The 110,091-nt window shown below is 36.9% G+C and carries 112 protein-coding genes and 1 pseudogene; 34 read left to right on the top strand and 79 right to left on the bottom strand.

What is annotated here, in order from left to right; translation table 11 throughout:
• Positions 1-67: 67 nt before the first annotated feature.
• The 18 genes and pseudogenes from ndk to prsW all read right to left on the bottom strand — a co-directional run bounded on the left by ndk (position 68) and on the right by prsW (position 16,164).
• Positions 68-484: a nucleoside-diphosphate kinase gene (gene ndk / locus B3D98_RS07535; RefSeq protein ID WP_004232627.1), complete on the bottom strand. Its 417-nt coding sequence runs from the start codon at positions 482-484 to the stop codon at positions 68-70.
• A gap of 86 nt (positions 485-570) precedes the next feature.
• The gene (gene hepT / locus B3D98_RS07540) at positions 571-1,545 is read right to left on the bottom strand and encodes a heptaprenyl diphosphate synthase component II (protein WP_054550708.1); all 975 of its coding nucleotides are present in this window, start codon (positions 1,543-1,545) and stop codon (positions 571-573) included.
• A gap of 19 nt (positions 1,546-1,564) precedes the next feature.
• Positions 1,565-2,269, bottom strand: a complete 705-nt coding sequence (locus B3D98_RS07545; protein ID WP_054550707.1) for a demethylmenaquinone methyltransferase — start codon at positions 2,267-2,269, stop codon at positions 1,565-1,567.
• A 15-nt stretch (positions 2,270-2,284) separates the two neighbouring features.
• On the bottom strand, positions 2,285-3,052 hold the full coding sequence (locus B3D98_RS07550) for a heptaprenyl diphosphate synthase component 1 (protein ID WP_048389813.1): 768 nt from the start codon (positions 3,050-3,052) through the stop codon (positions 2,285-2,287).
• 263 nt (positions 3,053-3,315) lie between these two features.
• Positions 3,316-3,534: a trp RNA-binding attenuation protein MtrB gene (mtrB, locus tag B3D98_RS07555; RefSeq protein ID WP_004232621.1), complete on the bottom strand. Its 219-nt coding sequence runs from the start codon at positions 3,532-3,534 to the stop codon at positions 3,316-3,318.
• A 62-nt stretch (positions 3,535-3,596) separates the two neighbouring features.
• The gene (gene folE, locus B3D98_RS07560) at positions 3,597-4,166 is read right to left on the bottom strand and encodes a GTP cyclohydrolase I FolE (RefSeq protein ID WP_009370809.1); all 570 of its coding nucleotides are present in this window, start codon (positions 4,164-4,166) and stop codon (positions 3,597-3,599) included.
• A 219-nt stretch (positions 4,167-4,385) separates the two neighbouring features.
• Positions 4,386-4,658, bottom strand: a complete 273-nt coding sequence (locus B3D98_RS07565) for an HU family DNA-binding protein (protein ID WP_004232618.1) — start codon at positions 4,656-4,658, stop codon at positions 4,386-4,388.
• Between the two features lie 198 nt (positions 4,659-4,856).
• A pseudogene (gene spoIVA, locus B3D98_RS07570) lies at positions 4,857-6,318 on the bottom strand (stage IV sporulation protein A).
• 92 nt (positions 6,319-6,410) lie between these two features.
• On the bottom strand, positions 6,411-7,193 hold the full coding sequence (locus B3D98_RS07575) for a hypothetical protein (RefSeq protein ID WP_054550706.1): 783 nt from the start codon (positions 7,191-7,193) through the stop codon (positions 6,411-6,413).
• Between the two features lie 22 nt (positions 7,194-7,215).
• Positions 7,216-7,428 carry a DUF2768 domain-containing protein gene (locus B3D98_RS07580; protein ID WP_004232605.1) on the bottom strand — a complete coding sequence of 71 codons (213 nt, stop codon included), beginning with the start codon at positions 7,426-7,428 and terminating at the stop codon, positions 7,216-7,218.
• Between the two features lie 223 nt (positions 7,429-7,651).
• Positions 7,652-8,668, bottom strand: coding sequence for an NAD(P)H-dependent glycerol-3-phosphate dehydrogenase (locus tag B3D98_RS07585; RefSeq protein WP_016993349.1), 1,017 nt, complete (start codon positions 8,666-8,668; stop codon positions 7,652-7,654).
• Between the two features lie 110 nt (positions 8,669-8,778).
• Positions 8,779-10,089, bottom strand: a complete 1,311-nt coding sequence (gene der, locus B3D98_RS07590) for a ribosome biogenesis GTPase Der (protein ID WP_004232601.1) — start codon at positions 10,087-10,089, stop codon at positions 8,779-8,781.
• 404 nt (positions 10,090-10,493) lie between these two features.
• Positions 10,494-11,630, bottom strand: a complete 1,137-nt coding sequence (rpsA, locus tag B3D98_RS07595) for a 30S ribosomal protein S1 (protein WP_048389803.1) — start codon at positions 11,628-11,630, stop codon at positions 10,494-10,496.
• A 102-nt stretch (positions 11,631-11,732) separates the two neighbouring features.
• Positions 11,733-12,407 (bottom strand): (d)CMP kinase, encoded by a 675-nt coding sequence (gene cmk / locus B3D98_RS07600; RefSeq protein WP_048389802.1) that lies wholly within the window; start codon positions 12,405-12,407, stop codon positions 11,733-11,735.
• Between the two features lie 95 nt (positions 12,408-12,502).
• Positions 12,503-13,162 carry a flagellar brake protein gene (locus B3D98_RS07605; RefSeq protein WP_054550705.1) on the bottom strand — a complete coding sequence of 220 codons (660 nt, stop codon included), beginning with the start codon at positions 13,160-13,162 and terminating at the stop codon, positions 12,503-12,505.
• Positions 13,163-13,276: 114 nt separating this feature from the next.
• On the bottom strand, positions 13,277-14,560 hold the full coding sequence (locus B3D98_RS07610) for a PepSY1/2 domain-containing protein (protein ID WP_048389800.1): 1,284 nt from the start codon (positions 14,558-14,560) through the stop codon (positions 13,277-13,279).
• A gap of 15 nt (positions 14,561-14,575) precedes the next feature.
• Entirely contained in the window at positions 14,576-15,391 is an 816-nt protein-coding gene (gene sleB, locus B3D98_RS07615) for a spore cortex-lytic enzyme (RefSeq protein WP_054550704.1), read from the bottom strand.
• Between the two features lie 98 nt (positions 15,392-15,489).
• Positions 15,490-16,164 (bottom strand): glutamic-type intramembrane protease PrsW, encoded by a 675-nt coding sequence (gene prsW, locus B3D98_RS07620; protein WP_004232588.1) that lies wholly within the window; start codon positions 16,162-16,164, stop codon positions 15,490-15,492.
• An 83-nt stretch (positions 16,165-16,247) separates the two neighbouring features.
• Here prsW and B3D98_RS07625 point away from each other — a divergent pair, with 83 nt between their 5' ends.
• Complete coding sequence (locus tag B3D98_RS07625) at positions 16,248-17,216, top strand: asparaginase (RefSeq protein WP_048389794.1); 969 nt, start codon at positions 16,248-16,250, stop codon at positions 17,214-17,216.
• Here the strand turns inward: B3D98_RS07625 and B3D98_RS07630 are convergent.
• The 7 genes from B3D98_RS07630 to B3D98_RS07660 all read right to left on the bottom strand — a co-directional run bounded on the left by B3D98_RS07630 (position 17,196) and on the right by B3D98_RS07660 (position 24,665).
• Complete coding sequence (locus tag B3D98_RS07630; protein WP_288582155.1) at positions 17,196-18,761, bottom strand: aminotransferase class V-fold PLP-dependent enzyme; 1,566 nt, start codon at positions 18,759-18,761, stop codon at positions 17,196-17,198. The two genes, B3D98_RS07625 and B3D98_RS07630, sit on opposite strands and share 21 nt — an antisense overlap.
• 5 nt (positions 18,762-18,766) lie before the next feature.
• The gene (locus B3D98_RS07635; protein WP_054550703.1) at positions 18,767-19,327 is read right to left on the bottom strand and encodes a glycerol-3-phosphate acyltransferase; all 561 of its coding nucleotides are present in this window, start codon (positions 19,325-19,327) and stop codon (positions 18,767-18,769) included.
• A gap of 58 nt (positions 19,328-19,385) precedes the next feature.
• A complete protein-coding gene (locus tag B3D98_RS07640) occupies positions 19,386-20,351 on the bottom strand; it encodes a YpdA family putative bacillithiol disulfide reductase (RefSeq protein ID WP_054550702.1) in 966 nt (321 codons plus the stop codon).
• Between the two features lie 112 nt (positions 20,352-20,463).
• Positions 20,464-21,222: a metallophosphoesterase gene (locus B3D98_RS07645; RefSeq protein ID WP_288582157.1), complete on the bottom strand. Its 759-nt coding sequence runs from the start codon at positions 21,220-21,222 to the stop codon at positions 20,464-20,466.
• A 144-nt stretch (positions 21,223-21,366) separates the two neighbouring features.
• Positions 21,367-22,104, bottom strand: coding sequence for a LysM peptidoglycan-binding domain-containing protein (locus B3D98_RS07650; protein WP_288582159.1), 738 nt, complete (start codon positions 22,102-22,104; stop codon positions 21,367-21,369).
• An 86-nt stretch (positions 22,105-22,190) separates the two neighbouring features.
• Positions 22,191-23,633 (bottom strand): RecQ family ATP-dependent DNA helicase, encoded by a 1,443-nt coding sequence (locus B3D98_RS07655; RefSeq protein WP_115673446.1) that lies wholly within the window; start codon positions 23,631-23,633, stop codon positions 22,191-22,193.
• Positions 23,634-24,665, bottom strand: coding sequence for a helix-turn-helix domain-containing protein (locus B3D98_RS07660; protein WP_288582163.1), 1,032 nt, complete (start codon positions 24,663-24,665; stop codon positions 23,634-23,636).
• Between the two features lie 106 nt (positions 24,666-24,771).
• On the opposite strand from B3D98_RS07660, the gene B3D98_RS07665 reads away from it, so the two are divergent.
• The 3 genes from B3D98_RS07665 to B3D98_RS07675 all read left to right on the top strand — a co-directional run bounded on the left by B3D98_RS07665 (position 24,772) and on the right by B3D98_RS07675 (position 26,698).
• Positions 24,772-25,020, top strand: a complete 249-nt coding sequence (locus B3D98_RS07665; protein WP_004232564.1) for a ferredoxin — start codon at positions 24,772-24,774, stop codon at positions 25,018-25,020.
• Positions 25,021-25,157: 137 nt separating this feature from the next.
• Entirely contained in the window at positions 25,158-25,751 is a 594-nt protein-coding gene (locus tag B3D98_RS07670) for a hypothetical protein (protein WP_048389781.1), read from the top strand.
• Between the two features lie 164 nt (positions 25,752-25,915).
• Entirely contained in the window at positions 25,916-26,698 is a 783-nt protein-coding gene (locus B3D98_RS07675; protein ID WP_004232559.1) for an enoyl-ACP reductase FabI, read from the top strand.
• A gap of 52 nt (positions 26,699-26,750) precedes the next feature.
• On the opposite strand, the gene B3D98_RS07680 is transcribed toward B3D98_RS07675, so the two are convergent.
• Both B3D98_RS07680 and B3D98_RS07685 read right to left on the bottom strand, forming a co-directional pair.
• Positions 26,751-27,479 carry a sulfite exporter TauE/SafE family protein gene (locus B3D98_RS07680; protein ID WP_066037604.1) on the bottom strand — a complete coding sequence of 243 codons (729 nt, stop codon included), beginning with the start codon at positions 27,477-27,479 and terminating at the stop codon, positions 26,751-26,753.
• A 14-nt stretch (positions 27,480-27,493) separates the two neighbouring features.
• Complete coding sequence (locus B3D98_RS07685; RefSeq protein ID WP_115673448.1) at positions 27,494-28,693, bottom strand: MFS transporter; 1,200 nt, start codon at positions 28,691-28,693, stop codon at positions 27,494-27,496.
• Between the two features lie 298 nt (positions 28,694-28,991).
• On the opposite strand from B3D98_RS07685, the gene B3D98_RS07690 reads away from it, so the two are divergent.
• Both B3D98_RS07690 and B3D98_RS07695 read left to right on the top strand, forming a co-directional pair.
• Positions 28,992-29,816, top strand: a complete 825-nt coding sequence (locus B3D98_RS07690) for a methyl-accepting chemotaxis protein (protein WP_048389774.1) — start codon at positions 28,992-28,994, stop codon at positions 29,814-29,816.
• 17 nt (positions 29,817-29,833) lie between these two features.
• Positions 29,834-30,379, top strand: coding sequence for a GNAT family N-acetyltransferase (locus B3D98_RS07695; protein ID WP_103117709.1), 546 nt, complete (start codon positions 29,834-29,836; stop codon positions 30,377-30,379).
• Positions 30,380-30,415: 36 nt separating this feature from the next.
• Here the strand turns inward: B3D98_RS07695 and B3D98_RS07700 are convergent, their stop codons facing one another.
• Both B3D98_RS07700 and B3D98_RS07705 read right to left on the bottom strand, forming a co-directional pair.
• Positions 30,416-31,960 carry a flotillin family protein gene (locus B3D98_RS07700; protein WP_004232547.1) on the bottom strand — a complete coding sequence of 515 codons (1,545 nt, stop codon included), beginning with the start codon at positions 31,958-31,960 and terminating at the stop codon, positions 30,416-30,418.
• 15 nt (positions 31,961-31,975) lie between these two features.
• Positions 31,976-32,506 (bottom strand): hypothetical protein, encoded by a 531-nt coding sequence (locus B3D98_RS07705; protein WP_004232545.1) that lies wholly within the window; start codon positions 32,504-32,506, stop codon positions 31,976-31,978.
• A 154-nt stretch (positions 32,507-32,660) separates the two neighbouring features.
• Between B3D98_RS07705 and B3D98_RS07710 the strand changes: the two genes are divergently transcribed.
• Entirely contained in the window at positions 32,661-33,038 is a 378-nt protein-coding gene (locus B3D98_RS07710; protein ID WP_112117651.1) for a hypothetical protein, read from the top strand.
• A gap of 126 nt (positions 33,039-33,164) precedes the next feature.
• Here B3D98_RS07710 and B3D98_RS07715 read toward each other — a convergent pair whose 3' ends face one another.
• The 5 genes from B3D98_RS07715 to B3D98_RS07735 form a co-directional block, all read right to left on the bottom strand.
• A complete protein-coding gene (locus tag B3D98_RS07715) occupies positions 33,165-33,899 on the bottom strand; it encodes a hypothetical protein (protein ID WP_048389726.1) in 735 nt (244 codons plus the stop codon).
• Between the two features lie 570 nt (positions 33,900-34,469).
• Positions 34,470-35,261, bottom strand: coding sequence for a GNAT family N-acetyltransferase (locus B3D98_RS07720; RefSeq protein WP_288582169.1), 792 nt, complete (start codon positions 35,259-35,261; stop codon positions 34,470-34,472).
• Positions 35,254-37,053, bottom strand: coding sequence for a ribosomal protection-like ABC-F family protein (gene abc-f, locus B3D98_RS07725; RefSeq protein ID WP_257961443.1), 1,800 nt, complete (start codon positions 37,051-37,053; stop codon positions 35,254-35,256). Before abc-f ends, B3D98_RS07720 begins: the two co-directional genes overlap by 8 nt.
• Positions 37,054-37,157: 104 nt before the next feature.
• On the bottom strand, positions 37,158-37,298 hold the full coding sequence (locus B3D98_RS07730) for an RAxF-45 family protein (RefSeq protein WP_004232534.1): 141 nt from the start codon (positions 37,296-37,298) through the stop codon (positions 37,158-37,160).
• Between the two features lie 155 nt (positions 37,299-37,453).
• On the bottom strand, positions 37,454-38,482 hold the full coding sequence (locus B3D98_RS07735) for an AbrB family transcriptional regulator (protein WP_288582172.1): 1,029 nt from the start codon (positions 38,480-38,482) through the stop codon (positions 37,454-37,456).
• Between the two features lie 205 nt (positions 38,483-38,687).
• Between B3D98_RS07735 and B3D98_RS07740 the strand changes: the two genes are divergently transcribed.
• The 6 genes from B3D98_RS07740 (at position 38,688) to B3D98_RS07765 (ending at position 42,592) form a co-directional block, all read left to right on the top strand.
• The gene (locus tag B3D98_RS07740) at positions 38,688-39,137 is read left to right on the top strand and encodes a LytTR family DNA-binding domain-containing protein (RefSeq protein WP_115673452.1); all 450 of its coding nucleotides are present in this window, start codon (positions 38,688-38,690) and stop codon (positions 39,135-39,137) included.
• Between the two features lies 1 nt (position 39,138).
• Entirely contained in the window at positions 39,139-39,540 is a 402-nt protein-coding gene (locus B3D98_RS07745) for a DUF3021 domain-containing protein (RefSeq protein WP_103117705.1), read from the top strand.
• Positions 39,541-39,546: 6 nt separating this feature from the next.
• A complete protein-coding gene (locus B3D98_RS07750; protein WP_288582175.1) occupies positions 39,547-40,467 on the top strand; it encodes an ABC transporter ATP-binding protein in 921 nt (306 codons plus the stop codon).
• A complete protein-coding gene (locus B3D98_RS07755; protein WP_288582177.1) occupies positions 40,467-41,342 on the top strand; it encodes an ABC transporter permease in 876 nt (291 codons plus the stop codon). Before B3D98_RS07750 ends, B3D98_RS07755 begins: the two co-directional genes overlap by 1 nt.
• 135 nt (positions 41,343-41,477) lie before the next feature.
• A complete protein-coding gene (locus B3D98_RS07760) occupies positions 41,478-42,233 on the top strand; it encodes a DUF2087 domain-containing protein (RefSeq protein ID WP_048389708.1) in 756 nt (251 codons plus the stop codon).
• A gap of 17 nt (positions 42,234-42,250) precedes the next feature.
• Positions 42,251-42,592, top strand: coding sequence for a GIY-YIG nuclease family protein (locus B3D98_RS07765; RefSeq protein ID WP_288582180.1), 342 nt, complete (start codon positions 42,251-42,253; stop codon positions 42,590-42,592).
• Between the two features lie 39 nt (positions 42,593-42,631).
• Here B3D98_RS07765 and B3D98_RS07770 read toward each other — a convergent pair whose 3' ends face one another.
• From B3D98_RS07770 to B3D98_RS07805, 8 genes are all read right to left on the bottom strand, one after another.
• On the bottom strand, positions 42,632-43,012 hold the full coding sequence (locus tag B3D98_RS07770; protein WP_288582181.1) for an MmcQ/YjbR family DNA-binding protein: 381 nt from the start codon (positions 43,010-43,012) through the stop codon (positions 42,632-42,634).
• Between the two features lie 81 nt (positions 43,013-43,093).
• On the bottom strand, positions 43,094-43,912 hold the full coding sequence (locus B3D98_RS07775; protein ID WP_004232517.1) for a YitT family protein: 819 nt from the start codon (positions 43,910-43,912) through the stop codon (positions 43,094-43,096).
• Between the two features lie 87 nt (positions 43,913-43,999).
• Positions 44,000-45,298 carry a M48 family metallopeptidase gene (locus tag B3D98_RS07780; RefSeq protein WP_288582241.1) on the bottom strand — a complete coding sequence of 433 codons (1,299 nt, stop codon included), beginning with the start codon at positions 45,296-45,298 and terminating at the stop codon, positions 44,000-44,002.
• Positions 45,299-45,455: 157 nt separating this feature from the next.
• Positions 45,456-46,262, bottom strand: coding sequence for a hypothetical protein (locus tag B3D98_RS07785; protein WP_288582182.1), 807 nt, complete (start codon positions 46,260-46,262; stop codon positions 45,456-45,458).
• Positions 46,255-47,325, bottom strand: a complete 1,071-nt coding sequence (locus B3D98_RS07790) for an MBL fold metallo-hydrolase (protein WP_288582184.1) — start codon at positions 47,323-47,325, stop codon at positions 46,255-46,257. The genes B3D98_RS07785 and B3D98_RS07790 overlap by 8 nt, the downstream gene beginning before the upstream one ends.
• The gene (locus B3D98_RS07795; protein WP_288582186.1) at positions 47,318-48,979 is read right to left on the bottom strand and encodes an ABC transporter permease; all 1,662 of its coding nucleotides are present in this window, start codon (positions 48,977-48,979) and stop codon (positions 47,318-47,320) included. Before B3D98_RS07795 ends, B3D98_RS07790 begins: the two co-directional genes overlap by 8 nt.
• A gap of 56 nt (positions 48,980-49,035) precedes the next feature.
• Positions 49,036-50,061 (bottom strand): ABC transporter substrate-binding protein, encoded by a 1,026-nt coding sequence (locus tag B3D98_RS07800; protein ID WP_288582188.1) that lies wholly within the window; start codon positions 50,059-50,061, stop codon positions 49,036-49,038.
• Positions 50,058-51,023 (bottom strand): ABC transporter ATP-binding protein, encoded by a 966-nt coding sequence (locus B3D98_RS07805; protein WP_054550684.1) that lies wholly within the window; start codon positions 51,021-51,023, stop codon positions 50,058-50,060. Before B3D98_RS07805 ends, B3D98_RS07800 begins: the two co-directional genes overlap by 4 nt.
• Positions 51,024-51,161: 138 nt before the next feature.
• On the opposite strand from B3D98_RS07805, the gene B3D98_RS07810 reads away from it, so the two are divergent.
• The 6 genes from B3D98_RS07810 to B3D98_RS07835 all read left to right on the top strand — a co-directional run bounded on the left by B3D98_RS07810 (position 51,162) and on the right by B3D98_RS07835 (position 57,052).
• On the top strand, positions 51,162-52,073 hold the full coding sequence (locus B3D98_RS07810; RefSeq protein WP_054550683.1) for a LysR family transcriptional regulator: 912 nt from the start codon (positions 51,162-51,164) through the stop codon (positions 52,071-52,073).
• A 61-nt stretch (positions 52,074-52,134) separates the two neighbouring features.
• Complete coding sequence (locus B3D98_RS07815; RefSeq protein ID WP_288582191.1) at positions 52,135-52,593, top strand: PTS sugar transporter subunit IIA; 459 nt, start codon at positions 52,135-52,137, stop codon at positions 52,591-52,593.
• The gene (locus B3D98_RS07820) at positions 52,590-52,853 is read left to right on the top strand and encodes a PTS sugar transporter subunit IIB (protein WP_004232490.1); all 264 of its coding nucleotides are present in this window, start codon (positions 52,590-52,592) and stop codon (positions 52,851-52,853) included. Before B3D98_RS07815 ends, B3D98_RS07820 begins: the two co-directional genes overlap by 4 nt.
• Positions 52,854-52,886: 33 nt before the next feature.
• On the top strand, positions 52,887-54,155 hold the full coding sequence (locus tag B3D98_RS07825) for a PTS ascorbate transporter subunit IIC (protein ID WP_288582192.1): 1,269 nt from the start codon (positions 52,887-52,889) through the stop codon (positions 54,153-54,155).
• 252 nt (positions 54,156-54,407) lie between these two features.
• On the top strand, positions 54,408-55,394 hold the full coding sequence (locus tag B3D98_RS07830) for a BMP family lipoprotein (protein WP_288582193.1): 987 nt from the start codon (positions 54,408-54,410) through the stop codon (positions 55,392-55,394).
• Positions 55,391-57,052, top strand: a complete 1,662-nt coding sequence (locus B3D98_RS07835; protein WP_288582194.1) for a methyl-accepting chemotaxis protein — start codon at positions 55,391-55,393, stop codon at positions 57,050-57,052. The genes B3D98_RS07830 and B3D98_RS07835 overlap by 4 nt, the downstream gene beginning before the upstream one ends.
• A 59-nt stretch (positions 57,053-57,111) precedes the next feature.
• Here the strand turns inward: B3D98_RS07835 and B3D98_RS07840 are convergent, their stop codons facing one another.
• Entirely contained in the window at positions 57,112-57,870 is a 759-nt protein-coding gene (locus B3D98_RS07840) for an SDR family NAD(P)-dependent oxidoreductase (protein WP_103117696.1), read from the bottom strand.
• Positions 57,871-58,034: 164 nt separating this feature from the next.
• Here B3D98_RS07840 and B3D98_RS07845 point away from each other — a divergent pair, with 164 nt between their 5' ends.
• The 3 genes from B3D98_RS07845 (at position 58,035) to B3D98_RS07855 (ending at position 61,287) form a co-directional block, all read left to right on the top strand.
• Positions 58,035-59,216 carry an AraC family transcriptional regulator gene (locus B3D98_RS07845; protein WP_054550677.1) on the top strand — a complete coding sequence of 394 codons (1,182 nt, stop codon included), beginning with the start codon at positions 58,035-58,037 and terminating at the stop codon, positions 59,214-59,216.
• 134 nt (positions 59,217-59,350) lie between these two features.
• Positions 59,351-60,349 carry a permease gene (locus B3D98_RS07850; protein WP_279494378.1) on the top strand — a complete coding sequence of 333 codons (999 nt, stop codon included), beginning with the start codon at positions 59,351-59,353 and terminating at the stop codon, positions 60,347-60,349.
• Between the two features lie 11 nt (positions 60,350-60,360).
• Positions 60,361-61,287: a TIGR03943 family putative permease subunit gene (locus tag B3D98_RS07855; RefSeq protein ID WP_054550675.1), complete on the top strand. Its 927-nt coding sequence runs from the start codon at positions 60,361-60,363 to the stop codon at positions 61,285-61,287.
• 34 nt (positions 61,288-61,321) lie between these two features.
• Here the strand turns inward: B3D98_RS07855 and B3D98_RS07860 are convergent, their stop codons facing one another.
• A complete protein-coding gene (locus tag B3D98_RS07860) occupies positions 61,322-62,584 on the bottom strand; it encodes an NtaA/DmoA family FMN-dependent monooxygenase (protein WP_288582244.1) in 1,263 nt (420 codons plus the stop codon).
• A gap of 220 nt (positions 62,585-62,804) precedes the next feature.
• Between B3D98_RS07860 and B3D98_RS07865 the strand changes: the two genes are divergently transcribed.
• On the top strand, positions 62,805-63,275 hold the full coding sequence (locus tag B3D98_RS07865) for a hypothetical protein (RefSeq protein WP_054550673.1): 471 nt from the start codon (positions 62,805-62,807) through the stop codon (positions 63,273-63,275).
• A gap of 31 nt (positions 63,276-63,306) precedes the next feature.
• Here B3D98_RS07865 and B3D98_RS07870 read toward each other — a convergent pair whose 3' ends face one another.
• The 10 genes from B3D98_RS07870 to B3D98_RS07915 form a co-directional block, all read right to left on the bottom strand.
• On the bottom strand, positions 63,307-64,437 hold the full coding sequence (locus B3D98_RS07870; RefSeq protein ID WP_288582199.1) for a CamS family sex pheromone protein: 1,131 nt from the start codon (positions 64,435-64,437) through the stop codon (positions 63,307-63,309).
• A 260-nt stretch (positions 64,438-64,697) separates the two neighbouring features.
• A complete protein-coding gene (locus tag B3D98_RS07875; protein ID WP_048389675.1) occupies positions 64,698-65,093 on the bottom strand; it encodes a VOC family protein in 396 nt (131 codons plus the stop codon).
• 219 nt (positions 65,094-65,312) lie between these two features.
• On the bottom strand, positions 65,313-66,230 hold the full coding sequence (locus B3D98_RS07880) for a D-alanyl-D-alanine carboxypeptidase family protein (RefSeq protein WP_054550670.1): 918 nt from the start codon (positions 66,228-66,230) through the stop codon (positions 65,313-65,315).
• Positions 66,231-66,318: 88 nt separating this feature from the next.
• Positions 66,319-67,413, bottom strand: coding sequence for a sensor histidine kinase (locus B3D98_RS07885; RefSeq protein WP_244205601.1), 1,095 nt, complete (start codon positions 67,411-67,413; stop codon positions 66,319-66,321).
• A gap of 22 nt (positions 67,414-67,435) precedes the next feature.
• Entirely contained in the window at positions 67,436-68,128 is a 693-nt protein-coding gene (gene vanR, locus B3D98_RS07890) for a VanR-ABDEGLN family response regulator transcription factor (RefSeq protein WP_199768326.1), read from the bottom strand.
• A 220-nt stretch (positions 68,129-68,348) separates the two neighbouring features.
• Positions 68,349-68,936: a pyridoxamine 5'-phosphate oxidase family protein gene (locus B3D98_RS07895; protein ID WP_066038246.1), complete on the bottom strand. Its 588-nt coding sequence runs from the start codon at positions 68,934-68,936 to the stop codon at positions 68,349-68,351.
• A 159-nt stretch (positions 68,937-69,095) separates the two neighbouring features.
• On the bottom strand, positions 69,096-69,896 hold the full coding sequence (locus tag B3D98_RS07900; RefSeq protein WP_288582202.1) for a DUF817 domain-containing protein: 801 nt from the start codon (positions 69,894-69,896) through the stop codon (positions 69,096-69,098).
• Between the two features lie 203 nt (positions 69,897-70,099).
• Positions 70,100-71,527: an amino acid permease gene (locus B3D98_RS07905; RefSeq protein WP_004232450.1), complete on the bottom strand. Its 1,428-nt coding sequence runs from the start codon at positions 71,525-71,527 to the stop codon at positions 70,100-70,102.
• A gap of 268 nt (positions 71,528-71,795) precedes the next feature.
• Positions 71,796-72,701, bottom strand: a complete 906-nt coding sequence (rocF, locus tag B3D98_RS07910; protein WP_288582205.1) for an arginase — start codon at positions 72,699-72,701, stop codon at positions 71,796-71,798.
• 375 nt (positions 72,702-73,076) lie between these two features.
• On the bottom strand, positions 73,077-73,664 hold the full coding sequence (locus B3D98_RS07915) for a TetR/AcrR family transcriptional regulator (RefSeq protein ID WP_054550665.1): 588 nt from the start codon (positions 73,662-73,664) through the stop codon (positions 73,077-73,079).
• 126 nt (positions 73,665-73,790) lie between these two features.
• Between B3D98_RS07915 and B3D98_RS07920 the strand changes: the two genes are divergently transcribed.
• Positions 73,791-74,783: an NADPH:quinone oxidoreductase family protein gene (locus tag B3D98_RS07920; RefSeq protein ID WP_054550664.1), complete on the top strand. Its 993-nt coding sequence runs from the start codon at positions 73,791-73,793 to the stop codon at positions 74,781-74,783.
• 288 nt (positions 74,784-75,071) lie between these two features.
• The gene (locus B3D98_RS07925; RefSeq protein ID WP_288582208.1) at positions 75,072-76,199 is read left to right on the top strand and encodes an acyltransferase; all 1,128 of its coding nucleotides are present in this window, start codon (positions 75,072-75,074) and stop codon (positions 76,197-76,199) included.
• A gap of 755 nt (positions 76,200-76,954) precedes the next feature.
• Here the strand turns inward: B3D98_RS07925 and B3D98_RS07930 are convergent.
• Both B3D98_RS07930 and B3D98_RS07935 read right to left on the bottom strand, forming a co-directional pair.
• Positions 76,955-79,426, bottom strand: coding sequence for an S-layer homology domain-containing protein (locus B3D98_RS07930; RefSeq protein ID WP_288582210.1), 2,472 nt, complete (start codon positions 79,424-79,426; stop codon positions 76,955-76,957).
• A gap of 675 nt (positions 79,427-80,101) precedes the next feature.
• Complete coding sequence (locus tag B3D98_RS07935; protein ID WP_048391146.1) at positions 80,102-80,638, bottom strand: TetR/AcrR family transcriptional regulator; 537 nt, start codon at positions 80,636-80,638, stop codon at positions 80,102-80,104.
• A 133-nt stretch (positions 80,639-80,771) separates the two neighbouring features.
• On the opposite strand from B3D98_RS07935, the gene B3D98_RS07940 reads away from it, so the two are divergent.
• A complete protein-coding gene (locus B3D98_RS07940; protein WP_288582212.1) occupies positions 80,772-81,512 on the top strand; it encodes an SDR family oxidoreductase in 741 nt (246 codons plus the stop codon).
• A 93-nt stretch (positions 81,513-81,605) separates the two neighbouring features.
• Here B3D98_RS07940 and B3D98_RS07945 read toward each other — a convergent pair whose 3' ends face one another.
• From B3D98_RS07945 to B3D98_RS07960, 4 genes are all read right to left on the bottom strand, one after another.
• Complete coding sequence (locus B3D98_RS07945; protein ID WP_054550660.1) at positions 81,606-81,917, bottom strand: cupin domain-containing protein; 312 nt, start codon at positions 81,915-81,917, stop codon at positions 81,606-81,608.
• A 41-nt stretch (positions 81,918-81,958) separates the two neighbouring features.
• On the bottom strand, positions 81,959-82,945 hold the full coding sequence (locus B3D98_RS07950) for an ABC transporter substrate-binding protein (protein ID WP_288582213.1): 987 nt from the start codon (positions 82,943-82,945) through the stop codon (positions 81,959-81,961).
• Positions 82,946-83,027: 82 nt separating this feature from the next.
• On the bottom strand, positions 83,028-83,855 hold the full coding sequence (locus B3D98_RS07955) for a helix-turn-helix transcriptional regulator (RefSeq protein WP_054550658.1): 828 nt from the start codon (positions 83,853-83,855) through the stop codon (positions 83,028-83,030).
• A gap of 283 nt (positions 83,856-84,138) precedes the next feature.
• On the bottom strand, positions 84,139-84,354 hold the full coding sequence (locus B3D98_RS07960) for an opine metallophore biosynthesis dehydrogenase (protein WP_288582248.1): 216 nt from the start codon (positions 84,352-84,354) through the stop codon (positions 84,139-84,141).
• 105 nt (positions 84,355-84,459) lie between these two features.
• Here B3D98_RS07960 and B3D98_RS07965 point away from each other — a divergent pair, with 105 nt between their 5' ends.
• A complete protein-coding gene (locus B3D98_RS07965) occupies positions 84,460-85,080 on the top strand; it encodes a flavin reductase family protein (protein WP_048391158.1) in 621 nt (206 codons plus the stop codon).
• A 190-nt stretch (positions 85,081-85,270) separates the two neighbouring features.
• Here the strand turns inward: B3D98_RS07965 and B3D98_RS07970 are convergent, their stop codons facing one another.
• The 5 genes from B3D98_RS07970 to B3D98_RS07990 form a co-directional block, all read right to left on the bottom strand.
• Positions 85,271-86,212 (bottom strand): alpha/beta fold hydrolase, encoded by a 942-nt coding sequence (locus tag B3D98_RS07970; RefSeq protein WP_244205603.1) that lies wholly within the window; start codon positions 86,210-86,212, stop codon positions 85,271-85,273.
• A 274-nt stretch (positions 86,213-86,486) separates the two neighbouring features.
• Entirely contained in the window at positions 86,487-87,419 is a 933-nt protein-coding gene (locus B3D98_RS07975) for an EamA family transporter (RefSeq protein ID WP_054550654.1), read from the bottom strand.
• A 386-nt stretch (positions 87,420-87,805) separates the two neighbouring features.
• Positions 87,806-88,015, bottom strand: coding sequence for a hypothetical protein (locus tag B3D98_RS07980; protein ID WP_048391161.1), 210 nt, complete (start codon positions 88,013-88,015; stop codon positions 87,806-87,808).
• A 226-nt stretch (positions 88,016-88,241) separates the two neighbouring features.
• On the bottom strand, positions 88,242-88,895 hold the full coding sequence (locus B3D98_RS07985; protein ID WP_288582217.1) for an MBL fold metallo-hydrolase: 654 nt from the start codon (positions 88,893-88,895) through the stop codon (positions 88,242-88,244).
• Positions 88,896-88,924: 29 nt separating this feature from the next.
• Positions 88,925-89,848, bottom strand: coding sequence for a DMT family transporter (locus B3D98_RS07990; RefSeq protein WP_288582219.1), 924 nt, complete (start codon positions 89,846-89,848; stop codon positions 88,925-88,927).
• Between the two features lie 113 nt (positions 89,849-89,961).
• On the opposite strand from B3D98_RS07990, the gene B3D98_RS07995 reads away from it, so the two are divergent.
• Positions 89,962-91,380 carry a PLP-dependent aminotransferase family protein gene (locus B3D98_RS07995; RefSeq protein ID WP_066036646.1) on the top strand — a complete coding sequence of 473 codons (1,419 nt, stop codon included), beginning with the start codon at positions 89,962-89,964 and terminating at the stop codon, positions 91,378-91,380.
• Between the two features lie 437 nt (positions 91,381-91,817).
• The gene (gene yiaA, locus B3D98_RS08000; RefSeq protein ID WP_288582223.1) at positions 91,818-92,288 is read left to right on the top strand and encodes an inner membrane protein YiaA; all 471 of its coding nucleotides are present in this window, start codon (positions 91,818-91,820) and stop codon (positions 92,286-92,288) included.
• A gap of 124 nt (positions 92,289-92,412) precedes the next feature.
• Here yiaA and B3D98_RS08005 read toward each other — a convergent pair whose 3' ends face one another.
• The 4 genes from B3D98_RS08005 to B3D98_RS08020 all read right to left on the bottom strand — a co-directional run bounded on the left by B3D98_RS08005 (position 92,413) and on the right by B3D98_RS08020 (position 96,354).
• The gene (locus B3D98_RS08005; protein WP_048391169.1) at positions 92,413-93,462 is read right to left on the bottom strand and encodes a 2,3-butanediol dehydrogenase; all 1,050 of its coding nucleotides are present in this window, start codon (positions 93,460-93,462) and stop codon (positions 92,413-92,415) included.
• 19 nt (positions 93,463-93,481) lie between these two features.
• On the bottom strand, positions 93,482-94,120 hold the full coding sequence (locus B3D98_RS08010) for a GntR family transcriptional regulator (protein WP_048391171.1): 639 nt from the start codon (positions 94,118-94,120) through the stop codon (positions 93,482-93,484).
• A gap of 559 nt (positions 94,121-94,679) precedes the next feature.
• Complete coding sequence (locus B3D98_RS08015) at positions 94,680-95,657, bottom strand: serine hydrolase domain-containing protein (protein WP_288582225.1); 978 nt, start codon at positions 95,655-95,657, stop codon at positions 94,680-94,682.
• 91 nt (positions 95,658-95,748) lie between these two features.
• Complete coding sequence (locus B3D98_RS08020) at positions 95,749-96,354, bottom strand: TetR/AcrR family transcriptional regulator (protein ID WP_048391175.1); 606 nt, start codon at positions 96,352-96,354, stop codon at positions 95,749-95,751.
• Positions 96,355-96,645: 291 nt separating this feature from the next.
• On the opposite strand from B3D98_RS08020, the gene B3D98_RS08025 reads away from it, so the two are divergent.
• Positions 96,646-98,043: a hypothetical protein gene (locus B3D98_RS08025; protein WP_066036644.1), complete on the top strand. Its 1,398-nt coding sequence runs from the start codon at positions 96,646-96,648 to the stop codon at positions 98,041-98,043.
• A gap of 35 nt (positions 98,044-98,078) precedes the next feature.
• On the opposite strand, the gene B3D98_RS08030 is transcribed toward B3D98_RS08025, so the two are convergent.
• From B3D98_RS08030 to B3D98_RS08045, 4 genes are read right to left on the bottom strand one after another with little or no spacing between them, the layout of a single operon-like run.
• Entirely contained in the window at positions 98,079-98,477 is a 399-nt protein-coding gene (locus tag B3D98_RS08030; protein WP_103117679.1) for a GntR family transcriptional regulator, read from the bottom strand.
• Positions 98,478-98,498: 21 nt separating this feature from the next.
• Positions 98,499-99,278 carry an ABC transporter permease gene (locus B3D98_RS08035; protein ID WP_048391181.1) on the bottom strand — a complete coding sequence of 260 codons (780 nt, stop codon included), beginning with the start codon at positions 99,276-99,278 and terminating at the stop codon, positions 98,499-98,501.
• A 6-nt stretch (positions 99,279-99,284) separates the two neighbouring features.
• A complete protein-coding gene (locus B3D98_RS08040; protein WP_257961710.1) occupies positions 99,285-100,187 on the bottom strand; it encodes an ABC transporter ATP-binding protein in 903 nt (300 codons plus the stop codon).
• Positions 100,171-100,422, bottom strand: a complete 252-nt coding sequence (locus B3D98_RS08045; RefSeq protein WP_288582233.1) for a PLD nuclease N-terminal domain-containing protein — start codon at positions 100,420-100,422, stop codon at positions 100,171-100,173. Before B3D98_RS08045 ends, B3D98_RS08040 begins: the two co-directional genes overlap by 17 nt.
• A 183-nt stretch (positions 100,423-100,605) precedes the next feature.
• Here B3D98_RS08045 and B3D98_RS08050 point away from each other — a divergent pair, with 183 nt between their 5' ends.
• Both B3D98_RS08050 and B3D98_RS08055 read left to right on the top strand, forming a co-directional pair.
• Complete coding sequence (locus B3D98_RS08050; protein WP_048391183.1) at positions 100,606-101,145, top strand: transcriptional regulator; 540 nt, start codon at positions 100,606-100,608, stop codon at positions 101,143-101,145.
• A gap of 32 nt (positions 101,146-101,177) precedes the next feature.
• Complete coding sequence (locus tag B3D98_RS08055) at positions 101,178-102,038, top strand: YitT family protein (protein WP_048391185.1); 861 nt, start codon at positions 101,178-101,180, stop codon at positions 102,036-102,038.
• A 41-nt stretch (positions 102,039-102,079) separates the two neighbouring features.
• Here B3D98_RS08055 and B3D98_RS08060 read toward each other — a convergent pair whose 3' ends face one another.
• Entirely contained in the window at positions 102,080-103,243 is a 1,164-nt protein-coding gene (locus B3D98_RS08060) for a YbfB/YjiJ family MFS transporter (RefSeq protein ID WP_054550644.1), read from the bottom strand.
• Between the two features lie 100 nt (positions 103,244-103,343).
• On the opposite strand from B3D98_RS08060, the gene B3D98_RS08065 reads away from it, so the two are divergent.
• Positions 103,344-104,222, top strand: coding sequence for a LysR family transcriptional regulator (locus tag B3D98_RS08065; RefSeq protein WP_054550643.1), 879 nt, complete (start codon positions 103,344-103,346; stop codon positions 104,220-104,222).
• A gap of 85 nt (positions 104,223-104,307) precedes the next feature.
• On the opposite strand, the gene B3D98_RS08070 is transcribed toward B3D98_RS08065, so the two are convergent.
• On the bottom strand, positions 104,308-105,909 hold the full coding sequence (locus B3D98_RS08070; RefSeq protein WP_288582253.1) for a Na/Pi cotransporter family protein: 1,602 nt from the start codon (positions 105,907-105,909) through the stop codon (positions 104,308-104,310).
• Positions 105,910-106,188: 279 nt separating this feature from the next.
• Between B3D98_RS08070 and B3D98_RS08075 the strand changes: the two genes are divergently transcribed.
• Entirely contained in the window at positions 106,189-106,494 is a 306-nt protein-coding gene (locus B3D98_RS08075) for a hypothetical protein (protein WP_048391191.1), read from the top strand.
• A gap of 4 nt (positions 106,495-106,498) precedes the next feature.
• Here the strand turns inward: B3D98_RS08075 and B3D98_RS08080 are convergent, their stop codons facing one another.
• Genes B3D98_RS08080 through B3D98_RS08095 form a run of 4 tightly spaced genes read right to left on the bottom strand, consistent with a single transcriptional unit; the run spans position 106,499 to position 109,908 of the window.
• On the bottom strand, positions 106,499-108,010 hold the full coding sequence (locus B3D98_RS08080) for a sensor histidine kinase (protein ID WP_281216773.1): 1,512 nt from the start codon (positions 108,008-108,010) through the stop codon (positions 106,499-106,501).
• Positions 107,994-108,695, bottom strand: coding sequence for a response regulator transcription factor (locus B3D98_RS08085; RefSeq protein ID WP_269898843.1), 702 nt, complete (start codon positions 108,693-108,695; stop codon positions 107,994-107,996). Before B3D98_RS08085 ends, B3D98_RS08080 begins: the two co-directional genes overlap by 17 nt.
• A gap of 53 nt (positions 108,696-108,748) precedes the next feature.
• The gene (locus tag B3D98_RS08090; protein ID WP_288582239.1) at positions 108,749-109,336 is read right to left on the bottom strand and encodes a DedA family protein; all 588 of its coding nucleotides are present in this window, start codon (positions 109,334-109,336) and stop codon (positions 108,749-108,751) included.
• Positions 109,336-109,908 (bottom strand): class I SAM-dependent methyltransferase, encoded by a 573-nt coding sequence (locus B3D98_RS08095; RefSeq protein ID WP_054550638.1) that lies wholly within the window; start codon positions 109,906-109,908, stop codon positions 109,336-109,338. The genes B3D98_RS08090 and B3D98_RS08095 overlap by 1 nt, the downstream gene beginning before the upstream one ends.
• Positions 109,909-110,091 lie beyond the last annotated feature (183 nt).

Below are 110,091 nucleotides of genomic sequence, written 5' to 3' on the forward strand. Positions count from 1 at the left end.
AGGGGTTTTCAAAAGATACAATAAAAAAGCAATCTCAAAAAATTGAGATTGCTTGATCTATTCGAAATTAAACTAAATCTTCACCGAAGAATAAGCCGATTTCGCGCTCTGCAGATGCAAGAGAGTCAGAACCGTGGATGATGTTGTGAGAAACAGTTGTTGCATAGTCACCACGGATTGTACCTGGGTTAGATTCTTCAGGTTTTGTTGCACCCATCATTGTACGAGCAAGCTTGATTACGTTCTCGCCTTCCCATACCATAGCGAATACAGGACCAGAAGTGATGAAATCAACTAATTCACCAAAGAATGGACGCTCAGCATGCTCAGCATAGTGCTTTTCTGCTAATTCTTTAGGAATTACCATTAATTTAGCACCTTTCATTACAAAACCGCGACGTTCGAAACGATCAACGATGTCTCCAATTACTTGACGTTCAACGCCGTCAGGCTTAACCATTAAAAAAGTTTGTTCAATTGCCATGTTTAAAACACTCCTTAAATTCGTCTAACAGGTTTTACACCTACCGATAAATATTAACAAAAAATGAGCTTTTGTACAACAAAAAGCTAGAATTTGCGCTTACCCATGAACAATGCTACATCACGTAATTTTTTCTTAACGGGATGTTTTGGTAAAGCATCAATTTCTTGTAAGGCTTTTTTCAAATATTTATCACTCATACGATTAGCTTGCTCAATCGCATGAGATTTACGCACATATTGCAACATATTTTGACGTTCCGATTCTGTTAACGTGCCTGCAAACACTTTAACTAAGTATGGTTGCATCTCCGGATCATCTTTCAACAATAAAATCGGTAAAGTAATATTGCCCTGTAGTAAGTCACTACCTGCTGGCTTCCCTAGTTCTTTATCGGTTGCCATAATATCTAAAACATCATCGATAATTTGGAAGCTCATGCCTACAAAGTAGCCGAAGCGCTTTAAATGCCGAACTGTTTTAGCATCAACCCCCGCTGCCACAGCTCCTAGCTCACAGCTTGAAGAAATAAGTAATGCTGTTTTACGTTTGATTCTTCTAAAATAATCTTTTAAACCTTGATCTAATCTAAATTTATCTTCAATTTGAATGACTTCACCGTTACAAATCTCCACCATCGTACGGGCTAAAATTTGATGAACAAGTGGGTCTTCTAACTTTGTTATATATTCCAGCGCACGTGCGAAAATAAAATCGCCTGTGTACATTGCTACCCTGTTATTCCACTGTGATTTGACAGTTGGGCGTCCTCTTCGCATATTGGAGTCGTCAATGACATCATCATGTACAAGCGATGCCATATGAATGAGTTCTAAAGGCACTGCTACATCCTTCATCTTCTCAATGTCATAATCACCAAATTTTGCGCCTAGTAACACAAAAATTGGTCTTATCCGTTTGCCACCAGCTTGTAATAAATGGAGAGAAGCATCGTTGATCAAATATGAAGATGAGTCCACCGCTTTTTCTAACTCTTGTTCAATGATTTCGATATCTGATTTCAAATCGGAATAGAGTAGTTTTAACTTCATCTTTTCCACGTGTGAAAACCTTCCCCCATTAACGTATCTTTTTAAAGCCCATATGCATTGCCGCAGCCCCGCCACTGTATGCTTTGTACGTTACTTTTTCTAATCCTGCCTGCTCAAACAATGCCGCTAACCTTTTCATACCTGGGAAATCATTCGCAGATTCCTGAAGCCAAGAATACTCCTTATAGCTTTTCGCAAATATTTTACCAAATATCGGCATTATATATTTAAAATAAAAACGGAACAGCTGACGATAACCAGGGATTTCAGATTGAGATGTTTCTAAACAAACCACCATTCCACCCGGTTTAACAACACGATGCATTTCCTTCAAAACTTGTAAATAATCAGGTACATTGCGAAGACCAAAGCCGATTGTCACATAATCAAACGTATCATCTGGAAAAGGCAACTCCATTGCATTTCCATGAATGAGTTCAATTTGTGGGTATGGCTCTACCTTTTTTTCGCCAACTTTCAGCATGTTTTGACTAAAGTCAAGCCCTTTTACTTCTCCACTTTCACCAACAGCCTCTGCCAATGCGATTGTCCAGTCTGCGGTGCCACAGCATACATCAAGTGCTTTTGATCCAGGTTTTACAGCCATGTGCTTCATCGTATCGTTACGCCAGCCAACATGCATCTGGAAACTAATTACACCATTCATTTTATCGTAGTTTTCCGAAATACTTTCAAATACTTCGTGAACGTGTTCTTCTTTCGTTTTAGCCATTTTGAAAAACCTCTCTTATCCGTTAGTAGAAGCAATGGATGCCTCTACATGTGCATGTAAAGCTTGTTTGATATCACTTTGTAAAAAGGATGCCTGATTAATGATCTGTGATAGCTCTGTTTTTAAATGCACAATTTTCCCTTGGATGACGCTATTAAAGGTTGCGCCATTACGTCTGACACTTTCTTCTAGTGCCTTACCCATTAAAGACATTTGCCCACGTTGATAAGCTGTCCATTCTTTTTCTAAACGCAAGATTAATAAGCTTTTTTCTATAAGTGGTATATATTCACTGAAAGAATAAAGATCAAAAAATTGAGCAATTAACCCAGATTCTATCGTACTCATCGATGTATACCACTGTTCCATTGTTCGTTGTTTATTTTCATAAACCTTAATTTGGTTTTCACATCGTGCCACAATACCTTGTGACAAGTTTCGAATTAATGCAACATTCCCTGACATTGCTAATATTTCATAATAACGACCACTATAAAAATCCCCAGCTAATACGGTAAGCTGCTGTTCTTTTGATGTTGCGTCTAATTCTTTTATATGATCGTGAGCCGCTAATGCTGCGTACACTATGCCAACAGTAATTGCAGCCTCTTGTTGCTCTTGTTGCCACTCTTCACCATTCAAAAACGGGATTAACAAATAAAACAGTTGATTTTCATCTAGCACAGGTACACCTGTGTATTTTTGCAAAGTTCTATGACGAACATCCATGAAAATCTCTGTTTTTAACTGTGCAATTGAATTTTGAATGTATGTTGCATTCATAGACCTTACTCCATTTCACTTTCAGATACGTTAGCCCTATACAAGGCCAAACGCTTGCTTACTGAGTCATTATAGCATACGCAACGATGCGGAATAAAAAAAATTTGCTTTCTTCATAGCACAGGCAGTAAAGCTCTCCCATAATTGAATGTTGGAATGCTAACTGCCCATAGACCTTATACTAAGTTTTTCACATCTAGTGTTTTTATATGTGTTGTAGAACGTTGAACAGCATTAAAACCTATCGTCAGAAACAAAATTTCTTATTTTTTCGCTTCGCTATTGATCACGCCATGTGCTGTATGAATTTGCGCTTTACCGCGTATTTTCATGGCAGACGTGTGTTCTGTAAATTGAGCAATCATTACTTCGCCGGCATCTAATTTCTCTGAATGATGGAATTTCGTATCAGTTCCACGTGTTAATCCAATGACATGTACACCATCTTCTTCAGCTTGAATAACAATATAATCTTGTGACATCTTTGTACACTCCTTAAATCCGACAAATTCTTAGTTCATCATAACATAATTAGACACGCAATTTAAGACATTTGAATAAATGATAGTACTTCTCTACGTTTCACTTCATCTTCCTCATAAATACCGCGTGCAACAGATGTCACCGTTTTAGAACCAGGTTTTTTTAATCCACGCATTGTCATACACATATGCTCAGCCTCGATCACAACATAGACACCTTTTGGCGAAAGCATCTCCATTATTGTGTCTGCTACTGAAGAGGTAATACGCTCTTGCAGTTGTGGTCTGCGGGCAATCGTCTCCACTGCACGTCCTAACTTACTCAGCCCAGCAACAACGCCGTCATTTGGTATGTATGCAACATGTGCTTTGCCATAGAAAGGTACTAGATGATGCTCACACATCGAATAAAAAGGTATATCTTTGACAAGCACTAGTTCTTCATGATCCTCATGAAATACCGTTTTAAAATAATCTTTAGCATCCTCATGCAAGCCGCTGAACATTTCGGCATACATTTTTGCTACACGCTTCGGCGTATCCAATAAACCTTCACGATTTACATCTTCACCTACCGCTTCTAAAATCATTTTTACCGCTTCTTCTATTTTTAATAAATCAATATTCGACATCAAAAAACCCTCCTGCATATCAAAACATTACACATTTCCCTATGCATCGTAGCACATCCAAAAGGTAAGCGCAAAATGACTTACCTGATTCATCAGAAATTCGCTTCTAGATAAGAAAATCACTGTATATTATTATGTAAAATTCAAATTTGAAGTTAAAAAGAGCAGCCTTCATGTTCGTTAACATGAAGACTGCTCTATGTAACTACTAGACGTGTATTATTTTACCGCGTCTTTAAGCGCTTTACCTGGTTTGAAAGCAGGCACCTTGCTAGCAGCGATTTCGATTTCTTTACCAGTTTGTGGGTTACGACCTTTACGAGCCGCACGTTCACGTACTTCAAAGTTACCAAAACCAATTAATTGTACTTTGTCACCCTTTGCAAGAGCATCTTGAATTGTATCAAATACAGCTTCAACTGCTTTAGAAGCGTCTTTTTTAGAAAGACCTGCAGCTTCAGCAACAGAGTTTACTAATTCTGTTTTATTCACACCATTCACCTCCTCTCAAAGGGTCATGAACCAATTCTGTAAAAAGAGTAACACATAGAAAACCGCTACGCAACTGTATTCATTCATGATTATAACCAAAAAATCAGTTTTTCACCCAAAAAACAAAAATAAAAGGACTTTTCGCATAAAAACGAAAAGCCCTGCGTATATTTTTTGCATTTTTTCTGAATTTTATCACTATAAAATAAATGTTACTAAACCACGATCTCCTTCGTTAACCATACGTTCAATCGTCTGACGCATACGTTTTTTGGCAGTAGATGGAACTGCGTCCATTTTATAGCGAATACCCTCTTTTAATACTTCATGCAATGGTGTGCCAAATAATTGTGTATTCCATAAGGCATCACGATCATGTAAATAAGCATGATTTAAATCTTTTAGAAGTTGCTGACTATGGAACTCTGAGCCAATTAACGGTGCAAATTCTGACTCCATATCAACTCGGATAATATGATAGGATGGCGCTTTTGCCTTCATTCGTACGCCGAAGAAATTATTCTGTTTAATGAGCTCTGGGGCTGTTGGCTCAAATTCCTGCATCATTGGCAATGTCACGCCATAGCCTGTCGTATCAGCATCGTGAATAGCACTTTTAAATCGCTTTTGGGCCTCTTTTGCCTCTGCCGCCTCTTTGATAAAGAGTAACCAATCTTTTTTCGTTTCAATTGGTTCTTCTAGCCATTCATTACAAACTGATTTATACAATTCACCCTGTAGGGATACCCGAATTACAGCTGTTCCTACACCTGCATCTACATGAACAACTTCACTTTGGTCAATAAAGTCAATGGCTTTAAAGGCATCTGACGCCTGTTGCACATCTCGAATTTTCATAACAGAAGAAAGGACTTCCTCCATCGAATCAATCAATGCAACATTTAATGGATGTGTAGCATCTAATACATCCAGCCAGTCTGGTTTTTCCACCTCAATGGTACGAATTGGGAATTCAAATAACGCCTCTTGTAAAATATATTGAATATCCGTTTCTCTCATTTGATCAATGGACATCGCAATAACAGGGACATTGTAACGTTCAAACAATTCATTGCGAAGCTGAACCGTTTCTTCTCTCGCAGGCATTTGGCAATTGAGTAAGATGACAAATGGTTTGCCGATGTCTTTTAATTGCTCTACAATTTCCTCTTCTGCCTTCTCTGCTGCTCGTCGACTGATTCCGTTCACTGTACCATCAGTCGTTACGACAATACCAATATTCGCATGATCGCGAATCACCTTATCTGTGCCAATTTTAGCGGCTTCCTGAAATGGAATTGGCTCCGTATGCCAAGGCGTATGAACAAATTTTGGTCCATTTTCATCCTCATAGCCTTTTGTCCCATCGATAATATAACCAACACAATCTGCTAATCGAATTTGGAATGGCATTTCATCTTCACCGACCACAATACGGGTTGCTTGGGCAGGCACAAACTTCGGCTCAGCAGTCATAATGACTGGCCCCGGAGAACTTTGTGGCAACTCATCNNGTTTCATCCACAATGTTTGGTAACACGACTGATTCCATTACCTTTTTTACAAATGTTGATTTACCTACACGTACTGGACCGACAACACCAATATAAACATCGCCATTTGTGCGCTCTGCAATTTCTCTAAATACTGCTTCACTCAAGGTTTCTGCCTCCTTTATCTACGCTTTTTCACTATATGCGAGCCTGTAGACAAATATGAAAAAGCCCCTCACAAATGTAAGGAGCTTGTTTGCTATTTCTCTTTTTTCTCGGCGGCTTCTGCCTCTTGTTTTTGTAATTCTTTCGCTTTTTTGACATCCGCATTATACGTTTTCATATCATAGATAGGCTCTCCATTCTCGTCCACTGTATATGGAATAGAATAGGCAGGCACCACTGGAAATTTGTCGACAAGCAGTTGGCGAATATCATCACCTGGCTTTACATTCGGCTTATCCTCTTTTAAAAGCTGGCCTAAATCCACAGCATAGTCTACATGTAATTCACCATCACCAGTCATGAAAAGCGGTAACTCGACGCCAGAATAGGGACTTTTTACAGTTACCTCTGTTTTATAACCCAAATCTTTATAGTTGATCTGATAAACATTATCTGAAATTGACCCTTTTATTGGTAAATACTGTGTAGATAGTTTACGAATACCTATTTCACGTATACGCTCTGCCGCGTTTAAATCTACTAATTTGACCGATGCCTCATTTTCAGGGTCCCAAATGATATATTGATATATACCACCTTTTTCATAGGCATTTCCAGGAATTGTCGTCAAATACTTCGGCATAAGTTTTTCAAAATCGATTAAATATTTGATATAGATATCCGTATCTAGCTCGCTATTTTTAATTGGTACTAGTCCACCTGTTGCTTCACGGTATTCATCCACAGCACGTTGAACTGCCGCTAGTTGATCGACATCAGGCGTGACCTTAGCCCTTTTTTCTTCTTCTGGGTACGCACATCCTACTAACAGTATGGCGGTTGCAAATACCAACAGCAAAGCACTTAGTTTTTTCATGTTACTGACACCTCATTATTATTTATGCTGGCCAAGTGGCAACTACAAGTACCATTAAAAATGTGCCAAGTCCAAACAGTATGTATGCACATAAATTTACGACTGTTCGTAAAAATACATTTGAAATCTTATTTCGCGCTAAATAAATTAAGCCGACTGATATAATCATAAATGCGATGCAATAAAACGACACCCACATTACATCAAGCGCAGGCATATGAGCTAACGGGCCCATTTCAAAAAACCACCTTTCTTTGAATGTCAAGACACAATCAAAGTATATTATACTATGTGCTTTTGCTAAAAAGAAATAGTTGTCCCATAACTATCAAGAAATGGACAACTCTTTTAGCTTGTATTTCTATTCAACTAGTGGCACACAATAAGGCGTCTCAACAGATTCGTTGAGACACCTTATTTATGTCCATTTAATGACAAGTCTAATCAAAAAATTAATATTAATGCTTCATATCGTCTATTTCTCGTTTTTTCATACGCATCATTAAGGCATCTACTGCCACTTTCGGTTCAACATCATTAAATAGCACACTATAGAGCTCTGTGGAAATCGGCATGGCGACATCATATTTCTCTGCTAATTGATAGGCTGCCTTCGTGGTACGGACACCTTCTACGACCATGCCCATTTGATCCAGCACTTCTTGTAGCTTCATACCTTGCCCTAACATATTACCTGCACGCCAGTTTCGCGAGTGGACACTTGTACAGGTTACAATTAAGTCCCCCATACCTGTAAGCCCTGAGAACGTAAATGGATTACCACCCATTTTTACACCTAACCGTGAAATTTCTGCAAGACCTCGCGTAATAAGTGCCGCTTTTGCATTGTCTCCATAATTTAAGCCATCAGTAATACCTGCCGCTAAAGCGATAACGTTTTTCAACGCTCCTCCTATTTCTACACCAATGATATCCTCATTTGTATAGACGCGGAAGAACTGATTCATAAATAAATCCTGTACCTTTTCAGCAGCATCAATATTAGCACAAGCTGCAGTAACCGTTGTAGGATGATGCAGTACCACTTCTTCTGCATGACTTGGCCCAGAAAGAACAACAATTTCTTCCACATACATTGCTGGTAAGCTTTCTGCTAAAATCTCAGATATTCGTTTTAATGAGTCAGGCTCAATTCCTTTCGAAACATGGACAAACAACACTTTTTTTGTTAATTCAGCCGTTAGTTTCTCGCATACTTCACGAATCGCTTTTGTTGGAACAGCCACAACAATGGTTTCTGCATGAGTTGCTACCTGCGCCATATCACTCGTCGCATGTAAATTTACAGGTAGTATGGTTTCTGGTAAATATTTTTTATTCGTATGCAGTTGATTGATTTCTTCTGCCTGCTCAGCTCTATGTGTCCATACCAGCGTATCATGTCCATTTTCCGCTAGTACCATTGCCAGTGCAGTACCCCATGAGCCTGCCCCTAACACACAAACTTTTTCCATAACAAAATCCTCCCTTTGTTGGGTTGTCTATTAAGTAAGTTCTTTCTTGTAAAAAGACGCCACCCAACAATAATGTCGGGTTGGCGTATTGTATGTCTATAGCTATTGCCTTAAGCACGCGCACGTGTAATTAAACGAATTGGCGTCCCTTCAAAGTCAAATGTTTCGCGGATGCGATTTTCTAAGAAGCGTTCGTATGAGAAATGCATAAGCTCAGGTTCATTCACAAAAATAACGAATGTTGGTGGCTTAATCGCTACCTGAGTAGCATAGTAAATACGTAAACGACGACCTTTATCTGTCGGTGCTGGATTACGAGCCACTGAGTCCTCAATCACTTCATTTAAAATAGAGGACTGAATACGCATCGCATGATTCTCGCTGACACGTTGGATAATCGGTAAAATTTGATGCACACGCTGTTTTGTATTCGCCGATACAAAAATAATTGGGGCATAATCTAAAAATAGGAAATGCTCACGAATTTGCTGTGTAAAGACATTCATTGTTTTTTCATCTTTTTCAATGGCATCCCATTTATTCACAACAATGATCACAGCTTTTCCAGCCTCATGTGCATAGCCAGCGATTTTTTTATCTTGCTCCTGAATACCTTCTTCTGCATTCAGCACTACTAAAACAACGTCTGAGCGTTCAATAGCACGTAGCGCACGTAACACAGAATATTTCTCGGTTGTTTCATAAATCTTTCCTTTTTTACGCATACCCGCCGTATCAATAATGACATATTCCTGTCCATCATATGCATAAGGTGTATCAATCGCATCACGTGTTGTCCCTGCAATATTACTAACAATAACACGTTCCTGCCCTAGGAAAGCATTCACTAAAGAGGATTTCCCAACATTCGGGCGACCAATTAAAGAGAATTTAATGACATCATCACCGTATTGTTCTTCATCTTCTTTCGGGAAATGTTTCGCACATTCGTCCAATAAATCCCCTAAACCTAAACCGTGGGAACCTGAAATAGGCCAAGGTTCACCGAAGCCAAGTGCATAAAAATCATAAATCATTTCACGCATATCAGGATTATCAATTTTATTGACCGCTAATACGACTGGTTTTTTTGTTTTGTATAAAATTTTAGCAACTTGCTCATCTGCTGCCGTTACCCCTTCACGACCATTTGTCATGAAAATAATAACGTCTGCTTCATCAATAGCGATTTCAGCTTGTTGACGAATTTGTTCTAAAAACGGCTCGTCTCCAATTTCAATGCCACCTGTATCAATAATATTAAAATCGTGTGTTAACCACTCTGCCGAACTATAAATACGGTCACGTGTTACGCCTGGGATATCCTCCACAATCGAAACACGTTCTCCAACGATACGATTAAAAATCGTCGACTTACCTACGTTCGGACGACCTACGATGGCTACTACTGGTTTCGTCATCTGTACTTCATCCTTCCAACTTCTTGTCTTTCGCTATTATACACGAAAAATGCCATTATATCATATCATATCCATAATGTAGAACGCTATGTATGGTGATAAAAGGTGTTACCTCATTTTTTTAAGCGCTCTATCAGATGTTATAAAGGTTCTATCGCCTTTTTAATTGCTATCCTTTATTTTGAGAATCTTATCCGCTACTTTTAGAGTTTTATCCTTCAATTCAAAGATTTTATCCTCTTCTTATTTGCTATCCTTCACTTCTGAAATCTTATCCGCTACTTTTAAAGTTTTATCCTTCAATTCAAAGATTTTATCCACTCCTCAATCGCTATCCTTCACTTTCAAAATCCTATCAACCATAAAAATAGCGAGGATACAATTATGCATCCTCGCTTTATACATTATTTAAAGTTTTTTAGTTTATCGCCAATCACATCACCGAATGAGAAGCCTGTATTCTCTTCAGGTAATTCATAGTCGATTACTTCTTCTGCTTCAGGATTTTCTAATAATTCTTTAATACTAAGGGCTAGACGGCCTTCGTCAGCGTTGACATCAAGAACCTTTACCTGTACTTCTTGTCCCTCTTTTAGTGCTTCATGAGGCGTGTTAATGTGCTTATGCGCAATTTGCGATATATGCACTAAACCTTCAACGCCTGGGAATACTTCCACAAATGCGCCAAATGAAGTAAGTCGCTTCACTCTACCGTCTAAAATAGTGCCTTTAGCGGCACGTTCTTCAATATTAGACCATGGTCCAGGAATTGTTTCCTTAATAGATAAAGAAATACGTTCATTTTCTGGGTCCACTGATAGAACTTTTACTTTTACATCTTGTCCTTCAGCTAAAACCTCACTCACATCACTCACATGCTCATGTGATACTTGCGAGATGTGTACAAGACCATCAATACCACCTAGGTCGATAAATGCACCAAATGACGCGAGACGCTGTACTTTACCATCCAATACATCGCCAGCTTTTATTTGATTAATCACATTTTTCTTTTGTGAAGCTTTCTCTGCTTCAACCACTGCTCGGTGAGATAAAATAAGGCGATTCTTATCCTTATCAAGCTCAACAATTTTAAAGCTTAATGTTTGCCCTTTATAGCCTTCAAAATCATCAACAAAATAGTCCTCTACAAGCGATGCTGGTACAAAGCCACGTACACCTAAATCTACGACAAGACCACCTTTAACAATATCCTTTACTTCCGCTTCAAAGATTTCCTCAGCGGCAAATTGCTGCTCCAGTGTATCCCATGCTTTTAGAGCATCCACTTTACGTTTTGATAGGACAAAGTTTTCTTCTTCAACCTTTGTAATCATCAATTCTAATTCATCTCCAACTGAGATGACATCAGACGCTTTCTCAATGTGTAAGCTTGATAATTCACTAATCGGTACAATACCATCAAACGGAGCACCTGGAATTGATACAGATACTGCCTTTTCATCAACTTGCGCGGCAATGCCTTTGACGATATCACCCTCGTTAAACGTTTGTTCTGCATAGTTCATTTCTTCAGACATATGTAACCCTCCTTCGCATCTTCCCTTACTATTTTATTCGATATTGAAGACAAAGACAAAAATAAATCCTTTAAATTCTAAAAATGTCTGAAATTTTAGGATTTATAGCATTTTTTCTTCTGCTAATTTTAAAATAGCTTGTGCTGCATCATCAATGGACAATGCTGTTGTATCTAAAAAAATCGCATCTTCAGCTTGAATCAGTGGCGATGCTTCACGCTCACTATCCTTTTTATCACGTAGCGCAATTTCTTCCTGAAGTTTTTCAAGAGAGGACTCAATTCCTCTTTTTTGATTATCAATCAAGCGTCGTCTAGCACGCTCCTCTACCGTTGCAGACATGAAAACCTTTAGTTCTGCATCCTTTAAGACATGTGTAGCAATATCGCGGCCATCCATGACAACACCGCCATTAGCTGCAAGTTTTTGCTGTTGAGCAACTAATAGCTCACGAACCTTCGCATGGGCAGCTACTTGTGAGACTGATGAAGTGACCTCATTAGAGCGTATTTCCGCTGACACATTGTGACCATCTAAAAAAACAAGCTGTCCCTGAGGTGATGGTTTTAATTCAATTGTGCTTACTTCAAGCATCTCTGCTAATTTTGCTTCATCATCTAAATGTATGTTTTGTTGCATCGCTTTATACGTAACTGCTCGATACATTGCCCCTGTGTCAATGTAAGTAAAGCCAAGTGCTTCAGCAACAATTTTCGCGATTGTACTTTTGCCAGCACCAGCAGGCCCGTCTATCGCAATTTGAATGTTTTTCTTCATATTCTTCCCTACTTTCTGCACCTCTTATTGTATCATATAACCTCAAAAAAGCCCTCTACTAGGAGAGGGCTTCATCAAAATATTCATAAAGGATATTAAACATTAAAAGGGTTCATTTCTTTACGACGATTGACTAATTGACGTTCAAAGCAAAAACGGACAATATGCTGTTGATCGACATCATCTGTATCTGTTAGTTGGATTGTTGCAATGCGTTTATCCTCTTTTTCAAAAATACGTACGATCAGCGCTTCCGTAATGACATACTTGACATCTCCATTGGCAAATGGCAATACAATGGTTAGTTTTACTTCATCACCCTCAGTGAAAGCTACTTGACCTTTCAACATGACTGCTAGGCCTCCTGCACTAATATCCACAGTCACAAGCTGATATTTATAATCTTTCAACTGAATAGCAACGTCTACTTGTGTCTCCACACGAACGTATTCTCGTCGCTGAATTTTTATAAACTCCTCTGGTGTTGGACAATGCAACATAATCATTGGGATATTACCTGCTTTACGGCCAACTACCTCTGTATTAAAGGCAAAGGATTGCTTATCCTCGGTACGAAAAGTTGCTCTAAATTCTGAGCCATCTATTAAAAATGCCGTTTTCTTTGTTGCCATATTAACCGGATAATCAATATATAGAATATTATCTTTTTGCTCTACAACTTTACAGCGGAATTTCTCCAAACGCTCTGTATAAGTTGGTTCAAGTTGTAATTGTGTACCAATTTTTATTTCCATGAGCATCTCCCCGTGCGAAAAATATAGTTTAATTATCTCATGAGAAGCTTATTTTGGCTATAAAAATTGGTAGTATTTTCATGTCAAGTTGATACAGAGCGGAAGCATCATTGATTAAGTTAGATATTCCACTTTTAATACATTATGGTTTTCCGCATCAATAACAATTCTAAATGTTTCCTGTGTATTACCATCACGCAATGCAATGACCTCATAGCAAAGACGTTGCTCAAATTGTCCATTATCTGTGTAGATATTTTTTACCTCTTGTACTTGGATATCGTCTTGGAAGAACGTTTTCCAATCAATCGGCTTAGCTGTTTGCTTTTTAATATTTTCTTCTTGAATATATTCCATTGCATTTGCACCTAACAGCTCACCTGTATCTTTCGCCACTTTCAATTGAACACCATCAGCGTAGATTAACGCATTATCTCCAGGATGGACACGAGCAAATGTCACATGCCAAGCTTGATGATTTTCTCGTGATTCCACATAGGCTACATCTTTCATGCCTAATTTCTTCACATATTCCTGCGCTTTTTTCATGATTTCCTCTTGTGATAACTTGGCTTCATCCACAGGACGTTCTACTAAATAGGATAATAAATGTCCACCCTTTTCTGTTAAATCAACATAGCCTAATCGAATCCCTTGGTGGAATTGGATATGATAAAAAGGATATGGTGCTGTATCACTACTTTTTGTAACTGTAAATGTGGCATCTTTAATGACTGGGAATAAGTATTTCACTTTTTCTAGTGCTTCTTTTTCGGTAATAACTGCATCCTGTAATGCCTTTAACTCAATTTTTTTCTGCCAATCAGATTCAGATAAAGTTAACGGGAAATCCTTTTCGCCGTAGCCCTTTAATGTATCCTTTACAGTATCAAATTGGCTATTTGGGTTTTTATTATCTACTTGCTGTAGCCAAACATCCATTTTCCCATCATGCTTATAGAAATCGACGGTTGCAGCTGTCCATTCATCGGAAAGAGATTGTAAATTCGTTGAAACCTGGGGCATTTTTTCACGCCAAGCTTCATAATCCCCTGTTTTCGCTGTCCTTTTTGCTTCATCGCCAAGTCGACCTAGATAGTTCATCCATTCACTTGATAGTTCTTGTCCTATTGGAATATTCGCAATTGAAGAACGAACTTCTGAGCTTAAACGCCAAACCGAATCTAGTTCATTGTGAATCGCCTGCTCATCTTGAAACAACAGGGATTGTGATACTGAGCGTTGAAGATGGGAAAGTTTTTCAGATGCATCCGTTAACTTATCTGTATATTGTGCTAGCACGGTACGTTGTAAATCTTCTTTATCTCCATGTAAATCAATACTGTATGCCCCTAACCCAATAACGGCAATCGTTAAGACCACGAGCCAAGTTTTCATCTAGGTTCCTCCTTTCTATGAACAGAAAATATGCTCTCCAATTTGTTTAATTTGTGGACGTGACCAAATCCATTTGCTCGTTGCAGTTTTTGGATTGAAATAATACAATGCATTTTCAGAAGGGTCCCAGCCGTTCATGGCATCAATAACCGCTTCTTTCGCTCGCTCATTTGGCTCAAGCCAAATTTGCCCATCTGCAACGGCCGTAAATGCTAACGGTTGGAAAATGATACCTGAAATAGTATTCGGGAAATCTGGGCTTTCCAAACGATTTAAAATAACTGCAGCAACTGCTACTTGTCCTTCATATGGTTCTCCCCTTGCCTCTCCATATACCGCATTCGCCATTAGCTGTAAATCACGCTCTGTATATTTGGGAGGAACTTGTGTCTGTGTTCCATTATTATTACTACTTCCACTACTATTGCTACTGCCACCACTAGTATTCTTTTTCACTTGCTGATCAAGTGGCTTGCCACCATAATAAGTAAATTGGTTTCCTGCATTTAATTGAGCTTTCACCCATTTTTCATCATAATCTGAATTGCCCGTTAACGCTTTCTTTGTCTTAGCGCCTGCAATTCCATCTACCGGTAATCCATAATTTTCTTGGAAATTACGTAAAGCCCAGTATGTGTTGTAGCCAAATTTACCATCAATTTTACTCTTATAAAAACCTAAGTATTGTAGCCTTGCTTGCAATTCAATGACATCATCTCCATAGGCACCTCGAGTAATTTGCTGATCGCTAAATGCATTCGCATCATTTTGAGGAATCGCAATTATACTAATTCCTAATATCAAAGCAAAAAGTATGCTTACTAAACGCACTTTTATCACTCCTTTTTTTTATAGCTTGAAACAAAAAGAGTAATTTATACATGATAAAAATGAAATAAAGCGTAGAAATCTTTGACGATTTCTACGCTTTATATTTTCTTTTGCATGTGAAGATGCTGCACCAGATGATAATGTGCAAGCTTCACTTTGCGCAAGCCAAACCACCATAAAAACAACATAAAAGGAATCATTAAATAAACCCAGTGACCTTTGAATGATAATATTGTATTGTATAGAATGTGAAGTACCACTGGTGCACAAAGCGCCATAGCAATCATCTCTTTTGTCTTAACAAGTTTCGAAAACTTAGCCCGTCCATAATAATAGCCCATTACGACACCGAACAAAGCATGACTCGATACTGGTAATAAGGCTCGCATAAATGCCGTGTCTAAGCCAAATGAAAGTAAATAAAGAACATTTTCAATCGTAGCAAAGCCAAGTGAAATGCTTGCCCCGTACAATATACCATCGTAAGGGTCATCAAATTCTATATGATTATAGATGGCAATTAATAGCACAAACCATTTAAAAAATTCTTCAATGACACTCGAAAATAGTACGTCTTGAAGATAAAGATATCGAAAAACCCCTTCCTCTGTTAATACATACTGTAAAAACATGATTGGGAACGTTAAAAATGCGCCGTATAAAAACGTTTGTAGTAAAGTTCTTCTTGGCTCCGTAGCCATTTGATTGCGCAAATAGAAATAACTAAAAAGCGCTAGACCGGGAGCAATGGCAGCAGATAATAAAATGATCATGATGCCGGCTCCTTTCAACAATAGACTGCTATTATTATACCATGTAATGACAAAAAAACTTTTTAAAAGGAGATTTATTTTTTATGAAAAAAACAATTTTATTAATTCATACTGGCGGCACAATCTCCATGGCGATGAGTGCTGAAGGAGCGGTCATGCCTAATAAGGAAAATCCTCTAATGAAGGAAAGTAATAAACTGGCTTCACTAGCAAGCATTATCGAAATAGAAGCTTTTAACCTTCCTTCTCCACATATTACACCGAAAGAGATGCTTTTATTGCGTAACTTGATTTTGGAACAAATTGACGCACAGCCAATTGACGGTGTGGTCATCACACACGGTACGGATACATTGGAAGAAACCGCCTATTTCTTAGAGCTAACTACGAACTTAGCCATTCCGATTGTGCTAACAGGAGCAATGCGTTCATCTAACGAACTTGGAGCAGATGGGATTTATAATTTAGTAGAAGCAGTCCGAGTAGCTGTTGATGAAGAAGCACGTGATAAAGGTGTGCTTGTTGTGATGAATGATGAGGTTCATCTTGCTGTAAATACAACAAAAACAAGCACAAGTTCAGTAAATACTTTCCAATCTCCACAATATGGACCGATTGGCCTTATTACAAAATCCCGAATCTTATTCCATCACGCACCAATTCGTCGACAATATGTAGATGTTAACAATTTACCTAAGCGTGTCGCAATGCTAAAAGTGTACGCTGGAATGGAAGAAGATTTATTGGATGTCGTGCTTGCATGTAAATATGATGGTGTTGTGCTAGAAGGACTAGGTCAAGGGAATGTCCCGCCATCTGTTGTAAAGGGAATTGAAAGCCTTATACAACGAGACATCCCAGTTGTACTTGTTTCCCGCTGCTTTAATGGAATTGCAGAAGGTGTTTATGGCTATATGGGCGGCGGTAAAATGCTAGAAGACTTAGGCGCCATATTCGCCACAGGTATTAATGGTCAAAAGGCACGCTTAAAATTATTAATAGGCCTTAACACAACTGGCTCGCCTTTAAATTTAAAGGACTTTTTCTTGTAACGCTAAAGTCTCGATCACCTGTTCATAATAGCCCAGTATTTCGCTAAGTCGAGCCAAAGCTTCATCAAAATCTGGCTGTATCACAGAAAATTGAATGAAATTCTTTTGGCGTAAATACTGGCTTTCACCATGAACGAATAGCCCGTTTAATGCTAGATCAATAAGTAGGTTGGCATAATTATTAGGCAATTGAACCGTTATCAACATCGGATATTGAGTAGTTGGATATTGAAATTGCATGATTGGTAGCTGCAGCAGTGATTGAAAGCGTTGCTGTAGCTGCTCATAACGTGCTGGATAGGCTTGCAATGCAGTCTCCGCATTGCTCAGTAATACAGCAGGTAATGTAAATGGTATGACACCTTGCTGATAATTTGCTAAATCAAGATAAGCGGGTAGATCGGCAGATGGGGGTGCAAGTGATTGCGAAAATACAAATGCTAGCCCACTTAACGCACCAATGGCCTTACCACTCACAGCCGTAGCTAAATAGCAGTCCTGTAAAGAGAACGGCATGGCACCGAACGAACTAATACAATCTATACATAACTTTACATTGTATTGTTTAGCAAGCTTTTTAAGAATATCTAAGTTATTACAAGTTCCCGTGGAAGTCTCACCATGTACTGCCAACATCCACTGATAAGACCCCGTCTCAAGCTGTGAAGCCAGTTCTTTGTCATCAAATACTGTTCCCCATTCTTTTTCTACCACATCATAATGTAATGACCAACGAGCGGCTTGCTTCTGTAAACGTTCACCGAATTCTCCATTTGTGAGAATAAGCCCTTTTCCTAATTGCTGTGCCTTTAGTTGTGCAAGCATTACTTCATTTGCTAGCGTTCCCGTCCCTACGATTACACCAACATGATTGGACTTCGATAAATGCAGCAACTTCTTCTGCACTCGTTCATAAAGCGCATAAAAAGGTAATGAACGATGTGATAAATCTGAATGAGCAATTGTCTTTAATTGCCTCACCGGCCCAGGATAAAATGTAGAGGGTTCCGTCGTTAGTCTATGTTGTAATGATTGTTCAAATTCATGTCTAGTGAGCACCATCGGTAAAAACATCGCACCCTCTTCCCCGACAGCTGGTGCAAACTGCTTAAAACCCATCTGCTTATATAGTTTTTCCTCTCTCGTTGTACCTGAAATCACTGCCGCAGAATAGCCTTTTTCGTAGGCAAATGTAGTTAAGGCCTGAGTAAGCTTCAATAGAACTCGACCCGTTCGATAACCTTTCTTCACGGAAAGCAAACGAATTTCACAAAGCTTCTCACAATTTTCCTTCGATAAATACTGCTCGACCTTACCAATCTTTTCATCAATAGAAAATGGTCGTTGATCTCTAAACGCCACCATGCCAATTAATTCTGTTTGCTTATAAACAACGACATAGGTATTCTCCTGATGAAATCGATCTACTTTTTTTCGCGATGCATTTACCTCATGCTGAGGAATTTCTTCTACAAATGTTTCATAATTCAATCGAGCAATCGCCTCAAATTCTTCATTTGTCTTGGCAATTTTACACCAATACATTTCCTTCACTTCCCTCTTTTCAATGATTCCTGAATATTAGACATATGCTTAATAAGCATACACACGATTGCCATGATTAAAAGTCCATATGGCTCTAATTTCCCTGCTTGTATAATTGCGGCTATATAAAAAGCAAAGCCCCCAACCATGCCAAGTGTCAGACTTCTAGTAAATGCAGATATAAGTGCTGTACCAATAATCATCCATAAAAAAAGACTTGGCGATAAGGCGAGACCCACACCAATAAAAGTAGCTACACCTTTCCCTCCATTCCATTTCAGCCAAATCGGAAATAGATGGCCAATTATAACCCATGCAGCTCCGCCAATAAGGACCCATTCATCCAATTGCCACATGCGTCCTAACCCTACAACAAGTACACCTTTTAATGAATCGCCAAGCAGAGTCAAAATAAACGCTGTTTTCCCAATCACACTTCCCGCATTACGCGCGCCTAAATTTTTACTACGCTCTTCCTGCAAATTGACACCGTATATCTTACCAACGAAATAAGCCGTCAAGATGTTTCCTATTAAATAACTCAAGAGCCAATACAAGCCAATCATTGAGCTGCCTCCTTGCTAAAAAGGCTGTATAAGCTACATGCCTATACAGCCTCGATCGTTATTTTTTTCTCTGCTCAATAGTTCGAGCGATACATTCGCCATGGAAACGACCATTTTCAATAAAAATTTCATTGGCATTATTTCCTGCTGCAATAACACCTGCAATGAATAGTCCTTCAACATTGGTTTCCATCGTTTCAGGCGTAACATAAGGACGACCCGTTTCTTCCTCTATGTCCACTCCCATCGCTTTAATAAAGGAGTGATCAGGATGATAGCCAGTCATAGCAAAAACGAAATCATTTTTTACTATTTTCTCTTGGCCCTCTACTTCTAAAACAACTTCGTGCTCACGTATTTCCAATACATTTGTATTAAAAAGCATGTCAACTTCTCCAGTTTTGACTACCCCTTCAAATTCGGGTAATACCCATGGCTTGATGCTTGGAGAGTATTCGCTGCCACGATAGGCTACGGTTACACGAGCCCCGGCTTTATTTAATTCTAACGCGGCATCTATCGCTGAATTTTTGCCGCCTATAACTAGAACATCCGTATCAAAAAATTCATGGCCCTCTTTAAAGTAATGGAAAACTTTAGGCAACTCCTCACCATGGATATTTAAATAATTCGGATGATCATAATAACCTGTTGCAATGACAACATAGGGCGTTTCATATATTTCCTTATCGGAGGTAACCGTGAACAAATCATTATTTTTTACAACACTTTGTACTTTTTCGAAGCGATTAACTTGTATATTTTTTAAACGGACGACCTCTCGATAGTAGACAAGGGCTTGATTGCGTTTCGGCTTACGTCCTTCAATAATAAATGGTACATCACCAATGGCTAACCGTTCACTCGTACTAAAAAATGTTTGATGTGTAGGGTAATGATAGATGGCATTGACGATATTTCCTTTTTCAATCACAATAGGTTGTAAACCAATATTTTGCAAAGCTATTGCTGCTGCTAAGCCGCATGGGCCTCCTCCAACAATAATTGCATCTGCTTGCTGCATTTCTTGACACTCCAATCGAATTTGAACAGCAAAAATTGCTGCTCCATGCTTTCACATTTCATAGAATAGACGATACTTTTTTATTATACGCCTTCTCACACGTTTTGGTTGTTTATTTACTCGAAATATCAATGTCAATTATATGACATTGGGGCTTTGCACCAAATCGAAAAGGTACTAATGTCGTCCCATAGCCATTGCTTACTAAAGTCATGACACCATCACGCCGACGATAGGAACCATTTGGATGGACACCATATGGACCGAATCTGATTTGCCCTCCATGTAAATGTCCCCCCATCATTAAATCCGCACGATATTTAGCCCGAACTTTCGCAAAAACCTCTGGATTATGGGCGATAAAAACAACTAAATCCTGATCTCCTATCTTTGCAAAAGCTTTTTCAAAACTATATTCTTTAACGGTTGTATCCTCAATAGCACTTAACCAAAAGCTATTTTTAAGCGGAAGCTGTACGGCATCATTGACAATAATTTGAACATGGTATGCCTGTAAAATGTCCTTCAGTCTTTCTTCCCCAATTTCTCTGTCATTATTGCCCCAAATAAAATAGGTTGGTCCAAGGGACGTTAATAATGATAAATTTTCATGAATACGATCAATCGGTGTACGGCTATCCGCAAAATCACCGCCAATAATTACTGCATCAAAATGATGTCCCTGTAACTGTGCAATCATTTCCTTACTTATTTTACGTAAATGAACATCTGAAATAAAAAATAATCGTACCTTCTCCTGTTCACCCTGTAATGAAAGCTGGTGAGACAATACATTATTTTCATGTGCCACCTTCCACATATAAAGTGGAGGGGCGATGACTACCAAAAGAAATAGCCCTAAATATAGCATTTTCTCACTTCTCCTTACGACAGCAAAAAGGCGATTCTTCTTAAAAAACGAATCGCCTTTTTGCTAAATCAGACGTACGTTTTGGTGTGAACGTTTGTCTGTAATTTTATACTAGAAAACCTATATAACGATAAAAAAATTCTATTAAGGTAACTTAATGACTTGCCCAACCATTACAGTATTAGAGGACATCCCATTAGCAGCACGAATTTTAGCTAAAGTCGCTTCACTGCCATCGCCATAGTGATTTAATGCAATTCGGTATAAGTTCTCATTTGCTTTTACAGTATGTGTCGTTGCTTTAGCATTTTGTTTTGCTTCTTCCGCTTTTCTAGCCTCTTCTGCTTTTCTTGCTGCCTCTGCTTGTTGTTGAGCTATTCTTGCTTCTTCAGCTTTTCGAGCTTCTTCGGCTTTTTTTGCTGCCTCTGCCTTTTTCGCTTCTTGAGCCTTTTTCGCTTCTTCAGCAGCTTTTTGCTCCGCTGCTAACTTATCAGCATCTTTTTGAGATTGCTCTTGAGCCTTCTTATCTCCCTGAGCGTCTTGAACCTTATCATCTTTTTCCTTATCTTTATCTGACGCAGATGCTTCTGAAGGATCTAATTCGACAACCTGTTCAGCTGTATCCTTTTCGGCTTGTTCAATCGTTTTTCCTGGTTCATAAAATTTCCAAAAATAAATAAGAATTGTTAATGGTATCAAGATAAAAATAACAAACAGAATCGTCATTAACGGTGTCTTACGTTTCGAATTTTTTGGCTTTTTGTTTTTATTACCGTTTTTATTCATTCTAGAAACTCTTGATAAGGATTGCTGTTCTTTTTGCTCATCTTCAAACGATTGACGATGCTCTTCTATTTTATCGCGATAATCTTCTTTATTCATTCGCCTTTCCCCCAACCTTACTACGCTTTCTATCATCTCTATTATGACGAATTTTACGAAAAAAGTAAATGACCGTCAGTTTTAGTCTAATTACCCATTAATAGTTGTTGCAATCGACTTTCCCACGTTGCCATTTCTACTTTCTTTTTCTCTTTTAAGCGTACTTTCTTGATTACATCATAATGGATTCCACAATTTTCACAACAGTTTTCCGGCTTTTTCTGCAATTTTTGCCCAAAATACCCGACTAAATGTTCACGAATACAGTCTTTTGTCTGTATGATTTGAAGCATTTCATTCACTGCATTGTATTTCTCTAGTGCTAAATGATTTAATCGGACCTTCACTTGTTCCGAAGACTCTCGTTGCAGCCAATAGTCTAACACACGGAAGGCTGTCTCACTTAACTCCCCATTTTTCAGCATTTGGATGGGCTGTATTTGCTGAGATAGCAGCTCCTGGTAGCGGTCAACATGATGTAAAGTTGGTAAATCGCCTGTCACAACAAATTTAGCCAGCTCCTCATCACCTTCAGCATACAGTAATATAGCAAGTGCAGAGTGACCATCCCGCCCTGCACGTCCAATCTCCTGCATATAATTCGCTATATTGGCAGGCATTGATTCATGAATGACCTGCCGTATATCAAGCTTATTAATGCCCATACCAAAAGCGTTTGTTGCAACAATCCAATCAAGTTCACCAGCTATAAATTGCTGTTGAATAAATTGCCGGTCCTCCACCCCATAGCCAGCATGATATGCAGCAACACGAACGCCCTCTTGTAATAAGGCTTCGCTATATTGTTGCGCACGTTTACGTGAGGAAACATATAAAATACCAGGTCCTGCCGTTTCCGTAACATGGTGCATGAGCCATCTAGCTTTATCAGCCTTATCCTCCACTACTACACGACCTAAATGAATATTCGGGCGGTCAACATTATACATAAACTCGAATGGTGCTTTGAGAGATAAAGTTTCCCGTATATCTCGAACAACCTTCTTTGTTGCCGTAGCAGATAATGCCAAAATTGGCGGACGATTTTCTCTCGATAGCCAGTCACCTATTCGTAAATAATCTGGTCGAAAATCAAAGCCCCATTGTGAGATACAATGTGCCTCATCTACTACGATTAAACCTAGCTTCATCTGCGCCAGTTTCTCTTGTACCTGTTGCTGGAGCAGCATCTCTGGGGAAGTAAAAATAAAACGATATTGCTCTAAAAAATGTAATACATAACGTTTCTCTGTTAGTGATAAAAAGGAATTTAAAGCTACCACCCTCTTTTCCCCAAAACGCTTCAGCTCTTCTACTTGATCCTGCATTAATGACAGTAAGGGTGAAACAATTAGTACAGGTTTCTCTAATGTATAGGCTGGTAGCTGGTAGCAGAGTGATTTTCCCATTCCTGTTGGCAATAAGGCAATAACATCTTGTTCTTGTAGTAATGCCTCAATGACTTCTTTCTGTCCTGGCCGAAATGATGAATAACCAAAATGCTTATGCAATAATTGTTCAAGTTCCATTTATACTTCTCCTTTCGCAAGGACAAGCCTTAATTGAAAATAACTCATATCGTTTAAAGCTTCATGTAATATTTTCAATTTTTTTGTTTGATACTGCTTCGATGCCTGCCACACTTTTTGGGCTTCATCATAGGAGACGAATGGGCCAATAGAAAAGTTCGGTTCATACATAGCTAATTCCACAAAATGATCCTCAATTGTACTTTGTTTTAGTTTTCTCATTTGAACAATTTGCTCCATCGAATAACCTTGTTCATATAATTGTGCGGTTTGTTTTGCAGAATCTGTTAGCAATATTTTAACTTTTAATCCTTCTGCCACATGCCCTAGCAATGGGTAATCATCTATTTTTTGATGCACTTCATTTAATAATATATGTAGGGTTTCAATAAAAGCTAATTGACTATCCAGTACAGTTTCCTTCCGTTCATCTGCAAGCTGTTGCCACGTCCATCCTGGTAATTGATAACCACTTAAACGATACAGAACAAGCTGTTTGCTTGCATCTGACACAGGGAGAATAGTTAGCACATGATTACATTCTGTCAATAATTGCTGCTGTAAATGACCTTCCTTATAATGATGTGCCTGTAAAAAAGTTCGCACCCACGCTTGAATCATTGTATCTCTACTAATCGGTGAAAAGGTACGAACGGCTGCGGCTTGATGTGACAAACTTTGTACAATGAGAGTGAGCCTCGCAAAAAACACATGCTCATTTCCCCGATAGTGCCAACCATCAAAGAAAAAGGTTGGCGTTTGTTGTGCACGTTGTAATCCTAGCGTTTCCATGTAAAAATGACCAGATTCCTGCACATTTAACCAACTATTCTGCATAAATAAGTTTACAGCCTCATCAAATGTAGTACGAGATAGTTTTGGCAAGAGGCCAAAATATTGATGCAGTTGAAAAAGACCAATATCTTGAATTGTCTGGCCTGAACGCTTCCCTCTTAGGACATGATAGGCAGCCGAAATCGTCCGCTCTTTATTGAGTTTTTGAAAGATTTGCAATAAAATTTGATGAAACATTGACGCAAATTCCTCCAATTTAATAGTATTTAAGTTGAAATGTAAGATAAACATCTTTAAAATGAGTATGAAGCTTTGTAGGAACATCGTTAAAGGAGAGAATAAAATGGCTAAATACACAATAGTTGATAAAGATACATGCATCGCTTGTGGCGCATGTGGAGCCGCAGCGCCAGACATTTATGATTATGATGATGAAGGCATTGCCTTCGTTATTTTAGATGATAACATGGGAACTGCTGAAGTTCCAGAGGATCTATTGGAAGATATGCAAGACGCTTTTGAAGGTTGTCCAACAGACTCTATCAAAGTAGCAGATGAAACATTCGATGGTGACTCATTAAAATTTGAATAGTCTTCCGTTGATGTATATCTTAAAAGGCATCCTTCAGGGGATGCCTTCTTATTGATTAAAATATTGGCTATCTTTTGCATCAAGATAATAGGCATATGGTCCATTGCTATACATACCAATCTATTGGAGGAATGTGAATGTTTGAGCAGTTACAAGTTGAGCATAGTTTATTTTATATTGATCAAGACCATATGAATAGATTTAAAAATCTTGCTGCAAAGTGGCAATCAATATTTCCAGATGTTTGTGCGAAATGTTTGAATACTGTGGACGCATGGGCAAACGTGTTAAATAACTGGGTTTTCTTAAAATCGCAGCAGACCGATGAGCTCATTCTAAATCCTTCTAAAGCCATCTATTATTCCATCAATACATTCTTATTAGATGAGCTCCAAAAAATTCAAATAATTCAAAAAGTAAAAGAATGTGAGAATGATGATTTTCAGTATTTTGCGGCCTTCCACTTAGGAAATGCCATCGATTTATGGGTGTACGATACACTTGAAAAAAGTGCAGAATCTGATTTGTTAAAACCACAAAATCGAATACCTTATTATCTTGCCTTTTTAGACGATGATTTTCAAACAGACAATGCTTTATTCCATAAAAATCAAACAAGAGCAATCAAAATATTGGCACAGGTCATTCGGTCACAAAATTGCTTTAGAATCACTGTCAGTAGTGCTGTTAATCGAGCAGTAGATATGTATGATCATTATGTAACAAAATAAAATAGCACACTTTTTAATTCGTCTCTACTGTAAAGAGATGAATTTTTTTTGCTCTCTAAACTACTTCTCTTTTCATCTTGTTATTGCAACGTTATTTTATGTATGATAAGATTTTAGTAGTTGGTACTAATAACAGATATTATCTCACAAAGGAGTTCTTCATAATGATGGATAATTTATTACAATTAAAAGATAAGAACATTGTTGTCATGGGCGTAGCAAATGATCGCAGTATTGCTTGGGGCATTGCTAAACGTTTATTTGACGTTGGTGCAAATGTCATCTTCACGTATCGTCAAGAACGTTCATTAAAAAAATTACAAAAACAATTAGAAAATATCGGACAATCCGATTCTCTTGTTGTTCAATGTGATGTGAATAGTGACGACAGCACAAAAGCAGCTTTTGAAGAAATCGGCTCAAAGGTTGGTGTTATTCATGGGATTGTACATTCAGTGGCTTTTGCGCATGCAGAAGATTTACACAACCGCTTCCTTGAAACAACTCGAGAAGGCTATGCATTCGCACAAGATACAAGTGCCTATTCACTTATTTCCACTGCAAAAGCAGCTCATCCATACATGACAGAGGGTGGCTCTATCGTTACAATGAGTTACTTAGGTGCAGAACGAGTACTTGATGGCTACAATGTGATGGGCGTTGCAAAAGCTGCATTAGAGGCTTCTATGCGCTATCTTGCTGCTGATATTGGCCAAGATAATATTCGCGTCAATGCTATCTCAGCTGGTGCTATTCGTACACTCGCTGCAAAAGGTGTTCCTTCTTTTAACACAATCTTACACAAAATTGAAGAAACAGCTCCTTTAAAACGTAATGTTCAACAAGACGAAGTAGCAGATATGACGATTGTTATGCTATCTCACCTATCACGTGGTGTGACTGGTGAGACGATCTACATCGACGCTGGCTACAATATTATGGGTTAACAATAAAGAAGTATGGGAGGATGTATTATCCTTCCATACTTCTTTTTGTTGTTTATAGCATTGTCCATAAACTTTGGATCAACAAAATTAAGCCTGCTGCTACTAATAGAAAATAAATTAAGATTTTAAACAATTTTTGATTTAATCGCGTAAATAGCATTTGTCCAAAAATAAGTCCTAAGAAAACAATTGGCAAAGCATACATACTATATATCCAAACCATTTTACTTGTACCCTCAAAAATGACTTGAGAAAGTAAGCTAATTAGATAGATAAATATATAGTAGGCTAGTGAAACAGCTCTAATGGTTTCTTTATTTCTATGTGTGCTCGCAAAATAGAGCAACAGTGGTGGTCCAGCCATCCCAATACTTGTTGTGAACATACCTGATATAAAACCAACGCCATAATCTCTACTCCTTGTTTGTTGAATAGAGAGATTTTTAATCAATAGAATCGTAAGCCCTATAAGAAGGATAGCGATGAGCAGCTTAAATGTGGTCACATCGACTAAGGCAAATAGTATACTACCAAAAGGAGCACCTGCAACACTACCGATCATCACCTTTTTAAGCAACGCTACATCAATATCATGTCTCACCTTCCATATGAGAGAAAACGAAATAACAAGGGACAGTATTATATTTATTTGCATCGCCTCTTGTGGTGTAAAAAGCAACAGTAAAAAAGGCGTAGCCATAACGGAAAAACCAAAACCTGTACTGGTTTGTAAAATAGAAGCTGCTAGGATAATGAAAAAATAGAAAAGTAATTCCTGCAAAATGACACCTCACATCATGTTGTGATACGTTGTCTAACAATGAATCTTTTTAATAAAAATGATAGGACACAAGCAATGAATAAAAACAGAGCAATCATCACTATAACACCCATCCACCCATATTTCATCCAAAAAATGCCTCCTACTGTTCCTCCAACACTTGAACCAAAATAATAGAAAAATAAATAGAGAGAAGATGCTTGTGCTTTATCGTGGGATGCTCGTTTGCTCACCCAGCCACTTGCGATTGAATGAGCTGCAAAAAAGCCAAAGGTAAAAACTGTTATCCCTATAATCTTTAAAGTAAGGAGCCCATTGAGCGTTACTATAGCTCCAGCTAACATAATGGCAATGGCCAGTAAGAGCATTCGTTGGCGACCATAACGATCGGCTAAACTGCCAAACCATGCCGAGCTAAATGTCCCAACTAAATAAATGACAAATATCCAACCTACAATTGTGGCACTTAAATTATAGGGAGGTGCCATTAGTTTAAAGCCAATATAATTATAAAGTGTGACAAAGCTTCCCATTAAAAGAAACCCCATCCCATAAAGACACAGCATAGAAGGATCTCTTAAATGTTGCAGTAGGGTTTTGGTCAATGCTTTTAATTGTAAAGGTCGCGCGCTGAAATGTTTGGAGCTTGGTAACATCCAGACAAACAATAAACTAACTAGTAGGCTGATTCCTCCTAGTACCATCATGCCTGTATGCCAGTTATAATGGTCCGTTAAGGTACCAATAATAACTCGTCCACTAAGTCCCCCTACTGAATTACCGCTAATATATAAGCCCATGGCAACCCCTAAGCTTGCTGGTTCCATCTCTTCTCCCAAATAAGCCATAGCGATTGCTGGTAAACCTGCAAAAACGATGCCTTGTACAACACGTAAAACTAAAATTGTTTCAAAGTTAGGTGAAAATGCAAGAGCTAGTGTCAGGACAGAAGCTGCAAAAATAGAAATCGTCATCAATGATTTTCTTCCCCATGCTTCTGATAACGAACTGACAATTATTAAACTCACCGCTAATGCAAAGGTAGTTACTGAAAGAGATAAACTTGCTACAGCTGGTGAGACGTGAAATGCTTCTGAAAATGTTGGTAGTAATGGCTGCGTTACATATAGGTTAGCAAACGTAATAAAGCCTGCTAAAAATAAGGCCCAATTCGCTTTATGAAACGCCCTCGTACCCTTTTGTATATAGTCCATGAAACTCTCTCCTTAACTTCTTCCACATGCTACTATTATTCTAATACAATATTTCGCAAAACACACGTCTCCTTGTCAAAAAATAGACAAAAAAGGCCTTCATTTTCACCGCTACAAAAAAATAATAATTGACAAATAAAAGCACTTCGGATTTGTATGTTCTTCTTTTAATAAAAAATAAATAGCTATTTTGACTTGGCAAATATTGTGCTACAGTAAAAGTAATCATCTAGAACCATTGTCACAATGAAGACAGATGACACAACCATTTTCATTGACGAGACTTGGAGGAATTTTTATGAAAATTATTGAAGCTTTAGCCCTCGCAACACCTTATATTCATCTAGCACTAAAACAAGAAGCCATTGTAGCTGTTGTTGAAAAGGAAAATGAAACAGTCGTTAAATACTTAGCAGGTAAACGTGTGGATTCCGGCTACCATGATGGACAAAAAGTTAACGCCAATGACCAAAATGTTTTCATCGCCTTTAATGGACAAAATGCAGATGTGGTGATACCAGAGGATGTTTACGGTGTAGCAATCAATGCTTTTTCATTCCCCATTCGTGAAAATGGTCAAGTAGTAGGTGCATTAGCTTTTGGCTTACCAATAGATAATGAGCTCAAACTTGAAGATTATATGGCTACGATGGATAAGATCGTCAACAGTCTACAGGATAAAGTACATACAATCGCTTCCCATTCTGAGGAATTAGCAGCCACTAGTGAGGAAATTAATAAGCAGGCACAGCATGCCCTAGAGGACTCTGAAAAAACAAATGCCGTGACAGATTTAATTAAAAGTATATCTCGCCAAACTAATTTACTAGGTTTAAACGCATCCATCGAGGCTGCACGAGCTGGACAGCACGGCGCTGGCTTTAATATTGTGGCACAGGAAGTTCGAAAGCTGTCCTTTGAGACGTCTAGTGCTACCGAAAATATAGAATCATCATTACGGAATATCAATAGAAATCTAGATAATCTAAAGCAAAATATGGGACAAATCAATGATGCAACAAATGAGCAAGCACAGCTCGTACAGGATTTCAGCGAAATTATAGAAGAATTAACTTTACTTAGCCGAGAAATGAAAGGCTTTATGCACAATGCGTTAAAATAATAATGAGGTGAACAATAATGCAAATTACCATTAACCAAGATTTAGCTTTACGGATGATCGCACCTGAAGATGCAGAGAAGGTTTTTGCATTAACGGATGCCTCGAGGGAATATTTGAAAGAATGGCTACCATGGCTAGATTTTACAAAAGAACTGGCGGATACAAAAGCCTATATTGAGGGCTGTATTAAGGGACATGAAGCGAACAGTAGCCTCTCCCTAGTCATTCTCTTTAAAAATGAAATTGTTGGCATTGCAGGCTTTAACGCGATTAATCCGAGCAATAAAATCGGCACTATTGGCTATTGGTTGAGCGAAGGAGCACAAGGACATGGCATCATGACGAAAACGGTAAAAGCTTTATTGCAATATGCCTTTGAAACATTGAAGCTTCATAAAGTTGAAATTCGTGTTGCTGAAGCCAATCACAAAAGTCGCGCAATCCCAGAACGTCTTGGATTCATGCAAGAAGGAACCATTCGAGCTGCAGAATGGCTCTACGATCATTATGTAAATCACGTTATTTATGGCATGCTTGTAAGTGAATGGCAGCAACAACTATAAAAAAACGACCTGATGAGATCATCAGGTCGTTTTTTGTTAGGATTGTTCTACCGCTTCTTTCGTTTCTTCAGGTGCTTGCTTTTTTTCAAGTCCTAAAGCAATCTGCTCTAATTCTGGACGCAATGTGTGCTTCCCAGCATAGCTCTCGATCAGCTCTTTTACATCGAGACCAGAAGTTTCTTTTAATGTTTCTTGAAGTGTAGACATTAAATTGGTTGCGTAAGATGTCACCTTATTCGCACCACTTCCCTCTCCACCACCAGTATCGACCACTGTAATCTTATCGATATTGCCAAGTGGACTTGCAAGCTCTTTTGCATACTCTGGCATCATGCGTACAACCATATCCAGTACAGCTGCTTGACCATAGTATTCAAAGGCTTCGGCAATCTTACGTTTAGCTTCAGCTTCAGCCAGACCACGTAGACGAATGATATCAGCCTCCGTCTCCCCTTGTGCTCGCTCTGCATCAGCTTTGGCAAGACCATCCAAACGAATTTTCTCTGCCTCTGCTTTTGCTAATGATTCAATACGATATTTTTCCGCATCAGCCTGTGCAAGCTCACGCATTTTTTCGGCTGCAGCATTTTGCTCCACTGCATAGCGATCTGCATCTGCTTTCTTTTTAACCTCAGAGTCATATTGCTTTTCTCTACGTAAAATCTCTTTTTCTTCTAATTCAATTTGCTTTTGACGCTCGATAATGCGAATTTGCATTTCTTGCTCCGTTACTTCCTGCTTAGCACGAGCAGTTTCAAGCTCATACGCTTGGTCAGCACGCGCTTTGGCAATATCCTGCTCACGTCGGAACTCAGCTACTTTTAATTGATTTTCTTTTTCTGCTTCTGCAATTTCCGTCGCACGCTCTAGTTCTGCCTTTTGTGCTTCCTTAGACGCTTCTGCACGTTTAATACGTGTTTCTTTTTCTGCATCTGCTGTCGCAATATCAGCATCTCGCTTTACCTGTGCGATTCTCGGTTTCCCTAGTGAGTCTAAATAGCCATTTTTATCTCGTACATCCTTGATCGTGAAGGATACAATGACAAGACCCATCTTTGCTAAATCTTGTGAAGCAACACGTTGAACTTCCTGTGAGAATTTATCGCGGTTTTTGTAGATTTCTTCAACCGTCATAGATCCTAAAATGGAACGTAAATGACCTTCTAATACTTCACGTGCTTCCCCTTCGCGCTCTGCTTTTTGCTTGCCTAAAAACTGCTCTGCTGCTGTCGCAATTTCTGAAATGGAACCGCCAATTTTAATAATGGCTGTACCATCTGCCATAACAGGAACACCTTGCTCTGTATACACCTCAGGCGTTGTCACTTCTAGTTTACTAGAAAGTAAGCTTAACGGCTGTGCTTGTTGGAAAATAGGGAATACAAATGTACCGCCCCCACGAATGATTTTAATGCGATTCCCCGACTCATCCTTATGTACATTTTTAGAGCCGAGATAGCTACCTGTCACAATCAGTGCTTCATCAGGACCCGCCGTACGATACTTTGTCACATATAAGCCGACTAGGGCAATTAATACAAATGCTACAATTCCTAAAACAATTAAGATATCGGTTGACATAGACATATCTCTCCTTTAAACAAATTTTTTCTCGTACGTTCTAACAAAAAGTGTTCCGTCCTTCACATCCACAACAAGTACGGTTTCATCATAGTCAATGGCTTCATTATCATAGCCCGTTGCCCGTTTTGAAATCATGCCACTTGTCGTTTCGATAACAACCTCGCCAAAACCATCTACTGGAATTGGCACAATAACTCTTCCTAATTGCCCGCCTAGCGATTCCTCTGTATAAGCTAAAGAAACATCAGCGGAACGTAGCGGAACGAGAACAAATAAATAAAAGATGGAACTTAAAATAGCACCGATGATACATGCAGCAATGATGTTCCAAACGCTAGAGAACCAGGCTAGTTTTTCTAAAATAAAACCTGCTGCTGACATCAACGTAATGAAAGATAGAATGACACTCGGATTAAAAATGGGCAGTCCTTCCCCAATACCTTCGACTGCATCACCAAAAAACATAACCAATACTGTGGCAAGGCCAGCGAAAATCAAAACCACCAAAAAGATCTGCTCGAGTGAATAGCCAAATAGCGTCAAGTTGCTCACCCCTTTTCATCATATTACCTACTATACGGATGTACCTCAGGAAAAGTTTCAAAATTTTTCAAACTCTTCTTTAAAGTATTATTTTTTGCTTTCATTAGAACCATGTTACAATAGAAAAGTATTCTGACAACTAAGGAGAAATGGCATGAAGCTTTCAACAATCTTAAATTTTATAATTCTAGTATTTTTCACGTTATTATTCGTTAATGATTTCTTTCCTGATACAACTATTGCTGCGATGCTGACTAAAAAAATAATATTGCTTATATTAGTTGGGCTTGTCATCATTCAGCTAGCCTTCGACAAGGGTAGATATAAAAGATTATCAAAAAAGGCTTATATCGGATTAACATTGTATACAGTTGGATTATGGATCGTTTTAACATTACTTGGCGGTCAATCACAAATTGGCCTATCGTTCACAAGTCCTCTATTCTATATCATTGTTGTGCTTCTTGGATTGGATTTAATCCGCCTTTCACGCCAAACTAAGCGGGATCAAACAGAGGAGAAAGCGAAGTAAAGCACAGCTATCCGTCAATCTTACGAAGCTATCCACCACTTTCGCACTGCTAACCGTCACTTTTGTCCCTCTATCCGACGACAACATAAAAAGCATGTCTCCGATTTTGACAGAGACATGCTTTTCTTATGATTCTAATACATTTAAAATGGCATCCAGCTCATGGACAGCTAGATCTAAGCGTTCCTTCGCTTCGATATTTTGCTGTTTTAAGTGACTAAACTCTAGTAAATTTTTCTCATGCTTTAATTTAATAGATGATAAACGTTCGATTCGTGCTTCTACTTTTTCTATTGCTTGCTCACAGACAGTTGTCCAGAGCTTTTCTGATTGTTGCATTTCCGTTGTCGATGGGTTGTGCTGACGCATAATTCGTGCGTAAACCATTTCAATTTGTTCAATTAGCTCCGAATAAAAATGGCGCTCAACGCGTGTTGTTTGGAATGTTGGATGTTCTACCTCTTTGGCATATGGCGTTATTTGACGAAGTAGCTTGCCAGCATTTTCTCCAAAAGCATGGGATAAATTCAAGACATTCATTAATTGCAATAATAAGCGTATTTCTTCTAGATTAATAAGTTGGGAATCGATGCTTTCCTTTAACTTTAATGACTCCATGTAGCGTCGATCAAAATGTTCAATTTCACCGTTGCGCTGCTCTACTAAATGGACACTTGCATTGTCTTTCAAGCTTTTAATATAGCGAATGGCATGGTTTTTTAGCTCTTCTTTTGACAGCAAGTTATCATTGTCTTGTTGTGGTTTTTCTCGTTGAACATACGCAAATGCATCCATTTTTTTGGGCCATTGTGCTGCTTGGGTTTCATCTGAGACATTATAGCGTATATAAATTCCGTGCATTTCATATCCTCCAAGTCCATTAAACAAGTATCTCTAAAGACAATAAATCGAATACGACATTTTTTCAAGTAAAAAACTTTTAATAATTGAAAATCCTTCTTTTTAACAATAAAACAAAAATCCCGAATAGTCGATACTATTCAGGATTTTACTAGTTTTCATTCATTCCTACTTATCCTTTAACAAGTTTCATTCGCAAACGATTAGACATATACTACACGATTAAAATAAGTAACAGAAGCTCCAATAAAACAGCTCCCACCTCCATTTATAGGCATTCATCGCAAAAATGAATGGTCCACCAGCTCCAACTAAGCCGAGTAAGTTGCATCTCGCAAATTCATATCAGACAATGGATAAAAACAATGCTGTTAACTGAGGCCTGAGGAATTCGATGTCGTAATGAGCAGCTATCGTGCTACAGGAGCAGGAAATAATTTTTGCTGATTATATTTTAAAGCATCCCTTCATTAAAGCAACCTGTAATCAAAATTGACAAGTACAGTTCTAAAAAATCGCCAAATTCCTTGTAAGCACTACAGGAATTTGGCGATTTTTATGTGTAGCTATTTAAGCCTGTTGGCGGATATCTTGAATGCTCTTCCCTTCAGTAAACGCATGAATCGATGCAATGGAGCCCACCGATTTAAAATTTGCCTTCTCATAGACTTTGGCAACCTGTTCACTAATTGGTAATATCCAAAGATCGTCCAATCCCAGCTTGACTGATTGCTGTTGGATATGCTGCAGCATATAGCCGATTAAACCTCGACCACGATAGCTTTCAGTTGTTGCAACACTTTCAATCCTACCTTGATTTTCTGACACAAAAATATTTGCTGAGCAGCACGCCACCCCATCTAGTCTTAGTAGATAATACGTAAAATGTGAAGAATGATAGGTTTGTTCAAATGCCTTTTTTATTAATGAAGGCTCCCCAAATGCAGAAATGCTCATTTCTACTGCTAATGCTTCCTCCATATTTGCATCCGTTACACGCTCAATTTGAATAGCAGGATTAGGTGGAAGTATCGCATATTCACCATCCCAGTACTGAATTTCATTAACAAAATGCTCATATTGAAAGCCATGCGTCTCTAATGCTTCTATACATAACTGATTTTCTTCCAGATTATATAAATAAATCCGCGGAATCAGGGACTTTGATTGGTAGAAATCTTTGATGTCTTGTAAAAATAAATCAGGTTGTTCAATCTTTCTCCAAATCTGTGCATGATTTGCATCGTAATAGGTTGGGATAGCCTGATTGTAAAATAAGACCCCCTCCTTACAAACCTCCACTTCACTGAAACTCTTCACATACTCTATATCAAGCTGCATAATGCGTTCTAAATTAAACATGCTCTGTGCCCCCCTCTAACCATCTTTCATATAAATTTTCTAATTGAAGTTCAAGCTTCTGCCGTTGTTCTTTAGCAAGCGATGGTTGTTGTAGTTTTGTCTCTAATTTTTCAATTTGCTGTTCAATCGGTAATTCTTTTTTTGGTGGCTGCGTTTTATTTACTGGTTGTTTTTCAACCATTTTCATTGCAAGTTCCTGTCGTTTTTCTCTAGCCCACTCATAATCTCCCTCAAAAACTTGAATAGTCTGGTTTTCAATCCACGCCGTTTTCGTAAAAATTTTCTGTAAGAAATAGCGGTCATGTGACACCCCAATAATCGTGCCTTCAAAGGATTCTAGTGTCTCTTCCAATACTTCTCTTGCTTCAATATCTAAATGATTCGTTGGCTCATCTAAGATTAAGACATTGATATCCTCATGCATTAATTGTGCTAAACGAAGACGCATTTTTTCTCCACCACTTAAGTCCTTCACTTTTTTAAAGACATCATAGCCATAGAACAAAAATCGTGCGAGTATATGGCGAGCTTCCGCCTCTGACACGGCGACACTTTCACGAAAGGCATCAATTAATCGTATAGCAGGATTTGGATGTTCAAATTGCTGGGAAAGGTATCCAAATTTCACATTACTTCCAATCTGACACACTCCCTGATTAGGAATGATTTCCCCTAACATCATTTTTAATAATGTTGATTTTCCACTACCATTGCTCCCAACAATCGCTAATCTTTCGCCAAAATAAATAGCTAGATTGCTTTCCTTCAATAAAGGCTTATCAAAGCCATGATCAATGGCTTGCAAAAGCACTACCTCTTTACCACTGCGTTCAGCCATCGTTAACGCTAAATTCATTTTCTTTTTAGTGAGGGGCTTCTTTACTCGCTCGATACGTGCTAATGCTTTTTCCATACTTTTTGCACGTCGATGCATCGAGGCGTTTGGTGGATTCGCCTCATTCGCCCACTGCTTTAATCGTTTAATTGTTTCTTGCATCTTTTTAATTTTCTTTTGTTGCTCTTCATAATTTGCAAACTGTTGTTCAATTTTTGCTTCTTTTTGTGCTATAAAGGCATCATAATGGCCGTTATACGTAAAAGCCTCTCCATCCTCAATTTCGATAATCTTCTGGGCTATTTGATTCATGAATTGACGATCATGGGATACGACAATGACAATCCCCTCAAAGTTTCGCACATAATGTTCAAGCCACTCAATAGCTTGCATATCCAGATGGTTCGTTGGTTCATCCAATAACAAAATAGAGGGCTTTTTCAATAAAATTTGTCCAAGCATAACCTTTGTTTTTTCACCACCACTTAAACTACTAAATGGCTGCTCTAGCATATCTGAAATACCCAGTCCATTTGCAATCATTGCTAGCTGTGCATCTACTTCATAGCCCCCTAATAGCATAAATTGCTCCTGCAATTGCCCATATTGCAGTAATATTTTATCCGTGACCGTCGACTGCATCTCTTGCTCAAGTGCTGTCATTTTTGCCTTTATTGCATAAATATCCGCAAATGCTTCCTCCAGCACTTCTTTCACAGCATGGAGTGGATAATGTGGAATCTGATGTAAATAGCCAATCGTCGCTTCTTTACTTTTAATTATTCGTCCCTTGTCAGGTATCTCTACCCCTGCAAGCAGTTGTAATAAAGTCGTTTTTCCACTGCCATTTACACCAACAATCGCCACATGTTCACCACTATTTACCTCTAGCTGTAAGTTCTCGAATAATATATTGCCACCCATAATTTTTTGAATTTGTTCAGCTTTCATTTGCATCGTTTTTTCCTCCAATGAAACGTGCGAAAACATCTTTAGAACACAAAAAAGACTGCTCATTAACAAGCAGTCCTCTTCTCAATTAAATGTGTGAAAAAGAATGGTTAATTCGCTACGTTTGTTATTTGATTTTGCTTAAAAATGGACAGACCTATCCCGTTGTTCGCAAAATCGAAAGTAATCACACGTGCAAAATACATAGCCGTATCCACTTTTACACATGTTTTCGTAGCGTTTTTATTCATTCCTTCTCACCTCCGTTCATAGTAGTTATGGCTATCATAACATTATTCGGATTATTTGGAAAGGGAAAATTTAACGTTCATTTATCATCATTCAAAAGTTCTATTTGATCGAAATTCGCACAAAGAAAAACATGAGTGGTTGATTCATAGCCCCCTCATGTTTTCACTTTTTTTACAAATACTTTTACCACAGGCACCAGAAAAATCGAGACAACTAGTACACGAAAAAGCTGAAAGGCCGTGACAATCGTGACATTTGCATGGACCGAAGCGGCAATAATCCCCATTTGATCAAGACCACCAGGAACAATACTTAAAAAGCTTGTCCTAAAATCAAGGCTGTACAACGCTGCCATCACAAATGTTAAACCATAGGCTGCCCCAATAAAAATGCCTGCCGAAACAAACGCATAAAAGATATGCTTCTTCGATAAATGTAAATCCTCTTTTTTTAATAATAATCCAATATAAATTCCTAGCATGAGTTGGGCAATATGCAGAAGCGATAATGGTAATTTTGGTACTTCTATCCCTGCCATATTAACGCCCATTAGTAAAAACACCGGGCCTAGCATATAGCCTGTTGGAATTTTTAGCTTTTGTGCTAGCCACCCTGCGCCACCACATACCACAAGTATGCCAACAAGGTTCCATGTGTATGTTCCATCAATCATAGAACTATTGCCACCTGCCCCTGCCACCATTAAAGGAACAAAGCCAACGATTAAAAGAACGCGAAGGATTTGAAAGAATGTGATGACCACCATATCCATCTCTTGTTGCTCTTCCGCAAATGCCACAACCTGCGACATGCCCCCAGGAACACAACAAGTTAAGGCAGTCGCAAAATCTAAATCTGTACGCTTGGCAACAAGGAAACTTACCGCAAAAAACAACAAAATAAATATGATATTTAACAGGACCATGCTTCCTAAAAAAAGCTTGATGTCCTGTACAGCTTCTGGTGTAAAGGCATAGCCGATAGAATAACCTGCTACGACTAAACCAAAATTGCGGAAAGAATGATGCCATTTTAATTGGACATTGGTGGATAGCTGCACGATGAGGACCGCTGTAATCGCTCCTAACAGCCAAGGCATCGGTATATGGAAAAATTGAAAAACTACAGCACCTATTAAACCAATGCATAATGTGATGAACATATGCTTATCAAAAATAAACATGGTAGCAACCCCTTCAACTCGATAAGCCTATTATGACCTTTATAAACCGCTTTTTCTACTGGACCGACTTTTGAACTGTTTGCTATCGTTGAAAAAGAACCTGTTATCCAACAAATAAAACCTCTTATCGAACAATTTATCCTTGCTAAAATTTTCTATGCTACATTAGTAATACCTGATTCAGCGTTTTTAAAGGAGGCCTCCTATGAAAATTCATTTAACCATCAATCATGAGCTCGAGGAAACTGAGATTCATATTCATGCCAAGGAATATAATGAGCAAATTGAAAGATTGATGAGACAGCTTCAAACATCCCAAAGTACGATGCTAGATGGATATGACCAACAAGAAATTCATCTCTTAAAAATTTCCGATATTTATTCCATTTACGCAGAGGATGCCAAAGTATTTTTACAGACAGATGAGCAAGAGTTTGAGTCCAAGCGAAAATTATATGAGCTTGAGGCTCAGCTCGCCAAAGATTTTGTACGCGTGAGTAAGTCTACACTCGTCAATATCCATAAAATATCCTCTATTCAAATGGGCAAAATCGGCACTACACAGCTATTACTTGAAAATGACGTAGCCATTCATGTCAGCCGAAAATATTTAAAAGAATTAAAGAGACACTTAGGTATTGGGAGGGATTCATAGCATGAAGTATTTACGCATGATGATTATCGGTCTACTCATTTCCCTTAGCTCCTCTTATGTCTTAGTGACACTTAGCGTCCTATCAAATAATGCGGTGGCCACAGGAACAGAATTATTGGAGCAAATTGTGATCGCGGCCATCCTTGGCATTGCCATTGGTTTGCTATCCGTCATTTTTGATATGGAGCAATTGCCTTTTACAGTTCAGCTTCTTCTCCATTTAGTAGCGGTGACAGCATGTGTACTAACCGCAGGCTATTTTGGTAGTTGGTTTGATTCAGGTGTATGGTATGTACTTATTGCGGAAGCCATTATTTACTTGATTGTTTGGTGTATTCTATATGTTCTTCAATTAAATGATATTGAAAAAATCAATAAAGAAATTCAAAAGAGAAGGGATTAACCACTTATGACGTTTGCGATAAAAGTTGAAAATTTATGTAAACAGTATGGAGATCAGCAAGCTGTCAAAGGTATTTCTTTTACAGTCGAACAAGGCACCCTATTCGCTTTTTTAGGTGAAAACGGTGCAGGTAAATCTACAACGATTGAAATACTTTGTACTTTACTAAAAAAATCGAGTGGTCAAGTAACTATTAATGGTTTCACACTCGACGCAAGCAATGGTAATGCGGATATCCGTAAATCTATTGGTGTCGTTTTCCAGCAAAGTCTATTAGATGAGCGATTAACTGTACGTGAAAATATCCTCCATCGAGGGAAAACATATGGTTTATCGAAAGCACAGCTTACCGATAACTATCAATTTGTTTCCACCTATTTGCATTTAGAGGATATTGAAAAGAAAAAATATGGAACATTATCAGGGGGACAAAAAAGGCGAGCAGATATTGCTCGTGCACTGATTCATCGTCCAAGTATTTTATTTCTGGATGAACCTACAACGGGTTTAGATCCACAAACACGTCAATTTGTTTGGCAGGCGATTAAACAACTTCAACTGGAAACCAATATGACTGTTTTTTTAACGACCCACTATATGGAGGAAGCGGCAGTCGCTCACCAAGTCACTGTCTTAAAGCAAGGTAAAATTGTCGCACAGGGAACGCCCGATGCACTAAAAACAAAATATGCCTATGATTCAATGGCTCTCGTTTTTCAAAATGCACAGGAGGGTGTGAAGTTTCTTGAGGAAAATGCGATCTCCTACACAGAGAATCAAGGGATATACACCATCCGTTTAACGTCTACCTTACAAGCACTTCCCCTTTTAAAAAAAGCTGAGCCACTTATCGCCTCCTTCGAAGTCATTAAAGGATCAATGGATGATGTCTTTCTTCATATTATGGCAGAGGAGGAGGTTGCGTAGTGGAAGCATTAATTAGTTTAGTTCTGCGTAATAACAAAATTTTTAGACGGGATAAAACACAGGTGTTCTTCTCCCTACTGTCAGTCATTATTGTCATTGTGTTGTACGCTGTCTTTCTCCAAAAAATGCAGGTAGATGCCATTGAACAACTAACAGAAGCTACACCTGAATTGATCACCATGGTCAATGAGTGGCTAGTAGCAGGTTTACTATCCATGATTGCTGTTTCGACTACACTTGGTGCCTATGGTATCGCTGTTAAAGACCAAGAATCCAAAGTACAAGCCGACTTTTTAACAGCTCCCCTTTCTCGTGCAACTATTCAGTTGAGCTATGTGCTCAATGCATTTATTATCGGCTGTATTTTTTCCTTTATTGCGCTCCTTGGCTGTGAAATCTTTATTTTCACAACGGGAGGTAAAATTCTAAGTTTTGGGGATTTTATTCAGGTATTGAGCATACTGTTTTTATCTGTCTTGCTTGCGAGTGTTTTTAATTTATTTCTTTCGTTATTTGTGTCGACCCAAAATGCTTTCTCAACACTCGGCACAATTGTTGGTACATTACTTGGATTTTTATGTGGTGTTTATGTACCTCTTGGAGCTCTACCAAGCTTTGCACAACATATAATCATGTACTTTCCAATTAGCCATACAACACTATTATTACGCAATGCATTTATGGAGAGCTCTATTGCAAATGTTTTTGATGGTGTGCCCGTTTCTTATGTGGAAGATTATAAAATGAATTATGGCATTGTTTATGAACTAAATGGACATATACTTAGCTCCACAACAAGTCTAATTGTGATTGTCTGTACAATTGTAGTTCTTTCTCTAGCATCTATGATCTTATTTAAGAGAAAGTATAACTAAATATGAGCCAACCATTTTACACATCGTTTAGAATACGATGTGTTTTTTATTGCTTTAATACAAACATTTTGTTATTTTAAATATTAAACAACAAACAAAATTAGAATTCGTTTGTTTTATCAAGGAGGTATTGCAATGGATGTAAATGAATTATTTTGGCAAGCTCCTATCGATGATCTAAAAAAGGGATATATCGATCAAGCGACACACTTCACCTGCCTACTATGCGGTGAAAAAGTAGAAAAAGGCATTATTTATCCTCAAGAGGGCTTATTATATGAAGCAGAGAAAATGATGCAACACCATATTACATTGGCTCACCATTCTGTTTTTCATTATTTAAACGGTCTCAATAAAAAAATGACAGGCTTAACAGAACATCAAAGTCATATTTTACGCTTATTTTATGAGGGAAAATCAGATCAGGAGATAAAAGAAGAATTAGAGATTGGCAGTGCCACAACGATTCGCCATCACCGTTTTGCTTTAAAAGAAAAGGAACGCCAAGCCAAAACATTGATGGTGATGATGGAGTTACTAAAAGAACAAGATCAGAAGGAGGAACCATTTGTGCCTATTCATAAAACAGCTACTATGGTCGACGATCGCTATAACGTAACCCTCACGGAAGAACAGCAATTATTAGAGAAGCTATTTCCAAACGGTGTTGGCAAGGAACTGGTTCGCTTTCCAAAGCGCGAAAAACAGAAAATTGTAGTGCTGCGTGCAATTGCAAATCTTTTTGACCAAGAAAAGCATTATACTGAAAAAGAATTAAATGAAGTGATTAAACCTATGTATGAAGACTATGTACACATACGTCGTTACTTAATTGAATACGGTTTTCTTGACCGGAAAGCAGATGGCAGTGCCTATTGGGTAAAAAAATAAGAAAGTAGGTTATAAAAATGGATCATAAAAAAGAGTTAAAAGAAATGTATAAGGACATGAAAATTGAAGCGGGCGTTTTTACAATGACGAATACACAAACAAATAAAGTATTTGTCGGTAGCTTTAATAATTTGAAGCGTTTAAATGGTTTTCAGTTTATGCTCAAAACGAATACACATACGAACAAGGAGCTTCAAGCGGACTACAATTCATTTGGTCAAGATGCTTTCGAGGTGAAAATCGTTGAGTATTTAAAGAAAAAAGAAGAAGGCTATTTTGATGAAAAAAAAGAACTCGAAAAGCTGGAGCAAAAATGGCTTGAGACACTAAAGCCTTATGGTGAGCATGGTTATAATTAGTCATTAGCGCATTTGCCAAAAAGGTAAATGCGCTATTCATTACTTGTTTGATGGGTTGCCAATCAATTGAATTTCGTGCTGTGCTTTCTTCGTTAATTTATTGAAAACAAGTTCATACGAATGCTTAATAAGATTCTCTACCAAATCCATCGGGACATCCTCAGCATCCATATAAATGGAATTCCAATGGGTTTTATTCATATAGTAACCAGGTATAATGCTTGCATAGGCTTCTCGTAATTCCTCCGCTCGAGAAGGCTCACATTTCAATGTAAGAACAGGCTTACCTGTTCTATTTCCTCCAAGCATGGCATAAATTTTTCCACCGATATGATAGCGATCTGCTTGCCACTCCTCTTGATAGTCATACGTTGTTCCATGAAGCTGTATACAGTAAGCATGAATTATTTCTTTTTCCATCTTAACAATCCCCGTCCCCTCAAATAAAAACACACGTTCGATTATGGTAAGTATAACCTAAAACGTGTGTAGAGAATAGCATTATTTAGTTGTACCACGATCAAACATTCCGATTACTTCCGTCGTCTGTAAAATATTCACAAACGACTTTGGATCAGTCTCCTTAATCGTGCTTTTCACATCAGCTAGTTGGTAACGCGTAATAACAGTAATTAATACTTTCCGACCCTCGCCTGAATACGCTCCCTTTGCATCGATAATCGTTACTCCACGATGTAGCTTTTCTAATAGTTGCTGTTTGACCTCGTCCCCTTTACTCGTAATAATCATCAGCGTTAATTTAATATGGCTTGTATGAATTGTATCCACTACTTTTCCAGTTGCATAAATGGACACAAGGGTTAACAACGCCGCATCCCAGCTAAAGACAAAGCCAGAAGCAGCCACTACGATTCCATTCATAGCGGCAATTAACGTACCGAGCGGAAAATCACGTTTCCGGCTAAGTAGCATAGCAATTATATCAAAGCCCCCTGAGGAGCCAGCAGCTCGGAAAATCATGCCCATTGCAAACCCTACAATAACACCACCAAATAAGGACGCGAGGATTGGCTCTTGTGTCGCTTTGTGTATTGGAATAATATATAAACTCACTGACAACACAGCCACCGAAAGAATGGTGTAGCTAATAAATCGCTTGCCGAGCTTCATCACACCTAAAATCAGTAAAGGCAGGTTAAGCAGTAAATTTAACACGCCTGTATTTAAAGGGGTAATAATCCCAAGCATGATGGCAATACCACTCAACCCACCACTCAAGATTTCATGGGGAATCAATAAATAATTATAGGCAAAGGCCACTAAAATGGAAGAAAGTGTAATTATAATCACATTTCGCATAATGCTATCCCCTATCAATCAACGACCAATTTTTGATACATCTTTGTCATAGACTACCCAAATTACACTCCTGAAAAACCTATCCTCTTACTTTTTCTTCTGTTCTTCCTTTAAAGGTATATTTTGTTTATGTTCCCCTGTATCCGCAACTTTATAGATTCGCTCAAGCATCGGTGGATGTGTATAACGGAACCACTTCACTAAGAGTGGCGGGTTCACTTCACTTAAGCCTGAAATCGTTAGCTTTTGAAATGCTGTTACAGCCGCTTCTCGATCATTCATAAGGTTAATAGCATATTGATCGGCTCTCGTTTCTTGATATCTCGATATAAAATTGGATACTGGATTGGAAGCAAATAGTAAAATAGAAGTAATGAGTAAAAATAATGGATAGGAACGAATGCTACTGATTTTATTAATTTTTAAAACCTGTCCATATCGTGAAATCAAGCGACGCATAATTTTCGCTGTTAGCCATAGCCCTATTAACATTAAGAATAAATAGCCTGCAATGCCAAAATAAATATGCTTTTCAACATAATGTCCCATTTCATGTGCCATGATAAATAAAATTTCATTGTCCGTTAGTCTATTTAATGTAGTATCCCATAGCACAATTCTCGAATTGCTCCCAATTCCTGTCACATAAGCATTTAAAGCATTTGTCTTTTCTGCCATGTTGACCTCATAAACATGCTCTGCTGGAATATTGGCCTGTGTAGCAAGTGAAAGTATCTTTGTTTCCAGTTCTTTATTTTTTAGTGGGTAAAAATCATTGTACAAAGGATCAATGACAACTGGCTGAATGAACATCACAAAGATTGTAAAGGGGATAGTTAAAAGCCAAGCATAGAGCCACCATCTTTTTTCGCTCTTTTTAATGAGCCAATAAATCACCGTAACAATAATCAAGCTAGTGCCAAAATTCACCCAAAAATCAATGACACCATCCTTCATCCAAGATGCAAATGCTTGTGTACTGATGCCATAGCTTTTGCTTAGATGATAGCGATAATAATCAAGCGGGAATAGCACTATATAGAGCAATAAAGATAATAGGAATAAGTAACCCGCATTTTGCAATAGCTTCCACTTCGTTTGGGAGGTCGTCACTTTTTCGAAATAACGAGATACACCCAATAGTAAAATCAAGAAGTAAATAAGCCATTCTAAAGGTGTGGCTACAAAGAATACAAAGTTCCGTATTTTTGAATATTCACCACTTAAAAAAAGCTCCTTGCCAGACATAAACATCACTGGATCTGCCGCCGTTCCTTGTAAGGCACTTGGTATTTTACCACCACCGCTGTGGAAAATATACCAGTACATACAAAGCACGTAAACACCGAAAAGTAGTAGTGTAACAATGCCCATTTTTTTCGCTATGTTATTTCCCCCTCATATCACCCAAAGTTCGTCCTATAGTAAGTGTAAGCGAAATTATCAAAGTTAGAACAAACATGGACCTACTTTTTTAATCTCTCTGTTGCCAAAGAAAAATTTCGCCTCATTTCTATATGAGGCGAAATCATTATCGTCCTATTCATCTATCCATAACAAATGCCGTTTTACCACGTTGATCCCCGCTTAGATAGCCAGTGGATAATAGTTGCTCATACCATTGCTTTTCTATAGTAGCTGCTTGAGCCGCATCATCTACCTTCGTAGAAAGTTCAACCATAATATCGCCTTTGTACTGCCATACCTCTATATCCGCTTCATGTCCTAAAAAGCTTCCTTTATAGGTCGTAGCATTAGCAGGCCCATATACGACAACTTGAGACAACGTATTTTTATACCATGCTTCGGAGTTCCAATTTACAATTTTCTTTGGCGCATTTTCAAGAATGAGTTTTTTCGCAACATTTGTTGCAACTGAATCATAAGAGACCTCAGGAGAAGTCTTCAAAGATTCCTTTCGGCTTATCGTAAATGTACGATGATCTCCCTTAATATCTAGCTCAAACTTATAATTTGACTCAGAACCAGTAAAACCATGATTCATTGTTTCTGCCATTGCTTCACTTAAAGGTGTGTTTAAAAAACGCTTTTTGTAGGTTATATCCATTTTATTACTACCCTTATATACACGTAAGCGGTGTATATAGTCATGACGTAGAAACAATTGGTCAAGCGTATCATAAAAATAAACTTTTACGTCATCCTTTTTAGTTGCTTGAAAAGCCTGGACAATAGTTGATTCATTAAAAATCTCAGGTTTAATATTGAATTTAATTTCATGGCCTGGCTCAATGGCTGCTTTCGCTTGTATTGTATTCACACCCATCATACTAATCACTATCAAGCCCAAGACACACAGATAAAATGCCCATTTTTTTAGTTTAGTCACGCTGTAATTCCTCCTTCGGAAATGTTGTTGTTAAATTTGTATGTGTACTGTGAAAATAGATCGTTTGTCGTGCACGAAGTCTCTGTGACAGTTCCACTAAATCCCAATAGTCTGGATGTGTTTTATAGAAGAACTCCTCAGAGATATGCTTTAAGCTAGCTGGATTGTAAGCATGACGAGAATAGCCTGTATGAACAAAAATTGCCGTCGGATAATCCTTTGCAAGCTCCTCCACTTGAGCCTCATCCTGCTCTGAGACAAAATACAGTACATGGTGACTGTCCAGTTTTTGCTTGAGTCGTTCTAAAAGCATCACTTTATTTGGCCAAATATTTTCATGTTCTTCATCATAATGCCCCAATAAAGGTTGTAGCTTGGCATCTACCCTAATCGCTCGAGTTGTATGTTCGGAAAGATACGTCATAATATCGACTGTTTTGCCCGAAAAAGAGGAGGGGAATATAAATGAATGATTGGGATGAGCCTTTACGTACATAGCCATCTGCTCTAACACCTCAAGATTTCGAATGCATTTTTCCGCATGTCCACTATCAATAAACGCTACATCATAAACCGTTCCATCCTCCTCTGGCAAGGTCGCCTTTAATAAATACGAATCGACTACATAATCACCAGAGAAAAAAATCATTTCATCAAAGAAACGAATTTTGTACCACACGCTTCCAATTAAATGCCCACTATATCCCCATTGAAAGGCAAGATATTCATTGACCTCTATCCATTTTCCAATCGTATCTGGATAGAAAGTTCTGACTTGTGGGATAAGCAGTGGAAGCTGCTGAGCAGTTGTATGACTCATTAGTATCGGTCCCGTATAGCCCATGTTCTGTAGTATTGGCAATGCCCCTACATGATCAATATGCGAATGAGAAATAAAGACAGCAGCTAGCTTTTCAATATGATTAAATCTAATATTTGGTGGCGTTTTTTGTGTATTTTTCATAATGCCACAATCCAATAAAATGGCCTGCCTCTGATTTTCTAGATAAAAACAATTGCGCCCATATTCGCCTACACCACCTAAAATTTCAACACTAAGCATTGGCCTGCCCTCCTCGTTTTTGCAGCCAACCCAATAGGAACATAAAAATAACAGTCATAAGGACGGTTATAACAGCTACTGCCATTCCAACCCCTACATTACCTTGCTCAAATTGGCTATAGATAAAGGTTGCCCCTGTCTCTACGGATGGTGGCAAAATTAAAAGGCCAGCTACAAGCTCTCGCATTGAAATAATAAAAGTCATCATCATTCCTGTTAAAATACCCTGCATCAAAAGTGGTAGGATGATGCGACGATAAACCTCAATGTTACTACGTCCAAAAATAGCAGCTGATTGAAAAATAGAGGCATCCAATTGTGAAAAAGAAGACTTTATATACTGCACCGAATAAGGTAAAAACAGTACACAGTATGTGACTATTACCATTGCCTTTGTGTTATAAATTGTTGCGGGAAGCCAAGGAGCATTCCAAAACATAATTAAACCTACAACAAAGACAATTCCCGGAATAATATTAGGCATTAAACTAAAGAAGTCTAATATTTGCTGCTTTCTGGTTTCTCCTTTTTTAATATAAAGAGCGATGAATAAACCTATTATGGCGGTTATCAAGGCCGTCATGATAGAAAAAACAATGCTATTTAAAAATGCTGTCAATCCTGCACTTCCACTAGTGAAGACCTCTTGATAAGAAGCCAAACTGAAATTCCCTGCCTGTAAACCATCTCCCCGTACCTTTTGCAAAGAGGTCACGATAATAGAGAAATAAGGAATGCCGATAGATAGCAATAGAACAAGCCCTACAAAAGTCCACGAAGCTGTTCTTATATACCACTTGTCCTTGATCTCACGTCTAGCAGGTGTTTTTCCTGATAGCACACCATATGTATATTTGCGTCCAATGAGATTTTGGAAATACCAAATGACTAAGCAAACTGACAATAAGAATAAGGATAGCGAGGTTGCCATGCGAATATCAACTGGCCATCTTGATAAATAGGAATGAATTTCGGTTGTAAACACTTGAAACCCAATCCGACTGCCGAATGTAGCTGGCGTTCCAAATTCAGCAAGCGTCTTAATAAAAATAAGGAGACTTCCCAAAACATAGCTCGAAAGTAAAAGAGGTAACACAACTTTTAGCCAATTTTGCAAAGAACTTCGCCCAAAAATCAGCGCTGCATCTAAAAATGAGCCATTTATGCGAAGCAATGTATTTTTCAGCATTAAATACAAAAACGGAAACAGGTGTAGGCTCATGATCACTACCATGCCAAATAAGGAAAAGAAGGAATCTGTCATCCAAGCAGCACTTGGAATAAGCTGCTGTAAAAAACCATTGTGCTGCATAAACAAAATCCAGCCCATTGAACCAATATAGGGAGGTGTCATAAATGGAATCGTTAACACTATATCGAGCCATTCATATTGATATAAACTTGTTTTCGTGCGAATGAAAGCCATAGGTAATGCGATAATTGTTGTCCCAATAATCACGAAAATCCCTAAAACCATCGAATTTCCAAGCGTTTTCCATATTCTATCGTGTGTAAACATTCGACTAAACTGTGATATATCAACATGTCCCTCTTTAATAAAGGTATAAAATAAAATGGCCATCAACGGTGCGATAGCAAATATGATGACAATTGTCAGTAAAAATCCAAAAGCTCGTCTTCCTTCCATTATCATGGCATGTCAACCCTTCTCTATGAAAACTAGAAGGAGGTATATCAACCTCCCTTTATTTAGCGAAATAAATCCGTAAACTTTGTTAGTACTTCCAGCTGTTTCGCTTCCGCACCCATCCAATCAACTGTTAACTGTGGAATTTCATCTAATGCTGCACGATTTTTCACAGCAATATCTTTATTCCCTGGTAATAAGTAAGCATCTGCTACTAGCTTTTGCCCTTCATCTGACAATAAAAAATCAACATAGGCTTGTGCAGATTCTACATGTTGCGCATCCTTTAAAATACCTACCGCTCTTGGACTAACTACTGTTCCACTCGTCGGATAGATAATTTCCACTGGCTCACCGTCTGCTTTTGCTTTATAAGCCATATAATCTACACCTGCAATCGTGGCATTTTTCTCGCCTGTAATAACCGCATCCAAGGCTTCTTTATTCGCACCATTGACTTGTAAGCCATTTTTCTTCCAACTATCAATCGTGCTCCAAGCTGTTTTTTCTGCTGCTGTGTAGCCAAATAAGAAATCAACAGCAGAGCCTGACAGACTTGGATCTGGTATATTCATTTTATTTTGCCAATCAGCTTTTGCTAAATCAGACCAATCCGTAGGCGCATGTGTCGTATTTTTCGTATTATAGGCAATACCTAAAGCAGAGGCACTGTAGCCATAAAAATATCCCTCTTGATCCGACCAATCACTGTTGATTTTGTCCTTGTTTTTAGCCGCTTCGTAGCTTTGCAATTGATCTGTTGCTTTTAACCCATCCATTGAGGCAACAGAGGCAAGTACAACAATGTCAGCTACAGGATTATTTTTTTCCGCTTCTAAACGAGAGAGAATTTTACCCGTAGTTCCTTGAAACATTTCCACTTTAATCCCTGTTTTTTCTTCAAATGCTTGCTGAATATTTGCAGCTAAACCATCTGGCCCAGCAGAATACACTGTCAGAACTTTCTCCTCCTGTGTCTTTGCACTTGCTTCATTCGTCTCTTTTGCCTCTTTATTACCACAGCCAGCTAATGCTAAGGCCAATAAAATGCCAGCAGTTGCCCAAAATTTAAAATGTCGTTTCTTCAATGTAAACCCTCCAATTGATAGATTTGTTTTTCATCAATAAAAACTTGCAACCTTTTTCCATGCTCTAATGGCTGCTTCTCATAAAAGTTCCAATACTGTCCTTCTACCTGTGCTTGTACTAGATAACGATCGCCAACAAATGTACTTTTCACAATCTGCGCTTGTTTGGCAATCGTACCAGGACGCGATATTCTCGAAACACCCTCAGGTCGCACAATTGATTGTCGATTGTGAAGCCAATTCACTTTGCCAATAAAATCTGCCACATAGGGCGTTGCTGGTGCACGATAAATTTCCTCAGGCGAGCCAATTTGAGCAATCCTCCCTGCCTCCATAACGATAATTTGATCAGACATTGTCATGGCCTCTGTTTGATCATGTGTTACGAAAATGGCTTGGCAATTAAGCTCATGAATGAGGTGCATGATTTCATCTTGCATTTGCTCTCTTAAAACAGCATCGAGAGCGGATAAAGGTTCATCAAATAAAATTAATTGCGGTTTGGTCGCTAAAGCTCTAGCTAATGCCACTCGCTGCTGTTGTCCACCCGATAATTCACCTGGCTTTCGTTTCTCATAGCCTTGCATTTTTACCAATCGCATCACATGCTCGACTCGTTCAGGAATAGCTGATTTCGGAATAATGCCCTTTAAGCCAAAGGCAATATTTTGGAAGATGGTCATATGTGGCCATAGAGCAAAATCTTGAAAAACCATGGCAATATTACGCTTATTTGGTTTGACATTTTTACGAGACCCCGAAGAATAAATGACGGTGTCATCAAATCGTATTTCTCCTTTTGATGGCTGTTCAAGGCCAGCTATCAACTTTAATAAGGTTGTTTTGCCACAGCCTGATTGTCCGAGAATCGTAATGAATTGCTGATCTAACTCCACATCAATCGGCCACAATGCTTGAGACTGCCCATATTTTTTCTCGATATTTTTTAATGAGATTTTCATAAGTATCCTCCTCGTTACTTACAACTATAAATTCCAGATATTTAGAAAATATTAATCTACTATTAATAACTCGTTAAAAAAAATCTAATAAACTAAAGCAAATACAAGATTTTTTCTAATTTCCTTTAGGAGGATAAAATGAACAATAGTAAATTACAGGCATTTTGCTTACTTGTAGAATTAAAAAAATTAGCCCCTGTCGCCAAAGCACTTGGCATTACAGCCCCCACCGTATCATTTCATATTCGCTCTATAGAGGAGGAATACGGTATTCATTTATTTCGAACAAATGCTGGAGGATACCGTTTAACAGAAGCGGGCGAAGGTGTGTATCATTACGCTCGTCAAATGGTTCAACTTCAAAAGGATATGGATCGTTTTATTGAAAATCTTTTAGCAGGCCATATCGGTTCATTACGACTAGGGGCGAGTGGCTTACCTGCCCATATTTTTATGCCAGATTTAATTCATCAAGTTTCAACGACCTGTCCTGAGATTCGCATTTCATTAGAAGTAAAAACAGCACCTGAAATTGAAAAAAAGGTAGCACTACAAGAATTAGATTTCGGGCTCATCATGGAGACTAAGCAGGAAAATCCTTTACTTCATTACGAAACAATCGGTGAAGATGCACTTGTATTGGCATTCAGCCCATCTCACGAGCTAGCAGCACAAAAAGACATCACCAAAGAAGATATTCTTAAATACAAGCTATTGTTGCATACATCATCTAGCTCCACGAATCACTTCATTGAAAAGTGGATGGACCCATTTCAGCCTTCTATTTACACAATTGAGTTGGATTCTGTGAGCACGATTAAAAAGATGCTGACCTTTGGCAAAAACTTGGCGTTTCTATCTGTTTCCTTAATAGAAGAAGAATTAAAATCAGGTGTACTGCTGAAGAAAGATCTACATGATGTAACACTAAATAGAAAAATTCAATTGATTTATCCGAAAACGCGCTTAGATCATAAAATGGATGAATTTGTCAAAACGTCGGTTTATGAAATAGCAAAGCAATTAAAAATGTCTTCTACGATGACATAATTCCACATACAGTCGTAATAACATGGAATGGGAAGATATTTTTATGAAAGGAGGGTTGTCCTTGCTAACCAAGCTGTTGACAAAAGATTGTATACAGCTTGCAAACTTTGTCCGATCATGGCAAGAAGCAATTCATTTAGCGGCTAGCCCATTAGTACAACAACACAAAATTGAACAGCGCTATGTCGAAGCCATGATTCGATCTATTGAACACAATGGTCCTTACGTTGTCATCACACCCAAAGTAGCCATTCCTCATGCACGGCCATCTGATGGGGTTCTTGAACTAGCCATAAGCTTGCTACGATTACAAAAGCCTGTTTTTTTTAGCCCTAATCAGCCTGTCTACCTACTAATTGTGCTAGCTGCCATTGACAATGCTTCACATCTACAGGTGTTGGCTGATTTGGCATTAGTCTTACAAGAACCCGATCAGATTGATGACCTAATCGCCTGTCAACATGCGGACATGATATGGGAGAAAATCAAACAATATACGACAAAGGAGTCAACAGAATGAAAATTTTAGTCGTGTGTGGGAGCGGTTTAGGAAGTAGCTTTATTTTAGAATTGAATGTTAAAAAAGCATTAGAAGTATTGGGGAAAGATGCAGAGGTAACGCATACAGATTTAGCGTCTGCCAAGGCGGAGAAAGCAGATATTTATTTAGGGGCAGCAGATATCGTGAATGAATTAGCGAAAGACAAAGGAATCATTGTGAGCATCGTAAATATGATGAGTATTTCAGAAATAAAAGAAAAGCTTGAACCGTTGCTTTAAGCATTAAAAATTTGGATAGGATGAGGTGTTGGTATGTTAGATGTTATCATGCATGACATTTTAGGAACACCAGCTATATTAGTCGGCCTATTCGCTTTTATTGGTTTACTTATTCAAAAAAAATCAAATTCCACTGTTCTGTCAGGTACATTAAAAACGATAATGGGCTTTGTCATCCTCGGAGCTGGTGCCACTGTCTTAATTGGCTCTTTAGATCATTTTAGTAAAATGTTCGATCATGCCTTTCAAGTACAGGGAGTCATTCCCAACAATGAGGCCATCGTGGCAGCTGCTCAGACTAATTTTGGTACAGCTACTGCACTAATCATGGTATTTGGTATGATTATGAATCTACTATTTGCGCGATTTACGCCATTAAAATATATCTTTTTAACTGGACATCATACATTATTTATGGCTTGTTTAATCGCCGCTTCATTATCAGTTGGAGGGATGAGTGGTACACTTCTTATTCTTGTTGGGTCTATCATTCTTGGACTTTGTATGGTCGTGTTCCCTGCCATTTTACAGCCGACAGTTCGACAAATAACAGGGAGTAATGACTTTGCTGTTGGTCACTTTGGCAGTGTTGGCTATTATGTTTCTGCAAAGATTGGTAAGCTCTTTGGTAATAAAATGAAATCCACAGAAGATATACAGGTTCCGAAAGCATTAGGCTTTTTACGAGATACCTCAGTTGCTATTTCTTTAACAATGAGTGTGTTCTTTGTAATTGTTGCCCTTTTTGCTGGCCCTTCCTATATTGAGTCACAATTATCAGCTGGCTCAAATTTTATTATTTTCGCTATTATGCAAGCGATTACATTTGCAGCGGGTGTTTATATTATTTTAGCAGGTGTACGGATGTTAATTGCTGAAATTATTCCAGCCTTCAAAGGCATTGCAGATAAACTTGTACCAAACACAAAACCAGCACTTGATTGTCCAACCATCTTTCCTTTTGCACCAAATGCCGTTATTATTGGTTTCATTTTTAGTTTTATAGCAGGGCTGGTTTCCATGTTTATACTCCCCTTCATCGGACTAAAAGTCATCGTACCAGGTCTTGTTCCACATTTCTTCACAGGTGCGGCGGCGGGTGTCTTTGGAAATGCTACTGGCGGTAGAATTGGTGCGATGTCCGGAGCCTTTGCCAATGGTTTATTAATTAGCTTTATTCCAGCCATACTCCTTATCTTTATGGGAGACATTGGCTATGAGGGCACAACCTTCGGTGATTCAGACTTTGGGGTAATCGGCATTATTATTATTAATTTATTAAAATTATTCGGCGCTGTTTAGAACATATAAAGCCTGACGCTATTTGCGTTAGGCTTTTATAGTGCTGTACATACAAGAAGTGCTACGAAAACCTTTATAAATCAATTACTTTATTAGTAATCTAGCTTTATATTATTAACTTATTATGTATATAGAAATGATTCATTATTCTTAGACATCCTAAAAATTTTTTGCACGGATGTCTGACATCAGACTAAAAATATTAAGTTTTTGCCGATATATATTTTATACACAACAGGAGGTACACAAAATTTGAAGAAATTATTCACTAGTTTTCTTTTGATCACTCTGTTGATAGCAGGCTGTTCCTCAGCACCGACAGAAACATCAACTGAAGGATATAAGATAGGAATTTTACTATCAGATGCAGGACTAGGCGATGAATCATTTAATGATTCCGCTTTTAAAGGCTTAGAAAAAGCGCGCGACGAGCTAGGCATTTTGTTTGATTACAAAGAGGCTCCTGATGGTAAATACGAGGAAAAGCTGAATGAACTTGTAGCAGAAAAATATGATATCATCATTGGTCTCGGGTTCTCTGTACAAGAAGCACTAGAAAAGACTGCAAAACAAAATCCCTCTCAGCAATTTATACTGATTGACGGGCAATCTGATATTAACAACATCATTTCGATTACCTTTAAAGAACAAGAAGGTAGCTTTTTAGTTGGCATGATTGCCGCTATGACAAGTAAAACAGGAAAAGTTGGCTTTATTGGTGGAGCAGATGCTCCTGTTATCCATCACTTTGAAAATGGTTTTATCGAAGGAGCACGTTATGTACAGCCATCGATTGAAATTATGAGTGACTATGCTGGTACCTTTGACGATACCCAGGCTGGTGCAGCAATAGCAGAAAGGTATATCAAAAATAACGTTGATTTTATTTACCATGCAGCAGGCTTTACTGGCTTTGGGGCGATAAAAAAGGCAGAGGAAATGGGGATCTATGCAGCAGGTGTTGATATCGATCAGTTTTTTGTTGCCGAAAAAACAGTTGTCACATCCATGCTTAAAAATGTTGATCTAGCCGTCTATCAACTCGCTAAGACATTAGTAGAAAACGGTAAAATTTCCGAAAAATCCTATTCATTAGGTTTAGCGGATCAGGGTGTGGGACTAGCAGATATTCGTGTAATTCAACTGACAGCTGAGCAACAGACTGCTATCGAAAAAGCCAAAGAAGCCATTATTTCAGGTACGATAAAAGTTACTGCGGAAAAGAGGAATGACCAGTGACACTACGTAAGAAATTATTTATGAACACATTGATTCCAATCGTATTGGCTATGGCTATGATCGGCTTTATTATCCTACAAACATTCACGATCCAAACAACAGCACAGGATGATACGAAACTTTTACTTACAGTGAAAGAACTAGAGCAAAGTTTAGTTGTTGCCAGCCAATCTTTAAATAATTTTACCTACCTGGATAGTGAAGCCAATAAAAACGAAGCGCTCGCTATTTTACAAGAAACAAAAAGTAATTTAGAGGCATTAGCCTCCCTAACGAGAATACCTGAACATCAGACAATCGTCGAAAAAATAGCTAGTAAATTTGAAAATCTAGAAAAGGCGACTGAAAGCGGGTTTCAAGAAAACAATCGCTCTGAAATTAAAAAGCAGTCCATCAGAATTAAAGGAATTTTAAACGATATGTATTTGCTCAAAAAAGAAACGAACGAATGGTATCAAGAAATGATCCAAGTAACGAAGCAAAAAATAGGTTTCATTACAACCTCTACCATCATAGGTAGTGTGCTATTAATTATTGCTACGATACTTTATTCCTATGTAGCTGCGAAAAGAATTACCAAACCCATTAATCAGATTGTAGATTGTGCACAGGCTGCAGCAACAGGAAACTTAACAATGGATACTTCTACCCTCTCCTATCAAGCAAACAGTCGATATGAGATTGATCAATTAACAAAAAGCTTTGCAGACATGATGAATAATTTAAAAAATACTGTACAATCCATTGATAATATTGGAAAGGATGTTAATTTGTTTACACAAGAAGTGACGAGCCATATGAACAATATTCATGAAAGTAGTAATCAAGTCGCTACCTCAACCGACGAATTAGCAAAAGGCAGCTATACGATGTCAGAAGACATTCAATCAGTGGCACTCCAAATGAATAATATGGCAGATCAATTTAGGGATGTTATGCGTACGAGTGAGCAATCGGCTGACACTGGTAAACAAGCTCTGGAGGCTGTTCAAAATGGTCAATATTCATTAGAAAAACAATCTTCCATTGCAAAGGATATATCAACCACATCACTTGATATTAAGGAAGCTGTAACTCAATTTTCTCAATTCACTTCGGAAATTGAAGGCGCAGCCAATGCTGTCCATACGATTGCTAGCCAAACAAATTTATTAGCACTAAATGCTGCCATCGAGGCTGCAAGAGCTGGAGAAGCAGGCAAAGGGTTTGCCATTGTTGCCGAGGAGGTTAAAAAGCTCTCTTCTGAAACGGAGAATGCTACGAATTTAATCACTTCAATGGTCTCGCATATTCAAGATGGCATTACGCACATCCTTACTACGGCTGAACGAGGTTATCTGCTGTCAAATGAGCAATCTCAATCCATGGTAGAGACAGAACAATCATTCTCTGTTATTACCATGCACATAACAAATATCCATCGCGATTTACAAAACCTCACAAGAGAAATGGCACAAACGAATGAAATGAGCCAGCAAGTAAATAGTACCATTGAAAATATTTCTGCTATTACAGAAGAAACTGCTGCTGGCACAGAAGAAATATCGGCATCAACGCAAGAACAGCTACTTTCCTTCCAAAAAATTAGTGCTAAGATAGACGATCTTGAAGCTATGACTAATACGTTGATGAATGAGCTCAAAAAATTCACCCTATAGCGATTCGATTCATTACCGCAAAAAATCCAGTGAAATGATTCACTGGATTTCTTCTTTCATTATAAAGTTAAACCACCATCTACTAACACAATAGAGCCTGTCATATAGCTTGCTTTGTCCGATGCTAGGAATACTACCATTTCTGCTAATTCCTCTGGTTTTGCATAGCGTCCCATTCTCATATTTGGAATCTCCTCTGGCACATAGCCACCTGTTTCAAACATCGCAGTTACACTGTTTGTTAATGCCGTTTCTACTCCTCCTGGACAGATACCATTGATCCGAATACCTTTTTTTACATACTCCAAAGAAGCTGATTTTGTTAAACCCACTACTGCATGCTTACTTGCAGAATAGACAGCCATACTGTGCTCACTACGAACTCCTGCTGTAGAAGCTGTATTTATAATTGAACCGCTTCCTTGTCCCTCCATTACTTTTAAAACATATTTTAAGCCAAGGAATACACCCTTCACATTAATTGACATAATACGGTCATATTCTGCATCTTCAATCTCTGTTAGTGGAGAAATTTTCTGAATAACCCCAGCATTATTGAAAAATACATCAATACGTCCGTACGTATCAACAGCAGTATTGACATATTTCTGAACGTCTTCACTTTTTGAAACGTCTGCCTGAACGAAAATACCTTCCCCGCCTTGTTCTCTAATCAAGCTTACTGTTTCTTCCCCTGTTTCTTTGTTGAAATCCACTACCACCACTTTTGCACCATTGCTAGCAAGTTTCAAGCTGCTAGCTCTTCCAATTCCGCTTCCTGCGCCTGTTACAACTGCAATTTTATTCAAAAGATCCATCTTCTATTCCTCCCTAACATTTTAAAGTCACTGTCTATTTTATTGCTACTTCTCCTTTATTTATTGTATTATTCTACACAAAATAGTACTTTCTCAATGTCTATCCAATAAAAATGTAAATGCTTTCATTTTAATAGAATTATTACGAACTGGAGTGTAGGAACATGAAAATTAACACTATTGATCTTCAATACATCAGCCAATTAATCTATGAAACACATCATCTTCCAGTCACTTATATTAATTCATTAGGAAAAATAATCTTTGACTATTCATCAACAAATAATCCATCTTACATTTCTTTAAAGGAACAGTTGAAAACATATCCTTACCATAAAGATTCTAATGCCTATCCAATTTTTTTCTCTTATGCTGAGTTTAATTTTTTCTATATTAATGTGCAGCAAGAGGATCAATATTTAGGTGCAATTGTAGTTGGCCCTTCCCTTTCTCCAGAAGTGGAAGACATAAAGACAAGTGTTAATCAAGAGCTGATTCCTATTCTTCATTATCAACAAAGTTTAGCCATTAGTTTATTTGTGTATTACGCCATCTATCAAAAGAAATTAAATAAATCTGCTGTCATTTATCACAACCAAGCATTAAGACCTCTCATTCGTCATGAGGAAAATACTACGCTTGAGCTCTCCTATGCAAGAAGAAATGATATTGTTCATACAAATCTTTACTATGAAAAAATATTGTTAGACAATGTGAAAAATGGGCGTATAGAGAAACTAAATGAAGTTTTGAATTATTCCATTGTTGAGCAAGCAGAACTTGGAATACTATCAAAACGCAATAATTTAAGAAGTGTTCAATATTTGATGATTACAGGCATTGCTCTTATTTGCCGTGCAGCAATTGAGGGTGGTTTAAATGAAGAAACAGCCTTTACATTAAATGATTTTTACATTCAAAAGCTAGAGGATCAAAACAGTTTAATCGAAATTCTTTCGTTAATGGAGGAAGCTATTTACGACTATACAAGCCGTGTATCACAGGCAAATACAAGGAAGTATTCTGGACCCATTACTACCTGTATTCATTTTATTGAAAATGAGTTGTATGGGGATCTAACACTCGACCAACTTTCAGCAATTTGCCACCTAAGCCCCAATTATCTTTCCTCCTTATTTAAAAAGGAAGTAGGTACTTCCTTTAGTGAATATATTCAGCAGCAAAGGATTGATGAGGCGAAAAAACTCTTAACATTTACCAACTATCCAATCCTAGACATCGGTTCATTACTTAATTTCACAGATCAAAGCTATTTCATTAAAGTTTTCAAAAAATTTACGGGAATTACCCCTAAACAATATAGAACTAAGTATTCTCATAAATAATTCGATATAGAGGGAAAGTAAAAAGATGGTAGAAATCAATTTTTACTTTCTCTTTCCTTTTTTGAAGTACTAACAATATCATCTATGTCATATCTTGAATTAAAACGTAACCATTACACTTTAAGGAGGTCTATGTGGAACGTCTCCATTTTTCTAAATATGTATTGAATTTTTGGTTGCTCTTCATTTTATTCCTAGGCATGCTACAACTACTGTTATTCAACGTCTCAGCTCTAAACGACCTTAGTTCCTCTCTACTCAATTTAAATACGATATTTTTAAGTATTTTAATTGAAGCATTACCATTTGTCTTAATTGGAATACTGATTGCTGGCTTTATACAAATTTTTATAACAGAGGAACATATCCAAAGGTGGATTCCTCGAAACCCTGTGATGGCAGTTATCATGAGTTGTCTTGTAGGTGCATTATTTCCAGCCTGTGAATGTGGGATTGTTCCGATTGTTAGAAGATTGATTGTGAAAGGCGTACCTATACATGCAGCTATAGGCTTTATGTTAACTGGTCCACTTATTAATCCCGTTGTTATTCTTTCTACTTATATGGCATTTGGAAATGATTTAAGAATAGCGAGCCTTCGAATGCTTGTTGGCTTTGTCATCGCTATTGTAGTAGCATTACTTATCAGCTTATTTTTTAAAGGCTCCCAATTTAAGAGCTCTTTACAGCCCTACTCATTAACAATCCCTAGTCAACAAACATCCTTCTTCACCAAATTATTAAATATGGTCAAACATGCCATCGATGAATTTTTTGATATGGGTAAATACTTAATTATCGGGGCATTTTTAGCTGCCTTTGTACAAACCTATATATCTACCAAAACACTCGTAGCCATTGGAGAAGGTGAACCCTCCTCCATTCTAGTTATGATGGGCTTAGCCTTCATTCTGTCACTTTGCTCTGAGGCAGATGCCTTTATTGGCGCATCCTTTAGTGCTATTTTCTCCACTCCATCCATTCTAGCCTTTCTTATTTTTGGCCCTATGATCGATTTGAAAAATACCATTATGTTGATGAGCGTATTTCGTTTAAAATTTGTTTTTTGGTTAATCGCCTTAGTGGCTACAGTTGTCTACATTAGTATATGGATTCTTTCAGCGTATCTCTAAGGGGGAAAACCATGAAATTTCACGTTCAACAAGCGCTAAGAGCCTTCATGTTACTCGCCTTTTCGGCTATGATTGCCAACCTACATTGGACCGGAGAACTAACAAAATTTATCAACCCTAAATATGAAGGGCTGAGTAAAACAGCCGCCATTTTATTTTTTATACTATTTCTTGTTCAAGTGACAAGAATTATATCTTTTTCAAAGGTTCCTCATTCATGTGATCAAACGGGACAAGCATGCTGCTCCCATCACGACCATGGTCACACAGCCTTTACCCGAAAAAAAATGATAGCCTACCTCATTATCATGACACCAATAATGACAGGCTTCTTCGTGCCAGCAAAAATTTTAGATGCATCCATCGCTGATAAAAAAGGTGGTGCATTTATTCTCACCCAGCAAAATCAATCATCTAAAATAGAGGATTACCTCACTTCAAATGAAACGATTGATGAAAACATCTATGATGAACATGAAGCTGATCCCCGACTGACAGAGGAAAAACAGGAAATGACAAAAAAACAATATGAGCAATTAAAGCAACAGCTATCCCAACAATCCATGCTAAAAATGACCGATGAGGACTACACGATTTATTATGAAGAAATTAATCAAAATTTGGCTAACTATTTGGGGAAGAAAATACAGTTGAAGGGCTTTGTTTTAAAAGAAGAAAATTTTACAGAAAAGCAACTAGTGATTTCAAGATTTCTTATTACGCATTGCGTCGCCGATGCCAGTATCGTCGGCTTTCTGACAGAGTTTTCGGACGCTCCTACACTCACAGAAGATACATGGATTGAAGTGGTCGGTACAATTAGTCAAACAACATATGAAGGTGCAAGCTTACCTGTTATCCATATTGATGATTGGGTAACAATCGAACAACCTGAATCACCTTATCTTTATCCTATTAATATTCGAATGAGTTTCTAGCAATAAAAGGGCAAAGCTTATGGCTTGCCCTTTTTCAGCTATTAATAGGGGATTGCACATCTAAGCCTAAATGGGAACGTAATGTGCTACCTTCATATTCAGCTCTGAATAACCCCCGCTCTACTAACATGGGAATAACGTCGCTAAAGAACAAATCCAAAGATTTCGCAGGTCCGCCTGGTATGGCAATAAAGCCATCCAATGCACCCTCTTCATAAAAAGTAACGATTTGATCGACAATATCCTGTGGTGTACCGATTGCTACAAGGTGGGCTGAGCCAATTACCTCTGGGCGTGCTAACAATACTGCGACTGTTGGTTCATTGTTTACAATATAACGACGTACCAAATCTGCATGTGTTTTACTACGTACTTGTTGATCTTTTGATGGCAGCATATCAATCGTTACCTGATCTTCAAGTGCCAAATGACGAACATCCATGCCAATCACAGATTCTAAAGCACTGTAGCGCCGCTCAAGTGTTAAATGTGCATGTGCTTGTCGGTGCATTTCGAGTGCTTCTTCATATGTATCCCCTATAAAGAAATAGAGTCCGGGTAATAAGCGAATATCGTCGGCTGAACGACCTACTTCTCTAGCCTGCTGACGCAAATCATTACGCATCTCAATACCCACCTCCATGACTGGTGTAGCCGCAAAAATCGCATTGGAAACAGTAGCCGCAAATTGCCGCCCAACATCCGACGCTCCTGCTTGGAAGAGTGGAATCTCTCCTGCTGGATGCATTGGGAGATTTAAGGGACCTTTTATATGGAAAAATTCTCCTTCATACTCAATTGGCTTAACAAGCTCTTTTATTTTCTCTAAATTCCCATCCATTTCTAATGTTTCATAGGGATAACTATGCCATAGCTGCTTGACCACCGCTGTACATTCTGCCGCTTTAGCATAACGCTCCTCGGAAGAAGGCATGGGCTCATTGCTGAAATTATGGGCGCCATCTATAGAGGTTACGATATTCCATCCAACTCGTCCTTCGCTAATCCAATTTAAGGACTGCAATTGACGCGCAATCAGATAATGTGGCGTAAAGGATGTGGAAATCGTTGTTACTAAGCCAATCTGTTTCGTTTCTCTTGCCACCATCGCCATTAAAAAGTTAGGGTCTAAGCCAACTGTTCCTTTCATTTTAGCCATTAATTCTGGATGAGCTGTTAAATAATCCGCCTTAAATACAAAATCTAATTTCGCTGCTTCAGCACGCTGCGCAAATGCAATATGTTCTTCTATCAAGGCACCCTGTTTGCCATGATTACCGTAAACAGCTAAATGCATTCCAATAATAAGGTGTCTTTTCATTGCTACTCTCCTTCTTTTTAATTGATAACGATTATCATTTTCATAATAATCATTCATGGCAGAGATTGCAATGAATGTCTATTAAGTTTTTGAAGGTCCTCTAACAAATGAAAAATAAGCAACCAAACTAATATTTACTATAAAGTTAAATAAAGGTATTATTGAGATAATTCAAAAATATTTAAGCGGAGGAATCATGAGAAAATTTACCTCTTTATTTATAGTTACTCTTTTTATATTTCCAATTGGTGGAGCATCTTTTATAGAAGATCCTATACTCCAACCATCTATTCCGCCGAACCTTGGTGCTTCTGCTGAGGAATCTTATTCTACCCCCACAGCTGAAAAAAGTGATGATTCTCTTCTTACAACGTCTTCTACCTTTCCAACTGGTCAGGGTTCGATGAGCTTTAATTTTAAAGCACCTAGTAATGGCACTGATACAATTCAAATTTATGTGAAAAATAACAGCTCACAATCTATTAGGTTTATATTAACTGCACCTAATGGAACGGTTTGGATAGACGGAGAGATCATTAAATCTGGACAATCATTTACTTCAACTTACGAGTTGGATGCAAGCCAAGCTGGTCAATGGTTCATGAAATTTGATAATAATGATGGTTCTTCAATTACAGTAGATATAAATACAAGTTACGAAATTTAATATGGAGCTTCACCCTTTAGCTTTTTTCTATTCAAATAGGTGATGCAAAAATTTGTTTTTCCGTTGGGTCCCAGAGAACAATTCCAACATCCTGCTTCTGATCGATTACCCGAATGGTGATGGGGATATAGTCAAATAAAATTGTATTTATTTTTGTACTAGTGAGCTGTAACAAGCCAATTAATTCAATATCATTAACCAGTGGTACGTGTATTTCTAGATTAATATCTGTTAATTTGCCATCTTCATAACGAAGTTTTCCCATGATTTTAGGATTTAAATGTTTAAATCCACCTTGAATATCCTCTTTAAAAATTAATAATTTATTATACATATTTTGGTCCAAACTATATAAAGCATCTGATGGGAATATATAATGCTTTTTATCTATATCAAACCATTTTGTTATGGTATCTGTATCTTTAGGAATAAAGGTTTCAGCTAAAAATATGCCTGGAATAATATCGTTTATATTAGATTCTTGATATAAAGTTAAATAAATAGGGACTCTCGGATATTTTTCATTTTTTCTAATATCCTCAAGAATCCTTTTAGCTACTTCCTTCCCATAATTTTTAACATCGTTGATATCATCATCATTTTGGTCTACTTTCACTTGGCCTGTGTAAATTAAACCATTGGCATCGGAAACTCGTATATCATAAAATTCATTTAACGAGATCGCGATCGATAGTCCCTCTACTTTGTTATTTTCTTTATTAATAAAATTTTGTTCTAACACATGTGAGAGAATCAAAGGATACTTTTTTTCATCCTCTAACACATTGTCACTTCTAGTTTCAATGGCTGGATTTAACCCAATACCTTCATCTGTTTTTCTACTTAACCATTGGCTGATCATTTTCTCTTCCAGATATTGACCTTCCTGCATATAAAACTTGTCAGTTGAGAAATAATTCACCGATAAATTCATGAGTCCTCTTTCAATTTCATTAATATTTAAAGCATTATTCATATTATTGATGATTGAACCTCTAGCAATATTGACTTTTGCAGGCTGTTGAATCTCATAGACCTCCTTTTTCTGTATCGATGAAATATACTTTTTCTCATTAGCAGTAACACTTTCGTCCTCACTACTACAAGATGCTAAAATCAATATTGGTGCGAATAAAAATAACATAAAGCTTCTTTTTTTCATTGCTATTTCTCCTTGCATACTATGTATCATTTGATAAATTACCTCATTCAACGATACCAAATTTACCAAAATAAAACATTATATATTTACAAATCTCCCCATTTACCTATCAGATAATCAAAAAAGACCTATGCTCGTTTTCTCGAACATAGGTCTTACTGCTTTCAACTGCTAATGAGTGGGTTTTTCACTACATTGGAGTGGCTCTCACACTTTTAAGAGCGGGTTCCCTCCTTCTTAGAGCGATTTACCCCTCAATACTATTTGGCATTTTTATCGGGCTGGTGAATACCAAATACATTGCCTTCCGTATCAATATAATAGCCTTGCCATGCCATTCCTGGTAATGCGTACTTTGGCATGGCTACTTTGCCCCCGTTTTCAAGAATTTTTGCTTCCGTTACATCATAACTTTCAACACCCATTGTACAAGCAAAGCCATTCAACGCTTGGTTTGTTTCTGGTGGAGGCCCTTGGCGTTGCATTAAAGCACCGTTAATGCCAAGTTCACCATCTTCACCTGTCACGGCACCGAAATAAGGCATGCCTGCATATTCACTCCAGTCCTGAAATGACCATCCAAAAACTTCCCCATAAAAATCCTTAGCCCGATCCATATCACTTACATGAATTTCAAAATGAACTAATCTCCCCATAGTATCCTCCTTAAAGATGAATGTATTTGATCATATTTACTATATATCATTTTTCTGAAGATTAAAATTAATAAATTATTTCTGCCATACCAACAACATGTTGGTTATAGAGACTTATATGGAATCTCCCATCTATTATTCCATTCTATTATTTTTAGAACTACAAAAAAGTGTGACTAGAAAATGAATTATTCTCTAATCACACACTATTAGGGCTAGTTATAATTGACTATATACCGAAATGGCATCGGTAATATTATATTGCTCCGTTCTAGGGCTGCCGTCCGCTCCTACTGTCACTAGCACATATTCTTGTCCATTTATAAGGGCTAAGCTTGCTAAACATAAGCCTGCATCTTCTGTATAGCCAGTTTTTCCACCTAAAATTTCCCCTCCTGGCAATGCACTTGACGTCATATGCTGAAACATGCGACTGGTAAAAGTAATGCCTTCCGGATGAAGGTTTGTTGATTTTATAGAATATCTTTCTGCTGTATAAACATTTCGAAAATCATCGTTTGTTAAGGCGTATTGTAAAAGTAAAGACATATCCTTTACAGTTGTATAATGATCTGAATGGTGGAGTCCAGTTGTATTCACAAAGTGCGTATTTTTCATGCCTAGCTGCTGCGCCTTTTCGTTCATCAGTTTCACAAATCCACGTTCTGACCCCGCAACATATTCAGCTAAACCTAGTGATGCCTCTGCACCTGATGGCAACATAGAGCCATACAACAAATCTTCTACTGTCAGCTTTTCATTTGGGAGAAAGCCCGCCACTGACGCATTTTCCTCTAATAAATCCCGAAAGATATGTTTAGGTAAAATGATTTCTTCTTGTAAATTGGAGATCTGCTCTATCGCGACTAGAACCGTCATCATTTTTGTCAAAGAAGCAGGATAAATCTTTTCCTCACTTTTTTTATCTAAAACAATTTGATTTTCATCCAAATTCACTAAAATTGCATTCGAACTGTACATATCAAGATCGAGCATATGCTGACTGGCTGTTTGTACTACTTTTGGTGCATGATCTATTTCCTGACGTAAAGTCATTGGCGATTCTTTCAATAGTAAATAAACGAAAATCAGTATGGATAAGAACAATAAACTCAATATACCTTTTCTATTGAACATAAAAACAACTCCTTCTCTTTATGCTTTTATTCAACCATAAAAAAAGGAGCTTATTTTTAATTTACTATTAGTGAATTCTTAAGGTTTCTTAAGAATTGGTTGGAATCATCACGGTGAATACGGTTGTATCATTACTAGAAGTTGCGGTAATGGTTCCGCCATGGGCCTGTACAATTTCATTAGAAATGGCTAAACCAAGCCCAGCACCTCCTGTTTGGGTAGACCTTGCACTATCTAAGCGGTAAAACTTTTCAAATATCATTTTTAATTTTTCAGGAGGGATCGTCTTCCCTGTATTCGTAAACGAAATAAATGTCTGATTATTTTCGCTTTGCGCACTAATTTCAATTGTACTATTTGGATCACTGTAGGCAATTGCATTTTTTAAAATATTATTAAATACCCTTGCTATCTTATTACCGTCTGCATAGATAGTAATATCTTCATCTAATTTGACGATGGCTTTTTGACCCTTTGGTGCCAGCAATGGATAAAACTCGTCGGCCACTTGCATTAACATATGTTGTAAAGGAATAGAATCTTTCTCTAAAATGATGGATTGTAAATTAAACCTGGTTATTTCAAAAAATTCATTGATTAGTTGTTCCAGTCTATAAGATTTATCTAATGTAATCGTCACATATTTTTCTTTCTGCTCTACCGGCATATCCCTCGCTTCATCTAAAAGACTTAAGTAGCCAATAATGGATGTTAAAGGTGTTTTAATATCATGCGCTAAATAGACAACTAAATCATTCTTTCGTTGCTCAGCTTCTTGTGCATCCCTTGCACGCTTTTCTAATTTATATTTCACGTTATTTAATTTTTTTTCCAAAAAATCGAGTTCAGCTGGGAGCTCAATTTCCTTCCCTGACTCATCAGCAAGCATGGTAATACTTGAACTAATTTGATGAAAATATCGGGTAAATCGAGACAAGGCGATATAGAAAATAATCAATAATAATAAAATAAATCCTATCGCAAGCCAAAGCGATTTATTTTGTCGAAATAACACATGATAGGCATTGCTTGCAGCATAATAATCAAGTTGCAAGACATTTTCACAAAAAGCAATAAAAGCATCTGCAAAGGGAGCTTGTAAGACCCCATCAATAAATGCAAAATTAATAAAAAAGCCTATGATGCTAGCGATGACAAGTATCGAAATAATTTGTAGAACCATTTTCCTTTTCAGTTTGCCAAACTCATTTTTCAATGGTATACCCCACTCCCCAAACCGTTTTAATATACTTTGGGTTCTCCGCAGCATCCTTCATTTTTTCCCGTAAATGTCGAATGTGAACCATTACCGTGTTATTGCTGCTAAAGTACTTTTCCCCCCAAATTTCTTGGAATAATTGCTCTGAGCTAATAACTGTCCCTCGATTTGCACATAAATACCAAAGAATAGCGAACTCCGTAGGTGTAAGGGATATGGACCTTTCATTTAAAAAGACTTGTCGTGTGTTTTTATTAATCACCAAGCCAGCAAAATCAATGATATCTTCCTGTTGCTTCGAACCTTGGTTGTAGAAAGTAAACCTTCGTATTTGTGCCTTTACACGAGCAACCAACTCTAATGGACGAAATGGCTTTGTTATATAATCATCTGCTCCCAGAGAAAATCCATTTATTTTATCGATTTCTTCTTCCTTTGCCGTAAGCATTATCACTGGAAAATTTAGTGTTTCTCGGATTTTTCGTAAAATAGTAAACCCATCTATATCAGGCATCATAATATCCAGAACAGCTAAATCTACTTTCTCATGCTCAATACATGCCAAAGCCTCTTGAGCCGTATAAAACTTAAATACATGATAGTTTTCATTTTTTAAGTAAAGTTCTATTAAATCTGCAATTTCCTTTTCATCGTCAACAACTAATATATTCAACTGTATTGCCCTCTCCTTCTCCCCACTTGTTTTCCAATGATTTTTCACAGGCATTATAGCACTTACGCATGACTATATCTATTATTAGGGTAGTTAGATGAAAACATCTTTCCAGCTCTACTTTTAATAAGTTTATATTAACAAAATCATAGATAGCTTCATAATGAACTATTACTACATCAAAAATAGGCTTAGGTTATATCCCAAGCCTCGCATTTTCTGGTAATTAATTTGTTGGATTGATTGCTGTAGTAGTAGATTTTCGACTCATATCCTGTGTTACCACTCTACCTGCGTAATATAGCATTTGTTTATTTAATTTATTCTCTTTTACAGTTATACTGGTCGGTTTCACTTTGAGAACAAGCGTTTTGCTCCCTAAAGATGACTGATATTTTTCGATATGCTTTTTTGATAAAGGTGCTTGGTAATAATCTGGTACATATTTATCAAGCATTGCCTGCATAGCAGCAGTAGCTTCATTTAAATCTGTAACAAATTCCACCAAACCATTTGCTACTACACTTATATAAGCCGTATCAGTCTTAGCAGGAATAGGGTCTACCATTGTTCCATAATTTTCACTTATTGTGATACATGCATTCCGATTATTTGTTAGAATATCTATTTTTCTTCCTTCGTTGGCACCATGAAAATAAAAACTTCCGTCTTTGTAAACATAATTTAGCGGAATAACATATGGCATATGTTGATCTACCAAACCAAGAAATGCAGTTTGTGCGCCTTCTAATAATTGTTTAATTTGTTTTTCATCTGTACAAGCTCTATTTATCATCCGAATATCTGTTACCATTATCATTCCCCCTATCCTCTTCTAAAAAGGAGTCTACAGCAGTATTGCACGTTAAAAAAGGGACAGTTTGATGAAAGGGCATGGGTACAAGGTAAAAATACTAGTTTATCAAAAGCCCATACTATTTTCTTAGAAGTTCTCTAGTTCTACAAATGAATGTCATATATTGAATGATTTCTTCTCCAAATTTTCACCTACATTACGATAGAATAGTTTAAGTTGCGCAACAATCATAATGCTAATGACTACAAGTAAAAACCATGAACTGATTTTACCAAAATGAACAATCGACCAAGACACCTCTTGATTTGGATAGGACCATGCTCCAAAGAACGTTGCAATATTTTCAGCAATCCAAATGAAAAAGCCAATCAAAAAGAACGATACAACGATGGGCATTTTAAAGACTTTGTTCCGTACTGTAAATTTTACAACAGTACGATAAAACACAATAAATAGTAGTGCCATTAACAGCCATCTAAAATCATAAATAAAATGGTGTGTGAAAAAATTCAAGTAGATAATGGCTCCAAGTGGAATAGCTACATAACTTTTTGGCCAGCTTACAATTTTTAAATCAAACCTACGCCAAGCTTGGCAAATATAACTTGCTACACTCGCATACATAAATCCGCTATATAAAGGCACACACCCTATTTTTGTCCACGCCTCTTCAGGATATGACCATGAATTGAAATTCACTTTATATAGTTCGAGCACGAGCCCAATAATGTGAAACAAGCAAATGACTTTTATTTCATCCTTTGTTTCTAAACCAAATTTATACATCAAGTACTGAGTCAATAGACAGATTGCCAGAATAAAGTCATATCTTCCTACCCCAGGTATTTGAATGGCTTTAGAGAGTGCAAGTGTAGCAAATATCACAACGGGAAAAATACAAGATAATGATTGATGATACGTAAAGACTCCTAAGTCTTTAATAAAATTCTTCAACATGAATCCACCTCAAATGAACTTGTTCATAATTAAATTGCTTCTTGTATGAAGAATAAATGATAAATTATCTTATTTCAATATTTATTTATCGAAAAACAATAAATTTTTTCTCTTATTATTGGAACTATTCTTTGTTAAATACGTCTTTGTTGTTGCTTCTCTATGAAGAAAAGAGTAGCCATGTAAGTAGCTACTCTTTGATATTAAAGATATATTTTTTGATTTAATTTTAATTGGACTTCTTGTTGGTTTATTTCTAAATTCGTCACTTTTTTCACTTTTAAATAATAAACGATATAACAACCAATGAAGAATGCTCCACCACAGTAGAGTGCTAAACGTTGAGCTGGATCAAAAGCCAAGCTTGCCATAACAATACAGTTCGCTAATAAACCTAAAATAGGGATCACTGGATACAGCGGCGCTTTGAATTTTAAATCCTCTACTTTTCCTCCTTGGCGTATATAGGAGCGTCTAAATGCAATTTGAGATGCTGTAATCGCAATCCAACCAATTTGTGCACCTAAGCCTGCTAGAGATAATAACCACACAAAGACTGTATTAGCAGCAAATACACTTGACAGTAAAGACAGACCTGCTACAGCGAGTGTGATTAGTAATGCATTCATTGGGATACCTCTTTTATTAACTTTCCCTAAAACGGGACTTGCCATCTTTTCGACAGATAGTGAAAACAGCATACGTGTTGCAGCATAAAGACCCGAGTTTGCGACAGATAATAAGGCTGTTAGGATAACAAAATTCATAATATCTGCTGCATATGGAATACCTATGCTATCTAATACGACTACAAATGGACTTTCCACCACCCCTGCTTTATCCATTGGTATCATTGCTGCAAGTACAAATACGGATAACACAAAGAAGAACAGCGTACGCCAAACAGTTTGCTTAATAGATTTAGGGATAGTCTTTTCAGGATTTTCACTCTCCCCAGCAGCAATACCAATCAATTCTGTACCCTGGAATGAAAAATTCACGGTAATCATTGTAATAAGCAGTGCTGTTACACCATTAGGAAACAATCCACCCTCATAAAAATGAGTAAGGAAAGGGGCATTTGTTCCATCTTTCATATCGATTAGCCCAAACATAGCTGCTCCACCAACCGCAAGGAACATAATAATTGCCAATATCTTAATGCTGGAGAAGACAAATTCTGCTTCACCAAATGCTTTTGCTGATAAACCATTCAATACAAAGAGTAGTGCTGCAAATATTAGGCACCACATCCATACTGGTGAATCAGGAAACCATCTTTGCATTAGTTGTCCAGCCCCTAAAAACTCAAGAGCAACAGTTACTGCCCAACCTAGCCAGTATAGCCATCCAACGGCAAAACCAGTAGCAGGACCGATAAATTTCGTTGTGTACGTTTGGAATGAACCTGATACCGGCATAGCAACAGACAATTCACCCAAACATAGCATTGTTAAATACATAACTGCTCCGCCTACTAAGTAAGCTAGGATGGCACCAGTTGGCCCAGCTTGGTTAATCGTGTAGCCTGATCCAAGAAAGAAACCAGTTCCAATACATCCGCCAAGTGAAATCATAAATAAGTGTCTTGCTTTCATACTTCTTTTTAATTCATATTGTTCTGCTGCCATAAAAAACTCCTTACATTCATTATCTGTGTAAGCACTTTCTTTTTTTCGTACAAAACAGATAACAATCTAAAATTTGAATGTTAATAGATAAACTGTTTTATATATTTTATGAACTGTCAATTTTCTGACAAAATAAAGGCTATTGAATAGCTAAATTGTATTGTAAACTTACTATAGGGAGAGCTATTTTCTTATAGTTGGTTGTCGCGACCTAATTTTTTAAGAAAAGTTCTTCCTTCTGGGATACAAAATGACTTCTATTCATGGCTTAAAGTAATGTATCGCCAAATAGTGAGCTGATTAAAGCTACCGCAGCAATAGCCGTTTTATTGTATTGATCTAATACAGGGTTTGTCTCAACAAATTCTGCTGAAGTAATAATATTTGCTTCTGACAGCATTTCCATAGCTAAATGACTTTCACGATAGCTAATACCACCTGCTACTGGCGTGCCTACACCTGGTGCATCATTTGGATCCAGTCCATCTAAATCTAATGATAGGTGAACACCGTCTGTGCGCTCCTTTAAATAGTCAATCGTTTCTGACATTACTTTCGTCATTCCTAAACGATCAATTTCATGCATCGTGTATACTTTAATACCAATTTCCATAATAAGCTTTTTTTCTCCAGGATCTAAATCTCGAGCACCAATGATAACAACGTTTTCAGGCTTTACCTTTGGAGCATAACCTCCGATATTTGTAAGTGCTGGATGTCCAAGGCCCAAGCTTACAGCTAAAGACATGCCATGGATATTTCCTGAAGGAGATGTTTCACCAGTATTTAAATCGCCATGGGCATCATACCAAATAACACCTAGATTCTCATAATGCTTGGAAACTCCTGCTAATGTTCCAATAGCAATACTATGGTCTCCACCTAAAACTAAAGGAAAACGGTTTAAAGAAATTTCATGGTCTACTTTTTGGCCTAGCTTCTCGTTACTTTCTGTGACAGTTTTTAAATTTTTTAAGTTTGTCTTTCCTTCTGCGTCTTTATCTTCGTGTACGAGGTCAATAGTTAAATCCCCTTCGTCGTAAATCGAATAACCAAGTCTCTCAAGTCGTTCAGTTACCCCCGCATATCTGATAGCACTTGGTCCCATGTCTACGCCTCTTCTTGTTTGACCTAAATCCATGGGCACCCCAATAATTGTCACTTCTTTATTCATGATGTTTTCTCCTCTCCAATAATTACTTTCACAGTATAAAGAAATTGCAACATTGACTCAACTCGACATTATTTTAAATTTTTATACAGTTTAAATTATTAAAAACATAGATTTATTCTTGTATAAACGATTGCATAAACGCTATTTCAATGCATAACAAAACATTTTTTTCCTTTTAAGTGCGTATTTTTGTAAAAAATTACTAAACAAAATATTAAAACTGTTCTTTTTTTATAGTTTTTTCCGAAAATTTTGACGGTAATTTTATCTATAAATGCAATATGTTAATAAATATTTTCCAAAATCATTCAATTATTCTTCTTTTTTACGGCAAAAAAAAGCCTTACTACAATAGTAATAAGGCTTTTCAATTGCCTATTTTAATAATCGCACAATACTATTCAAACAGGTTTCTTTATAAAATTTATGTTGTTCTTCTAAATCGCAGGTTAACCACTGAATTAATGAACCATCAATCATTGCCCTCATCATTTTTGCATAGGTTAAGGAATCAATGTCTGAACTAAAGACACCTTCTCTTTTTCCTAATTCAATAATTTCTTGTCCAATTCCCCAACAATTCTCATAAAATTTTAAGTTAATTCTTTTGTACTCTTCATTGCTATTTGCCTGAGCTAAAAAGTCTAAATAAACCCTGTAAAATTTTTTATTTTCTATAGGCGATACAAATACAGCATTTAAGTAGGCATGAAGCTTGTCTATAGCTGTTTGATGCTTGCCTATTTCCTGTATTTCATAGCTGTAGATTTTGTTCGTAGTGGATTCAAGTAATTCTAATAAAATGTTTTGTTTGCTTGTAAAGTAGTAATGAACTACCCCTTTTGAGACACTGGCATGATTGGCTATGTCTTGTAGTGTAACCTTATCATAACCTAATTGTGAAACAGCGTTAAAGGCTGCTTTCATAATCTGTTTTTTACGTTCTTCCTCTTTCTTTTTCATAGGAGCCTCCGATGACTTGATAGAAGTTATTATACATGAAGAGTAGCAACAATCCAATTTTATGTTGACCGGTCAGAATAATTTTGATACTGTTTAATGGAATAAAATTGTAGGGGGACGTTTACGATGACGGCAGAAAATTTTAGTGCGTTAGTAGTCAATAAAGATGATGCATTTACAGTGAAAGTGAACAAGTTAACTTTAGAAGATCTACCAAAGGGTGAGGTATTAATTAAAGTTAGTTATTCAGGTATTAATTATAAAGATAGTCTTGCCTCTATTCCTGATGGTAAAATCGTTACGTCTTATCCTTTTGTTCCTGGCATTGATTTAGCTGGGACTGTTGTTTCTTCTGAGGATTCTCGCTTTAAAATTGGTGACGAGGTCATTGCGACTAGCTATGAAATAGGTGTTTCCCATTTTGGTGGCTTTAGTGAATATGCCCGCATCCCAGCGCAATGGATTGTACCGCTTCCAAAAGGACTTTCCCTTAAAGAGGCTATGGTAATTGGTACTGCAGGATTTACAGCTGCATTATCTGTTCAAAAGTTAGAGGAAAATGGTATTCATCCTGAAAAGGGGAAAATTCTTGTGACAGGGGCTACAGGAGGTGTAGGTAGCTTTGCTGTATCTATTCTTTCAACACTGGGTTATCAAGTTGAAGCGAGCACAGGAAAAGAATCTGAACATGAATATTTACAATCACTCGGGGCTACTACAATAGTAAATCGTGAAGAGGTTTATGATGGAAAAATTAAAGCATTAGGCAAACAAAAATGGGCTGCTGCTGTTGATTCTGTTGGTGGAGAGCCACTTGCCTCATTATTAAGCCAAATTCAATATGGTGGGGCTGTTGCATGTAGTGGTTTAACGGCAGGTACACAGCTTCCTACAAGTGTATTTCCCTTCATTTTAAGAGGCGTGAGTTTACTTGGAATTGATTCTGTTTATTGCCCAATGGACATTCGATTGAACATTTGGCATCGACTAGCGACTGATTTCAAACCAGCAAACCTTAATGATTTTATTCAGCAAGAGGTAACACTACAACAACTTCCTGATGTTTTACCTATTTTACTGAAGGGTCAAGCAAGAGGTAGAATCCTTGTTGCATTATAAGGAGTTTAATTAAGCTTCCTTCTTTATTCTATTTCCCAGAAAATAATTCTAGATGGCAAATAACAACATACAGCTACTACGCAAAGCGAGCGTGGTAGCTTTTTTTATTGTTGACATCTCCCTGACATAAAAGCGCTTTATAGTAGCTCATGAACAACCCACTTGTTTCCTTTAGACAAATTTAGGCAACAAAGCTTGTCTAAATTTGTACTAACAAGCATACCAATAGAGTATGTAGGCAGTATTCCGGGAATTCAATACTATAATTAATACTTTGGAGATGATCGTATGAAGCGAGCACATATTAATGAATTAGCTATTACACGGGCTTTAGCCATTCTAGCTGTTCTTCTTATTCATTCTACTAGTACACCTGTAACGGCTTTATCTAGTGACTCAAAATTATATCCATTTTATGTATTTTTCAATATCTCCACTAAATTCGCTGTCCCTGCTTTTATTTTTTTAAGTGGCTTTGTATTATTTTACAATTATATACAAAAGGATTTAACAAAGGAGCTTATCATTCATTTTTATAAAAAAAGAGTGACCCAAATACTCATTCCTTATCTCTTTTTTTCTATTTTTTATTATGCAGCGATGCAATTTTATGTGACACATGATTTAGTAGACACATGGCGTTCTCTATTTAGTATCGAATTTCTAGAAAAACTTTTATTAGGCAAAGCGTATACGCATCTATACTATATTTTTATTATTGTTCAATTCTATCTTATGTTCCCATTATTCCTATATATTTTAAAGAAAAAACCAGCACTATCTCCTTATTTAATTTGGATTGGGTTCGTTCTTCAATGGGTCTTTATTCTATTAAACGCTGAGTTATGGCAGTATCCCTATAGAGGGAGTATCGCTTTTTCCTATCTCTTTTATTTCTTAGCAGGGGCATTTTTAGGAATTTATTTTGAAAAATACAAAGGATGGCTTCAACTAAAAAAAGAAAATTTTCCTATCAAGATACTTTTTGTGTGGTGCATATGGCTAATTTCTACTATATATAATGTTTATTTATATTACTTTGTTTATACATCACAAACCTATATAGTGAACAGCACAATATTTGAGCTAGTTTTTCAGCTACAATCTTTAACAGCCTGTATTGTCTTATTACAGCTTTCTTTCTGGATCTATGATAAATGGAACCATGCTTTTGTAAATGGCTTAATCAATCTAGGAACAGTATCATTTGGCGTCTATCTATTGCATCCATTTTTCCTTTTCCTTTATAGACAATTAAGTACTGGTGGTAATAGTATAATCTATCACCTATGGAGCATTGGTGGCTTTATCTTTGCTCTATTCGTCACATGGATGGTCGTGCTATTGATGGGCAGATTCTTTAAATATCATTGGATTGCCTTTGGACCTATCCCGAGCAAATTCCCTTACAAATAGCCGTTCAATATACACAGCCAGTCGTCGATTTGTTTCCGTCAACTGGCTGTGTATATTTAGTTGAGAACCTGTTATTTTGTGCTTACCGTTACTGAAATACTAATGTTTCTTCTGAGGTGCATTATTAAATAAGAAGAAACTAATTAAAAAGGCCCTGTGGAAATCTACCAAGGGGTTTCATAGTGTTAAAAAACAATCAATAAAATTTTTGTAAAAAGTGAAAATGAATTTCCGTTGCAGGCTACTTACTTTCCTGTGGGCGAGCGCCGAATTGCTTCCTCCGATACCACTCCGTTTAGCGTTTTGCCTGTCTTGCTATCCCACGGGAGTCAAGTAGCCCTCCCCTCCCCCACAAAAGTGTTACCTTATTAGCAAAGGTTTGCAAATAAAGTGAAGGTTTATGAAGAGGTGTTGTCACGCATCACTTCTCTACATTGAAAATAAAAACCTATCCTTTTTCTAATCATGCAAATCATGGGCTATTTTGATCACTACTGCTAGTATGAAAAATAAGGAAAAAACACTTTTGCAGAATGGTTGATTGGAGTGGAGCCAGCGTCACTCCTAGGGGATTTAGCGTCTCAGAGGAGACCCTGGAGCGAACACAGCGGCTCATCGGACGCCCCCTGGAAAGGACCGCTGGCGGAACGGAAATCAACCTCTCGCAGGTCTTTCTTTCCTATTAGCATGATCTTATTTAAACACTAAAAAAGCCCTGTGGAAATCTCCACAGGGCTTTTCAATGAACGATTTAATTATTTTGCAATAGAACCGTCTTTTACTTTGTTGTTATTAGCATCAACTAGGTTTGTTGATTTGAATTCAACTACAATGCTGTCAGTTAATGCATAGTCAGCTTTAGTTGTCGCAGTAAGTTTACCACCAGCTACTGTAATAGAAGCAAGTTCTACAGTTGATCCTGCAATTTTAACAGTAACACCTGTTGGAGCAGCTTGATCAGCAATATTTTCAGAGAAATCTACTGTAAATGTTTTGCTATCTACTGCAGTTACTTTAGTAGCAACAGGAACAATATTTTCTTTAAGTGCTACTTGAGTTGTCACTTTTCCACCTTTAAGCGTGTTACCTTTTGTATCTACTACATTGCTAGCTTCAAGTACATAATTACCATTAGCTGTGATAGAACCTTCTGGTAAAGTGAATCTTACTTTCTTAGTACCATCTACAAACTGAAGTTGCGTACCTGCAGGAAGTTCTTTTCCTCCAAGTGTGTAGTTAGCAGCATTTGTAGCTGTTGCAGTCACATCTTTAGCATACTCAACTGTGAATACGTTATTGTCAGTTACAACAACTGGAGTAGCGCCGAATACTAATGAATCTGTTGGTGTTTCAGGTGTAGCTTCAAATACGCCTGTTGTTACATTGAAAGTAACAGTATCAGCAGTTACATTACCAGCTAAATCTGTTACTGCTTTAGCAGATAACTCGAAAGTGTATGTTGAATTGCTATCTAGATCAATGTCAACTTTTACAGTGTTTTTCTCTGCACCCTCGATTTTACCGTTACCATCTACATCGAAACCTGCATCTGCTTTTACTGCTGTTTCTTTTCCAGTAGTGTAAGCAATACCATTTTGTGTTTTAACAGTTAATTTTCCTTCTACTTTTACTGGCTCACTAAAAGTAAGGTATAATGCATCAACGTCTGTAGTAGCATTTACATCATCAGCTACTAACATTTTAGTAGCAGTAGAAACAAGTGTAGCAGGTGTTAAATCTTTTGAAAGAATAGCATTGAACTCAAATGCATCACCTACATTACCAGCTAAATCTTTTTGTCCTTCTACTTTAATGTTTGTATTAATGAATGTAGCTGTACCTAAAGCAGATTTAGCATCAATAGTGAATACAGTTTTATCCTCTGTATCTTTAATATCAGCATCTGTTAAATAGAATACAGTTGATCCTACTGTTACTTTTGCATATTCTTTAGTCTCTGCATCTGCATTAAGATTTTGTTTCATTAATTCTTCAGAGAAATCAAACGTAATTTCTGTACCATTCACTGCTGTAGAAACAGTTGGTTTTGAATTATCAACGTCTGCTTTCAAAACTGTGAAGTTAACTGCGATAGGATTTGCGATATTATTAGCGAAGTCAGTTGCACCAACAATGTCTACTTTGTAAGATTGTTCTGCTGTTAATCCAGTAATTGTTAATTTCTTACCAGATAAAGTATAGCGATCTTTTGATAGTTCTGTACCATTTAAGCTGATTGTTCCTTCACTTTGTACAGGCTCGTCGAAAGTGATAACAGCTGTAGTACCTTTAGCTTCTACAGAATTAACACTTACAGGAGTCGTATCTGCAAATGTGATTAATTTGTTGAACTCTTCAGTTAGAACTTTAGCATCCCCTTTTGTTTTAATTGGTTTTACAGTTACTTTACCATTTGTTAATTTTACCTCTTTATCAGTTGTTAACGTAACTGTCATACCGTCTTCAGATACTACTGCGTTAGTGATTGCTACACCTTCAACAGCATATTTTGTTGTGATTGCTGCATCTTTTGCATCAACAGCTGTGTTGAATTTCACTTCAAGTTCTTTTGCATTCAGTCCTTTTACAGCTTCTACAGCTGGTGTTACTTCTTGAACTGCGTCAATCGTACGTTTTACCATTGTAGCGAATTCTTCGCGGCTAATTTTATCTTGTGGTGCTAATAAAGAGCCTTTACCATTGATTACACCATTTTCTACAGCTGTTTCTAAGTAAGATACAGCCCATTTAGAAGCTTTAGAAGCATCTGCAAATTGGCTAAGATCTGCTTTACCTGTTAATTGGTAGCCCTGAACGATGACTTTAGCAGCTTGTTCTCTTGTTAATTGAGCTTTAGGCTCAAATTTACCATTGCCCATACCATCAAATAATTCTGGTGAAGTTGCAAGTACTGCATTATAGAACCAATCATTTTCACTAACATCAGAAAAATCTTCAGTACCAGTAGCTTTTAAATCTAATGCTTTTGATAAAATTTCAGCCGCTTCTGCACGAGTAAGTGTACCAGCTGGGTTGAAGTTTCCTTTTTCATCGCCTTGGATGTAGCCTTTATCAGTTAAAAATTGAACAGCTTCTTTTGCCCAAGATGAAATGCTAGCTGCATCTTGAAATTCCGCAGCTGATGCTACTGGTACGATTGCTGATGCTACAAGTGCTGCTGTAGCTGTAGTTGCGAAAAATTTACGACCTTTGTTTTGTTTTGTCATAGTATATTCCTCCAGAATTTTAATAAATTATATTATTCTGTGAGAACAATATTATCGCGCTATTTAATTATAAAATTATAAAAATATGTATAAATCGTTCCCACAAATAATAATTCAACCAATTATATGTAAAGCAATCTTCTAAATTTTTCATGATTAAATATCCCAATCAAACTGTAATTTGCTTTACAAGACAATAATATAACTTCATTACCAATAAATAAACGCTAAAAATAAGGTAATTTTAATACTGCATTGGTTATACAGGGAATCTTTTCATAAAAAATTTCTATAATTTAGAAATACTATAACCTTTAACGGCAAAAGTAGCTGTTTCAATTAAATTTACAAATAATTCCTTTTTTAATCTAATCCGATTTCATTATTTTTTCGATATAATGATATACAGAATCATAAATTTTTATCCTCCTGAAATTACATCTAGATTCTATTATCCATTTATGCCTCGTTAGAAATATTCAATTGAGTATCTGAATGCTTTGATTGCAAATTCTTCATTTACCACATTATCCTATCTTCCATAAAGAAATAGATTGCCTTAGCTGAATCTAATAATAAAAAGAAACGGATTGGGGAAATACTTATTTCCCCATCCGTTTTATAATTTTGATCATAAAAGCACAACAAGCAGTACTTACTTTGAAAGATCAAGACTTAATGAGATCTACTAACAACAGACCAAACCTGTTCAAACAAATGTAGATGGTCCCCCTGATTCCACCGTTCAGCAAAATAAGGATTATGGAAGTAAGTAAAAGCTACAATAACTGCCATCCCCTTATTTTCCCAACCACTAATTTCTTCAACTTTTTTAGCAAGATGCTGGAGATGATCTTTAATTAAATCTTTATTTGTTTCTATATAATTTGTATACAACAGAAACATTTTTTGATGATTTTGATACAGATTTCTTTTTGTGACGTGAAGAAGCCATAGCCAATCATGTAAAGCGATTTCCGCATCAACGCCTTTTTTAGGACTCCATTCAAACAAATCTTTAGAAGTATTATCCAACCACTTAAGGGCAAGCTTTTGGAGCAAATCGTCCTTATTCTTATAGTGTTTATAAAGCGCAGCATGTGTTACGCCTAGCATCTTTGCAATATCTGATAATGTTGTTTTATTTATACCTTTGCTTAAAATAATTGCTTCAGCCGTAGAAAAAATCTTCTCTTCTGAAAGAATAGCCATTAAATATACTCCTTTCGCTTCTCATAGTTACATTTTGTTGACAATGTAACTATAACATGTGTAATATACAATAACAAAGTTACAAAATCAAAAAATTGTAACTTTTAATAACGGATTGTGGAGGATGAATTTTATGGTGAAAGAAATGTATGAACGTGTTGCTTTGGTATTAGGCGGATCTGGAGGGATAGGACGTACTGTTGTAGCAAAATTAGTAGAGGAAGGTTATGCAGTTGGCGTTCACTTTTCTTCAAGTGAATCAAAGGCTAACGAATTAGTTGAAGAAATATTAGCTGATAAAGGACATGCTATAAGTGTGGGAGGTGATGTAGCAAATGAAATAGAAATGAATATGGCTTTTGACCAAGTAGAAACCGCTTTTGGTGGTATAGATGTCGTGATAAATACAGCAGGAATCATGTTACTTAGTCCAATTGCAGATTTGAATTTAAATGATTTAGATAAAATGCATCGCACAAACATCAGAGGTACATTTGTTATCTCACAATTAGCTGCACAACGAGTAAGGAGAGGTGGCTCCATAATTAATTTCTCAACCTCTGTCACTCGTAGCCAATTTCCAAACTATGGTGCTTATGTAGCAAGTAAAGCAGCTGTTGAATCTATTTCAATGATTCTAGCTCGTGAATTAAGAGGAAAAGATATAACTGTTAATGCAATAGCTCCTGGACCAACGGCAACACCTTTGTTCTTCCATGGAAAAGATGAAAAACAGATTCATAATTTAGCAAATGCTGTACCATTAGAAAGACTAGGAGAACCTAGGGATATTTCAGAAGTTGTTTCTTTTTTAGCAGGACCAGCACGTTGGGTAAATGGACAAGTAATCTTCGTAAATGGTGGTTTAGCTTAATAACGAATTGTTACCAAGGTAAATACCCCTTTAGATTAATCTAAAGGGGTAAGATAAAAAATCATCTATCTCTTTTTGTTATTCTGGTAATGCCTACATGACCTTAGGCTCCACAAGCATAATATGGCATTCCTTTTCAGCAAAGGGCATGTGTTCCGCTCCTCCAGGAACAATAAACATCTCACCTTTGGATATTTTCACCTGACCATCCCGAAAAGCAATAAACATCTCCCCTTCGAGCACAATAAATACCTTATCAGCCCCTTGATGTTCATGCCATATAAAATCCCCAGCAATCTTCACCACTTTGAATTGAAAATCGTGTATTTCACCAATAACTTTCGGTGACCAAAGCTCCTTTAATTCGGATAATTTCTCATTTATATTGATAACTTGATCTTGCATATTCATCTCTCCTTATTTACTTTTGGAAAAGGTTTTTCCTATTATTCGTCCTTTTGTAAGGCTTCTGTTATATTTTGCAAAGCGTACTCGATAGCTAATGGACCTCCTGTAATAGCGGAAGTATCCATTAAATGAATATTACCTTTTTTTACGGCATTCATATTATTCCAGACATTGCTTTGATTTAACTCACTCATTAATGCTTCCTTTTTTGTAATATCACCGATAAGGAAAATATGGTCTGCTTGAATAGTTGAGATGCCTTCAAATGCAGCGAATTGATTATTATTCCCCTTAAATGTATGATCTGGTGTTAGACCCAAACCCTTTTCTTTATCGAAAGCAAGTGTATAAACAGGGTTATCTTCACCAAGAACATTAAACGTTTTTCCGTCCCAAGACAAAATAAGCGCTACAGACTCTCCTTGAATTGACTTTAATGCTTCACGTCCTGTTGAGATATCTTTCATCATTTTATCAATTACTTTTTCCGCCTCATCGTCTTTTCCGATAATCTCGGCTACTGTACGAAGTCCATATTGCCAGTCTTCGTAGATGTCCTGTGATTGCAACGTAATGACTGGGGCGATTTTTTCTAGGGATTCATACAATTTTTCATGATGTTCTGTTGCTAAAATATAATCAGGACCAATCGATAGCGTTTTTTCAATACTAGGAGACAATTTATCGCCTAATTCCTCTGTTGAATCTAGCTTACCGTTTAAATAAGACAAAGTGGATAAATATTCTTTATCAGTAGAAGCTGTAGGTGGCTCACCTAATGCAACTAAAATTTCAGGGTAAAAATACCATAATGAAACAATTTTTTCTGGTTTTTTCTCGATTACAAATTCCTTACCTAGGGCATCTTTAATGGTTCTAGGCCACGCAGTTTCTTCTACATTAGCTGCTGATGAAGATATGTCTTCTGTAGTTAACCCCTTACTTTCAGCAGGCGATTTATGACAACCTCCCAATATACCTGCTAGTAGTAGCATTAAAAATAGCAGTCCATTAATCTTTTGCATTGAAATTCCTCCAACATAAAATCTCTGATATACACTTAGTATAGTAAAGTCATGTTTGGCGGAGAATGGATGCTTGGTGAACTTAGCATGGATTATTGATGAACTTATCTCGATATTCAGTAGGAGAGATACCATATTGCTTCTTGAATACTCTACTAAAATAAAAGGGGTCAGTAATTCCCACCGTTTCTGCAATTTGTTGTACAGGCACATCACTTGTAAATAGCATTTTTTGAGCCATGTTTATACGATAGTTTAATAAATATTCTGCTGGACCCATCCCTGCATGCTTTCTAAATATATAAGATAGTCGATTTCGATTAACGTTATATTGTTCGGCAAGAGAGGTAATGGAAAGGCTTTGATAATAGTTTTCATGAATATAAGTAGTTATTCGTTCGAATAGAGTGTGTGACGCACAGCTATTTTGTCGATTAGCCACACATAATAATGCTTCATTCAGTACATCACGAAATAGCATTTCTGTCTGAAACATTGATATACCTCCACTCTGATTATTTACATGCCATAGACGCATAATTAACTCGATTAGACGAGGAGATTGTCCTATCGGTAATTCAAAATGCTGATGTGAAAAGCTTGTCTCTGCTAAATTCTCCGTACATATCCTGTACAAAACCAGAATATATTCCCAATTTGCATCATCAAAATTTTTTTGATTTAGTTTCATTTTCGCTCCCCCGTGTACAACTTTTCCTGGTGAAAAGATGTAAGGGGTTCCATTAAATTGAAATTCTATTTTTCCAGAAAGGGGAAAAACAAATCCTGGAAAAGAATCTGTATAATCAGCGAAAGGTACACCTGTATTTCTAGAATATCGATAGATTCCTTTTACTTGGAAAGGAGTGTTTGCTAAATGCTCTGCAAGCTGATTTACGTCGATTTTCATACTTATATACCTCATTTCAATAATAATTCGTTTGGAAAACCAATATTTGTCATGCAGCAAACTGCACTACCACAATAAGTTACTGCTTTTTCAAGGTGTAGTCCTCGGTAGTTGGGTTGAATTATAGTTTTCATCTTATTCATTACCAAAATATAAAAAGGTAGTGATGACGGCTCTCGCCTATCTCTACCTTATCGATAACGATTATCATTGTCAATTAAGTTGAAGCCTCCCTCTTATACCCAAAGATCCATCAACCTCACTCATTTCATTTCTCTATCTTTTATCCTCTTCCTAAAAGCAATTTCTTGCAAATCATCTCTATTTCTTGTGAAAAAGATTTTATTTGGAAGGCTTCTGAAAGCCTTTGATTCTCAGATAAAGCTACTACTTGTAACAATTTTTCTTCATAAGTTTGTACAAAATGATCAAGCGTCGGACTGGTTACTTTCAGGACTTTCGCAATAGGGAGACTTGAAACTATACCTTTGCTCAACATTATAGATTGAAGTATCAATTTTGTAATCAACACTTCGATGAACGTCGAAATGTTTATATTTTACAATGAGTCTGACAGTGAAAACATTTATGGGAGGAACCAAAAATGAAAATAATGAAACAAATGCCAAATACAAAAATAATAAATCCTAAAATTTTATATTATGGATTTCCTGTAATTTTACTAAGTACGTTAAATGAGGATGGAACAGTAAATATTAGCCCTTTATCTTCTTCTTGGGTATTAGGAGACTGCATTATCTTAGGGATTGGTCTTGGAGGAAAGGCAATTGAAAACTTAGAACATCATCCTGAATGTGTCATAAATATCCCAGACCCCTCTCTCTGGGAAAACGTGGAACAGTTAGCTCCTTACACAGGAAAAAATCCAGTTCCAGATTTTAAGAAACAGATCGGTTTTACATTTAGAAAAGAGAAATGTGATATTAGTTGCTTAACACCTATTGGGTCTACAACGGTTATTCCTACTCGAATTATGGAGTGTCCTATTCAAATCGAAGCAAAGGTAAAACATATACGTATTCCAGATTATTCTCCTAATTTTGCTATCGTTGAGACCCAAACGACACAAGTACATGCCCACGAAGAAATAATTATTGACGAAAATCATATTGATCCAAATAAATGGAGTCCACTAATTTATAATTTTCGTCATTATTTTGGTTTGGGTAGCAACCTTGGTAATAACTTCCGCTCTGAGATCTAAACATTGGGATTAAAACATATGGTTCACAAAAAAAGACCAGGTTCTCATTTGAGCGCCTGGTTATTTGTTAATAATTAGGTCTATAATAATATGCTTGCTGCTCATACGCACTAAATACTTCACTATTAAGCAATACAATAATTAAATCTGTTTTTTTCCATTTAGAAATGAAAAATCTTTCTTAGAACATTCACTTTATCTCTTTCATAAATTCTCTAAAGTCTTCAACGATTTCTTTTGCTTTTGTACGATATAAGAAATGATCCCCTTCAAATGTCATCACTTTCCCATGGACAGAATTAGCTATTTGTTTTTTATGCTCTGGTACCCATCTGTCCGTTACTGGATGCTTCTCTTGTATAAACAAAATAACTGGAAGATTTTTAGGGAATATTAAACTTTCAGCCGCTTTAAAGTTAGCATACATCATTTCAGCTTCATTTAACTGGCTGAGATTATACATATTTTTGTGCTTAAGAATTTTCAGTTGTTCTTTTGTTTTCTCATCATAGGGTAGTTCGACATATGGGTCATCACTAAGCTTCACCTGCAATCTAGCTAAACCTGATTTTTTTAGTAGTTTTAAAGTAGTTATTACTGAAGGTTCAATCTTTCTTTCACTTATTGTCGGAACACTACTATCCAGCCCGACAAATGCACTTACTTCGTTTGGATATTTGTTCACATAATCCAATCCGTAAAGGCCTGAAATGGAGTGACCCATTAGAATATAACGCTCAATTTGAAGGCGCTGTAATGCTTCATGGATTTCACTAACAATATTCTCAGTGCTTCTTTCTTTTTCGGTAAGAGCACTTAAACCATAACCAAAAGGCTCAATGACCACAACCTTGTAAAATGGAGATAATTCATCTACTAGTAGTTGAAAATCAAGTGCTGGTGCTGCTGTTCCATAACCAGGTAAGAGTACGACGGTTTCTTCTCCTTCTCCCTGGATAAAGACATTCATTTTTTTCCCCTCTACGGTGACAGACTGACCATAAGTTTCTAGTTTTCCTTGCTCCATTTTGCTACAAACAATATCAACAAGGAAAACAACCGCTAATAAAAGTAATATGGCTATAATTAAACCTACTACTATTCTACTTATAAAGGTTATCGTTTTTTTCATTATTTTGGCACGAGGGTATAGAACAGCAAGCGATAACTGTGTTTTCCTTTCTTCTCGTGCCACACCTCCCTTTCATACTTTCTTCTCCCTATCAATCTATCTCGGCTACTTTCATAAACCGCTAAGGATAGCTTATACAATGAAGGTGTACTGCCTATGACAACAATATGAACAGCGTATGAACAAAAAAATAGTACGTCATTCAATAAATACAGAAAGGACCTAATGATTCTTTTGCTATGACATTGCTTAATTGACATGAAAAAAAGGATCTTCAAATCGAAGATCCTTTTGCTACTTTGTCAGATTTTCTGTATTTAGCTTTTACATTTTTTAATAATCCATCTTTATCAAGCAAAGTTGGTAAACTGATACCGATAACGATTATGACAATACCTGCTATTTGCAAAGTTGTAACCGTTTCGCTTAAGAGGATAACTGATACCATCACCGCGATTGGCAATTCAACAGCACTCAATATGGATGACATACCTAATCCCACTTTAGGCACTGCAATTGTGAATAAGAAAACTGGTATAATCATGCCAAATAACCCCAATGCTAAACCATAAATCCACAGTCCTTCGTTAAACAAAGTGCCATTCCAAATAATTTCTGGAGACTGAAAAGCCGCAGTCGTCATGAAAGCGAAGAAAGAAACCAATACTAAGCGATTAGAGGTTGTCATACTTGCGGTTGTCTTTCCGTTTACATATAAAAATAAGGAGTAACAAAGAGCAGCTGCTAAACCCCATAACCACCCTTGAAAAGGTATTTGAGACAAATCAACATCAATTATGCCTGCAGCTGGTATGGTTCCAGCTACTAATATAATTAAAGAGATGAATTCAATTCTACTTGGAAATTGCCGTTTTGTGATACAAGAAATCAGCATACCAATCCATGTAAATTGGAACAGTAATACTACTGCCAAGGAAGCAGGCAAAAAGTTTAAAGAATGACCATATAAAATATTTGTTAACCCTGTTAACATGCCTGCAAACAGAAGGATTTTAACGCCTTTAAAGCTAAAATTTGATCTATTTGTAACTAAGGAAATACATACTGCTATACAAAAGCCGATAAAAAACTGACTTGTAACTGCCTCAGATACAGAAAAGCCACTACGCATTGCCAGTTTTATAATAGTTGAAACGATACCAAAACTACTAGCTGCAATCACTACTAATAGGGGATAAAGGTACATCTTGATTATTCACTTCCCTCTCAAAACTTGTCTATTGATGAAATTTTGTTTATGATTTTGAGATGTCGAAAAAAATCATAATCTCCAATATATATCACAGATTGTTATTTTACAATCTTTTTTTCGTTAATAATGAATCCTCTCGTAGAGGAAAACCTAATTTTTAAAAATGATAAAAAAGCCAAAACCCACATGTATCAAGGGTTTGGCTTTTATCTTTGTATTTCATTAATAAAGAATGTTAAATTGAATGTTTTTTCTCAATTTCCTTCAGCATAAATCTTATACTGTAATAATCCAATCAAAAAAAACACCCCCTTCTATAAAGAACATAGAAGTGAGATGTTTTTAATGTTCACTAATAGTATTAGAATGGCCGCAAACGTTTAGCGTGACTCTTTTGGCGGTTGGCATACATCACATTTTCGTTGGTTTTTATTTTTAAATTTCGTAAATGTTTTTTCAAAGTTAGTACCACATGCACATTTAAATAGTAGCTTTTGAGAAAAACCATGGTATTCAGTCGTTAGCAACTTACTTTCTGAATTGTTCTCAACAAATTTCTGAATTTCACCAATCGTCCAACGTTTATTCATTTCCTTACACCTCCATATTTAATCGTTCCGCGGAGGCTTTTCTTGGCATCCGTTAAAAAAAGAGCTTAAGTATCTTAAGTGCCTCATTATAACATGAGCTGGCTCACAATAAAACAGAAGTTTTACAAGCGTTGGAAGGCTGTACTCTTGCCTGTTACGGTTCGAGCGAGCCTCTAAACATTTGGTTTTCTAAGGAAATTTCATCTTTAATCATTATTTTTAAGATTCAAAGCTTTTGAATCTGCTCTTTAATATCCACCGTGCATAATCCTCCGTGATAACAAATCACCGATTCAATGTCTAGGTCTACATATTTTTTTAAAGATTGTTGAGCAACCTCTATATCTAAAGTGGTTGGAACATGAATCCCTCCCAGTGTACCATTTACACTATACATCGAATCGCCGGCAACAAGCGTTTTACTTTGCTTCAAATATAAACTAATATGGCCAGGCGTATGTCCTGGCGTATGGATAACTCGTATTCCTTCACAATATGGTAGTTCTTGACCGTCTTTCAAGGTCTCATCCACTTTCCCCTTGGGTGGATTCTCTATGTGCCCGTCTTTCAAAAGCGGTAAATCCCCCTGAATATAAGGCTTATCTAGTTCGTGCGCATAAATTTTTATATGACTACCGCAATTTTGCAATATTTCAGGAAGACTGCCTATATGATCGATATCCTGATGTGTCAAAATCACAACTTTTAATTGGTTGAACGACACGCCTACATCTTCCATTGCCTTACGTAAATCTTCCATTTGGCCTGAACATCCAGTATCAATTAAAACAGCCATCTCCTGATCCCATAAAAGCGTTGGATGAATGAAGGCTCCGTTAAATTTAAGCTCCAGAATCTCTACTCCCTTAGAAATTTTCATCATTTCTTCCCCTTTATGATTAAATTTTATTATTCTTTTATATCCTGAAGAACAGTCCTCTTCCGCCAAAACAACTCTCTCAATGTTTCAAAATTGACTAGAACCGTTCCAACAATAATCGTCAGAGTACCTATTCCTGTTAACCACGAAATATATTCATGATAGAAGGTAACACCTAATATAACGGCAATTACTGGTGAGATATACAGCCATGTGGACGGAAAAACAGGATTTGTTCGTGACACAAGCCAATAATAAATGCTGTGACCAATCATTGAACCAAAAATAATCAAATAAAAAAGAGAACCCATTGAAGCTGGACTTAAAAGATAATGAAGCTGAATGTTCTCAGTAAAAAGTGACAAAATGATTAATAAAATCCCTCCATGCATCATTTGTGCTGCATTTAAAGCAATTGGAGATGTTGTTCCAAATTTTTGGATGACATGCTTCGTATAAATTGTTCCAGATGCATAGAAAACTTCACCTAAAATAATAGCGAAACAACCAACCATCCAGAAGGGACTAATCTCAATTGCAAAACTAGGTAAGATTAAGAACGTAACACCAATGACTCCGACAACACAACCAATAAATGATTTTCGGTCTCCTTTTTGCTTCAATATAAATGTCTGAATAACAATAATCATCATTGGACCTGTAGCAGATAAGACAGCTGCGATTCCAGATGTCACATACTGTTCTGCCCAATATAATGTGGCAAACGTTCCAAAGGTTAAGGCCACTCCTGTAAAAAACATTTCTTTTCGAAATAATAACCGGATTGTCGTTTTTTCGCGCCAAACCATAAAACTAAATAGTAGTAAACCGGCAATGAAAAAACGAAGACCAGCTGATAAAAACGGAGGAACTCCTGCATCAACACCAACTTTAATTGCTAAAAATGTTGTCCCAAAAATCAAACACATAAAGAAATAATTAATCATTACCATATCAAACTCCTCCTCTTTTTCTATCATAAAAGAAGTAGGATAGAACAGATTAAAAAGGATAGAACAGATCAATTTGGTTCGTGGTACAATCGGTTTGAATAGGAGGAATCGATGTGGGCAAAGCAAATCAAAATGAAGATTATCTTTTTAAGAAAGTCTATGATGATGTACTGGACCGAATAGAGCGTAAAGAATGGAAAGAACATGAAAAGCTTCCCTCCGTCCGGCAATTAGCATCTGAAATGAATGTCCATCGGCTAACGGTATTAAAAGCTTATCAACTATTAAAACAGCATGACAAAGTTTATGTAAAAGATAAATCAGGCTATTTTGTCCAATCAATTGTAACAAAATATATTGAATGTTTAGATCAGGACAATCCCATTGTTTCAGCATACGTAAAAAAAAATCATTTATCCGAAATCCATCAGCCATCTGTTTCCTATCATTTTTCTCAGGCATTGATTGATCCCAATCTTTTGCCTAATCACTATTTTTCAAATTACGTGAAGGAAGTGTTTGACCTATATCCGAAAGTACTGGCAACCTACTCAACGGTGCAAGGTGATTTAGAGCTACGTGAGACACTGACCCAATATTTTATCAACCACTATAAAACACATTTGAGTGCAGATGAACTGTTAATAACGTCTGGCTCACAGCAAGCCATTCACTTAATTGCTCAAGCTTTTATTAAGCCAAGAGACGTCGTTTTATTTGAACGTCCAAGCTATAGTGCTGCAATTGATATTTTTAAAGCACAAGGAGCACAGATAGTTACGGTTGATATCCACCCTGAGGGCTACGATTTAGAACAGGTCGAATACTATATTAAAAAATACAAGCCACGCCTTTTTTATCTCAACCCTACCTTCCATAATCCAACTGGTTATACGATTTCTGTCGAGCAACGCAAAAGATTAGTGGAATTAGCTGAGTACTATCGGTTTCTAATAATAGAAGACGATGCCTATCACGACATTTATTTTGACCAAGCCCCACCACCTCCAATTTACACATTTGATAGTGTTGGGACAGTCATTTATATCCGAAGCTTTTGCAAATACATCTCTCCTGGTTTGAGAATTGCAACTGTTATTTGTCCATCATCATTAATCAAATCACTATTAACAGAAAAATCGCTAGCTGATAATGGCTCACCACTTCTCAATCAAAAAATTTTTCTCCATTACTTCTCCTCACTAAGATTGCAACAACATTTGGAGAAAATCCGGATTGCCCTACAGATTCGAAAGGAAATTATGGAGGAAGAGCTAGCTGTAACAGGCTGGCGATGGAACAGTCCAAAAGGCGGTCTAAATTTATGGGTACAGCTCCCAGACGATCTTCCAACTGAATTATTATTATCTAGAAGCATCGAACAATCGATCTCCTTTGTGCCAGGTCAAGTTTGTGATCCATTAAAACAACTATCCTCTTGGATACGTTTAAGCTATTCCTATGCAAACGAAAAACAGCTAAGAGAAGGAGTAAAAAAGTTGGTTACAGTGGCGCAATCACTTTCTAAGTGATCGGACTAGCGATTTAATTAAATCTATAAACGGTGGTATTCACAGCTTTATCAACCATTTCAATTATTTTTTCATCGGTGGCACGAATCGTAATAAGCGGTAGACATAGCAACAACAGGCAGACATATACACCTAACATATTCAGCTGTCTATTTGAATAATATGAAAAAAAGTTATACACCTAGCTCTTATCTGTTCAAAATAATTACAGCAAATCACAGCAAAAAATTGTTCTCGGTGTAGAACACAATTTTACCAAGGAATGATAAGAGTGCTTTCAGATTTGAGAAAGCCATATTAACTCTATATTCCAGTAAAAATAACAGCCAAATTAACTTTATTATTGAAGAGCGAGATTTAGAAAAATTTCTATTCTCATAACCTCCCTGTTGAATGATAGAATGTTTTTATACAGTGATAGAAGGAGGAGAAAGATATTGTCTAATCAAAATGAGTCTTCATTAGATAAGGAAAAGCAGCCTGATCCGAAAGTTAAAGTAGAAAGAAAAGAGGGGGAACCAACTGCTGCTTTCAAGGGGGCTTCCTGGGGCGCATTGTTAGTAGGTGTTACGGCATATTTTATAGGCTTGTTTAATGCAACGATGCAACTAAACGAAAAAGGATATTACCTAGCTGTTTTAGTATTTGGACTCTATTCAGCAATATCCTTACAAAAAGCAGTAAGAGATAAAGAAGAGGGAATACCAGTTACTAGTATTTATTATGGTATTAGCTGGGTTGCACTTATTGTATCTATTTCATTAATGGGCATTGGGTTGTATAATGCTGGGAGTATTGTTTTAAGCGAAAAAGGGTTCTATGGTATGTCATTTGTTCTAAGTTTATTTGCATCCATCACGGTTCAAAAGAATATTAGAGACACACAGAGAGCTAGAGAAAGAGATTAAGTTACTAAAAGAGTCGAGAAGTTCATTCTCGATTCCTTTTGTCATTTTTTCTTAAGCTCCATACGCCTCCAGACTATAAAAAAAGAAAAGAGCATGGCTGTCATCAGCCATACTCCTCTCAATTTTATTTTTCTCCGCTTATTTCGACTAAAATTTTAGATTGTGTTTTGTCATTTGTTAACGTTTTGAATCCTTTTTCAACAATCTCATCTAGGTCAATTTGACTTGTGATGATCCCTTGTGGATTTAGTTGACCAGCGCTCATTGCATCAATTGTTCTTTGGAAAATTGACGGTGTATAAACAATGGATGATAATACATTAACACCTGTGTTTGTAAGTTGCATTGGATTCCATTCGATTGGTCTTGCAAAAATCGAAACAATCATCATGTTACCACGAGGTTTTGTTACATCAATTGCTTGTTTAAAGGTAGGAGCAACTCCTGCCACCTCAAAGGATACATCAACCCCATCTGCAACAATCGCACGAACTGCTTGTACAGGATTTTCTTTACCTGAATTAATAGCATGGGTTGCACCTAATTCTTTTGCCTTTTCTAATCGATCATCGGATAAATCTAATACGATAACTTTACTAGCACCTGATGCTTTTGCAGCGATTACTGTTAATAATCCAATTGGTCCAGCTCCAAATACAGCAACAGAATCACCTAATGTAACCCCAGCATCTTTAACAGCTTGTACAGCAACAGCCATTGGTTCTACCAGTGCACCATCTTGTAATGTTAAGTTATCTGCTAAACGATGTATATTCGTTACAGGGACATTAACATATTCCGCAAATCCACCGTTTCCATGTAAACCAATAAAGTTAAATCCATCATAACGATCGACTTCTTCATGTTTATTTCTATATGTTAATGTAGGATTGATGACAACTCGGTCCCCAGCCTTAAAGTCAGTAACCTTAGAGCCAACTTCTTCGATGATACCAGCAAATTCATGTCCCATTGTAAGTGGGGCAACTTCACCTGTTAATTCAGCTTTTTCATTAACTGGTACGAAAACCGGACCTTCTTCGTATTCATGCAAATCACTTCCACAAATACCAGCCCACGCTACTTTTACTTTCACTTCTTCTTCTCTTAAAGCGCGTAATTCAACCTCTTCAACTCTAATATCTTTCACACCATGCCAAACTGCAGCTTTCATTTATGTTACCCCCATAAAATTATTTAAATTGGTACCATAAAATAACATCCTTAATAGCTACTCGTGCATGATCAAAATCCGACACTTCTATACACTTGATAAAAGTATTGATGGACATATGATAGGATTCAACTAGATTCATCTTCCATTTGGTTTGTGCAGCTACATTTGTAACAAATATTGTTTCTTTAAAGAATCGTAGCATAGCAATATTTCCTGTAACATCAAAAAACAATTGTAACAAGTGGGCAAACGAAACAACATATTCATAAATATTTTCAGCAGACTTTCTTTGTTTCATAGCTTCAAATCGAAATAATAGTTCATTTTGCAAATCGGCAGTCCATTTAGATTCACACTTGGTTAGTGCAATATCCAATAGATGATAAAGCGCTTCCAAATAATCCTTTAATTCCTGATCCGTTATAATCTTCACTCTTACACCTTTATGTTGTACTTTTTCAACTACACCATCTTTTTGTAAAAGATATAGAGCCTCACGGACAGGTGCATGACTTACTTGTAACTCCTTTGCAATTTCTGCCTCTATTAAGCGCTGACCTTGTTCATAGTAACCAGAAAATATGCGGAATAATAATCGTTCAGCTATTTGCTCAGAAATTGTTTTTTTTGAAATTGAATTTTCATCAAACCCCATTAAACCACTCCAATAAATTTATATCTTTTTATTTTAACATAGTTCAGTGTATAGGGTGATTAGCTAAAAGCGTTATATATTATGGATTATAGATTATCGATAATCTATAAAAGTATTTTAATCTATAAACTCATTTCTTTCAAATATCTTGTTTTGGGTAGGTAACTAAATAATATGAAGTACCTTTTAAGAGAAAATTTATAAATGCAAAAAAGATGGTGTTAAGTTGATCAGACCGGTATATGGAGATAATTTGCGATATGAGTTACTCAATAATAACCTATAAAAAATGCACACAAACTGCTAGTTATTGTCTAACAATTTGTATGCCTTTCATCTTAAAGTGATTTGTTATGAGTTGACGATGTATATCCCTGTTTCTTCCATTAACAACTGTTGCGCTATATGAACCACTAATCTTCTCTGTTGCAATTTATATGGGCTTACCAGCACTTTGCGTACCGAATGCAACCTTTTAATTATACTATTTCAAAAAGACTTAGGAATAACTCCTAAGCCGTAATCATGTTTCTTCTCATATGAAAAAGAGTCTGTACCCCTAGTCTCTATTCTCTATATAACTTACAATTTGATTGGCAACAGTTGATGTTAACAACGTAGATATATTACTTAAAACAATAATTGTTGCGTCACTTTGTATCAACCTTAAATAGGAGGAAGTAAAACCATTAATCCCGCCATGATGAAAAATGAGCGTATTATTCTTTTTTGTCTTAGTAATGTTCCATCCATATCCATGGCCAAAACGACCTGATGAAAGCATCTGAGTTGTTATATTTTTCGATAGTAAACAATTATTTTTTATTGCATCATCAAGTAATTGTAAATCTTCTACTGTAGAAAATAACCCACCAGCAGAATAGGTGTTAGACATATTGATGAAACTAGCATGATAAATATTATTTTTTTCTAACTCATAACCGCTTGCTTTATACTTTTGAATAGCCACGTTATAATCAAGTCCAGTATTTAACATAGATAGAGGCTGAAGAATCTTTTGTTTAAGAAACTCTTCATAACTTAAACCACTTGTCATTTCTATAATCTTACCTAATACAATGTATCCTGAATTAGAATAATTAAACTCTTTCCCTGGTATAGATTTGAATGAACAAGAAATAATCCAATTTATTAAATCATCTGGTGATTGTAGTTGATAAGATTTTAATAAAAAATCAGGTTGATCAGTAATATTACCAATGCCAGATGTATGCGTTAATAGATGTTCGATCATAATTTGGTTACCTTTTGGAAAATTAGGAATAAAATTATCCACAGTATTATGTAACTGTAACTTTTGCTCTTCAACTAGCATTAAAATTGCAATGGTAGTAAAGATTTTAGTTACAGATCCAATACGGAACTTTGTAATAGCTGTATTTGGTATATCCCATTCATAATTAGCTTTTCCAAATGATTCTTTATATATTGTTTCTCCTTGATCAACCACTAAGATATTTCCACTAAACCCCTCTTCTTTTGAGTTTAAAAATGAATGAATATATGATTTTAGCAAATATCAAGCACTCCTTATTTTGTACTATAAGTTACTTGAAATGTTATCCAATGGCATTTACCAACTTCCTCCTTTCGAACTTTACGAGATCTTAAAGCTCATTTCTAAGATTTCTGCGAATTTCCTTTTGCTTTAACTTTATTAATTCTATGATACTTTTACAGATTCTTTTAAGTGACTCATTTGATTTGTAAGTGAGTACGAAAATACTGCCACCTTCTATCATGCTAAAGACTAAATACGCCATTTCTGTAGCTTCCTCAGGGGGCCAATTTGATTGGATAAACTTTTCTCTTAATATCATGATAAGTTCTTCATAGGCATTCTTGCATGCTAAACGAAGTTGCTCACTCATATGCCAAGTTTCCAAAGAAATAAGTGCTAGTGGAATTCCATCATGTGCAATTTTTGGATTGAAACTTAAACATTGACCAAAAAAACACTCTAAAGCTTTAATTACATCATCATGCTGTGAAAATAAATTTCTCAACTCTTGAGCAGCAAAATCTTTTGTTCGATTAATTGCCTCTGTCGCTAATTGCTCCTTGCCTTCAGGAAAATAATAATAAAGCGAACCTTTTGGACAACCCGACTCTTTAATAATTTGATTTAATCCTGTAGCATGGTACCCTTGTTTTTGAAACAGTGTTGACGCGGTTGATAAAATTTTCATTTTACTTTCTTGATTTCTAGACATTTTCCCCTCCGAAATTATAACGACTGGTCTATATAATAAATTGTTAAGACGATAAAGTCAATAGAACTGATTATTGCTTCACCTTTACTCGTTTAATAGTTAATTCAACTTTCATTTTTAATGGCAAGCTCTAATTCCTCACCTTTTATGATTACTTGATCTACATCAGATAATTTATTTTAATTACCCATTAATTCAGACTGCTTTTCACAGGATCAAAATTTTTTAAAATCAGCACCATCTTTTTTTCTCTTCATATTCTATAGAATCAGAATATTGAGGGGGAAACGTATGGGGATTGAATTCACAGCTCTCCATTGGATTTACGTGGTTTTTATTGTGCTCATCATCGGATTTATGGTTAAACGTCGCGATACCACCCTCATTTGTGTAGTAGGCATCTTTATGCTAGCGATTGTTGCAACTGGTGATTTTACCTCGTCCATAAGTGGTGTGTTTAACAGCTTTATTTATGCCATAACTGAGCTGCTATCAACGATTCTTATTATTTCGATTATCGTGGCGATGAGTCGGGTCATGATGTCTTCAGGTATTAATGAGGTTATGGTGGCCCCTTTCACAAAGATCATTAAAACACCCGCACTCGCTTATTGGACGATTGGACTTTTAATGATGTTTATTTCTTGGTTTTTCTGGCCATCACCTGCAGTAGCGCTATTAGGAGCCGTGCTCTTGCCTGTTGCGATTCGGGCGGGCCTCCCAGCACTGGGGGTTGCCATGGCGATGAACTTATTTGGGCATGGTATTGCATTATCGAGTGATTTTGTCATTCAAGGGGCTCCAAAATTAACGGCTGATGCTGCTGGTATCCCTGTTGGAGATGTTGTTTCAGCCAGTATTCCGCTTGTTATCACAATGGGCGTTGTAACGACAATTGTTGCTTATATTTTTTTAAGACGTGATATGAAACGAGGAACGCTACTTTTAAATACTGGCAACAATGAGGAGGAGGATGGTGAACAAGAAACTGCGGAAAACTTACTGTCAATTGGGCAAAAACGATTCTTCGCCGTACTTATTCCTATTGCCTTTATCTTAGACGTTATCGCTATGTCAGTATTCAATTTAACGGGCGGCGATGCAACGGCTTTAATCGGTGGAACCTCTGTTTTTATTTTATTGTTGCTTAGTATGGTTGCTCATAAATCAGCGGGATTAGAAAAGACAACAAGTTATTTGATTCAAGGATTTCAATTCGGCTTTAAAGTCTTCGGACCCGTAATTCCAATTGCTGCTTTCTTCTATCTTGGAGATGCTGGCTTTACACAAATTCTTGGAGATCACCTCCCCGCTACTTCACACGGTATTGTCAATGATCTGGGTGTCGGTCTTGCAGCAATAGTTCCGTTAACAAAGGAAATTGCTGTTGTCACACTAGCAGTTGTTGGCGCTATTACGGGGTTAGATGGTTCGGGCTTCTCTGGAATTTCTTTAGCAGGTTCGGTTGGAAGTCTATTCGGGAATGCTATTGGTGATGGAACAGCAACTTTAACAGCTTTAGGGCAAATCACAGCGATTTGGGTTGGTGGTGGTACACTAATTCCTTGGGCATTAATCCCAGCAGCTGCTATTTGTAATGTCAGCCCATTTGAGCTGGCAAGACGAAATTTAATTCCTGTAGTCATTGGACTGATTGTGACAACGATAGTTGCTGTCTTTTTAATATAATTTAATAAAAATAGTAAGAGATGGTCACTAGGTTATTAGTAGCCATCTCTTTCACTCTCCGTATAATACTTTTGTAAAATGTCATAAAACATTTCTTTTAGTTGAGATTTTTTCATGCCTAAAATATAAGCCTCTATCAATAATTGCTCCACTTTCATAGCTATTTGGTGACATGAAATAGTCGTTGCTTTATTAGGATCTACGATAACAAATGCTCTAGACTGAGGCTTAATAGTGATGATCCCCTTTTTTTGAAGCTCTTTGTAGCTTTTATGAACTGTATGCAGATTGAGGTTTGTTTGTGCCGCTAGCTGGCGAATTGAAGGCAAATGGTCCCCCTTTTTTAAGCTTCCAGTCGCTATGGATAAAAGCAACTGCTGTGTGAGTTGTTGATAATATGGAATTTTGCTTCTTCGATTTACTTTTACATTCATTTGTCGAGGATTTCCTCCATATTAAAATTTCTTTTTGGCAATAAAATGATGCATGATAGCCATCATGAATAGTACAAGTAACAGTGTGACAATAATATTAAAGCTATACCATTTTTCTATGTCACCTGTCATTATTATCGTTGTAGCATACAAACTATTACTAGCTGGATTTATGACATCTAAGAATGGATGTAAACCAGCACAAAAACGACAAATAAATAAGACACCAATACTAATTAAAGCAATAAATGGTGTACTATTAAAAAATGTACTCATCATGGCAACAAATGTAATGATGAACAACAGCCAAATACAATAAAATGCTAAAGCTATCAATGCGCGCATTATCGGTACAGAGGTAAATAAATAAGATGTATAGCCAAGGGACATTGCATAGCCAAGCGAAATACATAGGACGGCTAAAATATAATGAGTAAGGAGTTTACTGTTTAAGTAGGATGTGATTGATACTGGCCTTGTTAAAATGAAGGCCATCATTCCATTCGCTTTTTCTCCTTGAATAATACCCATCGTTGCAATAGCAAGGATGATTATACCTAATTGATCAAATTGCGAATTAAGGGTTGAAGCAAGCACTTCTTCTCCCCCTGGCTTTGCCATTGTTGGATCAATTATAATCCCTTCTATACCACCCATTGATTGTAAAATAGCAGGCAAGAAATACATCATAATCGGCTGAGTTAAACCTAGGAGGATATAGACGATTGGTAGCCAAACGACTTTATATTCCTTTGTCATTTGATTCATTTCTTTTTTACTTAGTGCTATAAACGTATTCACTTCAAATTACACCACCAATTCTAAAAATATTTCTTCTAAGCTTTCTTGAAGGCCAAGATCAAACTTTGTAAATAGTACATTTGAATCCAATCCGTACTGTAGCAATCGATGGGCGTCCTCTTCCAAATGATTGACATATACTTTAAAACCATCCCCACAATTTTCGATTCTCTTTACATAAGGTAAATGTTCAATCGTTGTTAGCCACTTAACATCTTTCTTTTGAACCGCTAAAAAGATAGCTGAATCTTGATAGCGATTAAGTAACTCTAATTTTGTTGCATCTTCTATTTTGTAACCATTTTTAATGACCACAAAGCGCTCACAAACTTCCTCCGCATCGCCTAAAATATGTGTAGAAAGTAGTATGGTCGTTTCTTTTTTTATGTCTTTTAATAGATTCAGCACTTCACGTCTACCAATTGGATCTAGGGCTGAAACTGGTTCATCCATAATGATGAAAGCTGGCTTGTGTAATAAAGCTTGTGCGATTCCAAGACGCTGTTTCATACCTCCTGAAAATGTTCCAACATGAGCATGTGCCTCTTTTCCTAAGCCCACCTTTTCCAGAAGAATTGGGATGTCTTTTTGTAATTGATTTTTCGAAATACCCGAAAGTGTCCCCATAAAGGCTAAGGTTTCAGAGGCTGTCATCCACGAGAAGAAATTAGGGTACTGTGGTAAATAACCAATATGATTTTTCATCTTTGAAATTTTTTGCCCATCAAGTACAATGTCCCCTTCATCTGCATAAAGAATATCAGCAATGATCTGAATTAATGTAGATTTCCCTGCCCCGTTTGGTCCAATAAGTCCTACACATTCATTCGAATCTATAACCATTGAAAAACTACTTACTGCCGTTTTCTGTTTAAATTTTTTCGTAATATTATTAATTTCTAAGCGCATGTTTATTGACATCCTTTCTTCCCATCACGAAATATAGAACAGAACCAATTGTATTAAAGAACAAAATAATAATGGCCCACATTAGTATGTTTTCTCTGCTATCTCTATGTTTATATAAATCTATTAGTGCAACAGTGATAAGTAAAAAACCTACGAGTACAAATGGTAAAAGAATTGGTAGTATGTTTGCCCAATCAATTTGATTTAAGTCTTCAAAACCATAGTGTAATTTCATTTTTATAACCCCTTTCATTATCATTATCGATAATGATAACAAAAGAATGAAAAAATTTCATTACCTTTTTACTGTACATCTTTAAAAAAACGCTATAGTATATTTTTTGATAATGTTCTCAAATTGATAACATTTGAATGCTTCCCTTGATACTATCTCATTTTCTGGTAGGAGGATCGGTTTATGCGTAATAAAGCAGAGGTATTAATGCACCCTGTGAGAATGAAAATTTTACAAGCTCTGATGCACAATAAAGAAGAGGGTTTAAGCACATTGGAGATGATTTCTGTCATTAAAGATGTACCACAAGCCACTCTATATCGTCATATCCAAATTTTAGTCGATGAAAATATCATAAAAATTGTGAAAGAGCGAAAAGTTCGTTCTGTTACAGAGAAGTTTTATGCATTAAATGAAGGAGCAGCAAAACTTAGTAAGGAGGATTGGACTCAACTCACAACCAAGCAAAAATTAAATTATATTTCCTACTATCAATTGGCTTTACTATCTCAATATCAAAATTATTTGCATTCACTTGATGAAAAAGAAAGCACAACAGATTTAGCAACTTTTTCTTTAATCGACTTAACGTTAACGGACGATCAATTCAAAAACTTTGAAAATGAATTAAACGATTTATTAACTAAATACTATAATATGACCGATTCAAATAAAGGTTTGGAGACTAAAACAATTGCTTTAAATATTATTCCAAAGCCTTAGGTACTATTGACGTAAAGAAATGGAGAAGATTTATGAAAAAAGGAAAGTCACTAGAAAATATACGAAAATTAATTATGATCATTATTGGGGCAGTTATAGCTGCATACGGACTAGAGGCCGTGTTAATTCCGAATGCTGTCATTGATGGCGGTGTAACAGGTCTTAGTATTATGGGTGCGCACCTCTTTGGTATCCCGTTAGGCGTACTGCTGTTTGTATTAAATATTCCGTTCATTTATATCGGCTACAAGCAAGTTGGAAAAACCTTTGCCTTAATGAGTAGCGCTGGTATTGCAGCATTATCGATTTCTACAGTGCTTTTACATGACGTCAAAACCATTTTAGGCCCAAATGATCCCCTCCTAATTGTCTTATCTGGTGGTATGCTCCTTGGTGTGGGTATTGGAATTGTCCTACGAAATGGTGGCGCTTTAGATGGCTCAGAGGTTTTAGCTGTACTATTATCTCGTAAAATTCCATTTTCAGTCGGCGATATTATATTATTTATCAATGCCTTTATTTTCTTAGGGGCAAGCTTTATCTTTGGCTTAGAGAGTGCTCTCTACTCAGCGTTAACTTACTATATTGCCAAAAATGTTATCGATATTATCCAAGTTGGTTTAGAAAAATCAAAAGAAGTTCGTGTTGTTAGTGGAAAATCCGAGGAGATTGGAGACGCTATCCAAGCCCGCTTAGGACGTGGTGTTACCTATACACATGGACGTGGTGGTTTCTCCAATGAACCAACAGAAATCTTAAACTGTGTCATTAACCGTATGGAAGAAAATAAATTAGTTTCGATTATTAAAGACATCGACGAAGGCGCTTTTGTAGTCATTTCTGATGTGTCAGAAGTTCGTGGTGGTAACTTTAAGAAACGAGATATCCATTAATTTCAAAGTAAGTAAGGCGCACTATGCCTTACTTACTTTTTTTAGTTGCTTCTATCATATTTTACGCCTCCTATTAAACATAATCCTCCCAGCATTACTACTAAGGAAGCCCCAACTAAGGCATACTGATAGCTATTTGTGTAACTTGCAAGTGTGCCTGCAATGGATGGACCAATCATTTGTCCGAGCGCATAGCCAGCCGTTAAATAACCTATCATTTGATGACTATTAACTGGTGCAAGTTTCCTCGCTAATGTTGTACAAACAGTTGTAATTCCCATAAAGGTTGCCCCAAAAATGAAGGCACTAGCATACAGGGTCATCGAATTTGTAGCTAGCGCAGGTAAAACAATACCTAAAGCTTGCAGTAGCATAGAGATGAGTAAAATTTTCACATAGCCATAACGCTGTGCTAGCTTAGACCAAACGATACATGAGGGAATTGCTGCAACACCCACAACAAACCATACAAAGGCTGCATCTCCATGAAAGCTTGTCGACTCCTGTGCAATTGATACAATAAATGTGCCTGTGACAATGTAGCCAAGCCCCTCTAAGCTATAAGCGATGATTAACCATTTCATCCAAGACTGAGGAGGCGTTTTCTGTGAAATTACCTGGCTTTCCACTAGTTGTTTACTTGGTGTAATAGGCTTAATGAATAGTACAATCAAGACAAACAATACAATACTAAATAAAGCTAATACGATCCAAGTTCCATTCCAATGGAAAACAGCTTGGATTGGTGAAACAATTACCGCACTTAATGCAATCCCTATTCCCACCCCACTATAGAACAGCCCCGATAGATGCATATGACTACTGCTGGCTAACTGGTCTAGTATAAGGCTTGTTATAACAACAAAAATAAAAGCACTCACAACACCCGAGATAAATCGTAATAAATACCAAATGATGATTACATTTGTAAAGCCCATGAAGGCTGTTGTTAAAATGCTGATAACAAGGGTAATTTGCAAAAAGAGAATACGTTTATTCCCTATTGGTAAACGACCTGCCACCCAGGCTCCAACCAAATAACCTAAGTAATTACTCGTTGCTAAGTAACCTGCTGTTGCCCGGCTAAATTCAAAAGCTTCTTGCATATAAGGTAAAATAACCGTATACGAAAAACGGCCGATGCCCATAGCAATAACTAAAGCAAAAATGCCCCCGATTAAATAGCGTACGGTTTGCTTGTGCATATCATCACTCCTTCTATTTCACTATATCGAATATCTAGGTATCAAAAATAGATCTAATTCTTTATAATAAGTATCAATAAAATTGATAGCTGGAGGGCATATGAATATTAATGATTTAACGATTTTTCGAACAGTCGTCCAAACAGGTAGCTTTTCTAAAGCTGCCACAGCACTTAATTACACACAATCCAACATCTCTATGAAAATACAAAGTCTTGAGGCACTCTACGAAACAACCTTTTTTTATCGTGGACATCGAGGGATACGGTTAACATCAAAAGGAGAACAATTCTACGAGTTAGTCCTAAAAATGCTTCATCTCTATGAAAAAACCTTTGAGATCATACATGAAACGGAGGAACAACGAGGCGTTTTACGAATTGGTTCGATGGAAACAACTGCTGCATTACATTTACCAACTCTGTTAAGCACATTTCATCAAGCACATGAACAAGTGGATATCACCATATTAACAAGCCCTTCTCAGTACAATATTGAACGGGTAGAAAACTATGAACTAGATGGCGCATTTGTTACCGGACCTGTTTATAAAGAAAATATAATGATGAAAGAGTTTGTCTGTGAAGAGCTTGTTATTCTCACTTCTAGCAAGCATAAACCTATTAAGCATCTACAGGATTTAGAGGGAAGCACTGTGATTACATTCCGCCACGGCTGTTCCTATCGAGCCATCTTGGAACATTGGTTACATGAAGAAGGGGTTCGACCACAAAATCGAATGGAGCTTGGTACGCTTGACGGTATTATTGGCTGTGTTGCTGCTGGGTTAGGTATTACCTTACTACCACTTGCCATTGCGGAAAAATATATGGCAACACAAGCATTAACATTGCACAAGATAAAGAACAAGCAAGCACATATTCCTACATGGTTTATTTATCGTAAGGACGAAGTACAATCCCCCATCCTAACTTATTTTTTAGAAGCCATAGAAGCTTATGACTATCCGACAGTTTGAGGGTTCTATCCGTCAGTTTTGAAATTCTATCCTTCCCCTAATAAAAAAGCTGTTCAGCAGATTATCTCCACTGAACAGCTTATTATTAGGCAATAACGGTTTCCGCTATGTTAGAAGCATGATCACCAATTCTTTCTAAATTACTCACAATATCCGCAAATACAATACCTGCTGAACCTGAGCAAACTCCTTCATTTAATCGCTTAATATGCAATTTACGTAAACGTCTCTCCATATTATCAATTTCATTTTCTTTTTCTATCACTTGCTGTGCTAAGGAAAGATCACGCTTATCAAGGGATTCAATAGACATTTTCACAGTTTCTAATGTAAAAACAAACATATCTTCTAACTCCTGCATCGCTTGTTGACTTAAACGAACGCGATTACTATCCTTGTATTGCAGAAGCTCAATTATATTTTCTACATGATCACCAATTCGTTCGATATCCCGAATATTTTCAAATAAAGCATGATGCACTTGGGAATCATGGGTTGATAGAGATTGTTTTGATAGCTCCACTAAATATTCCGTTGATTTGCGGTCTAAATTATTAATGGCTTCCTCCAATTGACCGACCTTGCCGATTAACTTAGCATCATCCGTTTTCAAAATCGTTAACGTTTCTTCTAGACCTTGAATACTATACTCGCCCATGCGCACTACTTCCATTTTTGCTTGACCTAATGCCACTGATGGTGATTTGATAATCAAATTTTTATCCAAAAATTTTGGTTTGTATTCAATAACTGAATCTTCGCCTGGAATTAGTTTCGTTACGACATAAGCCCAAACACCTATGAATGGTAACTGAATGATTGTATTGATGACATTAAACGTTCCATGTGCAAAGGCTATTTGCATTTTCGGCTCTAAATTGAGCACCCCTGCAATCCATTCCACATAGTTCGTAAATAATCCCAATATGAGCATAAAGATAATTGTACCCACTACATTAAATAGTAAATGTGTGGCAGCTGCTCGCTTTGCTGCAATAGAAGCACCTAAAGCGGCTAGAATTGCTGTAATCGTTGTACCAATATTATCACCAAACAAGACAGGTAATGCCCCGCGTAAAGTTATTAAATCTTCAGCATAAAGCCCTTGTAAAATCCCTACTGTAGCTGAGGAAGATTGAACAATCAGGGTGAATATCGTTCCTACTAATACCCCTAAAATCGGCACATCAGACATTTGTACAGTCAAATCTAAAAATGGTTGCCAATCTCTAAGTGGCTTCATTCCACCACTCATAAGCTCTAAACCAATAAATAAACCTGCAAACCCGAATAATACTTGTCCAATATTTTGAATGAAACTTTTCTTAAAGAAAAATAAGCATATCGCGCCCACTGCCATAATTGGATATGCGTAAGCACCTACATCTATTCCTATAATAAATGCTGTGATGGTTGTCCCAATATTAGCTCCCATAATAACGCCTATTGCTTGACGCAATTTCATAAGTCCTGCGCTAACTAGTCCAACAGTTATAACGGTCGTACCTGAACTTGATTGTATGAGAACTGTAACAACAATACCAACTAGTACACCCATCAATGGGTTTGTTGTAAATTTATCTAAAATATCTCTTAGTCGATCACCTGCAGCCCTCTGCAAGCCATCTCCCATAAATTTAATAGCGAAAAGAAATAAGCCTAACCCTCCAAGAAATTGGAAAATCATCTCCTGTACATTGATAGCCAATCCATTCAACCCTTTCCTTGTTGTCAGACTTTATTATTAATAGTTTTAAGCTAGCTGTACATATCATTTACAATGGATTAAATTAATGTTTACACGCCCTTTACAATTAGTCCAAAAAACGGACATATTCAAATCAAATTCAACAAAAAACAAACAAAAAAAACATGAAAAAATCTTCAATTAGATTTTCACATGTTTTCTTTTGACGACTGAATGCATTTCCATTAGGCTGTACTTAGACACTGAAGGGAGTTTTCTATGGATATTTTTATAGCTAGTAACCGCCAATTACCGATCCGCTACTATGTGCAGGAAGCAATTTGGATTCGACGTGGTGGCAGTATTAAGCTGCCAGATTTAACACTGCCATTTTTCGTTGAGGTAGAGATTAAAAATCAATATAATTTACATATCATTGCAGATTATATTATGGACTTTCAACGACAATACAAGCATACTGAAATCCAATTATTAATCAGAAACACAGCTACCCTAGCAACCCTGCAAGACATGCTGTCACATCATACACAAACACAACATGCCATTACTATTCTTCCATTGTAGTCAGTTATGTAGCTGCTAACGGCAATGTGATAATAAAGTACAGTGTCTCATTTTTGTATTTTGCGTGAATCGTTCCTCCGTGAAGCTCCACTATGCTTTTGGCAATCGCTAGTCCAAGCCCTGAGCCCTCGGTTACATTTGTTCTCGATTGATCTTTTTTATAAAATCTCTCAAATAAACTAGCAAGCTCCACCGATGTAAAGGCATCACTTTGATTCGCTACACAAATACGCACATGGTGTGCTTGTCCTTCAAGGGAAACCATAATTTTCCCTTCAGCAGTACTATAATTGATCGCATTGATGAGGAGATTATCAAAAACTCGTACAATCTTTTCCGAATCCAGCGCAGCAACAATTCGATTTTCTGGAAAATGTTTTATAAAAATACGTTGTTTCTCCTCTGCTAACGGTACTAATTCCTCCATTAGTTGTTCGAGCAGCTCATTTACACAAACTTGTTGTCGCATTAAAGTATTTTTATCATTCGTGAGCTTAGTATATTCAAATAAATCGTCTATTAAATTTTTTAATTGTTCGGATTTAGAAAAGGCTATTTTCAAATATTCGTCATATTGCTCTTTTGTCTCATACTTCTCTTCTCTTAATAAACGCAAATAACCCATGATTGAGGTAAGAGGTGTTCTAAGGTCATGTGAAACATTTGTAATAAGCTCGTTTTTTTGTTGCTCAATTTTCCTCTCCATCTCGATACTTGTCATAATTTCTTCTGCCATTTGATTAACATTATCCGTTAGTGAAGCAATTTCATCTTGGCCTTTTTTCTCAATACGAAAGGCTAAATTTCCTTTTGCGATTTCCATAACCCCCTCTGCTAATGCCTCAATTTGATTCATTTTGCGTTTTGTTATCGAGAAAAATGATACGATAAACAACATAACACCAATGAAAAAAGGTATGGGACCTTCATTCGTACTTGTGATGGCTTCTCCTTGTGGAAGCCCACTAACAAAGAAGTAATAATTTTTATCTTGTAAAGTTAGTGGCACTAATGTAGTAAACTCTTCACGAGAAGTTTCGATCATATGATAGGCATTTTCAAAAGGTTGATTCATTGTAAAGCCCATGACATGCCTTATTTCTTCATGCAAATCGATTTGTTGCTCTTTTACCTGCTTTGTTTTATATAAGATCTTACCTGCCTCATCTGTGACGACAATTTTTAATGCATTGTCCTCATTTTCTATTTTTCCATTTTCTTGATCGATCAATTCTCTTAATGCTTCAACACTATTTTCTTGGGTTGCCAATGCTGCTGTATCCTGTGCATGATAATACATCATCTTCATACTACCACTATAATCCACAATCACTGTCTCATTGTTATTCTCAAAAAATGGCACTACTGCACGTGCCACTAAAAAACTGCCAAGTGCACATAATAAAAACGTTGTAAATAGTTGAATACGAATGCTACGTTGAATATTATTTTTTATTTTCGCACCAATTTGCTTCAGAAACCTTGGGAACTTTAAAAGCCTAAAGAACTTTTTCAACTTTATACCCTACTCCCCATACGGTTTTAATATATTGTGGATTCCTTGGATTTGCCTCAATTCGCTCTCTAATTTTTCGAATATGTACCATTACAGTATTTTCCGATTGAAATGCTTCCTCTTTCCAAACTTTTTCATAGATTTGCTCTGCACTCATGACAATGCCAGGGTTACTAACAAGCAATTCCAAAATAGCAAACTCCCTAGGTGTCAGCTTTACTCTTTCATTGTTAACAAAAACTTCATGTGTCGCTGTATTGATACGTAAATCGCCAACTTCCAGCTCCTCTCTATTGCTGCTATGTAAGCCACTCATTTTCAGATAGCGACGGAGCTGTGATTTAATGCGGGCAATTAGCTCTAACGGATTAAAGGGCTTAGTCACATAATCATCAGCACCTATCGTTAAACCACTAATCTTATCCATATCTTGAGATTTGGCAGTTAGCATAATAATAGGCATTTCTGCTATTTCTCTTACCTTCATACACATTTCAATGCCATCTACTTTAGGCATCATTAAATCCAATACAATTAAATGTACTTTATGCTTCTTTACTAACTGTAAGCCCTCTTCTCCATCACATGCCTCTAACACATGAAATCCCTCATTTTTCAAATAAATGCCTATCAGATTTCTTATCTCTTTTTCATCATCTACAATTAAAATTGTTTCATTACTCATCTAATCCCACCATTAATCAAATATTTTCCATTCATAATGCTCCTCCATTTTAGCTATTTTTTTATTTTCCGTATATAAAAATAATAAATACAGCTAACAGTCACGATGAATAACCCAAAGTACATACCATATTTCGTAGCAATCAAAGAAATATATTCAATTTGACTGCCAAATAATAAACCTAGTGTAAAATAAATCAATGTCCAGACAAAGCCTGTTGTATAGGAAAATAAGGCATATGTTTTAAAACGCATATTATTCATTCCCACCAAGTAAGGGAGGATATGTCGAACAATTGGAATAAAGTAACTCAGGACTAATGCAAAGTGTCCATATTGATCTAACAATTCTTGTGATTTGGTTAAGTACTTTGCCTTTTTCTTTTTCACAAGTTTATCAAGTACACGATGACCAAATAGTTTTCCAAGTATAAATCCTAGAGAAAGCCCTGAAATAACGCCTAAATAAGTAAGTAAGAAAGATTTCCATATGACCAATTTTCCTAGCGACGATAGAAAACCACCACTCATGACAATCATTTCATCTGGTAGCGGCATGCCTATGATCCCTAGCCATAAACTAAAAAACAAAGCAAAATAGCCATATTGTTCAATAAATAATAAAAGATCCTTTAGCTCCATTAGCTGACCCTCGTATTTCCTAGCCTACAGCTCAATACATAGGCTGGTGGCATATTAATCCATACTTTCTCATGTGAAATATTCTGAAAATAGGTTTGAAAAAATGATTTTTTTACAAGTGAATATTGGAAAGTAATGAATTTTCCATTGTACAAACAATCCCTCACATTTCTTAAAATACAACACGATACTTCCGCCTTTAACGAAGTAAATGGTAGTCCAGAAATAACATAATCTATTTTTTCGATATTCAAATCTGTCAAATATTGCTTCAAATTTTCTGCTGAACCATGGATCACTACAACATTGGCTACATGAGCAAATTGCCTACGCAGTTTCTCACAAAAAATCGCATTATGTTCAATGAGAACAAGCAATGTAGCTGGCTTTTTTCTTTTCACAAGCTCCTTTGTAAAGGCCCCCATCCCAGGGCCAAGCTCTATAATGCATTGAGCCGTCTCAAAGCAAATAGGTTGCACCATTTTATGCGCTAATTTCTTAGAACTAGGTGATATAGCGCCTATTGTTTTTGGATGCTTTATAAATTCAGTAAGGAAGGTGATGAGCTGCATTTAGTTGTCTCCTCGCTTTGCTTTCTTTATTGATGGTTTTAACTATAAAGAGACTTTCTTAAAGATTTGCAAGGAGAATTCTTAACTTTTTCTTAATAATTGACATTATTTAGTTAGTAGATCAACACGATCTCATACGGTGAAACAAAAAAGTCACTCATGTGTAATGCACCCCAAAAGTTA

The sequence above is a fragment of the Lysinibacillus sp. UBA5994 genome (assembly GCF_002429725.1).
Taxonomy (GTDB): Bacteria; Bacillota; Bacilli; order Bacillales_A; family Planococcaceae; genus Lysinibacillus; species Lysinibacillus capsici.

Coding starts and splice junctions, on each gene's coding strand:
- B3D98_RS07710 (WP_112117651.1), top strand. CDS start 32,661: ATGAAGCTTTCAACAATCTTAAATTTTATAATTCTAGTATTTTTCACG.
- B3D98_RS07575 (WP_054550706.1), bottom strand. CDS start 7,193: ATGAAAAAACTAAGTGCTTTGCTGTTGGTATTTGCAACCGCCATACTG.
- B3D98_RS07700 (WP_004232547.1), bottom strand. CDS start 31,960: ATGTCAACCGATATCTTAATTGTTTTAGGAATTGTAGCATTTGTATTA.
- B3D98_RS07685 (WP_115673448.1), bottom strand. CDS start 28,693: ATGGACTATATACAAAAGGGTACGAGGGCGTTTCATAAAGCGAATTGG.
- rpsA (WP_048389803.1), bottom strand. CDS start 11,630: ATGTCTGAAGAAATGAACTATGCAGAACAAACGTTTAACGAGGGTGAT.
- B3D98_RS07880 (WP_054550670.1), bottom strand. CDS start 66,230: ATGTTCAATAGAAAAGGTATATTGAGTTTATTGTTCTTATCCATACTG.
- B3D98_RS08055 (WP_048391185.1), top strand. CDS start 101,178: ATGAAAAAAGGAAAGTCACTAGAAAATATACGAAAATTAATTATGATC.
- B3D98_RS07905 (WP_004232450.1), bottom strand. CDS start 71,527: ATGGCAGCAGAACAATATGAATTAAAAAGAAGTATGAAAGCAAGACAC.
- B3D98_RS07860 (WP_288582244.1), bottom strand. CDS start 62,584: ATGCATTTAGCTGTTTACGGTAATCATGGCAAACAGGGTGCCTTGATA.
- B3D98_RS07955 (WP_054550658.1), bottom strand. CDS start 83,855: ATGAAAATCGACGTAAATCAGCTTGCAGAGCATTTAGCAAACACTCCT.
- rocF (WP_288582205.1), bottom strand. CDS start 72,701: ATGAATAAAGAAGTGACAATTATTGGGGTGCCCATGGATTTAGGTCAA.
- B3D98_RS07805 (WP_054550684.1), bottom strand. CDS start 51,023: ATGAAAATCTCATTAAAAAATATCGAGAAAAAATATGGGCAGTCTCAA.
- B3D98_RS07695 (WP_103117709.1), top strand. CDS start 29,834: ATGCAAATTACCATTAACCAAGATTTAGCTTTACGGATGATCGCACCT.
- B3D98_RS07855 (WP_054550675.1), top strand. CDS start 60,361: ATGAAATTTCACGTTCAACAAGCGCTAAGAGCCTTCATGTTACTCGCC.
- B3D98_RS07735 (WP_288582172.1), bottom strand. CDS start 38,482: ATGTTTATTTTTGATAAGCATATGTTCATCACATTATGCATTGGTTTA.
- B3D98_RS08025 (WP_066036644.1), top strand. CDS start 96,646: ATGGGGATTGAATTCACAGCTCTCCATTGGATTTACGTGGTTTTTATT.
- B3D98_RS08010 (WP_048391171.1), bottom strand. CDS start 94,120: ATGGGGTTTGATGAAAATTCAATTTCAAAAAAAACAATTTCTGAGCAA.
- der (WP_004232601.1), bottom strand. CDS start 10,089: ATGACGAAACCAGTAGTAGCCATCGTAGGTCGTCCGAACGTAGGTAAG.
- B3D98_RS07820 (WP_004232490.1), top strand. CDS start 52,590: ATGAAAATTTTAGTCGTGTGTGGGAGCGGTTTAGGAAGTAGCTTTATT.
- B3D98_RS07970 (WP_244205603.1), bottom strand. CDS start 86,212: ATGAAAAAAACGATAACCTTTATAAGTAGAATAGTAGTAGGTTTAATT.
- B3D98_RS07765 (WP_288582180.1), top strand. CDS start 42,251: ATGGATCATAAAAAAGAGTTAAAAGAAATGTATAAGGACATGAAAATT.
- B3D98_RS07770 (WP_288582181.1), bottom strand. CDS start 43,012: ATGGAAAAAGAAATAATTCATGCTTACTGTATACAGCTTCATGGAACA.
- B3D98_RS07745 (WP_103117705.1), top strand. CDS start 39,139: ATGAAGTATTTACGCATGATGATTATCGGTCTACTCATTTCCCTTAGC.
- B3D98_RS07915 (WP_054550665.1), bottom strand. CDS start 73,664: ATGAAAAAGAAAGAGGAAGAACGTAAAAAACAGATTATGAAAGCAGCC.
- B3D98_RS08030 (WP_103117679.1), bottom strand. CDS start 98,477: ATGAATGTAAAAGTAAATCGAAGAAGCAAAATTCCATATTATCAACAA.
- B3D98_RS07870 (WP_288582199.1), bottom strand. CDS start 64,437: ATGAAAAAAAGAAGCTTTATGTTATTTTTATTCGCACCAATATTGATT.
- B3D98_RS07580 (WP_004232605.1), bottom strand. CDS start 7,428: ATGGGCCCGTTAGCTCATATGCCTGCGCTTGATGTAATGTGGGTGTCG.
- B3D98_RS07975 (WP_054550654.1), bottom strand. CDS start 87,419: ATGTACCTTTATCCCCTATTAGTAGTGATTGCAGCTAGTAGTTTTGGT.
- B3D98_RS07670 (WP_048389781.1), top strand. CDS start 25,158: ATGTTTGAGCAGTTACAAGTTGAGCATAGTTTATTTTATATTGATCAA.
- B3D98_RS07625 (WP_048389794.1), top strand. CDS start 16,248: ATGAAAAAAACAATTTTATTAATTCATACTGGCGGCACAATCTCCATG.
- B3D98_RS07795 (WP_288582186.1), bottom strand. CDS start 48,979: ATGATAATGGAAGGAAGACGAGCTTTTGGATTTTTACTGACAATTGTC.
- B3D98_RS07920 (WP_054550664.1), top strand. CDS start 73,791: ATGACGGCAGAAAATTTTAGTGCGTTAGTAGTCAATAAAGATGATGCA.
- B3D98_RS07585 (WP_016993349.1), bottom strand. CDS start 8,668: ATGGAAAAAGTTTGTGTGTTAGGGGCAGGCTCATGGGGTACTGCACTG.
- B3D98_RS08095 (WP_054550638.1), bottom strand. CDS start 109,908: ATGCAGCTCATCACCTTCCTTACTGAATTTATAAAGCATCCAAAAACA.
- B3D98_RS07885 (WP_244205601.1), bottom strand. CDS start 67,413: ATGGTTCTACAAATTATTTCGATACTTGTCATCGCTAGCATCATAGGC.
- B3D98_RS07900 (WP_288582202.1), bottom strand. CDS start 69,896: ATGTTGAAGAATTTTATTAAAGACTTAGGAGTCTTTACGTATCATCAA.
- B3D98_RS07740 (WP_115673452.1), top strand. CDS start 38,688: ATGAAAATTCATTTAACCATCAATCATGAGCTCGAGGAAACTGAGATT.
- prsW (WP_004232588.1), bottom strand. CDS start 16,164: ATGATCATTTTATTATCTGCTGCCATTGCTCCCGGTCTAGCGCTTTTT.
- B3D98_RS07715 (WP_048389726.1), bottom strand. CDS start 33,899: ATGCACGGAATTTATATACGCTATAATGTCTCAGATGAAACCCAAGCA.
- B3D98_RS07825 (WP_288582192.1), top strand. CDS start 52,887: ATGTTAGATGTTATCATGCATGACATTTTAGGAACACCAGCTATATTA.
- B3D98_RS08065 (WP_054550643.1), top strand. CDS start 103,344: ATGAATATTAATGATTTAACGATTTTTCGAACAGTCGTCCAAACAGGT.
- cmk (WP_048389802.1), bottom strand. CDS start 12,407: ATGAAGAAAAACATTCAAATTGCGATAGACGGGCCTGCTGGTGCTGGC.
- B3D98_RS08045 (WP_288582233.1), bottom strand. CDS start 100,422: ATGAAATTACACTATGGTTTTGAAGACTTAAATCAAATTGATTGGGCA.
- B3D98_RS08090 (WP_288582239.1), bottom strand. CDS start 109,336: ATGGAGCTAAAGGATCTTTTATTATTTATTGAACAATATGGCTATTTT.
- B3D98_RS08020 (WP_048391175.1), bottom strand. CDS start 96,354: ATGTCTAGAAATCAAGAAAGTAAAATGAAAATTTTATCAACCGCGTCA.
- B3D98_RS07790 (WP_288582184.1), bottom strand. CDS start 47,325: ATGCTTAGTGTTGAAATTTTAGGTGGTGTAGGCGAATATGGGCGCAAT.
- B3D98_RS08040 (WP_257961710.1), bottom strand. CDS start 100,187: ATGCGCTTAGAAATTAATAATATTACGAAAAAATTTAAACAGAAAACG.
- B3D98_RS07985 (WP_288582217.1), bottom strand. CDS start 88,895: ATGAAAATTTCTAAGGGAGTAGAGATTCTGGAGCTTAAATTTAACGGA.
- B3D98_RS07605 (WP_054550705.1), bottom strand. CDS start 13,162: ATGGAAATAAAAATTGGTACACAATTACAACTTGAACCAACTTATACA.
- B3D98_RS07875 (WP_048389675.1), bottom strand. CDS start 65,093: ATGGGGAGATTAGTTCATTTTGAAATTCATGTAAGTGATATGGATCGG.
- B3D98_RS07665 (WP_004232564.1), top strand. CDS start 24,772: ATGGCTAAATACACAATAGTTGATAAAGATACATGCATCGCTTGTGGC.
- B3D98_RS07655 (WP_115673446.1), bottom strand. CDS start 23,633: ATGGAACTTGAACAATTATTGCATAAGCATTTTGGTTATTCATCATTT.
- B3D98_RS07895 (WP_066038246.1), bottom strand. CDS start 68,936: ATGGTAACAGATATTCGGATGATAAATAGAGCTTGTACAGATGAAAAA.
- B3D98_RS07550 (WP_048389813.1), bottom strand. CDS start 3,052: ATGAATGCAACATACATTCAAAATTCAATTGCACAGTTAAAAACAGAG.
- B3D98_RS07845 (WP_054550677.1), top strand. CDS start 58,035: ATGAAAATTAACACTATTGATCTTCAATACATCAGCCAATTAATCTAT.
- abc-f (WP_257961443.1), bottom strand. CDS start 37,053: ATGCAAATGAAAGCTGAACAAATTCAAAAAATTATGGGTGGCAATATA.
- B3D98_RS07640 (WP_054550702.1), bottom strand. CDS start 20,351: ATGCAGCAAGCAGATGCAATTATTGTTGGAGGAGGCCCATGCGGCTTA.
- mtrB (WP_004232621.1), bottom strand. CDS start 3,534: ATGTCACAAGATTATATTGTTATTCAAGCTGAAGAAGATGGTGTACAT.
- B3D98_RS07945 (WP_054550660.1), bottom strand. CDS start 81,917: ATGCAAGATCAAGTTATCAATATAAATGAGAAATTATCCGAATTAAAG.
- B3D98_RS07940 (WP_288582212.1), top strand. CDS start 80,772: ATGGTGAAAGAAATGTATGAACGTGTTGCTTTGGTATTAGGCGGATCT.
- B3D98_RS07925 (WP_288582208.1), top strand. CDS start 75,072: ATGAAGCGAGCACATATTAATGAATTAGCTATTACACGGGCTTTAGCC.
- B3D98_RS07635 (WP_054550703.1), bottom strand. CDS start 19,327: ATGATTGGCTTGTATTGGCTCTTGAGTTATTTAATAGGAAACATCTTG.
- B3D98_RS07610 (WP_048389800.1), bottom strand. CDS start 14,560: ATGAAAACTTGGCTCGTGGTCTTAACGATTGCCGTTATTGGGTTAGGG.
- B3D98_RS07865 (WP_054550673.1), top strand. CDS start 62,805: ATGAGAAAATTTACCTCTTTATTTATAGTTACTCTTTTTATATTTCCA.
- B3D98_RS07730 (WP_004232534.1), bottom strand. CDS start 37,298: ATGAATAAAAACGCTACGAAAACATGTGTAAAAGTGGATACGGCTATG.
- B3D98_RS07840 (WP_103117696.1), bottom strand. CDS start 57,870: ATGGATCTTTTGAATAAAATTGCAGTTGTAACAGGCGCAGGAAGCGGA.
- B3D98_RS07545 (WP_054550707.1), bottom strand. CDS start 2,269: ATGGCTAAAACGAAAGAAGAACACGTTCACGAAGTATTTGAAAGTATT.
- B3D98_RS07645 (WP_288582157.1), bottom strand. CDS start 21,222: ATGCTATATTTAGGGCTATTTCTTTTGGTAGTCATCGCCCCTCCACTT.
- B3D98_RS08075 (WP_048391191.1), top strand. CDS start 106,189: ATGGATATTTTTATAGCTAGTAACCGCCAATTACCGATCCGCTACTAT.
- B3D98_RS07660 (WP_288582163.1), bottom strand. CDS start 24,665: ATGTTTCATCAAATTTTATTGCAAATCTTTCAAAAACTCAATAAAGAG.
- B3D98_RS08085 (WP_269898843.1), bottom strand. CDS start 108,695: ATGAGTAATGAAACAATTTTAATTGTAGATGATGAAAAAGAGATAAGA.
- B3D98_RS07965 (WP_048391158.1), top strand. CDS start 84,460: ATGAAAATAATGAAACAAATGCCAAATACAAAAATAATAAATCCTAAA.
- B3D98_RS07810 (WP_054550683.1), top strand. CDS start 51,162: ATGAACAATAGTAAATTACAGGCATTTTGCTTACTTGTAGAATTAAAA.
- B3D98_RS07690 (WP_048389774.1), top strand. CDS start 28,992: ATGAAAATTATTGAAGCTTTAGCCCTCGCAACACCTTATATTCATCTA.
- ndk (WP_004232627.1), bottom strand. CDS start 484: ATGGCAATTGAACAAACTTTTTTAATGGTTAAGCCTGACGGCGTTGAA.
- B3D98_RS08050 (WP_048391183.1), top strand. CDS start 100,606: ATGCGTAATAAAGCAGAGGTATTAATGCACCCTGTGAGAATGAAAATT.
- B3D98_RS07720 (WP_288582169.1), bottom strand. CDS start 35,261: ATGTTTAATTTAGAACGCATTATGCAGCTTGATATAGAGTATGTGAAG.
- B3D98_RS08060 (WP_054550644.1), bottom strand. CDS start 103,243: ATGCACAAGCAAACCGTACGCTATTTAATCGGGGGCATTTTTGCTTTA.
- B3D98_RS08005 (WP_048391169.1), bottom strand. CDS start 93,462: ATGAAAGCTGCAGTTTGGCATGGTGTGAAAGATATTAGAGTTGAAGAG.
- B3D98_RS07650 (WP_288582159.1), bottom strand. CDS start 22,104: ATGAATAAAGAAGATTATCGCGATAAAATAGAAGAGCATCGTCAATCG.
- B3D98_RS07930 (WP_288582210.1), bottom strand. CDS start 79,426: ATGACAAAACAAAACAAAGGTCGTAAATTTTTCGCAACTACAGCTACA.
- B3D98_RS07750 (WP_288582175.1), top strand. CDS start 39,547: ATGACGTTTGCGATAAAAGTTGAAAATTTATGTAAACAGTATGGAGAT.
- B3D98_RS07990 (WP_288582219.1), bottom strand. CDS start 89,848: ATGGTAATGATTAATTATTTCTTTATGTGTTTGATTTTTGGGACAACA.
- B3D98_RS07630 (WP_288582155.1), bottom strand. CDS start 18,761: ATGTATTGGTGTAAAATTGCCAAGACAAATGAAGAATTTGAGGCGATT.
- B3D98_RS07760 (WP_048389708.1), top strand. CDS start 41,478: ATGGATGTAAATGAATTATTTTGGCAAGCTCCTATCGATGATCTAAAA.
- folE (WP_009370809.1), bottom strand. CDS start 4,166: ATGTCGAATATTGATTTATTAAAAATAGAAGAAGCGGTAAAAATGATT.
- B3D98_RS07960 (WP_288582248.1), bottom strand. CDS start 84,354: ATGTTGAGCAAAGGTATAGTTTCAAGTCTCCCTATTGCGAAAGTCCTG.
- B3D98_RS08070 (WP_288582253.1), bottom strand. CDS start 105,909: ATGATTTTCCAATTTCTTGGAGGGTTAGGCTTATTTCTTTTCGCTATT.
- B3D98_RS07675 (WP_004232559.1), top strand. CDS start 25,916: ATGATGGATAATTTATTACAATTAAAAGATAAGAACATTGTTGTCATG.
- B3D98_RS07980 (WP_048391161.1), bottom strand. CDS start 88,015: ATGAATAAACGTTGGACGATTGGTGAAATTCAGAAATTTGTTGAGAAC.
- B3D98_RS07950 (WP_288582213.1), bottom strand. CDS start 82,945: ATGCAAAAGATTAATGGACTGCTATTTTTAATGCTACTACTAGCAGGT.
- B3D98_RS07775 (WP_004232517.1), bottom strand. CDS start 43,912: ATGCGAAATGTGATTATAATTACACTTTCTTCCATTTTAGTGGCCTTT.
- B3D98_RS07935 (WP_048391146.1), bottom strand. CDS start 80,638: ATGGCTATTCTTTCAGAAGAGAAGATTTTTTCTACGGCTGAAGCAATT.